Source organism: Aeromonas intestinalis, from assembly GCF_054052485.1.
The window spans coordinates 1-113,998 of sequence record NZ_JBSTYK010000015.1 but is presented as its reverse complement, the minus strand read 5'-3'; the positions used below and the strand labels follow the sequence as shown (position 1 = coordinate 113,998).

Below are 113,998 nucleotides of genomic sequence, written 5' to 3'. Positions count from 1 at the left end.
AGCTGGTAGGGGCGCATTATAGGGAGCTGGCCTGCGATGACAAGGCATTTCTTGAAGAAAGTCACGGAAACTTGAAATTATCCAATTAGAAACAGCTTATTCAGTGTATATATACAATGTTATCCACAAGCCTATGATTTCAGCCCTATTTTAAAGGCACTTTATTGGCAATTCCTTGTCAGATGGATGCCATACTGAAGCGGATAATGCCTCCCGAGTCGTCCATGGTAGCGCCCGGCCATAAAGCTGGTTACCATGGAGGTGAATAGAGTGTTGCACCTTTTTTGCTTTCATTTACAAAAGGTCTTTAAAGATGAATTTATCCAAGTTTCCTGCTTATGTGCAGGCTGCCGTACTCGCCCTGGTATTGGCGCTGGTCGGCTACCTGGTTGCCCAAGCCCTGCAGTTTTCTCTGAAAGCCGAAGTTATTTTTGCCGTCGGTCTGGCCATTGGTGGTTTCGTCGTACCGCTGTTTCTCAACCGGGCTCCCGCCAGTGCGGCCGAGCCAGGTACGAATCAGGAGACCTGCACCTTATATGTAGGCAACCTGCCCTATCGCGCCAACGAGATTGCCGTGCGTGAACTGTTTGCAGAGCAAGGTCAGGTGATTTCAGTCCGTTTGATGAAAGACAAGGCGACCGGCAAGCGTCGGGGCTTCGGCTTCGTGGAGATGCCTGCCGCCGATGCGGCCAAGGCGATCGTCGCGTTGAATGACAAGGAATATCAGCAGCGTACCCTCAAGGTACGTGAAGCGAATGACAAGCGGGACAGGGATGAGCGGGAAGGCGGCGACGTCGACGCCTGAGAACTCAGAACTCAACCTCTTCCAGTGATGACAACCCCCAAGCTTGCAAGGGGGTTGTCAGTTTCTGGGCCTGGGCATCCAGCCGGGTGCAATATGCCCGCCCCTTCCCCTCTTCCAGCATGGATGTCGGCACATCGGCCAACAAGTGGGCCACTCGTCTCGCCACCGCACTGCCTGAATCCACCAGCTGGCAATCCGGCATCAGTTGCCGGATCTCGTCATCAAGCAGTGGAAAATGGGTGCAGCCCAGCACCAGGGTATCCGGCACCACCTCTTCGTCCAGCCAGTCCGCCAGCACCTCGCGCAACAGCGCCATGTTGACCGGTCGCCCTGCCAGCTTGTGCTCGGCTTCGATCACCAGCTCGGTCGCCCCCTTGAGCAACACCCGCTTGCCCGGGGCGAACTGTGCGATCAGGGTATGGGTGTATGCGCGGCTGACGGTGCCGGGGGTTGCCAGCAGGCCGATGCAACCATTGCGGGTCAGGGCAGCGGCGGGCTTGATGGCCGGAACTACCCCCACCACGGGCACTTTCAAGGCCTCCCGCAGGGCGGGGAGCGCTATGGTGCTGGCGGTGTTGCAGGCGATCACCACCAGATCGATGGCATGTGCCGCCACCATGTGACTGACCAGACGGCAACAGGCGGCGATAAGCGCCGGCTCGCTCAGTTCGCCATAGGGGAAGTTGGCGTTGTCGAAGCAGTAGACGTAGTTGTGCGCAGGCAAGGTGCGACGGATCTCGCGATAGACGGTCAAACCGCCCATGCCTGAGTCGAACACTAGAATATTGGCCACCTGAGCTCCCCCTTGAATGCGAGGCGGCGATCATACTCCCGCGGACGGCCAATAGAAAAGGCCCCGCACATGGCGGGGCCTTGCTTTTTCCTCTCTATATAAGCAGAGGAAGGATTACAGACGATAGTCGGCGGTCAGCTTGAACTCGGTACCCGCCGCGGCATAGCCATAGGCAGGCACATAGTTGCGATCGAACAGGTTGTCGATGCGACCGCCCAGAGTCAGCTGAGGCAGCACATCATAGCTGGCCCCCAGGTTGACCAGGGTATAGGAGCCCAGTACCACCCGCTCGGCCGGGAAGCTGTTGAAGTTCTTGTCATCCCGCTTGCCCACATAGAGCAGCTCGGTCGACAGATCCACCGGGCCCAGCTGTGCCTGGGTCAACCAGCTCGCCTTCTGCTTGGCGCGGCGCAGCAGCTGCTGATCCCCGTCGTTCTTGTCCTCGGTCTTGGTGTAATCGAAGCTCAGATCGTGGCGCAGCGGACCGGTCTCCAGCCCAAGGGCCACTTCCACACCCCGGATCTCGGCGTCCGTGTTATCCGGCTTGCAGCTGGACGAGGCGCTCTGGCAGGAGATCAGGTTCTGGATCTCGTTGCGATACAGGTTGATGGACCAGTCCCAGGCGGTGTAGCGACCGGAGAAATCCAGCTCCAGGTTCTTGCTCTCTTCCGGCTGCAGGTTCGGGTTCTCATAGCCCGGGTAATAGAGGTCGAGGAAGGTCGGTGCCTTGAAGGCGGTACCGTAGCTCAACCGTACGTTGTGATTCTCGTTGATATCCAGCCCGGCCGCCGCGGACCAGGTGTTGTGGCGACCATACTGCTCGTTGTCATCGGTACGGCCGGACAACTCCCCCAGCAGGGCATGCCAGCGGTAGCTCGCCACGGCGAACAAACCGATATTGTCCCGATCCGGTGCATTGAACGACTGGCCGTAGCTGCGAGAATCGGACTTCATCTGCTCCTGCTGCCAGTCGGCGCCACCGGTCAGAGACAAGCCTTCCACACCGCTCCAGTTGTTGATCCAGGAGAAACGGGTCAGCCCGGTATGAATGGGCTCGGCGCTGGACTCGCCATTGCTCTCCCACCAGCTCTTCAGCTTGTTCTCGCCGTAGCTGGCCTCCAGCCGGCTGCTCAGGGCACCGCTCTGGTACTTGAGGCCACCGTCGTACTGGAAGGCCTGTACCCGGCTCTGATCGGACGACATATAGGGATCGTCCATCTCGGTCTGGTTGTCATAACCCTGGGCGTTGAAGTCGGCGCTCCAGGCCTCGTTGAAGGCGTGATTCAGACCGAACTGGCCGTTCAGGCTGTCGAAACCATCCCGATCAGGCTGCTGGGCACCGGCGATCACGTCGAAACCATCGGTACGCTCATAACCCACCAGCAGGTTCAGGTCGGTCTTCTCGCCCAGAGCCTGCACGGTACGCACCTGACCCTGGCCGTAGCCATGACTGCCCACTCCACCTTTCAAATGAGTCTCGCTGCCATTCTTGGCGGAGGTCTTGGAGATGAGGTTGATGACCCCCCCGATGGCATTGGCGCCATAGACGGCGGCGCGGGGGCCACGGATGTATTCGATGCGCTCGATGTTGCCAAGGGGGATCTGGCTCAGATCCGGCGTGCCCGCCACCATGGCGGCAATGGGACGACCGTTCATCAGCACCAGCGAATGGTTGGAGTTGGTGCCGCGGATGAACAGGCTGCTGGCATGGCCACGGCCACCCAGGGTGGTGATCTGCACACCCGGCAGGGTTTTCAGCAAGTCCGGCAGGCTCTGTACCTGACGGGATTCGATCTCGGCGCGATCGATCACCATGATGGGAGCAAGCACGGTGCTGGCGGGTTGTTCCACCCGGTTGGCGGTCACCACCAGGGTGTCATTGGCATTGGGGGTCTGGGCGAAGGCTGCTGCCGGCAACAGGGCAACCGCCAATAATGTCTTGGACATGAGAGATCCTTAAGTTCGCGTAAGCATCTTCCGTGGCCGGTTTCTCTCGGCCCGAAATACGAACTTTGGCAGGTCTTCGGGCTCGGGGGCTGATGACCTAGGCGACGGCTTCCCACCCGATGGCAGTGCCTGATGTCGCTTCGTTCCCCCTTACCGCTGCGCGCCAGCTCCGGATTCTCACCGGATTCCCTATTAAGCATGATGCGCCAAAGCGGGGGGGATTATAGGCAGAGTCTCATCGGATGTATAGCCATCTGGATTTCTAAACTAACTTCTGCATTTCACCACGCCATGGCCACCAACGATCCCGCCAGACAGGATCACTCGGTGGCCGGGGTCGGCTGCGTCACTCAGCACCTCGTGACACAAGTCGTTGAACTGTTTCATGTTGGAGGCGAGCTAGCCGAATCACGGCTCCCCGAACCAACCGGAGCCGCCCCTCGGCGACGAGGCAAGATGCGTTGTCCCGTGAAATTTTGAACCAGCCTGCACGGCTTTTTGGTAACATGCGGCAAACGTTTGACATCCAAGGAAGCCGTAATGACGAACCCCCCTTTGATCGGCCTGGTGATGGGCTCTGACTCCGACTGGCCCGTGATGCAGGCGGCCGCCCGCATCCTCAAGGAACATGGCGTCCCTTACGAGGCGAGAGTGGTCTCCGCCCACCGCACCCCGGACCTGCTGTTCGAGTATGCGGCCAGTGCCCGCGAGCGCGGCCTGCGGGCCATCATCGCCGGGGCTGGCGGCGCCGCCCACCTGCCGGGCATGCTGGCCGCCAAGACCACGATACCCGTGCTCGGAGTGCCGATCCCGACTCGTCAGCTCAAGGGGATGGATTCCCTGCTCTCCATCGTCCAGATGCCCAAAGGGGTGCCGGTCGCCACCTTCGCCATCGGTGAAGCGGGCGCCGCCAACGCCGGTCTGTTCGCCGTTTCCCTGCTCTCGGTCGCCCAGGACAGTGACGCTCCCCGCTATCAGCAGCAGCTCGACGGCTTCCGCGCCAAGGAGCGCGACCGGGTGCTGGCCCTGCAACTGGAGGAGCCGGCATGATACTGCCTCCCGCGACTCTGGGGATGCTCGGCGGCGGCCAGCTCGGTCGCTACTTCGTCATGGCGGCCCATCGCCTCGGTTATCAGGTCGTGGTGCTGGATCCGGATCCCGCCAGCATCGCCGGTGCCGCCGCCGATCAGCAGATAGTGGCGGCCTATGACGATGCCGAGGCCCTGGCCGAACTGGCCCGTCGCTGCGTCGCCGTGACCTGCGAGTTCGAGAACGTGCCGGCGGCCTCCCTGGCCCTGCTGGAGCAGCACCTGCCGGTACACCCTGCCGCCAGCGCGGTGAGGGTATGTCAGGATCGCCGGGAAGAGAAAGCCTTCCTGACCCGCGCCGGGGTACCGGTTGCCCCCAACCTGACTCTGCTCCCCAATGAACCGCTGCCCGCACTGCCAAACGACCTCTTCCCCGCCATCCTCAAAACCGCCCGCGAGGGCTATGACGGCAAAGGGCAGTGGACGGTGACCAGCAGCGCCGAGCTGACCGCCGCCCTCGCGACCAGCGGCGTGCCCTGCGTGCTGGAGAAACGGCTGCCACTGGCAGGTGAATTTGCCCTGACCCTGGCCCGCAGCCCGAGCGGCGCCATCAGCGCCCTGCCCCTGGTGCAGAACTGGCACAGCGGCGGCATTCTGGATCAGACCCGCTCCCCCGCCAATGTCCCGGCTCTCGAGGCCGAGGCCAAGCGCATCGCCGAGCACCTGATCGCCGCCCTCGACTACGTGGGCGTGCTGACGGTGGAGTTCTTCCTGGTGGACGGCAAGCTGCTGGTCAACGAGATGGCCCCCCGCCCCCACAACTCGGGCCATCCCAGCATCGACAACGCCGGTTGCTGCCAGTTCGAGCTGCAGGTCCGCGCCCTGTGCGATCTGCCCCTGCCCGCGCAGGCTGAGGTCCAACCCGCCATCCTGCTCAACCTGCTCGGGGATCTGTGGCAGCACGGCACCCCGGACTGGGCCGGTGCCCTGGCCCTGCCGGGGGTGCACCTGCACCTCTACGGCAAGGGCGAGGCGCGCCCCGGTCGCAAGATGGGTCATGTCACCGTCACCGGCCTGAATTGGCCGACGGTGGAGGCGACCGCCAGCCAGCTTCGCACCCTGCTGGGGCTGCCACCGCGCTGAGCGCCACCCCTTCAATGCAAAGACCCGGGCCAAGGCCCGGGTCTTTTTTTACTGCTTGCGAAGGAGCGCGGGGTTGTCAGGCCCGATCTGCTGCCACCACCGGGGACGGCAGACGAATGGTGAGGGAGAGCACCAGCGCCACCACCATCAGCACCAGGATGAGGTTGAAGGTCGCCATGAAGCCGCCGAACAGGGACGCGACGATGGAACCTATGATGCTGCCGAGACCGAAGCCCAGATAGATGACGCCGTAGTTCTTGGTCAGGTTGTTCAGGCCGAAGAAGTCGCTCACCAGAGAGGGGTAGACGGTGATGGTGCCGCCGAAGCTGAAGGCCACGCAGGCCACCGCCACGAAGAAGAGGTTCGCATTGAGGGGCACGAACAACAGCAGCCCCATGCCCACCAGCGTGATGACCTGGGCGATGGTGATGACCCGGATACGGGACATCTTGTCAGACAGGATGCCCAGCACCAGACGACCACCCAGGTTGGCCATGGCGATGATGGCGACGGCGTTGGCGGCCACCGAGCCCGGCAGACCCACCATCTTCTCGCCGATGTCCTTGGCCACGCCGATGACATAGAGGCCGCTCATGCAGGCGGTGAGGAACATCAGCGCCAGCATCCAGTACTGGGGCTTGCGCATCGCCTGTGCCAGGGTGAAGTCGCGGCTCTCGGCTTGTTGCTGGGAGGCCGCCTGCTTGGGCGCATCCTTCATCAGCATGCCGCCCACCAGCACCATGGACATGGCGATCAGGCCCCACAGCTGGAAGGTGGCTTCCAGGCCGTTGTTCGACAGCAGCAGCAGGTTGATGTACTTGAAGCCCAGACTACCGAGGCCATAGGCCCCGATGGAGCAGGCGGAGATCAGCCCCTTGCGCTCCGGGAACCACTTCACGCAGTTGGAGAGGGTCATCAGGTAGCCGGTCCCGTCGGCGAAGCCCACCAGGATGCCGGCGCAGAGGTAGAGCATGGCCAGGTTGCTGGCATGGGCGGTGAGGAAGAAGCCGATGCCGAGCAGCACGCCGGCCCCCAGGGTGACGTTGCGCACCCCGAATCGCTCCTGCAGCTTGCCCGCCATGGAGGAGGCGACCGCCAGGGAGAGGCTGAGTAGACCGAAGGCGAAAGCCACCTGGCTGACCGGCTCGTCCAGCTTGTCGGAGAGCTGGGCGTTGAACAGGCTCCAGGTGTAAACGGAGCCCAGGGCGAACTGGGTGATGATGGTACCAATCAGGGTCAGGTACCGGGTGCGGTTCAGATCGACGGTCATGATGCGCCTCGGGCGGTGGACTCGGGAAGTTGAGCCCACTATAGGAGCGGCGCACGAATTGCAGACCGATTAAGGCATGAAATGCAGATCGGCGGGAATGAATGACAATCAGAGCCGCATCAGCTGACGGAACGCCTTGATGTTGCTGCGACTGACCGGCACCTCGAACGGCAGATCATGGAGCCGGATGAGGTAGGTACTGTTGAACCAGGGCACGATCTCGCGGATCTTGTTGATGTTGACGCAGTAGGAGCGATGGCAGCGAAAGAAGCCCTCCGCCGGCAGCCGGCTGACGAACTCGCTGATGGTCATGGTCATCACGTAGCGATCGGTGCGGGTATAGACATGGGTCAGCTTCTCGTCCGCCTCCACGTAATAGATCTGCTCGCAGGGGGTGACGATGATGCGCTCCCCCTTCACCAGGTTGACGGTACGATTCTGGCTCGGACTCCCCTCCCCGCCGGGTTCGGTCCCCGAACTCGGCTGCTGCCGACCGGCATGTTCGAGTTTTTGCAGCAGGCTGATGAGGCGCGGCTCGTTGTAGGGCTTGAGGATGTAGTCAAACGCCTCCAGTTCGAACGCCTCCACCGCGAACTCCTTGTAGGCGGTGACGAACACGATGTGGGGCGGATGGCTCGACTTGTGCAGGTTCTTGGCCAGCAGCAGGCCGTCGATGGAAGGCACCTGGATATCCAGAAACACCACGTCCACCTCGTGATCCTGCAGGTACTTGAACGCCTCAAGACCATCCTCGAAGCTCGCCACTATCTCGATGGTGCTGTGCTGCGCCACCAGATAGGCCAGCTCTTCCCGGGCCAGGTATTCGTCTTCGACTATGATGGCTCTCAACATGGCATCCCCTCCAAACCCGGCAAACAGGCCAACACGCCCGGACATTCATCTTTCACTACGATAACGTTCAGCACGGCATGGCCTCCGGATCCGGCAGATAGAAACAGACTTCGGTGCCGGGTTCGAGCCGCTTGAGCTGCAGGCCGTCGCCGTACAACAGCTTGACCCTCTGATGCACGTTCATCAGGCCGATACTGCGGCTCTCCACCCGGCCGGCGGCCACACCGTCGATCACCGCCTGGCTGATGCCATAACCGGTGTCGCGCACCGCCACCCGTATGCCCCCCGCCAGCTGTTTCACCTCGATGGTGACCCGGCCCGGCGCGCTGCGGGGCTGGATGCCGTGCAGGATGGCGTTCTCCACCAGGGGCTGCAGCAGCAGGCTCGGCACCTGAATATGCACGTCGTCCACCTCGAACACCACCTCCAGCTTGTCGCCGAAGCGGGCCTGCTCGATGGCCACGTAGTCGCGCACCTGCTGCAGCTCCTCCTGGATGTCGATGAGCTCATCCCCCTTGTTGAGGTTGTAGCGCAGATAGTCCGCCAGGTTGGCGATGAGCTGGCGCGCCTGCTGGGGACGGATGCGGATGAGCGACGAGATGGCGTTGAGGGCATTGAACAAAAAATGCGGGTTGATCTTGCTCTGCAAGGCGGTGAACTCCGCCTTGCGGGTCATCTCTTTCAATTGCTCGATGCGCGACACCTCCATCTGGGTGGAGATGAGCTGGGAGAGACCCACCGCCATCTCCCGCAACGAGCTGGTGATGCTGTGGGTGCGGCGAAAATAGATCTTGAGGGTACCGCTGACCACGCCGTTCTCCCTCAGCGGGATGATGATGACCGAGTGGAAGTCCGACAGATGGTACTGGCGCAGATCGTTGTTGATGATGATCTGATCGAGCAGCACGGCCCGCTGGGTCATGTCACTGATGGCGTGATGCTCGTCCAGCTCGTAGTAACCCTTGCCGACGCCCACGTAGGCCAGCACGTCCCGGGTATCGGTGATGGCCACCGCGTCCGCACTGATCTCCCGTCTTATCACCTCGCACACCTGGCCGAGGGAGTGGCGATCGATCTTCTGGAAGAAGGGCAGCGTCTGGTTCGCGATGTCCAGCGCCAGCTTGGCCTGCTTGGCGGCGATCAGCTCCTTCTCGTCGTCCAGATCCTGCACCAGCTTGATGATGAGGCCGATACACAAGGTTCCCGCCATCATGGGGTAGGCGATATGACTGACAATCTCGACACCAACAGCATGAGGTTCTGTTAGCACCCATATCAGCAGCATGGTCAGCCCCTCGCAGGCCATGCCCGCGAGGATCCCGTACAGCCAGAGCCGCGACTTTCGACAGCGCAGGTGCAGCCAGGTCGCCAGCAGGCCGGCGATGATGCTGGCGATGAGGCAGGGGATGGAGGTGTGACCATCCATGTCGATGAGGTAGCGGTGCAGACCGGAGATGACCCCGGCCGGGATGCCGACCCAGGGGCCGAACAGTATGCCCCCCGAGATGATGGCGATGATCCGCACGTTGATGAGGGCCCCCTCCACCGGGATGCCGGTGTAGGTGCTGAATACGGCGAACAGGCCGAAGATGGCGGCGACCATCACCAGCTCCGCCGGGGTGTGATCCCGCTTCTGGAACAGCCGCTGGAACGGCCGGGTACGGGTCAGCAGGAAGAGCGTCATCAGCATCAGCGCCGCCCGCTCGAACACCGCCAACAACATCATCTGATTTTCGAGCATGGCCCCTCCGGCCGGCGGCCATCTGGGCGCACTATTAAGGATTCAAGAAGGGCTGCCAGGAAGAGAATGCATCGAGGTGGCAGCACGGGAGGCACCCAGTTTACCTCAGAGTGGCCGCCAAGGGAGCCTGAGGATGGGGCTGGCCGGACTGACCAGCCCCCGGGTTCAGGAAGAGAGGGTTGCCAGCCTGGCCGCGAAGCCCATGAAGAAGAGCCCGATCAGCCCATTGCCCAGCCTGGCGAGGCGCACCTTGCGTGCAAAGAAGCGGGCCATCAGGGTGCCGCCGAAGATAAGCAGGGTCAGGTAGACGAAGCTCATGGCCTCCAGCATGCCCGCCAGCACCAGGTAGGAGACCCAGGTGTGGGCATAGTTGAAGTCGACAAACTGCACGAAGAAGGAGACGTAGAACAGGATTGCCTTGGGATTGGTGAGACTCAGGGTCAGGGCCTTGCCGAAGTAGTTCTCCTCGGGCACCGCCTCCTTCTGTGCGGTCGCCTGTCTGGCGACGAAGTTCGCGTGCAATATCTTGATACCCAGATAGAGCAGATAGAGGGCACCGAGGTAGCGCACCAGGGTGAACAGCAGCGGCGTGGTGCGAATGAGGGAGGCGATGCCGAGATAGGCGCAGAAGATGAGGATGGCATCGCCGACGAAGACCCCGAGGGCCGCCTTGTAACCGGCACCGATGCCCCGGGTCGCCCCGGTGCGCAGCACATAGAGGGAGTTGGGGCCCGGCGCTATGATGATGAAAAAGAGGCCGACCAGGTAGGTCCAGACGTTGATGACCCCAAGACTTTCAAACATAACTTCCCCCGATGCGAGGAAGGGTCCCGGTCTTCGGGGTCCCTCCCGGATGATTAAAGCGTGACCGTCCTATACTATGCCTCCGCCAACAAATCACAAGGGCGCAGCAATCAGGCGATGATCGGTCATCGGCGTCTCCTCCGTCAGAGGGCACCTTGCCCACTTTTGTAATATCCACCGGCGCCGGGATCGGGCATGGTAGAGGGATCCCGGATCACAGACACATCACCATGGACAAGCCTCTCAGTACCGACACCCTGCTCGCCACGCCAGCCGTGGCCGAACCCAGGCACGGCACCACCTACCCGGTGATCGCCGCCATCAGCTTCTCGCACCTGCTCAACGACATGATGCAGTCGGTGCTGCTGGCCATCTATCCCTTGCTCAAGCTCGGCCTCAACCTGTCGTTCGCCCAGATAGGCCTCATCACCCTGACCTACCAGTTCACGGGCTCCCTGCTGCAACCGCTGATCGGCCTCTACACCGACCGCAGGCCCATGCCCTACTCCCTGCCGTTCGGCATGGGATTTACGATGCTGGGGCTGCTCTCCCTGTCGCAGGCCGGCAGTTTTGGCGCCGTGCTGTTCTCGGCCATGCTGATCGGCATGGGTTCCTCGGTCTTTCACCCGGAATCTTCCCGGGTCGCCCGCATGGCGGCTGGCAACCAACCCGGCCTGGCCCAATCCCTGTTCCAGATCGGCGGCAACCTGGGATCGGCCATAGGTCCGCTGCTCGCCGCGCTCATCATAGTGCCGCACGGACAGGCCAGCGCGGCCTGGTTCTCGCTGTTCGCCCTGGTGGGGGTCGTCGTGCTCAGCTTCGTCGGACGCTGGTCCAGCCAGCATGCCGCCAGCTTCCACAAACGGATGAGGGCCCATGCCGGCAACGGCCTGAGCCGCCGCCAGATCGGCTGGACCCTGACCATCCTCGGCCTGCTGATGTTCTCCAAGTTCTTCTACATGGCCAGCCTGAGCAGCTATTACACCTTCTACCTGATGGACAAATTCCACCTCTCCCTCGACAGTGCCCAGCTGTATCTGTTCGCCTTCCTGTTCGCCGTCGCGGCAGGCACCGTGCTGGGCGGCCCCGTCGGTGACCGCATCGGGCGCAAGCGGGTGATCTGGATCTCCATCCTCGGCGTCGCCCCCTTCACCCTGCTGCTGCCCCACGTCGACCTGTTCTGGACCTCGGTGTTCTCGGTCATCATTGGCCTGATCCTGGCCTCGGCCTTCTCCGCCATCCTGGTGTACGCCCAGGAGCTGATCCCCGGCAAGGTGGGCACGGTGTCAGGTCTCTTCTTCGGCCTCGCCTTTGGTCTGGGTGGCATAGGGGCGGCCCTGCTGGGCCAGCTGGCGGACGCCACCAGCATAGAGACCGTGTACCAGGTCTGTGCCTATCTGCCGCTGATCGGTCTGCTGACCGTATTGTTGCCGACGCTGAAGAAGGGTTAGCCACCGCTATCCTCGGGTGAGGCAGCGGGAAGCCATCGGCAGGAAAGGAGATTCAAAGAGAGTGCGGAAGTCGCCATCAGGCGGGAGAAACACCATCGGGCCCAGAGAGGGGCCCGATGGTGGCGTCGTTCGACCTGTTCGTCAGCAGTACTGCCCTGCCACCCAGCCCGATGACCAGGCCCACTGGAAGTTGTAGCCACCGAGCCAGCCGGTCACATCCACCACCTCACCGATGAAGTAGAGCCCCGGCACCTTGCGCGCCTCCATGGTCTTGGAGGAGAGCTCGTTGGTATCCACCCCCCCCAGCGTCACCTCGGCGGTGCGATAGCCCTCGGTGCCGTTGGGCAGGATCTGCCAATCCCCCAGCAGGTCGGCGATGGCCGCCAGCTCCCGCTCGTTGTACTGGCGCATCGGCTTGTTGACGAGCTGACCCAGCTCCACCAGCTTGTCGACGAAGCGTTTGGGCAGCTCGCGGCCCAGCACGGTTTTCAGCTCCTGGGCCGGATGGGCCTCGGCCCAGCCCTTGATGGCAGCAGGAATATCCAAATCCGGCAGTAAATTGATGTGTATCTTCTGCCCAGGCAGCCAGAAAGAGGAGATTTGCAGGATGGCCGGGCCGGAGAGGCCGCGGTGGGTAAACAGCATGGCCTCCTTGAAGCAGGTGCCGTCTTCTGCGGTCACCGCCACCGGCAGGCTGACTCCCGCCAGATCGGCGAAGGCCTCCTTCTGTGCCTGATGCAGGGTGAAGGGCACCAGGCCAGCACGGGTCGGCAGCACGTTGAGGCCGAACTGCTCCGCCAGCTTGAAGCCGTAGGGAGTCGCGCCGAGCTTGGGCATGGAGAGACCGCCGGTGGCCACCACCAGGGAGTGACAGCGGATCGCCCCCTTGCTGGTGTCGAGCAGGAAGCCGTCATCCGTTTTGCTGACGGCAAGCACCTCGGTCTGGTACTGCTGGCTCACCCCGGCCCACTCGCACTCGGTGAGCAGCACCTCGACGATCTCTTTCGCGCTCTCGTCACAGAACAGCTGGCCCAGGGTCTTCTCGTGATAGTTCACCCCGTGCCTGTCCACCAGGTCGATGAAGTCCTGCTGGGTGTAGCGCGCCAGCGCCGACTTGCAGAAGTGGGGATTGCCCGAGAGGAAGGCGTGGGGGCCGGCCTGATGGTTCGTGAAGTTGCAGCGTCCGCCGCCGCTTATCAGGATCTTGCGGCCCGGCTTCTTGGCGTTGTCCAGCAGCAGCACGGAGCGCCCGCGATAGCCTGCCTGGGCCGCACACATCAAACCGGCCGCACCGGCCCCGATCACCACCACATCAACCTGCGTCATCATCACTCACTCATCCAAAGAAAAACGGCCCCTGCATAAGAGGGGCCGTCATTGTACTGGCTGAACATTAAGTGTCCACGACTATCAGGCGTTGCTGTCCATGATGCTGGCCGGGGCGCCCTTGGCCAGCTCCGCCAGCTCCTTGTCGATGAAGTAGAGGCCCTTGCCATCCTCGCCCACCAGGGAGAGACGGTCGACGACGCTCTTGAACAGCTTCTCTTCTTCGTGCTGCTCGGCCACGTACCACTGCAGGAAGTTGAAGGTGGAGTAGTCCTGGGTGGTAAAGGCCACGTGGGCCAGGCCATTGATGCACTTGGTGATGTGATACTCGTGCTCCAGGGTGGTGCGGAAGATGTCACCCAGGGAGTTGAACTCGTGGGGCGGCGCCTCGATGGCACCCAGCACCGGCATGGAGCCCGTCTCGCTCACATAGGTGAACAGGCGCTCCATGTGCTGGCGCTCCTCGACCGCGTGCTGGCGCAGGAAGGTGGCAGCCCCTTCGAAGCCCTTGTCCTCACACCAGGCGCTCATCTGCAGGTAGAGATTGGAGGAATAGAATTCCAGATTGATCTGCTCGTTCAACTTCTCGATCATGGCTTTGGCCAACATGATGATTCTCCAGGGTGATGTGTTCCCGATTGTCGCCACTGTTTTACCACGAATCAACTCCGGGTGTGTGATGCGCCCCGAGTTGTGACCCTGCCCCTCTCATCTTTCCCCCCATACGGGCATAGAGAAGCAAAGAATCATGGTGTACCCGGACTCAGCCTCTATGATGGCGCCAGTGGTCAGGAAGAAGATTCGATGAGACTGGTGATGGCTCTGGTGCTGCTCTGGATGACTCAGGTGCAGGCGGCTCCCCCCTTGTTTGACGAGACGGAATTAGCGGCGGCACGCGATCCTGCCGGCTATTTGCAGCGCCTCGACGCCGAGCCACGCCAGGGAATGGAGCTGTTCCACGCCAGATCCCTCGCCAAGGCGGCACTGGGACGCCATCCCGACGCCCTGATAGACAACGCCCGCGCACGCTCCCTCGCCGCCGCCCACAAAGAGACCGGCCGCTTGCTGGACTTCCGGTTGCAGCAGGTCGCCCTCACCCTGGAGACGGAAGCCCCCCGCCAGGCCCTCAGGCTGCTGGCGCAGCTGCAGCCCGCCCTCATGGGCCATCCGGCCAGGCTCGCCCAGTGGCATGCTCTCAACGGTCTCGCCCTCTATCGCACCCGTCAGCTCAAGGAGGCCATCGGCGAACTCAAGACCGCCTATCACCTCAATCAGCAGGCACAGGAGACGACCCTCTCCAGCCTGCAACGGGCCCGCCTGCTGATGACCCTTGGCAACCTCTACGCCGATCTTCGTCTCTATCAGGAGTCGGAAACCTATTACCAGGATGCCCTGCGGCTGATGGTGCGGCTGGACGAGCCCAACAGCCAGGCCATCATCAAGGCCAACATGGCGCGGCTCTACATCGACACGGACCAGCCGGCCAAGGCGTGGCAGTTGCTCGATACCCTGCTCGGGCAGCCCGGCCTGCCACCGGACTACCGCGCCATCGTGCTCGGCTATCAGGCCATGGCCCTCAATGGATTGAAAGAGTGGGAAGCGGCCTGGCAGAGCCTGAACGAGGCGCAGGGCATCTACCTGAGCCTCGGCTACCCCCAGGCGGCGTCACGCCTGACCGAAACCCGGGCCAGGACCCTGCAAGGGCGCGGTGAGAAGCAGCTGGCGCTGCAACTGCTGACGGCCCAGACCGAGGCCACCACCATAGAGGGCAAGGCGCTGCAAGCCAGCCTGCTGGCGGATCTGGGGCGCTACCCCGAGGCCTACCGGGCCATGACCGAATACATGCAGGATTACCAGCAGCACTTCAACCAGACCCTGAGCCAGCACGCCAGTGCCTTTCAGGCCGAGCGGGAACTGGCGCGCAGCGAGGCCAGCAACCGCGCGCTGCAGCAGGAGAATGACCGCAAGCGCCAGCAGCTGCTGTATCAGCAGAGCGCCCGTTACTATCAGCTGCTGCTGGTCTTCCTGCTGGGGGTGGCCCTGATCCTGCTCGGGCTGGCGACCCACAGGTTGCATCGCAACTCGCGCCACCTCTACAAACTCGCCACCTTCGATCAGCTGACCGGGCTGCCAAACCGGCGTGCCCTGATGGAGCGGCTGGCGCACCAGTGGCAGCAGCACCAGCCGCTGACCCTGCTCATCATCGACATCGATCACTTCAAGCAGATCAATGACCGCCACGGTCACCAGACCGGGGATCTCGCCATCCAGCGACTGGCCCATGAACTGAAACGCTGGGCACCGGATCTGCAACAGATTGGGCGCTGGGGAGGAGAGGAGTTTCTGGTGGCCATGCCCCAGGACGGTGCCCGCTGCCGGGAGCAGGCCGAGCAGCTGCGCCAGCGGATCGAACTGCTGCACCACCCCGCCATCACCGTCAGCATCGGGGTGGCAGAACGATCCCCCGCCGATACCAGCCTGAGCCAGCTGATCCACAGAGCCGACATGGCCATGTACCAGGCCAAACGCCAGGGGCGCAACCAGACCATACTGGCGCACTCCCCCGACGCACCCGCCGAGTCGATTCCCAGCGTGGCCTGATGGCTCAGGGTGTCAGCTCGGTCAGGGCCGCGACATTGACCGGCGCGCCGTAATCCACCTCCGGCAGGTCGAAGCCGTTGAGCCACATGAAGTCCCGCTTCAATCCGCCGAAATCCCCGAGACTCTGGAAATTGTCCGGCGTGACCTTGGACCAGAGAGCGGAGACGGCAGCCTGAATGGCCGGCTCCAGCTCATGATCGTCCATGCGGATCAAGCGGTTGCCATCGGCCACCACCCCCTTGGGGCCATACATCTTGTCGGCGAATAGCCGCAGCATCTGTTCGATGCAGCCCTCGTGCACGCCGCGCTCCTTCATCACCCCCATCAGCAGGCCGAGGTAGACGGGCAGCACCGGAATGTAGGCGCTCGCCTTGGTCACCAGCGCCTTGCACACCGACACCCAGGCATGACCACCGAGGGCTGCCAGCTGCAAATTGATGCTCTCGGCACTGGCATGCAGGTGCTCCTTGGCGTAACCGATGGTGCCGTCACGGTAGATGGGATAGGTGGATTCCGGGCCGATATAAGAATAAGCCACCGCCTGCACGCCTTTTGCCAGACAATCCGCCTGCTGCAGCGCCTGTAACCAGAGCTGCCAGTCCTCTCCCCCCATCACGGTGACGGTGTCGCGGATCTCCTCCGGACTGGCCGGCGCCAGGGTCTGCTGCACCAGGGCCTCCTGCTCCAGATCCAGGCCCCAACCGGTAAATGGCTGGCCCGTGGTCTTGAGTACGGAACGCACCTGGGTGCCATCAGGCATCACCCGGATGCCGCTCGCGAGGGAATAGACCACCAGATCCACCTGCCCCAGTTGCTGGCGGATGACATCGATGGCCTGCTGGCGCATGGCATCCGAGAAGGCGTCGCCGATCAGGTTGACGGCGATACGCCCCTCCTGCTCCGCCGCCTGGCGAAACCAGATGTTGTTGTACCAGCCCGCACTGCCGAGCCCTTTTTCCGAGGGGCCTCGCTCGAACGAAACACCAACGGTGTCGGCCCCTGCCCCGAAGGTCAGGGCGACGCGCGACGCCAGGCCGAACCCGGAAGAGGCTCCCAGCACCAACACCCGTTTTGGCCCGTCGAAACGGCCCGCCGCCCTGACGCTGGCGATCTGCTGGGCGACGGCGGCACGGCAGCCGATGGGGTGGCAGTTGCGGGCGACACAGCCCTGGATTTGTGGACGAATAATCATGGGCATCTCTCCAAACGAGGGGATCAGGCGGCGGGCCATCCCTATCCGGCCCCGGGTGGGATCATCATAGACGGCTTCGACGAAGAAACTGGCTACAGCATAACCATGGCGAGGTGACAAACCTTGATGCGAACGGGGATAAACGGAAAAAAGGGGCAGAAAAACAAGAGGGAGCACGAGGCTCCCCAAAGCGGTATTCAGATGCTTTTTGTTGTTTTGTGTTCATTGCGAAGCACGGGCACATCCTATTCCCCTGATCTTGTCACGGCAATAGGCTGGCGTGATCGGCCTCAAATTTCTGGCTAATTTATATGCAACCCGCAAATGGGGGCGGCAAGCTGGCTTCACAGGACGCCCGTGCCAATGCCCCACATTGTGACGACGAGGTCGTTTTAGTTTCAGCAGACATTGGTATAGTGGACTCAGGATCGATGAGGAGAACTCCCATGAATGGAACCTATTACAAACACGTACTGGCCGCGATCGACCTGTCGGAAGACAACCGCAAGGTGATCGAGAAGGCGGTCGACCGGGCCTGCTCCAACGGTGCCAAGCTGTCGGTGATCCATGTGGATGTGGACCTCAAGGATCTCTACACCGAGATGATCGATATCGACATCGACAACGTGCAGGATCAGGTGATCGCCGAAGCGAAAGAGAAGCTGGAAGCCTTCCTGGCATCCGTGGACTACCCCATCGAGAAGAAGCTGGTGATCTGCGGCGATCTCAGCGAGCGGGTCAATCAGGCGGTCAAGGATTACCAGATAGACCTGCTGGTGTGCGGCCATCGCCAGAGCTTCTGGAGCCTGCTCACCTCGAGCGCGCGCCAGCTGATGAACACTGTCCCCTGCGATCTGCTGGTCGTCCCCTTGCAGAAGTGATCAAAGGGGCGTAGCTTGATTGACCATGAACACGATCGCTTTTAATCACAACAACTGGTGGTGCTGCTTTTAACAGGCGGCACTGCTTTTCTATGTGATATTGACGACAGAAAACACCGTGACCGCCGAGAGGCGGTCATTGTTTTTGTGTCCCATGTCGCCTCCCGGCCCACCCCCAACTGGAGAGAGTGACATGCACAACCCCATCATACTGACCGGCGATCGCCCCACCGGCAAACTGCACATAGGCCACTACGTCGGCTCCTTGCGCCAGCGGGTGGAAGCCCAGACCCATTACCGCCAGTTCGTGATGATCGCCGACCTGCAGGCCCTGACCGACAACGGCCACAACCCGGCCAGGGTGACCGACAACGTGCTGGAGGTGATGGCCGATTATCTGGCCGCCGGTCTGGATCCCGCCCGTACCACCTTCTGCCTGCAGAGCGCCCTGCCCGCCCTCGCCGAGCTCACCTGCTACTACCTCAACCTGGTCAGCGTCGCCCGGCTGGAGCGCAACCCCACGGTGAAGGCCGAGATCCAGCAAAAAGGGTTCGAGCGCAGCCTGCCCGCCGGCTTCCTGGTCTACCCGGTCAGTCAGGCCGCCGACATCACGGCGTTTCGCGCCACCCATGTGCCCGTGGGGGAGGATCAGCTGCCCATGCTGGAGCAGACCAACGAGATAGTGCGCCGCTTCAACACGCTGGTCGGCAAAGAGGTGCTGACCGAATGCCAGCCGATCCTGAGCGACACCGGCCGCCTGCCCGGCATCGACGGCAAGGCCAAGATGTCCAAGTCCCTCGGCAACACCATAGAGCTCGGCATGTCGGCGGATGAGGTGAAACAGGCGGTGTTTGCCATGTATACCGACCCCAATCACCTCAAGGTGAGCGATCCCGGCCAGGTGGAGGGCAATACGGTGTTCGCCTATCTGGATGCCTTCCACCCGGACAAGGCCCTGGTGGCGCAGATGAAGGCCCACTACCAAGGCGGCGGCCTTGGCGACATGCGCTGCAAGCAGGTGCTGAACGACTGCCTGCAGAGCCTGCTCACCCCCATGAGAGCGCGCCGCCAGGCCGCCATCGCCGACAAGGGTCAGCTGCTGGCGCTGCTGCACAGGGGCACCCAGCAGGCCCGCACCCTCACCGACGAGGTGCTGGCCGAGGTCAAGGGAGCCATGGGGCTGGATTACTTCGCCGGGTTGCGCTGAGCCGCTGTGCCCAGGGCCGCCTCGCCGTAGCGTTCGAAGGCGAGCAGGTGCAGCAGGCTCTTGAACCAGCGGATCGCCTCGTCGTGGGCGCTCAAGGGGTGGCCCGCCATCAGGTAGACGATGGGGATGGCGGGCTCCAGCTGATGAAGTCGCAGCGGGTAATAACGGCAGAAGTGGCGCCCGATCATCTCCGGCACCACCACCAGGTAGCGGCCGGTCGCCATCAGCTGGGGCACCGCCATGAAGCTCGGCAACCTGGCCCCCAGCTCCCGCGCGACCCCGAAACGGGCCAGCCAGAGTTCCACCATGGCCTGACTGTGACCCCAGCTGGAGGTGTAGATATGGGGGCGGCTCACCAACTCCTCCGGCCCCAGCTCCTCCGGCAGAGCGCTACCGAGCGGTGACAGACAGACCAGGGGATTGGTGAACCACTCTTCGCGCCACAAGCGGGGGGAGAGGTGGTTGGCATCGGCAAAGCCGATCACCAGATCCAGCTCCCCTTTCTCCAGCTCCCGCTCATAGTCGCTGTTCGCCAGCTCGCACACCTCCAGTCGGCAGGCGGGCGCCAGCTGGTGCATGCGCTCCACCAGGGTCGGCACCAGGCCGTGCTCCACCGAGCCCGGGGTGGCGATGCGAAACACCCGCTGGGCACTGGCGGGCTCGAAGCCCTTTGCCTGCCGCAAGCCCTGCTCCAGCATGGCCAGCGCCTGGCGCACCGGCCCCGCCAGCGCCTTGGCGCGATCCGTGGGCATCATCTCCCGCCGACTCATCACGAACAGGGGATCGTCCAGCGCCTGTCGCAACCGGCCGAGAGCGTGGCTGACGGTGGACTGGGAGAGATGCAGCCGTTCGGCGGCACGGGTGACGTTGCGCTCCTGCATCAGCATGTCGAACACGGTGAGCAGGTTGAGGTCGAGGCGGGAAAGGGGCTGTTCCATCGATAAGGGCCATAGTCGGATGACGACAATTCATTTAAGGCATAGTAGCAGATTGCATAGAATGCGCGGGCAAATACCATCGGAGATTAAAATGCGTAGCTATCTGTTGTTGCTGGCGATCGGCCTGTTGTGGGGCTCCCAGTTCATCTTCATGCACCAGGCCGTGGCCGAATTGCCCCCCATCATGGTGGCCGCCATTCGTGCCCTGTGCGGCAGCCTGACCCTGGGCCTGCTCTGCCTGTTCATGCGTCTCAAGAGCGAGCATACCCGCTGGCGCACCTATATGTGGATCGCCCTGCTCGATGCCACCATCCCCTTCATCATGGTCGCCTGGGGTCAGCAATACGTGGACAGCGCCATCGCCGCCGTGGTGATGGGTTGTATCCCCTTTGTCACCATCTTGATGGCACCGCTGTTGGTTTCCGGTGAAAAAATCACCAAGGGAGGCCTGATCTCCGTGGTCATCGGCTTCATCGGCGTGCTGGTACTGTTCTGGCCGAAGCTCTCCAACGGCATGGATGCGGGCCTGCTCGGCGCCGTCGCCATCCTGTTTGGCGCCAGCTGCTTCGCCATCGGCCTGCTGATGATCAAGCGTTTCGCCAAGGACCACCCCGTGGTGGTGGCCCGCAACATCCTGATCTCCTCCGCCGTGCAGTTGCTTGTGGCAGCCCCCTTCGTCACCGATCTGGGCGCCCTCACCCTGCCGAGCAGTCAGGCCATCAGCGCCGTCGTGGTACTGGGTGTCTTCTGTACCGGTCTGGTCTACTTCCTCTACATGGCGCTGATCCAGAAGGCGGGCCCGACCTTCGCCTCCTTCAGCAACTATCTGGTGCCGCTGTTCGGCGTCATGCTGGGTGCCCTCTTCCTCGGCGAGCAGATCCAGTCCACCACCGGTGTGGCACTGGCACTGATCCTGGGTTCGGTCGCCCTCAACCAGTGGGCCCAGCAACGCCGTATCCAGCGGGAGGCGGCCCTATGTCAGGCATCCTGACCACCCTGTGTGGCGGTCTGGTGCTGATCGCCGGCTGGCAGTACAAGCACCGGCTGGCCGGACTGCTCGGCCTGCTGATGCTGACCCTGCCCTGGCTGTTCGACAGCAAGCTGCAGGCCATGCTGAGCTACGCCCTGAGTGCCTGAGTGCTCCGTCTGATTGTGTGACCAGAGTGTATCTCTCTGTTTTTTGGGACCGTTTTAAAAAAAACCTCCGATTTGTCCCTTCAACCGGCGCCCTGCGCCGGTTTTTTTATCCCTGCCTCCCGGCGCATCACACCCTGTAGCGATAGCTCAGTCGCTCGTTTTTGCGCGGGCCGGTGATCTGCCATCCCAGCAGAAAACCGTCGGCGGTCAGGGACAGCTCGGCGCTGTAGTGATCCTGCCCACACAGGTGCGCCTCGGCAGTGAGCCAGCGGCCATCCGGCCCGGGCTGCAGCTCGAACAGCAACACGGGTGCCTCGTGGCGTAGATGGGAGAGGCTGACGCCCCCCTCGACGCGCTGCCACCAGAAGCTGTTGTGCATGGCAAGCGCCTTGCCATGCGGGGTGAGATAGCGCCCCTGTTCGGCAAACAACCAGCCCCCCTGATGATCGGTCACCCGCACCACCCCCTCGCCCCGCCCATTCCAGTCGGTGGCGGATCCCGCCCCGTTACTCGCCTCGAAGGCAAATGATCCGATCTGTGGCAGCAAGCCCCATAAACGCTGGATCGCGACGTCCAACTCGGCCATCATAGCGCCCTCCAAATTGACAACTGACGACATTTCAATCACATGAACTACTTGATAGGGGTTACCCTGCTCTGGTCATTCTCTTTCAGCCTGATCGGGGTCTACCTCGCCGGCCAGGTGGATGCCTATTTCTCCGTGCTGACCCGCATCGCCCTCGCCAGCCTGGTATTCCTGCCCTTCCTGCGCCGCCGCTGGCTGCGCCCCGATCTGGTGGCCAAGCTGATGGCCCTCGGCGCCATCCAGCTCGGCATCATGTATCTGTTCTATTACCACTCCTTCCTGTTGCTGACGGTGCCGGAAGTGCTGGTGTTCACCATCTTCACCCCCATCTACGTGACCCTGATCCATGATCTGCTGGAGTCCAGGTTCAAACCCACCTACCTGTGGGGCGCCCTGCTGGCGGTGCTGGGGGCGGCCGTGATCCGCTTCGATGGCCTGACCGAGAGCTATGTGATGGGGTTCCTGGTGGTGCAGGGGGCCAATATCTGCTTCGCCCTCGGCCAGGTCGGCTACAAGGTGCTGCTGGCACGGGAGCAGGAGCAGCCGCCCCAGCTCGCGGTGTTCGGCTGCTTCTATCTCGGGGCCCTGGTGATTGCCCTGCCCGCCTGGTGGCTGCTGGGGCAACCCCAGTATCCCACCAGCAACCTGCAGTGGGGCATCTTGCTCTGGCTGGGGGTGGGGGCATCCGGGCTCGGCTACTTCCTGTGGAACAAGGGGGCGACCCTGGTCAGCAGCGGTGTGCTGGCCATCATGAACAACGCCCTGATCCCGGCGGGTCTGCTGGTCAACCTGGTGCTTTGGGGCAAGGACACCGATCTGCTCAGGCTCAGCCTGGGGGCCGTGCTGATGCTGGCCTCCCTCTGGATCTGCCAACGCCAGCCGGTTCGTGGCGCACAGTGACCATGAGTCAACCGATGGGCCTGCTGATGCAGGCCCTCTTTTTACCCACCAACCTCAGCCGGTGAGTGAGCACTGACTAAAAATCAGCCGACGACGGCGTTGTGCTCCCGTTTGGCCTGACCATGACAGGAGGCCAGACGCGCCAGCAGGTGATCGATCTGCTCGGCATTCTGGCTCTGTACCAGACCGATGCTGACGGTCACCGGCCGCTCCGGCAGCAGGCTGGCGTCGGCGATTTCGAGGCGCAGCCGCTCGGCGATCTCCAGACCGCTCAGCCGATCGGTCTGGGACAGCATCAGGATGAAGCCATCTTCATCCCAGCGGGCGAAGGGGTCTTCCCGGCGCAGCTCGTGGCGCACGATGCGCGCCAGCTTCGCCATCATGGCGTCACAGGCCACCTCGCCAAACAGCTGCAGGATCTTGCTGCGGTGATCCACGGTGAACTGCAGCAGGCAGAAGCTGCCACTCTCGCTGGCGAGCCGCTCATCCAGCAGCAACTCGAAGTGACTGCGGCTCTCCAGCCCGGTGAGGGGATCCGTATCGTGACGACTCTCCTCCTGAGGCACCGCCGGGTCCAGGTGGCGCACCACCCCCAGCAGCTCCCCCCGGGCATTGCGGCGTACCCGCTCCTCCAGTCGCACATAGTGGCCCTGATGATGCAGGATACGATACTCGAGGCGCAGCCCCTGGTTGTGCCCCGCCTGACAAGCCCGAATGGCGTCGGCCAGCCGGGTGCCATCGTCCGGATGCACCCGCGCCAGCCAGCCGAGGTCATCCAGGGCATTGCCCTCCAACCCCAGCAGTTGCAGGCAGGAGGGATCACGCCTCAACCCCTGCTCCGCCGACCAGGTCCAGATCCCGGCCTCCAGCATCGCCATCGCCTCTGTCATCAGGGACGCATCGAGCCGGGTTACGGCCTCTGTCCAGGGGGTCTCATACCTTTCCATCAATTGCCTCAATACCGGATTTGAATATCTGCTCAATAAGTAACATTGGCCCTTGTGCCGAGCAACCGTCTCGGCCCGCTTTTCCCTGTTAACCCGCCATCGACGCCAGTCGGCCCGGCGTCACGCCATGGGGCCGCAAGGCTATCGGGTTCAGCCTGCCTTTCCCTGATAACCCTCCATCAGCGCCTGCCAGTTTTCCGGCACGAAATGGAAGCTGGTATGGAGCTGGGACTCCTTGTTGAAGGAGCGCAACAGCCGCTCCAGATTGGCCTGCTGCCAGCTGCCCGGCGCGCGGATGGCGCCCTTGTCGAAATCGATCACCCACACCTTGCCCTCCTTGTCGAGCAGCAGGTTGTGGCTGTTGAGATCCGCATGATAGACGCCCGCATCGTGCAACTGCTTGATGGTCTTGCCGACCTTGTGCCACACCTCGCAGGGAATGGTGCCCTGCTTGAGCAGGGCCACCAGATCCTTGGCGCCACGAATGCGCTCGATCAGGATGTCGGCGCGATAGAAGGGGCCCTGCTTGGCCATGCGGGCCGCAAAGGGGCGGGGCACCGGCAGCCCCTGCTCGCTCAGGGTAGCCAGCAGGCTGAACTCGGCCATGGCCCGGCTGGTCTCCACCCCTTCGAACCAGAAACGATCCCGCACCACCTTGCCCACCATGCCGCCCCGGTAATAGTGGCGCAGCACCAGATGACGGGACTCATCCTTCACGAACCAGGTCACCCCGCGGCCGATGGAGGAACCCACCACCTGTCGATGGGTCTGCCACCAAGCCGGATCGAACAGGGCGGGAGAAGGGTCACGAAATACCCCTTCGGCATACCAGCAAGTCTGGTTCTGGACTGTCTGTGTCAACATTATCAAGGTTCCGATCGATAGTGAGCGCGGTGTGATGGGTGCGCACGTCCTGCAGGAGGGCCTGCCGGGCAGGGTTGGCGCAATTTTACAATCCACAAGGGAGTTTGCATAATGCCATCCATCCATTCTGCCACCCTTGCGCCACATCATGCCGTTGTTCCAAACGCCACCATCCTCCCTCTGCATCCTGCGGCTCTCCGCCATCGGAGACTGCTGCCACGCGCTGGCGCTGGTACGCGTCATCCAGCGGGAGTGGCCTGCAACCCGCATCACCTGGATCACCGGGAAAATCGAAGCGACACTTTTTGCCGACCTGCCCGGGGTGGAGGTCATCGCCTTTGACAAAAGCAAAGGCTGGCGTGGCTATCGCGAGCTGTGGCAGCAGCTCAAAGGACGCAGGTTCGATGCCCTGCTCCACCTGCAGGCTGCTCTGCGTGCCAGCATCGCCACCCTGGGCATCAAGGCCGATATCAAGCTCGGCTTTGACAAGGAGCGCGCCAATGATGGTCAGTGGTTGTTCACCAACCATCGCGTGCCCTCTCCCGACTCTCCCCATGTGCTCGACGGCTTCCTCGCCTTCGCCAGGGAGCTCGGCATCCGGGACCTGACCCCGGACTGGCAATTGCCCATCAGCCAGGAGCATCTGGCCTGGGCCAGGGAGAAGATCGCCGGCAAGCCCACCCTGCTCATCTGCGCCGCCGCCAGCAAGGCGTTCAAGAACTGGACCGCTGAGGGCTATGCCGCGCTGGCAGATCACGCGGTCAGCAAGGGTTTTCAGGTCTATCTGTGCGGCGGCCCGGCCAAACTGGAGCGGGATCTGGCCGCGCAGATCCAGCACCTCAGTCACAGCAAACCGGTGGATCTGGTGGGACAGACCAACCTCAAGCAATTGCTGGCACTGATCAAGGAAGCCAGCCTGGTGCTGGCGCCGGATACCGGCCCCACCCACATGGCGACCCTGGTGGGCACACCGGTCATCGGCCTCTACGCCCACCACAACCCGGCCCGTACCGGCCCCTATCTGTGCCGCGACCATGCGGTCAGCGTCTATCAGGAGCTGATCGAGCAGGAGACCGGCAAGCCGCTGGCGGAGCTCGACTGGCGTACCCGCCTCAAGGATCCGGACGCCATGGCCAAGATAAGCAGCGAGCGGGTCATCGCCGCCTTCGATCGGATCTGCGCGGCCTATGGGATGCCGACCGGACAGAAACTCGAAAATCCCGAAGAGTGAGGCAGGGATAACCTGCTGGCCGTCCCCGTCCGGGCGAGGCAGAATCCCGGCTTGTGGGTAACGCTCCCGCAGCAAGCTACGAATACTTTGATCGGCTGGAATATGATTCCGGCCGTTTTTTTATCCGCAGCCATCTGCTAAAATTCGCCGCCTTTACATCCTCCCGGCTCCAACTTTTCCGCGTTTTGCGAGCGACTGTCTCCCTTTCGGGCACAAGACGGCGGCCTCTGCTACAACCAAAACACGGCAACGCTTAAAGGTACAGACATGGCGCAACAAGGCACCCTCTATATCATCTCCTCCCCGAGCGGGGCGGGTAAGTCCAGCCTGCTCAATGCCTTGCTGACCCAGCATAACGACGCAGGCAAGATGCAGCTCTCCGTCTCCCACACCACCCGCGCCACCCGTCCGGGCGAAGAGCACGGTGTGCACTACCACTTCGTGGCGGTGGAGGAGTTCAAGACCCTGATCGAGCGCGGCGATTTTCTGGAGTGGGCCGAGGTGTTCGGCAACTACTACGGCACCTCCCGCGCCGCCATCGAGGCCTGCCTTGCCCGTGGCATCGACGTCTTCCTCGACATCGACTGGCAGGGTGCCCGCCAGATCCGTGAACAGATGCCGACCAAGTCCATCTTCATCCTGCCTCCGAGCCGGGAAGAGCTGGAACGTCGCCTCGTCGGCCGCGGCCAGGACAGCGCCGAGGTGATCCGTGGCCGCATGGAGAAAGCCATTGCCGAAATGGTGCACTACGACGAGTATGACTATGTCATCATCAATGAAGATTTTGAGCAGGCACTGTTCCAGCTCAGAGCCATCATCGAGTGCCAACGGCTGGAATTGCACCACCAGCAGCAGGCCCAACAAAACTTGCTGCAACAGCTACTGGCAGAATAGGCCAAAAACAAGTAAACTTTTGCGTCATTTTTAAACACCGCTTTTTTAAACCGAGAAAGCCCAAACACTGGAGTCCTGCATGGCACGCGTTACTGTAGAAGATGCTGTAAAACAGGTAGGTAACCGTTTTGACCTGGTGCTGGTCGCCGCGCGCCGCGCCCGTCAAATCGCGGTACAAGGTAAAGATCCCCTGGTCGACGAAGAGAACGACAAGCCGACCGTGATCGCCCTGCGCGAAATCGAACTGGGTCTGGTGAACAACCAGGTGATGGACACCCAGGACCGTTACGAGCAGCAAGAGCAGGAAGCCGCCGAGCTGGCTGCCGTTGCTGCCATCGCCGAAGGTCGCGGTTAAGTTATCTTGCTGGTCGGCCCCCGCCCGGGTGCCGACCGCTCTCCCCCATTTACAACCGCTCGAAAACCTCGCAAACTCAGGGGCATACCCTCAATTTCACGGATTGCCGTATCACCGCTGCGGGGACTGTCTTGTATTTATTTGAAAACCTTAAAGAAATAGCCAGTTCCTACCTGCCACCCGAGCAGGTCGAGAAGCTCAGGCAAGCCTATGTGGTGGCCCGTGACGCTCACCAGGGACAGATGCGTTCCAGTGGCGAGCCCTATATCACCCACCCGGTTGCCGTCGCCCGTATCCTGGGGGACATGCGTCTCGATCACGAAACCCTGATGGCCGCGGTGTTGCATGACGTCATCGAAGACACCCCCGTCACCAAGGACGATCTCGCCGAGCTGTTTGGCAATGCCGTGGCCGAGCTGGTCTCCGGCGTCTCCAAGCTCGACAAGCTGAAGTTCCGCGATCGCAAAGAGGCCCAGGCGGAGAACTTCCGCAAGATGATGATGGCCATGACCCAGGACATCCGGGTCATCCTGATCAAGCTCGCCGACCGCACCCACAACATGCGCACTCTGGGCTCGTTGCGCCCGGACAAGCGTCGCCGCATCGCCCGCGAGACCCTGGAGATCTTCGCCCCCATCGCCAACCGCCTCGGCATCCACACCATGAAGAACGAGCTGGAAGAGCTCGGCTTCGAGGCGCTCTATCCCATGCGCTCCCGGGTGCTGCGGGAATCGGTGCGTCGCGCCCGTGGCAATCGCCGGGAGATCATCGACTCCATCCACAGCGAGATAGAGGGACGACTGCGGGAGGCAGGCATCGACTGTCAGGTGAGCGGTCGCGAGAAGAACCTGTTCTCCATCTACAACAAGATGGAGAAGAAAGAACTGCAATTCCATGAAGTGATGGATATCTATGCTTTCAGGGTGCGAGTGAAAGACATAGATACCTGCTACCGGGTGCTTGGACAGATGCACAGCCTCTACAAGCCCCGTCCCGGTCGCTTCAAGGATTACATCGCCATTCCCAAGACCAACGGCTATCAGTCCCTGCACACCTCCCTGGTCGGCCCCCACGGGGTGCCGGTGGAGGTTCAGATCCGCACCGAATTCATGGATCAGATGGCCGACAAGGGGGTTGCCGCCCACTGGGCCTACAAACAGGATGGCGACAGCTCGGGCACCACGGCCCAGATCCGCGCCCAGCGCTGGATGCAGAGCCTGCTGGAGCTGCAACAGAGCGCCGGCAGCTCGTTCGAGTTCATCGAAGGGGTCAAGACGGACCTGTTCCCCGACGAGATCTACGTGTTCACCCCGGAGGGCCGCATCATGGAGCTGCCCGCCGGCGCCACCCCGGTGGATTTCGCCTACACGGTGCACACCGACATCGGCCACGCCTGCGTCGGCTCCCGGGTCGACCGCCACCCCTATCCGCTGAGCAGCCCGCTGCACTCGGGCCAGACGGTGGAGATCATCACGGCCCCCGGTGCCCGCCCGAACGCGGCCTGGCTCAACTTCGTGGTGACCACCAAGGCCCGCTCCAAGATCCGCCAGTTCCTGAAGAACCTGCGCACCGAAGAGTCCGTGGTGCTGGGTCGTCGCCTGCTCAACCACGCCCTGGGAGCCAAGAACATCGAGGACATCCCGGAGCCGCGCATCAAACAGGTGCTGGCCGATACCAAGCACGAAAACCTGCAGGGCCTCTTGGCCGATGTGGGACTTGGCAACGCCATGAGCGTCATGGTGGCGCGCCGCATGCTGGGGGATGAGCTGCCGCCGGAAGAGCAGCCGAAATCCACCAGCAAGAAGATGCCGATCAAGGGTGCCGACGGCATGCTGGTCACCTTCGCCAACTGCTGCCGCCCCATCCCGGGGGATGCCATCATCGCCCACATCAGCCCGGGCAAGGGACTGGTCATCCACCAGGAGTCCTGCCGCAACATCAAGGGCTACAGCCGCGAGCCGGACAAGTACCTGCCGGTGCAGTGGGAAGTGGACAAGGAGCAGGAACAGGAGTTCCGCACCGGCATCAGCATCGAGATCATCAACCACCAGGGTGCGCTGGCGGAGCTGGCCAACGTGATCGCGGCCACCGGTGCCAACATCCACGCCATCAGCACCGAGGAGAAGGATGGCCGTGTCTATCTGGTCACCCTGCTCATCACCACCCAGAGCCGGATCCACCTTGCCAACATCATGCGCAAGATCCGGGTGATGCCCAACGTGCTCAAGGTGAGCCGACAGAAGAACTGAACACAGGCGGCGCAAGCCGCCTGCTGCTTTTAGAGAGACAACCCATGACCCCGAACGCGGCGGACAGGCTGGCCATGTGCCCGTCAGCCTGCATGGGAAGACGTCCATCAGCCCCATTCGATAGAAACTGACATGACACCTGAACGCTTTAAACGGATCTCCGACATGCTGGCCATGCGCCAGCTCGACCTGACCGTCTGCATGGAAGAGGTCCACAAGCCCCACAATCTGGCCGCCATCGTGCGCACCGCCGACGCCATCGGCATCCATCGGGTGCACGCGGTCTGGCCCAAGACCTGGATCCACAAGCGCAAGGGCACGGCCCGCGGCAGCCAGAACTGGGTGGACGTGAAGCTGCACCCGGACATCGGCAGCGCCGTCGGCGAGCTGAAGGCGGCCGGCATGCAGATCCTGGCGACTCACCTGTCGGAGAGCTCGGTGGACTTTCGTGCCATCGACTACACCCGTCCCACCGCCATCCTGGTAGGCCAGGAGAAACACGGCATCGGCGACGAGGCCCTGGCCCTGGCCGATCACCATATCGTCATCCCCATGGTGGGCATGGTGCAGTCCCTCAACGTCTCGGTGGCCGCCGCCGCCATCCTGTACGAGACCCAGCGCCAGCGGGAACTGGCCGGTTGCTACCAGCGCGGCTGTCCCTTGAGCCTGGAGGAGCAGAACAGCATCCTGTTCGAGGGGGGCTACCCCATCTATGCCCAGCTCTGCAAAGAGAAAGAAATGCCCTACCCCCAACTCGGCCCGGCGGGCGAGATCCTGGCGGACGACGCCTGGTGGCAGCAGATGCAACTGACCCGCAAGGGCTGGGCCGCCGCCCAGCAAGAAGATGAATCATGGCAGGAGGAGTAATGGAAAACCCGTTCGGCAGCTGGCTGGAGTCCCAGGTCATCCGGGATCACCTGACCAATCCCAATATCGAGGCGGGTGACTACAGCTACTACTCCGGCTACTACCACGGCAAGCCGTTCGAGGATCACTGCGTACGCTACCTGCTGGGGGACGGCTCGACCCGTGACAGCTGGGAGAGCGGCATCTGGGGTGAGGTGGATCGCCTCATCATCGGCAAGTTCTGCTCCATCGGCTCCGGCGCCACCTTCATGCTGGCGGGCAACCAGGGCCACCGGATGGACTGGGTTTCCACCTTCCCCTTCGATGCGGCCCGTTTCGGTGATGGCGCCCAGAGCGGCTTCCAGCGCAAGGGGGATACCCGGATTGGCAACGATGTCTGGATAGGCTCGGAAGCCATGATCATGCCGGGCATCCAGATCGGCGATGGCGCCGTCATCGCCAGCCGGGCCGTGGTGACAAAAAACGTGGAGCCTTACACCATAGTGGGCGGCAACCCGGCCAAACCTGTCCGTCGCCGCTTCGGCGATGAGCAGATCGCCCTGCTGCAGGCCATGCAGTGGTGGGACTGGTCCCTGCCCCGCCTGCAAGCGGCCATGCCCCTGCTCTGCGCCGGCGATATCGCTGCCCTTCATCAACATTGGCTGCAGGAGTGCACCCCATGAAATTACTGCCCTTGCTGGCCCTGACCCTGTTTTCTGCCGGAGCTTTCGCCGTGAACAACCCCTATCAGCTGACCACCGAGGCCGAGGTGCCTGCCCTCCACCAGCAGACCCTGCCGACCTTCTGGCAGGAGCACGCGGTCCCGGGAGAATTCAAGGGCAAGGACGGAGTCAGCATCCGCTACGTCGCCCTGCGCCAGCCCAAGGTGGACAGAGCCATCCTCATCGTCAACGGCCGGGTCGAGAGCTACCTCAAGTATCAGGAGCTGGCCTGGGATCTGTGGCGCCAGGGCTACAGCCTCTACCTCATCGATCACCGTGGCCAGGGCCTCTCCGGCCGCCTGCTGAAAGACCCCGAGAAGGGTTATGTGGCGGACTTCGACGACTATGTACAGGATCTCAAGCAGTTCCACGACGAGGTCGTGCTGGCGGACAAACCCGCCAAGCTGTTCCTGCTGGCGCACTCCATGGGGGGCGCCATCTCGGCCCGCTATCTTGAGCGCTGGCCGGACGACATCCAGGCCGCCGTGCTCTCCTCCCCCATGATGGGCATCAATCTCGGCGGTATCCCCAAGTGGCTCGCCAAGGGGTTGGCCGTCACCATGGACACGGTGGGCAGCTGGTGGGGAGAGCCTCCCTACGGGCCGGGTCAGGGCGGTTATGTCTCCCACGAGTTTGCCGACAATGGCCTGAGTCACAGCACCGCACGCTACCAGGCCTTCCGTGAGCTCTATGAGCAGTACCCCCAGATCAAGCTGGGCGGCGTCACCGCCCACTGGATCCGGGAAGGCATCAAGGCAGGAGATGAGGCCGTGGCACAGGCGGATCGCATCAAGACCCCGTTGCTGCTGATCCAGGCCGGGGATGACGGCATCGTCGACAATGGGGCTCAGGACAGCTTCTGCGAGCGGGCCCGCTGTGAAGGGGGCAAACCGCTGCGTATCCAGGGGGCCTGGCACGAGCTGTTCATGGAGGCGGATCCCCAGCGCATGCCTGCACTGACCGCGACCCTGGACTTCTTCGATCGCTTCTAAAAGCGGTTATTTTTTGTATCCCTAAATAAATGGGGTGACGCAGGACGCTGGGGTACACTGCCCCGGCGTTCCATTCATGCCGAGGTAAAGATGTTCAAGGTAGTCGTATCCGATCTCGATGGTACCCTGCTCAACAAGCAGCACCAGATCTCCCCCCGCACCCGTGACACCCTGCACCGCCTGGTGGATCAGGGAATCAAGTTCGTGGTTGCCACCGGTCGCCATCACGTGGACGTGCGCAGCATCCGCGATGCGCTGGGGCTGGATATCTACCTCATCACCTCCAATGGCGCCGTGGTGCACGACAAGCAGGACCAGCTGGTCTACAACCAGGCACTGCCGGCCACGGTGGCAGCCGAACTGATCGCCCTCGAGCGCGATCCCTCCATCCATATCAACGTCTACTACGGCGACGAGTGGCTGGTGGAAGAGGAGCTGCCCTGGTTGCTGCAGTTCCATCACGACTCCGGCTTCACCTATCGCCTCGCGGATCTCGCCAGCCACCCCACCGACAAGGTCAACAAGGTGTTCTACATCGGCGAGCACGAGAAGCTGCTGCAGATAGAAGCGCAACTCAATCAGCATTATGGTGATCGGCTCAACGTCACCTTCTCCCTGCCGGACTGCCTCGAAGTCATGCACGCCGGGGTACACAAGGGCAATGCCGTGCGCGCCGTGCTGGAACAGCACGGGCTGGAGATGTCACAGGCCGTGGCCTTTGGCGATGGCATGAACGACTTCGAGATGCTGAGCATGGTGGGCCGCGGCGTGGTGATGGGCAATGCCCACGATCGCCTCAAGCGGGCCCTGCCAGAGCATGATCAGACCCTGAGCTCGGACGACGATGGGGTTGCCGTCTATCTGGAGAAGCTGTTCGCACCGAGCCTCGCCTGATCCGGCGATGCCCCAGACATGCAGAAGGGTGACCCAGGGTCACCCTTCTTGTATTCAGCCCCCCGCCCCTTTTGCCAGGCGTTGTCGGCACGCCATGCCAAAGGCGGGTCAATCTCACCAGGCCAGCTTGGGCAAGCCCAGGTTGTCCAGCAAGCCTCCCTTTTGCTTCCACTCGAAGCTCTGGTTCGCACCGCCATAGCACTCCGCCAGACGCAGCGGGGTGCCGGGCTGATGACGGCGACCAGCCACATCCAGACAGAGGGACAGCTGACGGTTGAACAGGCGATCCGCCTGCCACTGCCACTGATGGCTGTCATCCCGGCAATCCGCCACACCGAGTTCGTCATCCCCCCTGGCGATCAGGCAGCCCCGGGCCAGTTGCAGCGCCCCGGCATCCCAGTCAAACTCCTGCTGGGTACCCTGATCGCAGTCCTGTGTCAGCAGGGTATTCTGCTCGCTCAGCGTCACACAAAAGCCACCGCTGGTGATCAGATTTGCCATAGTGGTTTTCTCTGCCTTGGGGGCTGCCCCCAGCAGGATCGCATCAGGATCGGGTTGCAAGGTGGTGCACCCACCCAAGGTCAGGGTGAGCAAGGCCAGCAGGCCGGCTTGTCGAGTCATGTGCTGCATTGGATAAGTGCCTGAAGCGGGGCCAGGGTGACCGCCGGCGCGTGAATCAGGCACCCAGCATAGCGAATTCGATGCGCGCAGGCGCCAACAGAAGTGTAAAGAGACGTGACAGAATGGGCGGAGGCCGGAAAAGCAAAAACCCCGCCTAAGCGGGGTTTTCAAATGTGGTCGGTGATAAAGGATTCGAACCTTTGACCCTCTGGTCCCAAACCAGATGCGCTACCGGGCTGCGCTAATCACCGATGGGGTATTTCAAAAACACAAAGATGACCTCATGGTCACCTTCGTCATACAGCAAGTATGGTGCGAAGAGAGGGACTCGAACCCTCACACCCGGGGGGCACTAACACCTGAAGCTAGCGCGTCTACCAATTCCGCCACCTTCGCGTACCTGACAAGCTGTAAAATGGGGTGGCTGATGGGGCTCGAACCCACGACAACCGGAATCACAATCCGGGACTCTACCAACTGAGCTACAGCCACCACAGCTGTTTTGTTCCACAACAACGCCCGTTTAACTGGCGCACGTTTGATGGTGCGCCCGACAGGATTCGAACCTGTGACCTCTGCCTCCGGAGGGCAGCGCTCTATCCAGCTGAGCTACGGGCGCTACGCTGTCGAACGGGGCGCATTATTGATGATGGCGCCGGCCTTGTCCACTGTTTTTTCATCCCCTTGAATCAACCGACTGTTTTTCCATCGTTTTGTGCAGTTTTATAGCTTTTCTACACCTCCTCGGCCGGAATCGTCTTCAGTCGACCCACTTTTGTCGACTTATCGTACCGGGAACTTCTCCCCTCCCCTTGACTTGCCCACTTCTCAATCTAGAATGAATGAACGTTCATTCAGCCGTTGCAATCGGAAGAGTCATGGATAAGAAAGAGCGCATTTTCGAGGCAGCGCGCGAAGTCCTCGGCGAGCAAGGCTTCTTCGGCCTTTCCATCGCCGTGGTCGCCAAGAAGGCCAATGTGGCGGCGGGCACCATCTATCGCTATTTCAGCGACAAGGATGACCTGATCCGCCAGCTGTACAAGCACACCATTCTTCAGTGTCATCCTCTGGTCATGGAGGGTGTGCAGATAGAGGAAGTGTCATTTCGGCAGTATCGGCGCCTGTGGTTCAACATAGACGCCATCTTTATCAACACCCCCAACGCACTGAAATGTAAATTGCAGTACGAAAGTTCTCCATTGGGGGCTGAATTAGAACAGGATCCGGTCATAATGGCGGCATGGGCGCCGCTTGAAAACTTTTTTGAACAGGGTCGCCAACAAGGATTGTTTATCGATCTACCCGTCCCGGTGTTGCAGACACTGAGTCTGGATTGTGTGGCCAACCTGGCGCTGTTGCGCCGGGCACACCCATTTGAATTAACGCAAGAACAGCTGGAAACCGTGATAAGAGCCAGTTGGAATGCCATTTTAAACCCTCAAATTTCCACCACAGGAGCCTGTTCATGAAAAAGTGGATGGCCATCATGTTACTGATTGCACTCGTTCTGTTCGGCAGTGTCATCGGTTTCAATATGTTCAAGCAGAAGAAGATTGCGGAATTTCTGGCCAGCCGCCCCGAGCCCGAGTTTCCGGTGACCGCCATGGTGACCAAGGCACAGGATTGGGTGCCGACCATCGAGGCTATCGGTTTCATCGAGCCCAACCAGGGGGTGACCCTCTCCAGCGAACTGGCAGGCACCATCGACAACATCAGCTTCGAGTCTGGCGCTCATGTGAAGCCGGATCAGCTGCTGCTGAGCCTGGACTCCAGCGTGGAAAAGGCCAACCTGAAATCGTCCCAGGCCAGGCTGCCGGCGGCGCGCGCCAAGTTCGAGCGTTACCAGAACCTGTACCAGAAGAATTCCATCTCCCGGGACCAGCTGGATGACGCCGAGGCCAGCTATCGCTCGCTCGAAGCCGATATCGAGAGCCTGAAGGGCACCATCGCCCGTCGCGAAGTGCGCGCCCCCTTCGGCGGCGCCGTGGGTCTGCGCAACGTCTTCCTCGGCCAGTATCTGGAACCGGGTACCGAGATTGTGCGACTGGAAGACACCAGCGTGATGCGTCTGCGCTTCACCGTGCCCCAGACCGACATCTCCAAGATTTCCCTCGGCCAGACCATCAAGATAGGGGTGGATGCCTACCCCAACGACCAGTTTGAGGGGCAGATCACCGCCATCGAACCCGCGGTCAACTACCAGAGCGGTCTGATCCAGGTGCAGGCAGCCATCCCGAACAACAGCGGCCAGCTCCGCTCCGGCATGTTTGCCCGTGCCAGCATCATCTTGCCGACGGTCAAGGAGCAGATCGTGATCCCGCAGTCCGCCATCTCCTTCACCCTGTATGGGGAGAATGTCTACATCATTCATGAGGTGGAGGGTGCCAAGCGTGCCAAACAGGTCGTGGTCAAGGCTGGTGAGCGTCGCGGCAACGATGTCCACGTGCTGTCCGGCATCAAGGCTGGCGATGAAATCGTGTTGTCGGGTCAGGTTCGCCTGAGCAACGATACCAAGGTGCACGTGGTCAAAAACGATGCCCTGGCCGTTCCGGCACAAACCCCGATGCTGTAAGCGCGGAGATCTACGATGCGATTTACCGACATATTCATAAAACGGCCGGTGCTGGCAATCTCGATCAGCTTCCTGATCGCCTTGCTGGGCTTCCAGGCCATTTTCAAGATGCAGGTGCGGGAATACCCCGAGGTCACCAATACGGTGATCACGGTCAGTACCAGCTACTACGGGGCCAGCTCGGATCTGATCCAGGGCTTCATCACCCAGCCGCTGGAGCAGGCGGTCGCGCAAGCCGACAACATCGACTTCATGACCTCCTCAAGCCAGCTGGGCAGCTCCACCATCACTGCCTACATGAAGCTCAACACCGATCCCAACGCCGCGCTGTCTGACATCCTGGCCAAGGTCAACTCGGTGCGCTCCCAGTTGCCCAAAGAGTCGGAGGACCCGTCGGTCACCTCCTCTACCGGTTCCACCACGGCGGTGCTCTACATGGGCTTCACCAGCCCTGAGCTGAACTCCAGCCAGATCACCGACTACCTTGAGCGAGTCATCAAGCCCCAGCTGTTCACCGTGGGCGGGGTCTCCAAGATCGACATCTACGGCGGGGTCGAATTTGCCCTGCGGGTATGGCTGGATCCGGCCAAGATGGCGGCCTTCGATCTCACCGCAAGCGATGTGATGACGGTGCTCAACAGCAACAACTATCAGTCGGCCACGGGTCAGGCGACCGGTTACTTCACCCTGTTCAACGGCAACGCCAAGACCCAGGTCGAGAGCACGGATGAGCTCAAGCGACTGGTGGTGGCCACCCGTGACAGCAAGGTGATCCGTCTCTCCGACATCGCCAAGGTGACGCTGGAGAAGAGCCACGATATCTATCGCGCCAGTGCCAACGGCAAAGAGGCCGTGGTGGTCGCTGTGAACGCGGCCCCGACTGCCAACCCCATCACCATCGCCCACGATGTGCTGGAATTGCTGCCGGATCTCAAGCGCAACATGCCGAGCACCCTGCAGACCAACGTGCTGTATGACTCCACCATCGCCATCAACGAGTCCATCCACGAGGTTATCAAGACCATACTGGAGGCGGCCGCCATCGTACTGGTGGTGATCACCCTGTTCCTGGGATCGTTCCGGGCCGTCATCATCCCCATCATCACCATACCGCTCAGTCTGATCGGCGTGGTCATGATGATGGACATGTTCGGTTTCTCCATCAATCTCATGACCTTGCTGGCCATGGTGCTGGCGATCGGCCTGGTGGTGGATGACGCCATCGTGGTGCTGGAGAACGTCGACCGGCACATCAAGGAAGGGGAAGAACCCTTCAGGGCCGCCATCATCGGCACCCGGGAGATCGCCATCCCGGTTATCGCCATGACGGTCACCCTGGCCGCCGTGTATGCGCCCATCGCTCTGATGGGGGGCATCACAGGCTCCCTGTTCAAGGAGTTCGCGCTGACGCTGGCGGGGGCGGTGTTCGTCTCGGGCATCATAGCCCTGACCCTCTCCCCCATGATGTGCTCCAAGATGCTCAAGGCCAACGCCAAGCCGAACAAGTTCGAGAGCACGGTGCACCATCTGCTGGACCGGATGACGGATCGCTACGACCGCATGCTGCATGCCGTGATGCAAAAGCGCATCGTGGTGGTGGTGTTCGCCGTCATCGTGTTCGCCAGCCTGCCGTTGCTGTTCAAGTTCATCCCCAGTGAACTGGCACCGTCGGAAGACAAGGGGGTCATGGCGGTGCTGGCGACGGCACCATCCAACGCCAACCTGGATTACATCGAAAACACCATGAACGATGTGAACAAGATCCTGGATGAGCAACCGGAAATCGCCTATGCCCAGGTCTTTTCCGGGGTGTTCAACTCCAACCAGGCGTTCGGTATCGCGTCCATGGTGCCCTGGAGCGAGCGTGAGGCGAGCCAGAAAGAGGTGCTGGACAGGGTAGCCGGTCTGGTGACCGACATCCCGGGCATGGCCATCACCACCTTCCAGTTCCCCGAGCTGCCGGGTGCGTCGAGCGGTCTGCCCATCCAGTTCGTCATCACCACCCCGAACAGCTTCGAGAGTCTGTTCCTGATCGCGGGTGAGATGCTGTCGGCCACCCAGGCCAACGGTCAGTTCGTCTATTCGGATCTCGATCTGAACTACGATTCGGCCACCATGAAGATCAACATCGACAAGGACAAGGCCGGTGCCTACGGCATCACCATGCAGGACATCGGCACCACCATGGGCACCATGATGGCGGATGGCTACGTCAACCGTATCGATCTGGATGGCCGCTCCTACGAGGTGATCCCGCAGGTGGAGCGTAAATTCCGTATGAACCCCGAATCCATGAAGGGCTATTACGTGCGCGCCGCCGACGGCAAGTCGATCCCGCTTGGCAGCCTGATCAGCATCGAAATCAAGGGGGAGCCACGTGCCCTGCCCCACTTCAACCAGCTGAACTCCGCCACCATAGGCGCCGTACCGGCACCTGGCGTGGCCATGGGGGATGCGATCAACTGGTTCAAGGCCACTGCCGAAGAGAAGCTGCCCCAGGGCTATCGCTACGACTTCATGGGGGAGGCTCGCCAGTTCGTGACCGAAGGCAATGCCCTCTACGCCACCTTCGCACTGGCACTGGCCATCATCTTCCTGGTGCTGGCCATCCAGTTCGAGTCCATTCGTGACCCCCTGGTCATCATGGTCTCGGTACCACTGGCCATCAGCGGTGCCTTGATCGCGCTGGCCTGGGGATTGGCGACCATGAACATCTACTCCCAGGTGGGCCTCATCACTCTGGTCGGTCTGATTACCAAACACGGTATTCTGATCTGTGAGGTGGCCAAGGAGGAGCAGCTGTTGCACGGTCTGAACCGGATGCAGGCGGTAATGCAGGCGGCCAAGGTGCGACTGCGCCCCATCCTGATGACCACGGCGGCCATGATCGCGGGCCTCATCCCGCTGCTCTACGCCTCCGGCGCCGGTGCGGCACAGCGCTTCAGCATCGGCATCGTCATCGTCGCGGGCCTGGCCATCGGTACCCTGTTCACCCTGTTCGTGCTGCCGGTGATCTACACCTTCCTGGCTTCTGAGCACAAACCGCTGCCGGAATTCGATGAATCCATCCCGGCCAAGGCGAAGGGCAACCACTGATCCAGCATTAATATCAAAAAGGCCCCGAAAGGGGCCTTTCTTATATCCATTTCATGACACACGACATCAGTAGATGAAGCAGTTACACTAAACCGCACTCAATCCAGACCGCAAGGACGCCATGTCAGGAATCTTCTCCAAGGCCGTCGGCCTTAACGGACTCTCTTACCGTCTGCTTTCCTACATTCTGATCTGCAGTACAGTGCTGGCGCTCATCATTACCGTGCTGCAGCTCGCCTGGGACTACAACAAGGATGTGACCGTCATCGAAGCGAGCATCGATCAGATCGAGGCCTCCTTCTTGCAGCCCATTTCCGCCAGTCTGTGGAACCTGGACGAGGAACAGGTCAAGGTACAGATAGAAGGCATCATGAATCTGCCCAACATGCAGTTCGTGATGGTCAAGGAGATGCTGGGCAACTCCGAGGTGCCGCTGCTCACCCAGGGCGTGGAACGAGAACAGTACGACATCTCCCGGGAGTTCAACCTCACCTATCAGGGGGAAGTCGTCGGCAAGCTGTTTGTAGCCGCCTCCCTGGATCAGATTTATCAGCGCCTCATCGAAAAATCCGTGCTCATCCTGGTCAGCCAGACCATCAAGACACTGCTCGTCTCCTTCTGCATCCTGGTCATCATCTACTATCTGGTGATCCGTCATATCAACCGCATCGTCAGCTATGCCCAGCGCCTGAGCCTGGATCGACTGACCCTGGAGCTGACCCTGGAGGGCAGAACCCAGCCTCGTAAACATCCGGATGAGTTCGATCTGCTAGCCGCCACCCTCAACCAGATGCGCACCCGTCTCAACGACGAATTCACGGCCCGCCATCAGGCGGCCGATCAGCTGCAGCAGGAGCGGGACTTCTCCGCTACCCTGATCAACTCGGCCAACATGGTCATCTGCTGCATGGAGCCGGATCTCAACATCGCCAGCATCAACCCCGCCGCCATCATGCTCACCGGCTATCACCATCAGGAGTTGTTGCAGCACAACTGGCTGGATCTGTTCGTCACCCCGGCGCAGAGAACCGAGCTGGCCGAACTGCTGGCCGAGCAGGGTTCCCTCTCGGATCGCGAGATCGTCATGCATGATCAGCAGGGAGAGGAGCTGACCCTGCAATGGACCTTTGCCCCCTTCTACGAGGGCCCCAACCTCAAGTATCTGATTGGATTCGGTTATGACATCACTCGCCTCAAGAAGGTGGAGCGGGAGATCACCCTGTTCAACGAACAGCTGGAAGGCAAGGTGGCCGACCGCACCCGCAGCCTGAGTGATGCCAACGACCAGCTGGGCAAGGCCTACGACGATCTGAAGCAGGCGCAGCAGACCTTGGTGGAATCGGAGAAGATGGCTTCATTGGGATCACTGGTGGCTGGGGTAGCCCACGAGATCAACACCCCCATCGGCATCAGTGTCACCGCTTCCTCCTACCTGCAGGAGCGGGTGATCGACTTCAAGCAGCACATCGATGCCAAGCAGCTTTCCCGTTCCTATCTGAACGAATTCACCCAGAACCTGGACGAGTCGATGCAGTTGCTGCAGGGCAACCTGAGACGCGCCTCCGAGCTTATCGCCAGCTTCAAGCAGGTGGCGGTCGACCAATCCTCCGAGGCCCGCTACAACTTCAACCTGGCGGACAACCTGCATCAGGTGGTGGTGTCACTCGGCCACAAGCTGAAGAAGGCCCAGTGCGAAGTCGACATTCAGTGCGATCCCAAGCTGACCCTCTACTCCTTCCCGGGCAGTTTCACCCAGATCTATTCCAACCTCATCCTCAACTCCATCCACCACGGCTTCGATGGCTGGGACAGACCCAAGAAGATCAGCATCAAGGTGGAGCAGCACGGCAGCGAGCTCGTCATCGACTACAGCGACAACGGTCGCGGCATTCCCCCCGAGATACTGCCACGCATCTTCGATCCCTTCGTCACCTCCAAGCGGGGCCACGGCGGCAGCGGGCTGGGCACCCACATCATCTACAACCTGGTGGTACAGCTGCTGCGCGGTCGCATCAACTGTGCCAGCGAGCCGGGCCAGGGAGCCCAGTTCCATATCCACCTGCCCATCACACAGAAGTGAACGCTGGCTCTTGTGAGCCAGCTTCTTTGTCCCCATCATGCTGTGATAGCTTTTTTAACCAGCGGAGAACCACACCATGGCACAGCATTTTGACTACATCGCCATCGGCGGCGGCAGCGGCGGCATCGCCTCGGCCAACCGGGCGGCCATGTATGGCAAGAAAGTCGCCCTGATCGAAGCCAAGGCGTTGGGCGGTACCTGCGTCAACGTAGGTTGCGTTCCCAAGAAGGCCATGTGGTATGCCGGCCAGATCGCCGATGCCCTGCGTTATGGCGCCGACTATGGTTTTGACACCACCCTCAATCACTTCAGCTGGGCCAAGCTGGTGGAATCCCGCCAGGCCTATATCGGCCGCATCCATCAGTCCTATGAGAATGTACTGGGCAAGAACCAGATCACCGTCGTTCGGGGCTTCGCCCGCTTCGTCGACGCCCACACGGTGGAGGTCGATGGTGAGCAGTACACGGCCAATCACATCCTGATCGCCACCGGCGGCCACCCGGAAGTGCCCCGGATCCCGGGTGCCGAACTGGGCATCGACTCCGATGGCTTCTTCGCCCTTGAAACGCAGCCACGGCGAGTCGCCGTGGTGGGCGCGGGTTACATCGCGGTGGAGATCGCCGGCGTGATGCAGGCCCTCGGCTCCGAGACCCACCTGGTGGTGCGCAAGCAGGGCCCATTGCGCAGCTTCGATCCCATGATCCAGGAGACCCTGGTGGAGATCATGGCCGCAGAAGGCCCCAAGCTGCACACCCATGCCATCCCCAAGGCGGTGATCAAGAATGCCGACGACAGCCTGACTCTGCAGCTGGAAGATGGCCGCCACCTCACCGTCGATTGCCTGATCTGGGCCATCGGCCGGGCCCCGGCCACCGACAAGCTGAACCTGGCCGCAGCCGGTATCGAACTGGATGAGCGGGGCTATATCCCCACCGACAAGTTCCAGAACACCCAGATCAGCAATATCTACGCCGTGGGCGACAACACCGGCCGGATCCAGCTCACCCCGGTGGCGGTCGCTGCCGGTCGCCGCCTGTCCGAGCGGCTGTTCAACAACAAGCCAAACGAGCACCTGAACTACGATCTGGTGCCGACCGTGGTGTTCAGCCATCCTCCCATCGGCACCATAGGCCTGACCGAGCCGGAAGCCATCGCCCAATATGGGGAAGAGCAGGTGAAGGTCTATCGCAGCCAGTTCACCGCCATGTACTCGGCCCTGACCCAGCATCGTCAGCCCACCCGCATGAAGCTGGTCTGCGTCGGCCCCGAGGAGAAGGTGGTCGGCCTGCACGGCATCGGCTTCGCCATGGACGAGATCCTGCAAGGCTTCGGCGTCGCCATGAAGATGGGGGCCACCAAGGCGGACTTCGACAACTGCGTCGCCATCCACCCCACCAGCGCGGAAGAGTTTGTGACCATGCGCTGACCCGGGCGCAAGCGGGCCGGTGTCAGTGATGCCCGTCCAGCCAACCAGCATTCAACCCGGCCCAGGCCGGGTTTTCTTCACCCCAGGGCCCATCGACCCCGTTTTTACGCCGACTTTACGCCACCCATCCCCCGCTTTATGGCGCCTTTACGCCCACCCTACGTACCCTTGTGGTGTCAATTACACCAAGGGAATCGATATGAATTGGCTATATCTGCTGCTGGTCCTCGCCCTGTTGGGCTATCTGCTGCGTGCACTCACACGCAGTCATGAGTGAGGGACCCCATCATGTGGCAAGAGATCATCTACCCAGTCGCCTTCGTGCTGCTGGTTCTGCTGCCTGCACCCCTGCTAGGCAGTTATATGTATCGTGTATTCGAGGGAAAAACCCGCTGGCTGTCGCCCATCGAACGGGCAACCATGGCCTGTACGGGATCCGATGGGCGGGAGCAGGACTGGAAGTCATACGCCATCAGCCTGCTCGCTTTCAACGGGGCGGGATTCGGCCTGCTGTTTCTGATCCTGATGGCGCAGGGCTTGCTGCCCCTCAACCCGCAGAACCTGTCGGGACTGAGCTGGGAGCTCGCCTTCAACACCGCGGTCAGCTTCATGACCAACACCAACTGGCAAGCCTATTCCGGTGAGGCCAGCCTCTCCTATTTCAGCCAGATGGTGGGACTCACCACCCAGAACTTCGTCTCCGCCGGTACCGGGGCTGCCGTGGCCGTCGCCCTGTTCCGCGGCATCACCCGCCAGCAGACGACCCACCTTGGCAACTTCTGGCAGGATCTGGTGCGTTTCTGCCTCTATGTGCTGCTGCCCATGGCCTTCATCATGGCGCTGCTGCTGGTCTGGCAGGGGGTTCCCCAGAGTCTGTCGGCCTACCTGCCGTTCCACAGCCTGGAAGGTCAGGAGCAACTGATGCCGCTCGGCCCGGCCGCCTCCCAGATCGCCATCAAGCAGCTCGGCTCCAACGGTGGCGGCTTCTTCGGCGTCAACTCGGCTCACCCGTTCGAGAACCCCACCGCCCTCACCAACTGGCTGGAGATGGTCACCCTGCTGACCCTGCCCGCCGCCCTGGTCTGCACCCTGGGTCGCTACGTGAAGCACAGCGGTCATGGCCGCGCCATCCTCACCGCCATGACCTTGCTGTTCGTGCTGGGCCTGACACTCTCCCTTTATCAGGAGCTGCAGCCGGATCCGGCTCTCGCCCATCTGACCCAGCAAGCGGGCAACTGGGAAGGCAAGGAGAGCCGCTTCGGCCCCGTGCTGTCCAGCATCTGGGAGGTGGCGACCACCTCCGCCTCCAACGGTTCGGTCAACGCCATGCATGACAGCTTCACCCCCCTCGGCGGCATGATCGGCATGATCAACATGCTGCTGGGTGAGGTGGTGTTCGGCGGCGTGGGGGCCGGTATCTACGGCATGATGCTGTTCGTGCTGCTGACCGTGTTCCTGTGCGGCCTGATGGTAGGGCGCACCCCGACCTACCTGGGCAAGCGCCTCGGCATCACCGAGATGAAGTGGGTGGTGGCCAGCATGCTGGTCATGCCGGTCGGGGTATTGGTGATCGGTGGCATCACCCTGCTGACACCGAGTGCCAGCGCCATCATCGGCCATGAGGGCCCCCACGGCCTGTCTCGCCTGATCTACGCTTACGCCTCCGCCGCCGGCAACAATGGCTCCGCCTTCGGTGGTTTCGCCGCCGCCGACAGCTGGCAGTGCATCGCCATCGGCCTGGCCATGCTGCTCGGTCGCTTCGGCTACATCATCCCCGTACTGGCCATCGCCGGCCAACTCTCCCGCGCACCACGCCAGGAGACGGGTACAGGGGACTTCCCGATCAGCGGCCCGCTGTTTGTGACCCTGCTGATCATCACCGTATTGCTGATAGGTGGCCTCTCCTTCCTGCCCGTGCTGGCGCTGGGACCGGTCGCAGAACACCTCACCCTGATGCAGGGAGCCTTCCAATGAGCAAGTCCATTTCAGTGACCACTGGCACCGACAAGGTCAAGGCCAAGTCACATCGTTCACAGGTCGCCCAGGCCATGATTGAAGCCCTGTATCGCTTCAATCCCAAGGCGCTGTTTGGCAGCCCCATACTCTTCAGCCTCTGGCTGGCCGCCGTGATGGCGACCGTCGAGTCCCTGATGGGCCAACCCCTGTCCGGGGTCGCCCCGAGCCTGGCCTGGCAGTTGACTGCCTGGCTCTGGCTGACCCTCTGGTTCGCCAACTTCGCCGAGACCCTGGCCGAAGGCCGTGGCAAGGCCAGGGCCGACAGCCTGAAGGCAGGTCTGAGTCAGCTCAAGGCCCGCAAGGTCAGCCATCCGCGGGATGACAAGGGGGAATGGGTGCCCGCCACCAGCCTGCTCAAGGGGGATCTGGTGCTGGTGCGCAGCGGCGAGATGATCCCGGCGGACGGCGAGGTCATCGCCGGCATCGCCTCGGTCAACGAGGCCGCCATCACCGGGGAGTCCGCCCCGGTGATCCGCGAGTCAGGCACGGATCGCAGCGGTGTGACCGGCAACACCACCGTCGTCTCCGACGAGATCTGGATCCGGGTCAGCAACAACCCCGGCGAGAGCACGCTGGACCGAATGATTGCCCTGGTGGAAGGGGCCAAGCGCCAGAAGACCCCGAACGAGATGGCGCTCGACGCCCTGCTGGTCGGTCTGACCCTGATCTTCCTGCTGGTGGTGGCCACCCTGCCCTGGTTCCTCGACTACAACGGCACCCAGGTCCCGCGGCTCTACCTGATCGCCCTCTTCATCACCCTGATCCCGACCACCATCGGCGGCCTGCTCTCCGCCATCGGCATCGCCGGCATGGACAGACTGGTGAAGCTCAACGTGATCGCCAAGTCCGGCCGCGCCGTGGAAGCCGCCGGTGACGTGCGCACACTCTTGCTGGACAAGACGGGCACCATCACCTTCGGCAACCGCATGGCGGACGAGCTGATCCCGGCACCGGGAGTGGACCCTTCCCTGCTGGCCCAGGCGGCCATGCTGGCCTCCCTCGGTGACAACACCCCGGAAGGCAAGTCCATCCTGACCCTGGCGGGCAAGAGCATGGTCAAGCCGAGCCAGCTGGAGAGCGACAAGGTGATCCCCTTCAGCGCCGAGACCCGGCTGAGCGGGCTGGATCGCAACGGCCACCAATACCGCAAGGGCGCGGTGGATGCGGTGCTGAACTACCTCTCACTCGACCGCAAGGGGGTGCCCGAGCTCATCCTCAAATCCGTCGATCACATCGCCCGCCAGGGGGGCACACCGCTGCTGGTCTGTACCCACGAGCAGCTGCTCGGGGTGGTGTACCTCAAGGACATCATCAAGCCCGGCATCAAGGCACGCTTCCAGACCCTGCGCCATATGGGCATACGCACCGTGATGATCACCGGGGACAACCCGCTGACCGCGGCCGCCATCGCCGCCGAGGCCGGGGTGGATGACTTCATCGCCGAGGCGACTCCGGAGAAGAAGCTGGCCTACATCCGCCAGGAGCAGGCCGACTGCCGCCTGGTAGCCATGTGCGGTGACGGCGCCAACGACGCCCCAGCCCTGGCCCAGGCCGACGTGGGGCTGGCCATGAACGAGGGGACCCAGGCCGCCAAGGAGGCGGGCAACCTGGTGGATCTAGACTCCAACCCCACCAAGCTGCTGGACGTGGTGCTGGTGGGCAAGCAGTTGCTGGTGACCCGGGGAGCCTTGACCACTTTCTCCATCGCCAACGACGTGGCCAAGTACTTCGCCATACTGCCGGCCCTGTTCATTGCCGCCTACCCGCAGTTGGGCGCCCTGAACCTGATGCAATTGGGCAGCCCGCAGAGTGCCATCCTGTCGGCCATCATCTTCAACGCCCTGATCATAGTAGCGCTGGTACCCCTGGCCCTGCGCGGCGTCAGCCTGCAGGAATCGGCTGCCAGCCTGCTGCGTCGCAACCTGCTCATCTATGGGGTTGGCGGCCTGTTGATCCCCTTTGTCGGCATCAAGCTCATCGATCTCGTCGTCACCGGCCTCGGCCTGGTGTAACCGCGGCGGAGTGCGGGCCTGGCCCGCACTCCATGGATTTTTGTTCAGGTATTAAGGACATATCATGATTGCAATCAGAACCCTGCTGACCCTGACACTGCTGCTGGGGGTTGCCTATCCCCTGGCCGTGACCGGGTTGGCCCAGGTGTTGTTCCCCTGGCAAGCCAACGGCAGCCAGCTGACCAACGACAAACAAGAACTCGTCGGTAGCGCCCTGCTGGCGCAGAAGTTCGAGCGGGCGAATTACTTCCACTCCCGCCCCTCTGCCAGCGACTTCGCCACTGTCGGCAGCGGCGCCACCAATCTCGGCATGAGCTCCCCCCTGCGGGCCGAGTTCGCCAGTGAAGCCGCCAAGGCCCAGCCCGGCAATCCATCACCGGCCATGCTGACCCGTTCAGGTTCCGGACTGGACCCCCACCTGCCGCTGGACGCCGTGTTGTCTCAAGTGGACAGGGTGGCCAGAGAACGAGGGCTGGATCCCGCCATGCTGACGGAGCGGGTCAAGTCCGCCACACAAGCTGGTATCCTAGGTCCACAAGTGGTCAACGTCCTTGAGCTGAACCTGCAGCTCGACAAGGACGCCTGATGAGGACGACCCGGCATCCGTGCCGGGTCTGTTGTTTGGCCAAGATGGATCAACACGATGACACGCCGGGCTGACTCGCTGCTATGCAGACAGTAATACGGATTCTTGAGCCGAACCGGCTGTTGATCGATAGGGACTCTCGATGGGGACTAAGGGATGCGTGATGAGGTGAGGGCCGACGCCTTGTTGGCCAGCCTGGAAGAAGAACACAAGGGCAAGCTGAAAGTCTTCCTCGGCGCCGCTCCCGGCGTCGGCAAGACCTACGCCATGCTGCAGGCCGTGCGGGAGCAGGCCAAGGACGGGATCGACATCCTCATCGGGGTGGTGGAGACCCACGGCCGCCAGGAGACCCTGGCCCTGCTGGACAAGTTGCCCATCCAGCCACGCCAGCCTTTCTACCACCGCCAGCAGCGGCTGGAAGAGATGGATCTGGACGGCCTGCTCGAGCGCAAGCCGGCCATCGCCGTGGTGGATGAACTGGCCCACACCAATGCCCCCGGCAGCCGCCACGAGAAACGCTGGCAGGATGTGGAGGAGTTGCTCGGTGCAGGCATCGACGTCTACACCACCCTCAACGTGCAGCACCTGGAGAGCCTCAACGATCTCGTCTGGCAACTGACCGGCGTCAGGGTCAAGGAGACCCTGCCGGATCAGGTCATGCTGGAGGCCGACAGCCTGGTACTGATCGATCTCCCCCCCAAGGAGCTGCTGGGACGCCTCAAGGAGGGCAAGGTCTATGTGCCCCATCAGGCCAAGGCGGCCCTGCAGTCTTTCTTCTCCCTCAACAACCTGACCGCCTTGCGCGAGCTGGCGATGCAGACCGCGGCCAGCCACGTGGAGGGGGATCTGCAACTGCAGTGGCAGGCGGCAGGCAAGAGCACGCTTCCGCTACGGGGCAAGCTGATGGTCTGCCTCGGGGATCAGCACAGCGCGTCCCTGGTTCGCTATGGCCACCGCTTCGCCCAGCGTCGCCAACTGCCCTGGCTGGTGGTGCATATCGACAGCAAGGGACGGCGTTCGGCCGAACTGGAGCAGGCACTGGCGCTGGCATCGCAGCTCGGTGCCAAGGTGCTGACCCTCTCCAGTCCGGCGGTAGCCGATACCCTGCTCGAAACCGCCGAACAGCAACAGGTCTCCCAGCTGTTGCTCGGCAAGCCCCATCAATCCCCCTGGCGCCGTTCCCTGGTACAACACCTGCTCAAACAGGCTCGCGGGTTCGAGATCACCCTGGTAGACACGGAGAAACGCAAGCAGAGCCTGGGGCTGCATCCCTCAGGTCGCAAGGAGGTGCGCCAGAGCCTGATGGCTATCTTCATCATGAGCCTCACCTCGGCCCTGGCCTGGGGTCTCTCCCACTGGCTGCCACCGGCCTCCTTGCCCCTGCTGTTCGTGCTGGGGGTGCTGGCCACCGCGCTCTCCACCAGCCTGATGCCCGCCATATTGGCGGCCGTGCTCGGTTTCGTGGCTCACAACCTGCTGTTTGTCGCCCCCCACTTCTCCCTCAGCGTGGCCAGCCACAGCGATCTGCTGACTCTGTTCGTGCTGCTCATCGTCGGTGTGACGGCGGGGCGGCTCGCCTCTCGCCAGCGCCAGCAGCTGGTGGGATTGCGCGAAACCCAGCAGCTCGGCAATGCCCTGCTCTCCCTGAGCCAGGGGCTGGCCACTGCCAGCAGCCCGACTGACGTGCTCAGACAAGGCACTCAGGCCATCTCCCTGGCTTTGGGCCAACCCGTGTTCGCCCTCGACAAGGATTACCAATACCGGGCGGGTGACGCCCCGCTCGGCCCCGGCCAGACCGACAAGGCGGCCATCGACTGGTGCCTGGCCCAGAAGCAGTATGCCGGCGCCCACACCGCCACCCTCAACGCGGCCGAAGCCCAGTACCACCCTCTCACCGACGATCTCGTGCTCGGCATCCGGCTGACCAATCCCCTGGCCTCCTCCGCCGAGCATCAATTACAGGCGCTGCTCACCGATATCCGTGCCGCCCTCGCCCGGATCGATCTCAGCGAGCGGCTCGCCGACAGCCAGTTGCAGGCCGAGACGGACAGGCTGCGTGCCGCCCTGCTCTCCTCCGTCTCCCACGATCTCAAGACGCCGCTCGCCACCATCATGGGCGCCGGCAGCACCTTGCTGGAATACGGTGACAGGATAAGCCAGGAGGATCGCAGCGAACTGCTGCATTCGGTACAGGACGAGGCTCGCCGCCTGCACAGCTATGTGCAGAACCTGTTGGATATGACCCGTATCGGTTCGCCGGACTTCCAGCTGAAACGGGACTGGGTCGACCTCGCCGATCTGCTGGAAAGCGCCCGCAAGCGGCTGGACTCCTCCTGGCGCCAACACAAGCTGCTGGTGCACTTCGATCAGCAGATCCCCGCGCTCTACGTGCACGGCGCCCTGATCGAACAGGTGCTGGTCAACATCCTCGACAACGCCTCCCGCTATTCGCCGGCCGGCACCCCCATCGAGTTCAAGGTGATGGTGGCCAGCCCGGATCTCATCATCGACATCATCGACATCGGGGTGGGCATTGCCGAGTCCGACCGGGACAAGATCTTCAACCTGTTCTACACCCAGCCGGTCGGGGATTGCGGCAGCCGGGGCACCGGGCTTGGCCTCGCCATTTCCCGCGCTATGATAGAGGCGCACGGCGGTCGCATCTGGGCGTTCGCCGGCCCCAACGGCAACGGCACCTGCATGCGCCTCTCTCTGCCGCTCTCACTCAACGCACCCGAGGTCATGGGCTGATGACACACAACCAGGTACCCATGATTGGCACCCCACTTTTCAGCGCAGGAGGCTAGATGGCACATATTCTGGTCATAGATGACGAGGCGGCAATCCGCCGCTTCCTGCGCATCAGTCTGGTTGCCGAGGGGCACCAGGTCAGCGAAGCCGTGGGCGTCACCGAGGGGTTGATGCAGTACCGCCACCTCAACCCGGATCTGGTGATCCTGGATCTCGGTCTGCCGGATGGGGACGGTATCCAGGTTTTGCAGAGCATCCGCGAGCACCACCAGCACCCGGTGCTGGTGTTGTCGGCCAGAGATTCGGAGCAGGAGAAGGTACGGCTGCTGGACGCGGGGGCCAACGACTACATGAGCAAACCGTTCGGCATCCAGGAGATGATGGCGCGGATCCGCGTGCTGCTCAGGCAACGGGCCGGTGCCAGCAGCGGCGAACATCGCCACTTTCCCCAGTGTGGCCTCAGCCTTGATACCAGCAGTCACAAGGTGAGCCTGCACGGAGAAGATGTCCCCCTCTCCCGCAAGGAGTTCGCCCTGCTGCAAGCCCTGGTGTGCCACCCCGGCAAGCTGGTGCTGCAGACCCAGTTGCTCAACGACATCTGGGGGCCGAGCCACAAGGAGGACACCCACTATCTGCGCATCGTCATCGCCAGCCTGCGCAAGAAGCTCGGTGACAATCCCCAGCAACCCAGTCTGATCGAGACCGAATCCGGCATCGGCTACCGCTTCATCGGCAGCTGATGCTTCACGTGGAACGGCGACCATGGCACAACCAGGCCAAGCCTCCGCAACCGACGAGCAGGATCCCCAGATCCTGCAGGTTCGCCGCCACCGCCAATCCCAGACTGAGCAGCAGATAGTAAGCCAGCCCGAACAGGGCACCGGCACTGCCCGCCACCTCCCGATACGCCAGCAAGGCCTGGCTCAGCACATTCGGGATCGCCACCCCAAAAGCCACCACAATTCCCATCATGGGCAGCAGGAACCAGAGGCTGCCCTGACCGAGCCATACCCCGACCCCGCAGATAAACGCCAGGATGCAGGCCAGCCGGACGAGGGATGACGGTGCCCAGCCCTTCCTCAGCAGCCCCTTGTTCAGCAGGCTGCCGACCAGTGTCGCCAGCGCCAACCCCAGGCCCGAGTAGCCAAACTCCCCGACGCTCAGCCCCAGACCGGCAAACAGAAAGGGAGCCAGGCTGTAGTAACCAAACAGCATGGTGTTGAACAGGGCAACCAACAGGGCACTGCGCCACAGCGTGACATCACGCAACAACCGGCATGTCAGGGGCCAGAGAGCAACTCCGGACATGTCGGCCGGGCGAGTCTCCGGTAGCCAGCCGAGGGCAAGCAGCCCGATCGCCAGGGCCAGCACCATCAGTCCCCCGAAGACGCCGAGATAACCCCACACCTCGACCAGCCAGCCCCCACTCATCAGCCCCAGTACTGGGCTGAGGGAGAGCGCGACCCCCATCACCGAGAAGACCCGCGCCAGATCGCGTCCCCGGTAACTGTCACGCAGCATGGTCTGGGTGACCACGGAACCGACTGCGGCCCCGAAAGCCGAGACGATGCGCGCCAGCAGCAGAACTTCGAACTGGTTGGCCAGCAATGCCATCAGGGTACCGAGCCCATAAGTCAGCAGACCGGCCAGCATGGCAGGTCGTCGCCCGATGAGATCGCAGAGTCGCCCCCAGCAGACGACCCCCACCGCAAATGCCAGGAAATAGACCGACAGGGTCTGGGATGCCTGCCCGTCGCTCACCCCGAACCGGGTGGCGATCCCGGTCAGCGCCGGGCTGTAGATGGTCTCGACTATCTGGGGAAACATCATCAGTACGACCACAAGCCAGAGTGGTGGCAACTTGTTGTTCATGACAAACCTCCTTCACAAGAGGCTGTCAGTCTAGAGAGGTGTGAGCTGTCTGATTACAATAAGCAGGACTATAAACATCGGAAATAGGACACATGGCCTTCATTCAGCCCGATGCCCCTTTTGATCCCGATCGACTCAGCGGCACCGTGCTCGGCATCGCCTCCGATCTCGGCTGGCACGACTCCGGCCAGCATCGGCATGGACACCATCAGTTGCTGTTTGCCCAGGCGGGCTGCATGAGCATAGAGCTGGACAACCGCCTCTGCCTGCTCCCTCCCGGCAGGGCGGCCTGGATACCGGCTGGAACTTTCCACAGGGTGCAGATGCGTGGCGTGGTCGCCTACCGCTCTCTCTATTTCACCCCGGATCCTGTCCTGCCCGACGCCTTGCAGGTCATCGCCATCAACCCCCTGTTGCAGGCGATCATAGAACGGATGGCATTCTGGCCATGGGACAAACCGGCCGCCGAGCAGTGCCGGACGCTGGCACTCTTCATGGAGGAATTGGCGCAGGCGCCGAGGGAGTCGTGGCAATTGCCCCTGCCGGCAGATCCGCGCCTGGCCAGCTGGTTGCAAAGTCTCAAGGGAAGCAACACCCTGCCCGATCGACTCAACCGGCTGGCCGAGCGGGTGGGTGCCAGTGACAAGACCATAGGCCGCATCTTCATGCGGGATACGGGTATGCATTATCAGGCCTGGCGCCAGCAATGGCGCTTGTTACGCGCCATGGAGCTGCTGGCCGAGGCCGAGCCCGTCAGCCGGGTGGCGAGTGCCCTGGAGTTCTCCAGCGACAGTGCCTTCATCGGCTTCTTCAAGCAGCACACCGGGCTCACGCCCCTGCGCTACCTCAGCTCTCGGGGTGAGTTCCATGGGCCGAACTCACCTCCACCACCAGGGTCTCCAGCACCAGCGGCTTGAGATGATGAATGGCATCCAGGGTGACGGCATGGGAGGCTTCCTGCTGCTGGGCCAGAACCTCCTGCTCCAGCTTGGCACTGTCCAGCTCGGGTCTGGGGTTCTCGTCAGCCATGGCAGTCAGGCTCAGGGTACTCAGCATCAGGGTAGCGATCAGGGTTTTCATCTGGCGTTCTCCGGTATGGTTGAGATGACCAGATAGTTAGTCCAATAGTTGTGCCATATTTATAACCACATGATTTTGTTATTTTTATCTTGTTTTTGGCATCAATTGGAAAGATTTTTAACGATGGTGTGGTCATTTTTAAACCGATAAATGGTGATTCTTGCCATGTTTAATTTTCACGCGCTGTTCCACGTGGAACGTCCGGTTATTTAGATCGACACCCACTTTTAAACTGGGCTATGGTGCTACATCCCCATCATCAATCTGGATCTGCCACCGAATGGAATTTTCCTTGTTCGGCGAGAAGTTCACTCGCCACGCCGGCATTACTCAACTCATGGATGACCTCAATAAGGGGCTGCTCAATCCGGACGCCATCATGCTGGGAGGTGGCAACCCGGCCCCCATTCCCGCCATGCTGGAGCGCTTTCAAACCGAAGCCAAGACCCTGCTCGACAACGGTGAGCTGGTCAAAGCCATGGCCAACTACGATGGCCCCCAAGGCAAAGACAGATTCACCCAGGCGCTGGCCACTCTGCTGCGCAAGGAGCTGGGCTGGGATATTTCGGCCAGGAACATTGCCCTCACCAACGGCAGTCAGACCGCCTTCTTCTATCTGTTCAACCTGCTGGCTGGCGAGTTCGCCGACGGGCGCAAGAAGAAGGTGCTGTTCCCCCTGGCCCCCGAGTACATCGGCTATGCTGACTCGGCCCTGACCGATGATCACTTCGTGGCCTACAAGCCCACCATCGAGAAGCTGGCCGATGGTCAATTCAAGTACCACGTGGACTTCGAGAGCCTGGAGGTGGGTGACGACATCGGGGTGATCTGCGTCTCCCGCCCCACCAATCCCACCGGCAACGTGCTGACCGATGAGGAAATAGAACACCTGGATCAGATTGCCCGCGACAAGGGCATCCCCCTGCTCATCGACAACGCCTACGGCGTGCCCTTCCCGGGCATCATCTTCACCGAGGCCAAACCGTTCTGGAACGCCAATACCATCCTCTGCATGAGCCTCTCCAAGCTGGGGTTGCCAGGTACCCGCTGCGGCATCGTCATCGGCGATGAGAAGATCATCCGGGCCATCACCAATCTGAGCGGCATCATCAATCTCGCGCCGGGCAGCTTGGGGCCAGCCCTCACCATTCCCATGATCGAGAGCGGCGAGATCATCGCCCTGAGCGAACAGGTGGTGAAGCCCTTCTACCGGCAGAAAGCCGAGCTGGCGGTACGGCTGTTGCGAGACGCAATCCCGGATCCCCGCTTCCACATCCACAAGCCGGAGGGCGCCCTCTTCCTCTGGCTCTGGTTCGAAGACCTGCCGATCCACAGTCAGGAGCTCTATGAGCGATTGAAGGCAAAGAACCTGCTGATCGTGCCGGGTCACTACTTCTTCCCCGGCATCGACGATCCACAGTGGCGGCACAGCCAGGAGTGCATTCGCCTCAACTACTCCCAGAGCGAGGCGCTGGTGCGCCGTGGTATCGCCATTCTGGCAGAGGAGATCAACGGCCTCTATGGCAGCTGACTGCTGGTGTCAGATAGCAAAAAGGCCTGCAATCGCAGGCCTTTTTCATTCTCGGGTCGAGGGGATCACTCAGCCGGCAGCGCCAGCGGTTCACCCTGACCGATGGGGATGGCGCATGGCTTGAGTGCCTCGGGCAGCTCGCGAGCCAGATCGATGACCAGCAGACCATGCTCCAGGCGGGCATCCCGCACCTCGACATGCTGGCTCAGCTTGAAGGCGAGTTCGAAGTCACGCTCGGCGATCCCCTGGTGGAGGAACTGACGCTCGGTGGGAGCCGCCCCTTTGCGCCCCTTGATCTTGAGGGTGCCATTTTCGGTTTCCAGTTCCAGCTCTTCGCGCTCGAAGCCAGCCACCGCCAGGGTGATGCGGTAGCCATTTTGCTCCCGCTTTTCGATGTTGTAAGGGGGATAGGCCGAGGTCTTGTGTTCTAACAGGCCTTCCAGCTCACGGGCCATCCGCTCGAAGCCGACGGCATTGGAATAGAGATGAGAAAAATCGAGGTTACGCATAATCCTATCCTTCAAATAAGCAACAGGTTTTAAATAATGTGGGCCCATATTCGGCACCCATCTAACAATGCGGGAAACGGGCTTAGCCGTTGATCTCGATCTTGCGCGGCTTCATCGCCTCGGGCACTTCGCGCACCAGGTCGATGTGCAGCAGACCATTCTTGAGATCGGCCCCTTTCACCCGCACATAATCTGCCAACTGGAAGCGACGCTCGAAGCCTCGTTCGGCGATCCCTTGATACAGATAGTGACGTTCACCGTCAGCCTGTTTGCTGCCCTTCACCGTCAGCAGGTTTTCCTGGAAACTCAGCTCCAGCTCTTCCTGGGTGAAGCCCGCCACCGCCATGCTGATGCGGTAGTCGCTGTCGCCCAGCTGCTCGATGTTGTAGGGGGGATAACCGGCATTGCCGTTGCTGGCCGCAGACTCGATGAGATTGGCCAGACGATCGAAACCGATGGCAGAACGATAGAGCGGAGAAAAGTCGATAGAACGCATAGTATTATCCTCTTGTGAGCGATAACTGATCATTTGCCCTCCGGTTGGACGGGCGCCTGGTCGAAACCTCTGTCGAGCGTTCCGGCCTTGTTACCTATATAGGGTCCGGCATTTCCCTTTCAAGGGGGAAATGAAAAATTTTCAGGGGTCATGGCTGAACAATAAAAATGGCCCGATAGGATCGATAATCAGCCCGCGGGCCACTCATGCTCCTCTCCCCACCACGCCATACTGGCTGTGCATCCCCCACCACCCACAGGAGCACGCCATGAAGATTACCCAGGTTCGCAATGCCACCCTGCTCATTCACTATGCCGGTAGCCGCTTCCTCATCGACCCCATGCTGGCCCCCAAGGACAGCTATCCCGGCTTCGAGGGCATGGCCAACAGCCATCTGCGAAATCCCCTGGTCGAGCTGCCGCTGCCCATGGCGACCCTGCTGGATGTGGACGCCGTGATAGTGACCCATGACCATCTGGATCACTGGGACCCAGCAGCGGCTCAGCTTGTACCCAAGCACCTTCCCCTGTTCGTGCAGCACGAGAAGGATGCCGACACCATGCGGGCGAACGGCTTTGAAGATGTGCGACTGCTGAGTGAATCCGGCGAATTTGCCGGCATTCGCCTGCAACAGACCGCCGGCCAGCATGGCAGTGATCGCATCATGGCCGTGCTCGGAGAACGGCTCGGCGAGGTGTCCGGGGTGGTCTTCTCCCATCCCGCCGAGAAGACCCTCTACCTCGCCGGCGATACGGTCTGGAACGCACAGGTGGCCCAAAGCCTGCGCAAGCACGACCCCGAGGTCGTCGTGCTCAACTGCGGCGATGCCCAGGTTAGCGGGCTGGGCGCCATCATCATGAACAAGGAAGATGTGCGAGCGGTGCATCAGGCAGCCCCCCGGACAACCCTGATCGCTAGCCACCTGGAGGCCGTCAACCACGCGCTGCTGTCGCGCCATGAGCTGCGCGACTATCTGGGGGAACAAGGAATGTTGGAGCACGTACTGGTGCCGGAAGATGGGGAAACCATGGCTTTCTGAGTGGACGAACCGAAGGTTCAGATGGGCCTTAGGCTTTATCATGACAAGGCTTATCATCGTCATTCATGCGCAAAGGAGCCTGCCATCATGCCCATCGTCGCCGTCGTCACCTTCGATCACTTCAGCCCCTTTCACTTCGCCGTCCCCTGCCTCATCTTTGGCGACAAGATGATGCCGGGCCAATCGATGTTCGAGCTCAGACTCTGTGCCGGTGACGACACACAGCAGCCAGCCTCGTCCCAGGGGTTTCGCATCGACACTGGCTATGGCCTGGAAGGGCTGCTGGAGGCAGATATCATCATCATCCCCTTCTGGCGCGATCCGGCCGAGCGACCGGCCCAGTCACTGCTCGATGCGCTGACCGCCGCTCGCCAGCGCGGGGCCCAGGTGGTCGGGCTCTGCCTCGGCACCTACGTGCTGGCCTACGCCAGCCTGCTGGATGGGCATAGGGCCTCTACCCACTGGGAGTACGAACAGGATTTCACCCACCGCTTCCCCCATGTGCGGCTCGATACCAATGCCCTCTATGTGGATGATGAAGGGTTGATCACCTCGGCAGGTACGGCCGCCGGGCTGGACTGCTGCCTCTATCTGGTACGCCAGCACCATGGCAGCCAGCTCGCCAACAAGCTGGCCAGGCGGCTGGTTGTTCCCCCTCATCGGGATGGCGGCCAGGCCCAGTTCATCGAGCAACCAGTCCCCGCCTCCACCCGGGACGCCAGGATCAACCAGTTGTTCGACCATCTACGCACTCATCTGGCGCATCCTCATACCCTGGACAGTCTGGCGGAGCACTGCCTGATGAGCCGACGTACCTTCAGCCGCCGCTTTCAGCTGGCGACGGGGCTCTCCCTCGGCGACTGGCTGCTCGCCGAACGCCTCAGGCGCAGCCAGGAGCTGCTGGAGTCCAGCTCCCATACCATGGAGCGCATCGCCGAACTGGTGGGCCTCAAGTCCGCCACCCTGCTGCGCCAGCACTTTCGCACCCGCTTTGGCGTCTCCCCTCGGGAATGGCGCCGAACCTTTCGCGGTGACAAGGCGTAAGTACAGGCCCCATCGCAGACGAGCCCAGGATGTTTCACGTGGAACGCGAGTCTAAAAACAAAAAGCCGGTCACTGGGACCGGCTTTTTTATCTTCTGCTGATGCGTCTTAGACGTCGAGGTTCGCCACACGCAGGGCGTTGGTCTCGATAAAGTCGCGACGCGGTTCGACCGCATCCCCCATCAGGGTGGAGAACAGCTGATCGGCACCGACCGCATCGTCGATGGAGACACGCAGCATGCGACGCGCTTCCGGATCCATGGTGGTTTCCCACAGCTGATCCGGGTTCATCTCGCCCAGACCTTTATAGCGCTGGATATAGATGCCGCGCTTGCCTTCGCTCATCAGCCATTCGACCGCTTCCACGAAGTTAGCAACCGGCTTCACCTTCTCGCCACGCTTGATGAAACCACCCTCTTCGATCAGGTTGGCGATCTCTTTGCCCAGCGAAACCAGTTGACGGTATTCGGCAGACTGCAGGAAGTCATAGCTCAGAGGGTATTCACGATCGACCCCATGCTGGCGTACCACGGCGTGGGGCACAAACAGGCTGCGCTCCTCGTCACGACGTACCTGCATCTGGTACTGTACGCCCTGGTTGCTCTCGTTGAGCACGGCTTCCATGGACTGGCACCAGGCCTGCAGTGAGCTCTCGCTGGCCAACAGGGCTTCGGTCAGCTCAGGCTGATAGATCAGCTGGGTCAGCACGGCGTCCGGCGCACGGCGGGACATCCGGGTGATCAGGTGAGAGACGGCGCGATGCTGGTTGACCAGACGCTCCAGTGCCTCGCCACCAATGGCCGGGGCAGACTCGTTGACGTGCAGGGTCGCACCGTCCAGTGCCATGGCAGTCTGGTATTGCAGCAGCGCATCTTCGTCTTTCAGATACTGCTCCTGCTTGCCCTTCTTCACCTTGTAGAGCGGCGGCTGGGCGATGAAGACATAGCCACGCTCGATGATTTCCGGCATCTGGCGGTAGAAGAAGGTCAGCAGCAGGGTCCGGATGTGCGCACCATCGACGTCCGCATCCGTCATGATGATGATGTTGTGGTAGCGCAGCTTGTCCGGGTTGTACTCGTCACGACCGATACCACAGCCCAGGGCGGTGATCAGGGTGCCCACCTCTTGCGAGGAGATCATCTTGTCGAAACGCGCCTTCTCCACGTTCAGGATCTTGCCCTTGAGCGGCAGAATGGCCTGGTTCTTTCGGTTGCGACCCTGCTTGGCGGAACCGCCTGCAGAGTCCCCTTCCACTATGTAGAGTTCGGACAGGGCCGGGTCTTTCTCCTGGCAATCCGCCAGCTTGCCGGGCAGACCGGCGATGTCGAGTGCACCCTTGCGACGGGTCAGTTCGCGGGCCTTGCGAGCCGCTTCACGGGCACGGGCCGCGTCGATGATCTTGTTGACCACTATCTTGGCATCGGCCGGGTTTTCCAGCAGGAAGTCTGCCAGCTTCTCGCCCATCGCCTGTTCGACAGCGGTCTTCACCTCGGACGAGACCAGCTTGTCCTTGGTCTGGGAGGAGAACTTGGGATCAGGCACCTTGACGGAGATAACGGCAATCAGACCTTCACGCACGTCGTCGCCACTGGCGGCAGACTTGGCCTTCTTGCTGTAGTCCTCTTTGTCCATGTAGGTGTTGAGGGTGCGGGTCAGCGCGGTACGGAAACCCACTAGGTGGGTACCCCCATCCCGCTGCGGGATGTTGTTGGTGAAGCAGTAGACCCCTTCCTGATAGGCGTCGTTCCACTGCATGGCCACTTCGACACCGATGCCATCCTGCTCGGTGGTGAAGTGGAACACCTTCGGGTGGATCGGGGTCTTGTTCTGGTTCAGGTATTCGACGAAGGCCTTGATGCCACCCTCGTAGCAGAAATGCACCTCACGGCCGTCGCGCTCATCGTGCAGGCGGATGGACACACCGGAGTTGAGGAAGGAGAGCTCGCGCAGACGCTTGGCCAGGATCTCGTAGTGGAACAGGGTGTCGCTGAAGATGGTCGGGCTCGGCCAGAAGCGCACCTCGGTACCGGTGCCGGAGGCACTGTCGCCGATCTGCTTGAGCGGCGCCTGCGGCTCGCCCAGGTGATAGGTCTGCTCATAGACGTGGCCGTTGCGGCGAATGGTCAGCAGCAGCTTGTCAGACAAGGCATTGACGACGGAGACGCCCACGCCGTGCAGACCACCGGACACCTTGTAGGAGTTGTCATCGAACTTGCCGCCCGCGTGCAGCACCGTCATGATGACTTCGGCGGCGGAACGGCCCTCTTCCGGGTGGATGTCCACCGGGATGCCCCGACCGTTGTCACGCACCGAGACGGAACCGTCCGAGTGGATCTTGACCTGGATCTCGGAGCAGTAGCCAGCCAGAGCCTCATCGATGGAGTTATCGACGACCTCGAACACCATGTGGTGCAGACCCGAGCCATCATCCGTATCGCCGATATACATCCCCGGGCGCTTGCGGACCGCATCCAGGCCCTTCAGCACCTTGATATTCGAGGAGTCGTAAGTATTTTCACTCATAGCTTACTCTCTGCCTTCTCTAATGTTTCGGAGATCTTGCCTTGTTCCACGTGGAACAGCTTGCAGTCACTCGCATCCATCATGTCTGCGAGCTGACCGGTGTCGATGGCGGTGATAAACACCTGGGACGCACACTGCTTCAGCCTTGCGGCCAACAGGCGGCGCTTGTCGACATCCAGTTCAGAGGCAAAATCATCAATTAAAAAAATACAGCCACGGCTGCTATGTTGATTCAAATAGAGCCCTTGGGCCAGTCGCATGGCGCAGACCAGCAACTTCAGCTGACCCCTGGACAAAATATCCTGAGCGGGTACCCCGTTCGCCTTGAGCCGTACATCGGCCTTCTGCGGGCCAACCCCTGTATAGCCCAGTGAACGATCCCGCTCGAACCCCGCCTCCAGCAAGTCGCCGAGGGGAGTCTCTCTCTCCCAGCCCCGATAGAAACCGAGACTGATGTCGAATTCCGGCAAGAAATCCGCCGTCATCTCCTTGATCAGGGGCGTAATGGCCTGACAATAACTGGCGCGAAACTCGGCCAACTCGCCCCCCAGCCGCACCAACTCCTGATCCCAGAACGCCAACTGGCGATACTGACTGCTTTGACGCAGCAGGGCGTTACGTTGTTTCAGCAACCGCCGCACCCGTCCCCACAGGGAGAAGAAGCCCGGCTCCTGATGAAAAACGCCCCAATCGAGCCAGGCCCGGCGAGCCTGGGGCCCCCCGGTCAGCAGGTTGAAACCATCGGGATGGATCAACTGCACCGGCAGCAACTCGGCCAGATCGGCCAGCCGCTGGGCCTGGGCACCCGCGATCTTGAGCTGGGTCTCCCCGCCCTTGTCCTTGGCGAGCCCGATGGGCACCTGACGCCCCTCCAGCTCGCACTGGGCAAACAGGGTAAAGGCCCGCTCGCCCTGGCGGATGACCCGCCCGGTCAGGTGAGTACGAAAAGAACGGCCGAGACCCAGGTAATGAATGGCTTCCAGCACGCTGGTCTTGCCGCTGCCATTGCACCCGACCAGGATATTGAGGCCGGGGGACAGCACGAGACTGGCCTGCTGGATATTGCGAAAGTCGCTGAGCTGGAGTTTGACCAGGGACACGACTAGATCCGCATCGGCATCACCACGTATTGGGCATCTTGGCTCTCAAAATCCTCAATAATGGCGCTGCTGATGGAATCGCTCAGGCTGATCCGGATTTGGTCACATTTTAACGTATTCAGCACGTCCAGCACATAGGAGACGTTGAAGCCGATCTCCATCTCGCCAGCCTCGTATTGTACGTCAAGCAGCTCTTCCGCTTCTTCCTGTTCCGGGTTGTTGGCGGTGATGCGCAGCAAATGCTGCTGCAAATTGAGACGCACCCCACGGAATTTTTCGTTGGAGAGAATGGCGGCGCGGGCGAAGGCCTGGCGCAAGTCTTCACGACCGGCGATCAGGGCCTTGTCGCTGCCCCGCGGGATGACACGGCGCCAATCCGGGAAGCGGCCATCCACCAGCTTGGAGGTGAAGATGAAGCCATCGAGGGCGGCGCGCAGGTTGTTGCGGCCGATCTGCAGCCGAACCGGCTTGTCTTCCGCCTCCAGCAGACGAACCAGTTCCAGCACACCCTTGCGCGGCAGGATGACCTGATGATCGGGCAGCGATTCCTGCACCACCTCGCGGCGACAGGTCGCCAGGCGGTGACCATCGGTAGCGACGGTGCGCAGGCCGTGGCCCTCGCTCTCGAACAGCATGCCGTTCAGGTAGTAGCGCACGTCCTGGCTCGCCATAGAGAACTGGGTGGCGTCGATGAGTTTCTTAAGCTCCAGCTGGCTGATGTCGAACTCGAGCACGGACTCCCAATCCTCGATGTTCGGGTATTCGGTCGCCGGCAGGGTCGACAGGTTGAAGCGGGAGCGGCCGGAGCGGATGATCAGCCGCTCACCTTCGGTGTTGAGACGAATGTCCGCCCCTTCCGGCAGGCCACGGCAGATATCCAGCAGCTTGCGGGCCGGCACTGTGGTGCGGCCATCCTGGCTGTCACTGTTGAGATAGACCTGACCGATCATCTCCACCTCGAGGTCGGTCCCGGTCAGCGACAGCAGACCGTTGCTGACATCGAGCAGCACGTTGCCGAGGATGGGCAGGGTCGGCCGGCCACCCAGGGCACCGGACACCAGTTGCAGAGGACGTAACAGGGCCTCACGGCTAATTTCGAGCTGCATCTGTGCTCTCCGTAGTTATTGGGAGGAAAGGGTTCGGATCAGGCTGGCATATTCGCGCTGCATCTGTGCACTCGGTTCCGTCAGGAAGAAAGGGTACGGATCAGGTTGGAATAGTCTTCCTTGATGTCGTGACTCTCCTCCTTCAACTGCTCAATCTTGCGGCAGGCATGAAGGACTGTGGTGTGGTCACGGCCACCGAAGGCATCCCCGATTTCCGGCAAACTGTGGTTGGTCAGCTCCTTGGCCAGGGCCATAGCCAACTGGCGCGGGCGGGCGACAGAGCGGGAGCGGCGCTTGGACAGCAGGTCCGCCAGCTTGATCTTGTAGTACTCCGCCACCGTCTTCTGGATATTGTCGATGGTGACCAGCTTCTCCTGCAACGCCAGCAGGTCGCGCAGCGCTTCGCGCACGAAATCGATGTTGATGGCACGACCGGTGAAGTTGGCGTTCGCGATCACCCGATTGAGGGCCCCTTCCAGCTCACGAACGTTGGATCTCAGTCGCTTGGCAATGAAGAAGGCCACTTCGTCCGGCAGGTGGATCTGGTTCTCGTCCGCCTTGCGCATCAGAATGGCAACCCGGGTCTCCAGCTCTGGCGGTTCGATCGCCACGGTCAGCCCCCAGCCGAAACGGGACTTGAGACGATCCTCCACCCCGTTGATCTCCTTCGGATAGCGATCCGAGGTCAGGATGATCTGCTGGTTGCCCTCAAGCAGGGCGTTGAAGGTGTGGAAGAACTCCTCCTGGGAGCGCTCCTTGTTGGCGAAGAACTGGATGTCATCGATGAGCAGGGCATCGACGCTACGGTAATAACGCTTGAACTCTTCAATGGCGTTATTCTGCAGCGCCTTCACCATGTCCTGAACGAAACGCTCGGAGTGCATGTAGATGACTTTGGCGTCTTTCTTGCGATCCTTGATGGCATTGCCGACGGCGTGCAGCAGGTGGGTCTTGCCCAGACCGGTGCCACCGTAGAGGAACAGCGGGTTGTAGGCGCCACCCGGATTGTCGGCCACCTGACGGGCCGCCGCACGGGCCAACTGGTTGGACTTACCCTCGACGAAATTCTCGAAGGTATAGTTCACGTTGGTGTTGCTCTTGTGGTTCGGCTCGGGCTTGGTTTCGGTCTTGCTTTCCCAGCTCTTGTGAGAGTTATTCACAGGCTCGGCACCGCGCGCCGGCGCTCTGGCGACCGCGACGGGGTGGGGACGATTACCGATGTCGAAACGCAGGGTGGGAGCATCCGCACCGCACAGCTCATTGATGATGCCGTTGACCCGAAGCAGGTACTTGTCGCGTACCCAGTCCAGGACGAAGCGATTCGGTGCATACAGGGTCAGAGTATTGTCACTCAACTCCGCTTGAAGCGGCCGGATCCACATGCTGAATTCTGCCGAGGGCAACTCATCTTGCAGCCGGTTAAGGCACTGCTGCCATAGCGAAGCAGTCACTCTAGACTCCCGTCAATTGATTAAGTAAAGACCGGCTATTCTACGTTTTTAACGGCTGGATCTCCAGTTGCCGCCAGCAGGATCCAGCAAATAAGATCCTTGACTTTCAAGGATCCAGCGACCCAGGATCGGCATTCATCCCCAAAGTTACCCACAGCCCTTGGCCTGCGATGTGGACAGAATGAATCGATGCGGTAGTGGTTATTTTATATAACCAAATATCATTTATTCTTTATATTTTATTCCAATAACATCAGCGCCGACCCGTGATTACAACTAAAAATACAGAACTACAGAGAGAGGAATCCCCATGAAAACCACAATCAAGCTGATTTCCGGCGCCGCCATTCTGCTGGCCACCCTGTCCGGTCAGGCCATCGCCCAGGAAACCATCAAGGTCGGCATGTCCGGCAAATATTTCCCGTTCACCTTCGTCAAACAAGACAAGCTGCAGGGCTTCGAGGTGGACATGTGGAACCAGATCGGTGAGCGCACCGGTTACAAGGTAGAGTTCGTCACCGCCAGCTTCTCCGGCCTGTTCGGCATGCTGGAAACCGGCCGCGTCGACACCATTTCCAACCAGATCACCATCACCGACGAGCGCAAGGCCAAGTACGACTTCTCCCAGCCTTATGTGTATGACGGCGCCCAGATCGTGGTTCGCAAGGGCAACAGCACCATCAACGGCTTCAAGGATCTGGCCGGCAAGAAGGTGGCGGTCAACCTCGGTTCCAACTTCGAAGAACTGCTGCGCAAGAACGATCCCGAGAAAAAGATCGATATCCGCACCTATGACTCCGCCTTCGAGCAAGATGTGGCCCTCGGTCGTATCGATGCCTTCGTGATGGACCGCGTCTCCACCGCCCAGCTGATCAAGGAATCCAAGCTGCCGCTGCAACAGGCTGGCGCACCGTTCGAAACCATCGAAAACGCCCTGCCCTTCCTGAAGACTCCGGAGAAGCAGGCGCTGCTGAAAAAGGTCGACGACGCCCTGACCGCCATGCGCAAAGACGGCTCCCTGACCAAGATCTCCGAAAAATGGTTCGCAGCGGACATCACCAGCAAATAAATGATGGAATTTGACCTCGAGTACACGCTAGGGCTGTTTCCCATCCTGCTCAAATACCTGGGCACCACGATGGAAATGGCCCTGTGGGGATTCGTATTGTCACTCGTACTGTCGCTCATGCTGGCGATAGTACGGGTGTTTCGCGTTCCTGCACTTCACTGGCTGGCGATGCTGTATATCTCCTTCTTCCGAGGGACTCCCCTGCTCGTCCAGCTGTTCCTGCTCTATTACGGCCTGCCGCAACTCTTCCCCATCTTCGTGGGAATGGATGCCTTCACCGCCGCCATCGTCGGTCTGACCCTGCACTTTGCCGCCTACATGGCCGAGTCGATCCGGGCCGCCATCCTGGGTATCCACAAGAGCCAGATGGAAGCTGCCCTCAGCATCGGCATGAGCCGGCTCCAGGCGATGCAGCGGATCATTCTGCCCCAGGCGGCTCGCATCGCGACGCCATCGCTGATGAACTACTTCATCGACATGATCAAGAGCACCTCCCTGGCGTTCACCCTGGGTGTCGCGGAGATCATGGGCAAGGCCCAGATGGAAGCTGCCTCCTCGTTCAAGTTCTTCGAGAGCTTCATGGCGGTGGCGCTGATCTACTGGGTGGTGGTCATCTTCTTCACCCGCTTGCAGCACCTGCTGGAAGTGCGCCTGAACCGTGCCTATTAAAGGAGAGCAGCCATGATAAAACTCACCGGCCTTTCCAAGGCCTTTCACGGCAACCAGGTGCTCAACGGCATCGATCTGGAGGTCAAGCAGGGGGAGATAGTCGTCATTATCGGCCCCTCGGGGACGGGCAAATCCACCCTGCTGCGCTGCCTCAACCTGCTGGAGACACCGGATGCAGGCCAGCTTGCCATCGACGATCTGCAACTGAATCTGGCCAAGGCCAGCGATCAGCAGGCCATCGAGCTGCGCAAGCGCGCCTCCTTCGTGTTCCAGAACTATGCCCTGTTTGCCAACAAGACGGCGCTGGACAACATCGCCGAGGGGCTGATCACCGTCTGGAAACAGCCCAAGGCGGAGGCTCGTGCCACCGCGCTCGGCATCCTCAAGGACATCGGCCTCGCCGACAAGCAGGATGCCTATCCGGCGTCCCTCTCCGGCGGACAGCAGCAGCGGGTCGGCATCGGCCGCGCCATGGCGGCCCACTCCAAGGTGATCCTGTTTGATGAGCCGACCTCGGCACTGGATCCCGAGTGGGTCGACGAGGTGCTGGGTCTGATGAAACAACTCGCGCGCCAGCACCAGACCATGGTGGTGGTGACCCACGAGATCGAATTTGCCCGTGATGTCGCCGATCGGGTGATCTTCATGGAGGGGGGCCGGATCGTGGAACAGGGCCCGCCGAGCCAGATATTGGTCGATCCCAAGGATCCCCGCACCCGGGAGTTCTTGCGGAAAGTGATTAACTAGCTCTCTCTTTGGCGGCTCTGCCGCCTTTTTTATTGGAGGATCCTTGTTTAACCCCGGGTAGCCAGTATAATTCGGGGCCCTTGATCCTTCGGATCCTGTCGGCTTTCACTGTCTCTTTCGGGAGTCAGGGCAAGATGAGGGGATACGGCGGATTGACGAGAAGCTGAACTCTGTTTAGAATTCGGCCTCTTTTGCTAGTCGTCACACGCTATAGCTGGCGCGTCGGCTAAGTGTGACAATCAAAACTGTACAGAAATACGGAATCGAATCATGAAACGTACTTTTCAACCGTCCAACCTGAAGCGCAAGCGCTCTCACGGTTTCCGCGCTCGCATGGCTACTGCCAACGGTCGCAAAGTTCTGGCCGCTCGTCGTGCCAAGGGTCGTGCCCGCCTGGTAGTCTAATGCCTACCCAGCACACCTTCTCTCGGGAGTTACGTCTGTTAACTCCCGAACACTTCAAACGCGTTTTCGCCGAGCCTGTCCGGGCCGCTTCTCCGCAAATTACGCTTCTTGCTTGCCCCAATTCCCTCGAACACCCCCGTCTTGGCCTCGCTGTGCCCAAAAAAGCGCTCAAGCGTGCCGTCTGGCGTAACCGTGTCAAACGAGTGGTGCGGGAAAGTTTTCGTCTCAATCAAACCAACCTGCCCGCTATCGACATCGTCGTGATCGCCAAGGCTGGCGTCAAAGAGATGGATAACGAGGAGCTGTTCAAGTTACTGGAAAAGCTATGGCGCACTCTGTCACGCCGTTGCAATGGGTAGCCATCAAACTGATACGCCTGTATCAGCTAATCATTAGTCCCCTGCTCGGGCCGCGCTGCCGTTTCACTCCGACTTGTTCCCAATTTGCGATAGAAGCAATCCGACTTCACGGTTTCATAAAAGGCGTTTGGTTAGCCAGCAAACGTCTATTAAAATGCCATCCCTTATCCGAGGGTGGTTATGACCCGGTTCCGCAACCAAAGCGAAGAAACTGAAGACTATGGAATCACAACGCAATTTACTTCTGATCGGTTTGCTGTTCGTGAGCTTCTTGCTCTGGCAACAGTGGGAGTCTGACAAGGCTCCGAAGCCGGCCCCGACGACCGTGGCCCAAACCGAACATTTCGTACCTGAAGCCGGTCAGACCGGTGATATTCCTCAGGTTTCCGAGCAAGCCAACGCCACCGCCGCACGCAAGCTGATCACCGTCACTTCCGACGTGCTCAAGCTGACCCTGGATACCCAGGGCGGTGATATCGTCGCTGCCGAGCTGCTGGCCCACAAGCTGGAAGAAGGCAAGGATCAGCCCTTCACCCTGCTGACCAGCCAACCGGCACACATCTATGTCGCCCAGAGCGGCCTGGTGGGTCGCAACGGTCCGGACAGCCAGCCAGAAGGTCGCCCCACCTATGAAGCCGCCGAGACCAGCTACCAGCTGGCCGACGGTCAGGATCAGGTCGTGGTTCCCATGACCTGGACCGACAGCAAGGGTGTGGTCTTCACCAAGCGCTTCGTGCTCAAGCGCGGCGACTATGCCGTCGGCGTCGACTACAAGATCGACAACAAGTCTGCCGAGCCGGTTCAGGTGCAGTTCTATGGTCAGCTGAAGCAGACCATGACCACGCCGAAGGATCAGGAAGGTCATGCCATGGTGGCCAGTGCCTACCGTGGTGGCGCCTTCTCCAGCGAAGACACCCGCTACAAGAAGTACACCTTCAGCGAGATGCAGGACGCCGACCTGAACAAGACCACCAAGGGTGGTTGGGTCGCCATGCTGCAGCACTACTTCGTCTCCGCCTGGGCCCCTAATGCCAACGATAACAACAGCTTCTACAGCCGTGTCATCCAGGGCAAGGATCAGGCCATCATCGGCTACAAGGCACCGCAGGTTGACGTCGCCGCTGGCCAGCAGGCCGAAGTGACCAGCCAGCTGTGGATCGGTCCCAAGCTGCAAGACCAGATGGCCAAGGTGGCAAACCACCTGGACCTGACCGTCGACTACGGCTGGCTCTGGTTCATCGCCCAACCGCTGCACTGGCTGCTGACCGTGTTCCACGGCTTCGTCCAGAACTGGGGTCTGGCCATCATCATGCTGACCCTGCTGGTGCGCGGCATCATGTTCCCGCTGACCAAGGCCCAGTACACCTCCATGGCCAAGATGCGCATGCTGCAGCCCAAGCTGGCGGCGCTCAAGGAACGCTTCGGTGACGATCGCCAGAAGATGTCCCAGGGCATGATGGAGCTGTACAAGAAGGAGAAGGTCAACCCGCTCGGTGGCTGTCTGCCGATCCTGGTACAGATGCCCATCTTCATCGCCCTCTACTGGGCGCTGATGGAGTCGGTTGAACTGCGCCATGCGCCGTTCGCCCTGTGGATCACCGACCTGTCGGTGAAGGACCCCTTCTTCGTGCTGCCGATCCTCATGGGTGCTTCCATGTGGTACCTGCAGAAGATGAGCCCGACCACCATCACGGACCCGATGCAGCAGAAGGTGATGCAGTTCATGCCGATCATCTTCACCTTCATGTTCCTCTGGTTCCCGGCTGGTCTGACCCTGTACTGGCTGGTGAGCAACGTCATCTCCATCATCCAGCAGACCATCATCTACCGTCAGCTGGAGAAGAAAGGCCTGCACTCACGCAACTGATATGCAGCCAATCTTCCCGTGATGACAAAAGAGGCGGCCTTCGGGCCGCCTTTTTTATTACAATGTCCGCACTATTTTTACCAAGACAGTCAATCAGCGAGTCCAGCAAGATGACAACAGATACCATAGTGGCCCAGGCCACCGCCCCCGGCCGGGGTGGCGTCGGCATAGTCCGGGTCTCCGGCCCCGCCGCCGAGCGCGTCGCCGAGATTGTGCTCGGCAGACTGCCGCGGGTACGTTACGCCGAATACCTGCCGTTCAACGACGAACAGGGGCAGCCGCTGGATCAGGGCATCGCCTTGCTGTTCCAGGCTCCCAACAGCTTCACCGGCGAAGACGTGCTGGAGCTGCAGGGTCATGGCGGTCCCGTCATCATGGACATGCTGATCCGCCGCATCCTGCAGATTGAAGGCCTGCGCCCCGCCCGTCCGGGCGAGTTCAGCGAACGCGCCTTCCTCAACGACAAGCTGGATCTGGCCCAGGCCGAGGCCATCGCCGACCTTATCGAAGCCTCCAGCGAACAGGCCGCCCGCAGCGCCATGCACTCCCTGCAGGGCCAGTTCTCCGGCAAGGTGCAACAGCTGGTGGAGAACGTGACCCGGCTGCGCATCTATGTGGAGGCCGCCATCGACTTCCCGGACGAGGAGATAGATTTCCTCTCCGACGGCAAGGTGGCCGGCGATCTCCGAGCCATCATGGCCGAGCTGGACGCCGTGCGCGGCGAAGCCAAGCAGGGAGCCCTGCTGCGGGAGGGGATGAAGGTGGTCATCGCCGGGCGTCCCAACGCCGGCAAGTCGAGCCTGCTCAACGCCCTGGCCGGACGCGAATCCGCCATCGTTACCGAAATCGCCGGCACCACCCGCGACGTCCTGCGCGAGCACATCCACCTGGACGGCATGCCGCTGCACATCATCGACACCGCCGGCTTGCGGGACACCCAGGACAAGGTGGAGCAGATCGGCATCGAGCGTGCCTGGGCCGAGATAGAGCAGGCCGACCGGGTGCTCTTCATGGTGGACGGCACCACGACAGATGCGGTCGACCCCCACGAGATCTGGCCGGAATTCGTCGATCGCTTGCCCAAAAACATCGGCCTCACCGTAGTGCGCAACAAGGCGGACCTCACCGGCGAGGATCTGGCGCCGAGCCAGGAGCTGGGCCACGCCGTCTATCGCATCTCCGCCAAGACAGAGCTGGGGCTGCCCGCCCTGCGCGAACACCTCAAGGCCTGCATGGGCTTCCAGGGCAATACCGAGGGGGGCTTCATGGCCCGTCGCCGCCACCTGGACGCGCTGGAGCGCGCCGCCGAGCGACTGCTGGTGGCCAAAGAGCAGCTGGAAGTCTTCGTGGCTGGCGAGCTGGTGGCCGAGGAGCTGCGCCTGGCGCAGGAGTCCCTGTCCGAGATCACCGGCGAGTTCAGCTCGGACGATCTACTTGGCCGCATCTTCTCCAGTTTTTGTATCGGTAAATAGATAATTTAAAGCACAAACATCTACAAAAAGGATGCTCAACCGTCATCGATGCTACCGGTTCGGCGGCCATCGATGGCAAGCTGGTGATCCCCATCTCCACTCACACTCGGCGTGGCCATGACCGACATTCGCAAGCTGGATCTGAATCTGCTCAAGGCATTCGATGCCCTGCTCGACGAGCGCAGCGTGACCCTGGCGGCCGCCCGCCTCTCCCTGACCCAGCCAGCGGTCAGCGGCATGCTCACCCGGCTGCGGGACAACTTCGACGATCCCCTCTTCGTGCGCACCGCCCGTGGCGTGGTGCCGACCCAGCGCGCCCTGGAGCTGGCACCGACCCTCAAGCGGGTGCTGGGGGACATCCAGCTCATGCTGCAACCCACCGACTTCGATCCCGCCACCGCCACCCTACGCTGGTCGGTGGCGGCCACCGATTACGGGTTGCAGGCCGTTTTGCTCCCCTTCCTGCGGGAACTGCGCCGCCAGGCGCCGGGGATCCAGGTCGTCGCCCACCCCGTCGATGACAGCGCCGTCTATCACCAGCTGGAACGCGGGGAGCTGGATCTGGCCCTGATGACCCCGGAGTCCACTCCGGACAATCTGCACCTGCGTCCCCTCTATCAGGAGGAGTACGTCTGCGTGGTGCGGGAGGGGCACCCGGTCACTGCGGAGGGAGAGCTGTCGCTGGATAGCTTCTGCGCCCTGGATCATGGCCTGGTCTCCTACAGCGGTGGTGGCCTGCAGGGAGTGACGGATCAGGCCTTGGCGGCCTTGGGGCGGGAGCGCAGGGTGGCCCTCTCGGTCCCGAGTTTCCTCATATTGACCCAGGTGCTGCGCAGCAGCGATCTGGTGGCCATGATGCCGCGCCGCCTGATCTCCCGGGAGCAGGGATTGGCGACGCTCAGGATCCCGCTCACCGTGCCCGGCTTCACCAAGTCGATGGCCTGGCACGAACGCACCCACAAGGATCCGGCCCAGTGCTGGCTGCGGGCGCTGATGCTGTCCACCAGTCAAACCGGCTAGCAAAAAGGCGCCGATGGCGCCTTTTTTACGGGATCAGCTCGGGCGATAACGCTCCAGCCAGTGGGCATAGGGCGCGGGCAGCACCCAGGAGGGGCGCTCCACGCCGAGGGTGAGGGCCGCCTGATAGGGCCAGTGAGGATTGGCCAGATGCACCCGCCCAATCATCACCAGATCCAGCAAGCCATCCGCCACCGTCGCCTCGGCGTTGTGGGGATTGTCGATGCCCCAGGAGGAGGCCACCGGCAGGCCCGTCTCCTGGCGAACCCGCCCGGCGATCGGCGCGAGGAAGGCCGGTCCCCAGGGGATCTGGGCATCCGGGGTGGAGAAGCCCATGCTGACGCTCAGCATGTCCAGCCCGCCCTCCCCCATGGCCTTGGCCAGGGCGATGGACTCCTGCATCGTCTCCTCATCCCGGCCGTCATATTCGATCACCCCGAAGCGAGCGGTCAGCGGCAGCCGCTCTGGCCAGACAGCGCGCACCGCCCCCAGGATTTCCAGCAGGAAGCGACCACGGCCGCGCCAGTCGCCGCCGTACTCATCCTCGCGCCGGTTGGCATGAACCGAGAAGAAGCTCTGGGCCAGATAGCCGTGGGCGAAGTGCAGCTCCAGCCATTCGAAACCGGCCTCCCGCGCCCGTATGGCGGCAGCGGCAAAATCGGCCTGCACCCTGACGATATCGTCCTGCGTCATGGCCCTCGGCACACGGGGCAGATGCTGGCCGAAGGGGATGGCGGAGGGCGAGAGGATCTCCCAGCTGCGGGGATCATCGGCGGCGATATGGTCATCCCCCTCCCAGGGCTTGTTGGCGTTGGCCTTGCGACCGGCATGGGCGATCTGGATACCCGGAACGGCCCCCGCCGCCTTGATGGCACTGGCGACCTTGGCCAGCTCGGCGGCCTGCTCATCGTTCCACAGTCCCAGACAGGCCGGGCTGATGCGCCCCTCGGGGGAGACGGCTGTCGCCTCGACGATCACCAGACCCGCCCCACCCCGGGCCAGGCTGGCGTAGTGGGACAGATGCCACTCGTTGGCGAGCCCGTCCTCGGCGCTGTATTGGCACATGGGGGGTACGGCGATGCGGTTGCGAAGGGTCACCTCTTTGAGGCTAAAGGGGCTGAACAGAGCAGACATGGTTTCTCCTGCCGCCGCAAGATGGCGGTCATGATCACAAAGAAGGTCATCTTGCAAAGGGCTGGGGTCATAAAGCAAAACGTGATTGCTGATACCTGCTATCAGTCTGTGCAATATCAGATCGGGTCGCGCATCGCCGCCATGATATTAACCTTGGTGATGACATACATATCGAATGGCGATTGTACTTATATCACTCAAGTTCTCATCCTGAGCACCTCCACCAGGGACCACAGCGGGCCCTGACGCTGAACCCCGATGAGGAAAAACCATGAACGAGATCCTGTGGCCCGAGGGCTATCTGCCCGGACTGACCGACAACTTCGCCTCCAACGAGATGATAGTGACTGGTCTCACCCTGACCGATGTCTGGCCCCTGCTGAACACCCCGCCCCTCTGGCCCGGTTATTATCCCAATGCCGCCAACACCCGCTTCTACGACCACGCGGGGCCGGAACTGGCCGAGGGGGTGCGCTTCTATTTCGAGACCTTCGGCTTCCCGGTGGAGGCCAGGGTCGTCGAGTATCAGGCTCCCGCCGCAGGCCAGCCGGCACGCGTCGCCTGGCACGGCTGGGCGGGTGAGGAAGGGAGCGACGATCGCCTCGATGTTCACCATGCCTGGCTGCTGGAGGAGCTGCCGCACCACCGGCTGCGGATCCTGACCCAGGAGACCCAGCGCGGCAAACCCGCCCAGGCCCTGGCGATCGCCGAACCCAACCCCATGATAAACGGTCACGATCAGTGGCTTAAAGGATTGATATTCGCTGCCAGGACGGCAAAAGGCAGTTGAAAATAGAGCGGGATGGCATTGCCATCCCGCTTTCTGTTGCCAGTTATCTCTATGCCGCACGCCCTTAAAGCCGCCGCAGGCACCACATGAAGTAAGCGCCCCCCAACAGGGTGGAGACCAGGCCGACCGGCACCTCCTGCGGGAACAGGATCTGTTGGCCAACCCAGTCCGCCGACACCATCAACAAGGCCCCGCAACCCGCGGCACCCAGCAGGTTCCAGCGCGCCCGCACCAGTCCCATCAGCCTGGCCATGTGTGGCGCCAGCAGGCCGGCGAAGGAGAGCGGCCCTATGACCATGGTCGCACTGGCGGTCAGCACCGCCACCAGCAGCAGGATAATCAGCTGGGCGCGACTGAGGCGAACCCCCAGCGCCGTCGCCACCGCCGGCCCCATGGGCATCAGATCCAGCCAGCGGCTCACCAGCAGGCAGATGCCCAGCATCACCAGCGCCAGCACGGCCAGCGCCACGGCCACCGGCTGGGTGACGTAATAGGTGGAGCCGGACATCCAGGAGAGCAGTTGCTGCACCCGCAGATTGCCGTTGGCCAGCGCGATGGACTGCAGCGGTTCGAACAGAGCCGCGATGGCGATACCGGTCAGCAGGATCCGCTCCGGCTGGAAGCCGTTCTTGCGGTTGATCACCACCAGCAGCAACAGGCTGCCGAAGGCCCCCAGCACGCCTCCCAGGGGGATCATGGCCAGCGGCAGGGTCGGCAGCAGCAAGGCGGTGGCGATCACCCCCATGAAGGTGCCGCCGCTCACCCCGAGCAGTTCGGGGCTCGCCATGGGGTTGTTGCTGACCCGCTGCAGCAGGGTCCCCGCCAGCGCCAGCAACACACCGGCCGCCCCCGCCGCCAGGGTACGGGGCAGACGCCACTCCAGCTGGGCTTCCCACCGGATCCAGCTCGGCCAGCTCCAGCCATGCATCCCCTGCCCGAACAGCAGGGAGGCCAGCATGGCGAGCAGCAGCCCGATCCCCAGCCAGGCAACGAAACGCCCGGGAGCCGGATGCCGCGCCACCGTCAACCCACTGGCGCCCCTCGGCGTCACCGACTTGAAGGTGAGACGGGGGATCAGCCAGAGCAGCAGCGGTGCCCCCAGCAGGGCCGTCATGGCCCCCGTCGGGATCAACACCGGCCAGAAGCGGGTCAGGGATTGCAGCAGCAGGTCGGTGGCCGTCAGCAAGAGGGCGCCCAGCACAGGCGCCCACAACAGGCGCAAGCCGAGCCGCCTCACCCCCAGCATGCGTACCAGGACGGGAGCCGCCAGCCCCACGAAACCGATGATCCCCACCACGCTCACCACGCAGGCGGTGAGGAAGACGGCGAGTGCCAGACCGCCGAGGCGCAGGTGCTTGAGGGAAACCCCCAGGCTGCGGGCACTGGCATCATCCAGCTCCAGCACCGCCAGGGGGCGAGCCAGCAGCGCCGCCAGCACGGCGGCCACCAGCAGCCGTGGCAGCAGGTAGGTGACACCGCTCCAGCTGGTCTGCGCCAGGGAGCCGCTACCCCACACCAGCAGTCCCTTGAGCTCCTCCTGGAAGAACAGCAGCAGCCCCAGACTCAGGGCCGCCAGATAGAGGTTGATCACCAGGCCCGCGAAGACGATGACCACGGGATTGAGCTGGCGGCGCCAGGCCAGGGCAAACACCAGCCCCATGGCGAGGCTCCCCCCGGCCATGGCGATCCACTCGCGCCCCACCAGCAGCCAGCTCGGGGCAAACAGGGTCACCGCCATCAACGCCAGCTGGGCACCCGAGGAGACCCCCAGGGTCGTCGGTGAGGCGAGCGGATTGCGCAACACTTGCTGCAGCAGGGTACCGGCCAGGCCCAGCGACGCGCCGGCCAGCAGGCAGATGGCGAGGCGCGGCAGCCAGCTGAAATGGACCAGCGCCTGGCGGGCATCGTCCAGCTGCGGCGAGAAGAGGGATTGCCACCAGAGCAAATCCGGCAGCTGGTGCGCCAGATCCCAACCGGCCAGTGCCAGTGTCAGCAGCAGCAGGGCCAGGCCGGGGCGCAGCAAGGAGACGGGAAGGATCTGATTCATTGAAGGGCTCCCTGGGTGGTCAGGCCGGATGCGGACTCCGTCTGCAGGGCCTCGCTCAGCAGATTGGCGAAACGGCGGGCGGCCAGCAGGCCACCGAAGCTCCAGACGGCGGGCAGGTGGACGACCTTGCCCTCCTTCACCAGCGGCAGGTGTTGCCAGAGACCTGGCTCCTGCAAGCGCTCACTCACCCCCACCGGAATGGGGTCGATGACCACCAGCCTGGCGGTCGGCAGGGAGATGAATTGCTCCAGACTCACCACGGAGAAGCCCCAGGCATTGGTCTCCCCCTGCCAGGCGTTGCGCAACCCCAGTCGCTGCAGCACGGCGTCGAACAGGCTATGTTGGCCAAACACTCGCACATGGCGTTCGTCAATAAATTGCACCATCAACAAGGGGGGCATATTGGCGGGAAGCTGTCCCTTCATCCGCTCGAGATCCCGATCCAGGGTGGCGAGCTGACGCTCAGCCTCAGCGGTCTTGCCCACCAGGGCGGCTATGGTCAGGGTCGCCTCGTGCAGCCGCTGCCACAGATCCGTATCCGGTTCATAGAGGGCGATGGATTTCACCGGCGCTATCTGGGACAAGGTGGGTTCCAACGACGCCATCAGCGGGGAAATGAGGATGAGATCCGGCTTGAGCTCCGCCAGCAGTTCGCGGTTGGGCTGCATGCGCAGGCCGATATCCACCACCTCGGCGGGCAACCTGGGCACATCCACCCAGGCACGGTAGGAACCGACATCCCCCATGGCCAGTGGCGTGACCCCTAGGGCCAGCAGGGTCTCCGCGACCGTCCAGTCGACGGTGGCGATGCGGGGCGTCTCCTGCACGATGACGGTATGGTGCCGGGTATCAGCAGATGCCGGCTCCGTTGGGGTTGCCGGCTCGGCCTGCCCCATCAGGGGGGCCAGCAGACAACAGAGCCAGCCCGTATTCTTCAATAGACGCATCGGGCCCCCGCTCAGATGATGGCGATGTTGTGATCGTGGGCCGGGTGACGTATCACGGCCATGGGTATGCCGTAGATGGCCTGCAGGGTCTCGCTGGTCATGATGTTGGCGGGTTCGCCATGGACCAGCAAGCGGCCACCGTGCAGGGCCACCAGTTGATCGCAGAAGCGGGAGGCCATGTTGATGTCGTGGATGACGATGATGACCCCCAGGTTGAGCTGACGGCTCAACTGCCTGACGAGTGTGAGCACCTCCACCTGGTGAGCCACGTCCAACGCGGCCAGCGGCTCGTCCAGCAGGATGAAGCGGCTCTCCTGGGCCAGCAGCATGGCCAGCCAGACCCGGCCCCGTTCACCACCGGAGAGGGTATCCACCAGCCGATCGGCGAACGCCTCGGTGTGGGTCAGGGTGATGGCCTGATCCACCTGGCGGTGATCCTCCTCCCGCATCCGCCCCAGCAAACCACGCCAGGGGTAGCGCCCCATCTCCACCAGTTCGCGGCCGAGCAGGCTCTCGGCACTCGGCAGATGCTGGGGCAGATAGGCGACCTGGCGGGCGAAGTCCCGATTGCTCCAGTCGCTCAGTGGCTTGTCGTCAAACAGGATCTCGCCGCCGCTCAAGGGCTGCTGGCGCGCCAGCAACTTGAGCAGGGTGGATTTTCCCGAGCCGTTGTGACCGATGAGGCCATAGACCTGGCCCTGCTCGAAGCGCAGATCGGTGGGTTGCAGCAACTGACGTTCGTTCACTGTAAAGCTGGCGGATTTCATCTCAAACATAATCTGTTCCTGTGCTGGCCCTGGGCCAGTCCAATCCGTACCCGTCTCAGACCGGCACTTCAGTATCCAGATGGGCAACCGCATCCTGACTGACTCGCGCACGCTGCTCACCGGTCAATTCGGTGAGCTGCCCCTGACGCATCTCCAGCAGACGATCGGCCTGGGAGAAATAGAGGTCGTCATGGCTGATGGCGATCACCGTCTTGCCCATCTCTTTCAGGCGCGGTAGCAGCACCTGGTAGAAGATGCGGCGGAACTGGGGATCCTGATCCGCCGCCCATTCGTCAAACAGCATCACATCGCGCTGCTCCACCAGCGCCAGCAACAGGGCGACCCGCTTGCGTTGCCCCTGGGAGAGCTCGATGTTGGTGATAAAGTCCTGCTCTATCACCAGCTTGCTGCCCATCTGCAGCCGCTCCAGCCACTCATCGATCAGCCCCTGTCTGGGCTCGGGGCCCAACAGGTGCTGGAACAGGTGATAGTCGGTGAAGATGGCGGAGAAGAGCGCCAGATAGGCATTGCGATCCGGGATCGGCTCACCATCTACCAGGATCCGGCCAGACACTGGTTGATAGAGACCGGTCAGCAGCATGGCCAGGGTCGACTTGCCGGATCCATTGCCGCCTATGATGAAGATCTGCTCCCCCTTTTCGATGGTCAGGCTGATTGGCCCCACGGCGAAACCGGCCTCCCCCTGATAGTGAAAGCTCACCTCCTCCAGCTGGATCCGCTGCCAGGCACGGGGGGCTGGTGGCAGAGAGAAGACGGGATCCGGCGAGGCCAGCGTCAGGGTCGCAATCTTGTCGAACGCCACCTGGGCGGCGATCAGGGTCGGCAGGGCACCTATCCCCTGCAGCAAGGGGGTGCGCAGGAACAGCAAGGTGAGGGCGAAGGTGGCGGCCACGTTGGTATTGGCCCAGCCCAGCCCGTTGGCCAGGAAGAAGACCAGGCCAATGGCCCCCAGCATCATGATATTCGACCAGTTCACCGCGCTCAGGTGATAGGTGTCGGCGCGGATGATCTCTGTCCGGTAATCCTCGGCATTGCGCTCATAGAGCCGGTGGTAGACGAAGTGAGCGCGCTCGCGATTGAGGGCCAGCTCCTTGCTGCCGGCGATGATGGACTGGTAGTTCTGATAGAGCTTGTCTTCGGCCTGACGCATGCGGGCGAGATGGCGATAGACGCGGTTCACCAGCAGCCAGCCCACTACCATGGTGAAGGTGACCCAGAGGGCCGTCACGACGAGCAGGGAGGGCGACAACCAGCCGAGATAGAGGGCGGAACCTATGGTGAGCACCAGCCCCTGCACCAGCTCTGGCAGGCGCACGAAGGCGATGGTGATCTGGCCGATGTCGCTGGAGAGAGAGGCCAGCAGTGGCCCCTGCCCTATCTGACGAATGCGGGCGACATCGGTATCCAGCAGCTGTTTGAGCAGCCGGCCGCGCAGGCGATAGACGAAGTGATGGCCCAGGGTAGTGAGGCCCAGCTGGGCGCCCAATGTGATCACCAGCAACAACAGAATGAGGCCGATCAGCTGTCCAAGGATGGGTAACGGATCCCCAGCTGATTCGATAAGTGATTGATTGATAAAGGCGATAACACCTATCCCGCTCACGGCACTGAGCAGGCTAAGCAGGGTAATGGCGATGAAGGGCCAACGATATTGGCGGTAAACCAGTGACAAGAGTTCCATGACAGGCCTGCGTACAAAAAGAAGGAGGGCGGGAGCTTGGTGCCCCCGCCCGGCCTGTATCTTACCAGCGGTAGTTGACGGAGCCGACTATGCTGCGCGGCTCACCGTAGTAGCAGTAGTAGTCACAGCTCGCGACATAGGTGTCATCCAGCAGGTTGTTGACGTTAATCTGCGCTCGCCAGTTCTTGGCAAAGTCATACCCGATCATCGCATCCCACACCGTCTGGGCCGGTACCTTAGCTGTATCGTATTCAAGAGGATTCCAGTAGGCATCCACCATGCCGTTGCCTACACCAACGCTGGAACCGATATAACGTACCCCAGTACCCACCTCCAGACCAGAGACAGGCCCCTGCAGCACCTTGTAATTGCCCCAGAAGGAGGCTTGATGACGGGGAATTAATGTACTGCGGTGCTCATTATCACCAGTGCTATTAGTCTTGGCATCGGTATAGGTGTATGCCGCGGTCAGACGCAACGCGTCTGTAACCTGCACACTGCCCTCCAGTTCCACCCCCTGGGATGTAGATTCACCGGCCTGAGTCTGTTGTTTCTCACCATTGGATACTAGGGTGTTGGTTTGCTCCAGATCGAACAGGGCCAGGTTGATATAACCGTCGAGGAAGCTTGGAGCATACTTGATGCCGGTTTCATACAGCTTACCTTCCATCGGCTTATAAGAGTTGCCTGTATTAGGGTTAATCCCTCCAACAACCTCGAAGGACTCAGCATAGGCAAAATAAGGGGAGATGCCGTTGTCAAACAGGTACATCAGGCTGCCGGAAAGCGAGAGGTTGTCATCGTACTGCTTCTGGTTGGCAGACTTGTTTATATTGTGAGTCTCTACATAGTCGAATCGACCACCGGCGGTCAGCAGCCAGCGATCGTCCCAGCGGATCTGGTGCTGGGCATAAAAGCCGCTCTGCCCCTTGGTGTTCTTCTGGTAGGTCGCAGCGGACTCATCGAAACCAGTGAAGTCATTGTAATCTGGATGAATGGTATTGATTGTGCCAACTCCGACAAAATCAGATTCTACCCCTTCATTCACATGACGCTGCAGATCGATACCCAGCAATAACGTCTGCTCGGTGCGATCCGTGTTCCAGTAACCCACCATCTGGTTGTCCATGGTGATGCTCTTGGTATCACCATCACGGTATACAACACTACGAGGTGCCGTTGTCGTATCATAAACTGGGTAAATATAGGTCTGACGCAACAACAGATCGTTATAGCTGAAGCGGACGTTCTGCTTGAACTCCCAAGTATCGTTGAACTGGTGAGCCAGCTCATAACCGGCGGAGATCTGGGTGTTGCGGTTTCGATCGTAATCCGGCTGGCTCAGGTTGGTGCTGGGATCGATCTGGCCAGGGGTTGTATCTAAAGTACCGTAGACGGGGAAAAAGCCGTTGGTCGGCACCCCTTCATCGTGCAGGAAGCTGGCCAGCAGGGTGAGGCTGGTACGATCCGAGATGTCCAGGGTCACGCTCGGCGCCAGGTAGGCTCGCTCGTTATAGGTGCCATCCAGCACGCCATCACGCTCGTTATAGAGCGCAACCAGACGATAGCGACTGTTGTCGGCCAGATCGTCGGAGACATCCACCCCGACCTGGCGCAGATCCCGGCTACCCAGCTGCAGATTGACCAGACCCTGAGGCGTCTTGGTCGGGCGCTTGGTGACTGAGTTGATCACGCCGCCGGGAGGGGCTTCACCGTAAAGGATGGAGGCCGGCCCCTTGAGCACTTCCACGCTCTCCAGACCGAAGGTCTCTGGGGTCCACACGTAGTAGCCGGTGCTGAACAGGCGGTTGCCATCCAGGTATTGAGCCGCGTCGAAGCCACGCACCTTGAACCAGTTGGTGTTGTTGTCCGAGCCATAGAGGCCGGTGAGCACGCCGGAGCGATAGCGAACGGACTCGTCGAGCTGCTGCACGGCGTGCTGATCCATCTCCTCGCGATTGACCACGGAGACGGCGCGCGGGGTCTCGGCCATGGGCACTTCGACCTTCATGGCGTTGGCGGTCACCACCATGGTCTCGCTCGCCTTGGGCAACTCTTTTTCAGCTTGTTCGGCAGCCAGCACCGGCAGACCAGCCAACAAGCAGGAGAGCGGCAGCAGGTGCTGTACCACTCTCTTTCGCATCACTGCGTGGGGGATATTTTTTTGCGCAATCATATTAAGTGTCTCAAATAAAAAGAGTTATTTTTGGTTTCTTATTATGGGTGCCCAATACTGCCGGTTTGCCCGACTCCTTAGGCGAATAAATCACCGCAATGCTACTACAAGAGCCGTGATCGAATCGATTCATTAATTGCTAATCATTTGCATCCGTATTGTTGCTAAACGTATCGATTAGAGCTTTTTTTGAGCATTGGGATTCATTCATGTATGACTGGCGGTGAGAGGCATCCGGGCAGCGGAAAGCGTCGGTGGCAGGGGCGTTTTTCATCGTCAAAAGCCGAAAGGATCCTTATCCCCAAGCTTTATCCATATTTATCCACATCCTTTGGCGGTAGAATCCCGGCTCCGCACTTTCCGCGTTTTTTCAGGATCCATTCCATGGCCAAACTCAATCTCGTCGTCGGCTCCATGCTGGGCGCCGCCGAATATGTCGCAGATCATGTCGCCAGCCTGCTGGAACAGGCGGGACATCAACCCAGGATCCACAACCCGGCGAGCCTTGCCGAGGTGCTGGCAGAGCCGGATGCGATCCTGCTGGTGATCACCTCCACCCACGGTGCCGGCGATGTCCCCGACAACCTGCAACCTTTCGCCAAGGATCTTGCCGACCAGAAGCCGGATCTCAATAGGCTGAAATATGGCGTCATCGCGCTGGGCGACAGCAGCTATGACACCTTCTGCCAGGGTGGCAAGACCCTGGATACCCTGCTAAGGGAGTGTGGCGCCAGCCGGATCGGGGATCGTCTCGACATCGATGTGACCCAGCACGAGATCCCGGAAGATGCCGCCGAAGCCTGGATCCAGGACTGGATGGCGTTGATCGCGTAAAAACGAGGGGGAGATCCGCTTAGTCGCACCTGATCTCCCCGCTTATCCCCAGATCCCTATCCACCAGGTTATTAACAGCCCAGCCTGAACCGGGCTTTCTGCCTGAACAAGAAATAAAACCGGATCGCCTGTGCATAACCATAGGGTTAAGCGCTGTAAAACCTATAGTTATTCATGTATTAGATCCGATGTGGTTTCTCTTTGTGAATAAAACCCCCGGTTATCCCCCAGTTCAAGGCCCTGGGATCCAAGCTTTTCCACAAGCTGGGATCCGCCTTAACCGGATGATCTTTATGATCAAAAAGTGCTTATCAACAGAAACGGCGGATCCTAATAAAAGATCCAACAAAAGATCGATCTAAAGATCCTTAAGATCTATTTAGTGGATCCTTGATCCATACTGATCCCGAACTAGACGTTCCCCTCAGGATACGAAACGGATAGAATGATCCGCCCTCCAGACCAGGCAAACAAAGATCTTCAGGCGTGCAGATCAAGGTGATCCCAATGCAATACCATGAACAATTTGATGTGATCGTCGTCGGTGGCGGTCACGCAGGAACCGAAGCAGCCACGGCGGCCGCCCGTATGGGCCTTAATACGCTGTTGCTGACTCACAACATCGATACGCTGGGACACATGTCTTGCAACCCGGCCATCGGCGGGATCGGTAAGGGACACCTGGTCAAGGAAGTTGACGCCCTCGGCGGGATCATGGCGCGTGCCATCGATCTCGGCGGGATCCAGTTCCGCACCCTCAACTCTTCCAAGGGCCCGGCCGTGCGCGCCACCCGTGCACAGGCGGATCGTCTGCTTTACAAGGCAGTGGTACGCCAGACGTTGGAGAACTACCCGAACCTGAAGATCTTCCAGCAAGCCTGTGACGATCTCGTCATGGACGGGGATCGCGTTGCCGGTGTGGTGACCCAGAGCGGGATCCGCATCAGCGCCAAGACAGTGGTACTCACAGTCGGCACCTTCCTGAACGGTTTGATCCACATCGGCATGGAGAACTACAAGGGCGGCCGCGCCGGTGATCCTCCCTCGATCGCCCTGGCCCAGCGCCTGCGGGAGATGCCGCTGCGTATCGATCGCCTCAAGACAGGCACGCCGCCGCGCATCGATGCCCGTACCGTCGATTTCACCGTGATGCAGCAGCAGCACGGTGACGATCCTCGTCCCGTCTTCTCCTTCATCGGCGATGCCAGCCAGCATCCACGCCAGGTCCCCTGCTACGTCACTCATACCAATGAGCAGACCCACGAGGTGATCCGCAACAACCTGGATCGCAGCCCCATGTACGCCGGGGTGATCGAGGGGATAGGCCCGCGCTACTGCCCGTCCATCGAAGACAAGATCACCCGTTTTGCCGACAAGACGGCGCACCAGATCTTCGTCGAGCCGGAAGGGCTAACGACCCACGAACTCTATCCGAACGGGATCTCCACCAGCCTGCCGTTCGACGTGCAGGTGCAGATCGTCCGTTCGATCCGCGGCTTCGAGAATGCTCACATCACCCGTCCGGGTTACGCCATCGAATACGATTTCTTCGATCCCCGGGATCTCAAGGCGAACATGGAGAGCAAGTGCATCGAGAACCTCTTCTTCGCCGGCCAGATCAACGGCACCACGGGTTATGAAGAAGCCGCCGCTCAGGGCCTGATGGCCGGTCTCAACGCCGGTCTGCGCGCCCAGGGCAAGGAAGCCTGGCATCCGCGCCGGGATCAGGCCTACATGGGCGTGATGATGGACGACCTCTCCACCCTGGGAACCCGCGAACCCTACCGCATGTTCACCAGCCGCGCCGAATACCGGCTGCTGCTGCGTGAAGACAACGCCGACCTGCGCCTGACCGGCATAGGCCGGGAACTGGGGCTGGTGGACGACGAGCGCTGGAGCAAGTTCAACGCCAAGATGGAACAGGTGGAGCAGGAGCGCCAACGCATGCGCTCGACCTGGATCCACCCGCAACATCCGTCTCTGGACGCGGTCAACGCTCTGGTCAACACCCCCCTCACCCGCGAGCAGAGCCTGGAAGAGCTGCTGCGTCGCCCAGAGGTGACCTACGATGCGCTGATGGCCATCGACGGAGTGGGCCCTGCGCTGGCGGATCCGGCCGCCGCCGATCAGGTGGAGATCCAGATCAAATACGCCGGCTACATCGAGCGTCAGCACGACGAGGTGGAGAAGCAGCTTCGCAACGAGAACACCCTGTTGCCGCTGGACATGAACTACCGTGACGTGAACGGCCTCTCCAACGAGGTGATCGCCAAGCTCAACGATGCCAAGCCAGAGACCATAGGTCAGGCTTCCCGCATCTCCGGCATCACCCCGGCCGCCATCTCCATTCTGCTGGTTCACCTGAAAAAGCACGGTTTGCTGCGCAAAACCGCCTGAGGAATTCCCCGTTGGAAAACATGCTGGAAAGACTGAACGGCCTGCTCATGCAGGCCGGTATTGTTATCACTGATACCCAAAAGAGTCAGTTGGTTCGCCTGGTCGAGTTGCTGCACAAGTGGAACAAGGCTTACAATCTCACCTCGGTGCGCGAGCCGGACGCCATGCTGGTCAAGCACATTCTCGACAGCCTGGTGGTGAGTCCCCACCTCAAGGGTGAACGTTTCATCGATGTGGGCACGGGTCCCGGTCTGCCGGGACTGCCGCTCGCCATCATCAACCCAGACAAGCAGTTCGTGCTGCTCGACAGCCTGGGCAAGCGGATCAACTTCATCCGTCAGGTAATCCTGGAGCTGGGGCTGACCAATGTGACGCCGGTCAAATCCCGGGTCGAGGAGTATCAGCCCGAGATCGGATTTGATGGGGTACTGAGCCGGGCCTTTGCCTCGCTGGAGGACATGCTGGGCTGGTGTCATCATCTGCCCTCGGCAGACGGCAGCTTCCTGGCGCTCAAGGGGCAATTCCCCGAGCAGGAGCTGGCCCAGTTGCCCGCCAGCATTCAACTGGTCGCCACCCATAAGCTGGTGGTGCCGGAGCTGGACGGCGAGCGCCATCTGCTGGAGTTTAAAGCCATTCAGCCCGAATAGGGCCGCCGCATTCATTTAGGGGATAGTGTGGGAAAAGTCATTGCCATAGCCAACCAGAAGGGTGGAGTGGGGAAAACCACCACCTGTGTGAATCTGGCCGCCTCCATGGCCGCTACCCGGCGCAAGGTGCTGGTGATCGATCTGGATCCGCAGGGCAATGCCACCATGGGCAGCGGGGTCGACAAGTACGAAGTCGAACGCACCGCCTATGAACTGCTGATCGACGATGCTCCCATCGGCGAGGTGATCATTCCCGAGACCTCGGGGGGCTATCACCTGATCGCCGCCAATGCCGACGTCACGGCGGCCGAAATCCGCCTGATGGAATTCTTTGCCCGCGAGATCCGCCTGCGCAACGCGCTGGCCTCGGTGCGGGACAAATACGACTACGTCTTCATCGATTGCCCCCCTTCCCTCAACATGCTGACTGTCAACGCCATGGCCGCCGCCGACTCCGTGTTGGTGCCCATGCAGTGCGAGTACTACGCGCTGGAAGGGCTCACTGCCCTGGTGGATACCATCAGCAAACTGGCCGCCGTGGTGAATCCCGAGCTGAAGATCGAAGGGGTGCTGCGCACCATGTTCGATCACCGCAACCGCCTGGCCAATGATGTGTCCGATCAGCTGAAACAGCATTTTGGTGACCGGGTCTATCGCACCATCATTCCTCGAAACGTGCGACTGGCGGAGGCGCCGAGCTTCGGTGCGCCGGCCATGCACTATGACAAATCATCGGTGGGGGCCAAGGCCTATCTGGCGCTGGCAGGCGAGATCCTGCGCCGTCAGGAGCAGGAGTGCCAGCCGATCACCGCAGACCGAGAGAGCCTATGACTCCGAAGAAACGTGGACTGGGCAAGGGACTGGATGCCCTGCTCAGCACCAGCACGGCCGCTCGCCAGAAACAGGTGATGAGCGATCAGCGTACCGAGCAGGCCATGGCCCCCACCAACCAGGGTGAGCTGCGCAAGCTGCCGGTGGAGTGGTTGCAGTCCGGCAAGTACCAGCCGCGAAAGGATATGTCGCAGGATGCGCTGGAAGATCTGGCCAACTCCATCCGGGCACAGGGGGTGATCCAACCCATCGTCGTCCGTTCCATCGGGGAGAACCGCTTCGAGATCATCGCCGGTGAACGGCGCTGGCGTGCTTCCCAGCTCGCCCGGCTCGAGGTCGTCCCCTGCCTGGTCAAGGACGTTCCTGACGAAGCGGCGGTGGCCATCGCGCTGATTGAGAATATCCAGCGCGAAGACCTCAACGCCATCGAAGAGGCGGTTGCCCTGCAGCGGCTGCTGACCGAGTTTGAATTGACCCATCAGCAGGTCGCCGAGGCGGTGGGCAAGTCCCGCACCACGGTAACCAACCTGCTGCGGCTCAATCAGCTCAACGAAGACGTTAAGCGTTTCGTCGAGCACGGGGATCTCGACATGGGCCATGCCCGCGCCCTGTTGGCGCTGAGCGGCTCGGCCCAGTCCGAGCTGGCCAAACTGGTGGCCCAGAAGGGGCTGACCGTGCGAGATACCGAGAAACTGGTGCAAAAGACCCTGGAACCGGCAAAAACCAAGGTTGAGCCCGTCCGTGATCCTCAATTTGGTTACATCGAGCGCCAGATTTCAGAAAAAATTGGTAATCAGGTGCAACTTCAGCAGGGCAAGCAGGATAGCGGCAAGTTAGTAATAAGTTACGATAACTTAGCGGATTTGGACCGTATACTGTGCTATTTCGGCCTGTCAGAATCGTGATTTTTACGCTTTTTGTAGTAATAAAACATCCATTCCTTTCGTTATGAACATAACCTTAATTCTGCACGGAAAGCCGCAAAAATTAAGGATTTTTGCCGTGTTGCAATAGCTGTCTTCACGGGTATAATTTGACCGGCTTTTCGAGCTGTGAACGCGGGGTCTTCGGATCCCGATTTTTTACAGTTCTGTAATGTTCAGGGGTAGGTTGGTGAAACAGAAAAGAGCCTTGGAAGGTTTGACGCTAGCCATGGCTATGCTCGTTTGTCAGCTCATCCTGATCCTGGCGATCAGTACCGTCTGGTTTTATCTGGAGGGTCCGTTCGCCGGACAATCCTCTCTCTACGGAGGGGGGATGTACTGGGTTCCTCAGGCTCTGTTCACGCTCTGGGTTCTGCGCCGCAAGGTGACGAAGGAGAGCGTGGGCTTGGTGTTGGGGGACTTTTATGGTGGGGCAGGGATTAAGCTCGTTACTACAGCAGGACTTTTCGCCCTGGTGTTTGGCTCCGGGATCGAGGTCAACACAGTCTCGTTCTTCGCCACTTATATCCTCGCCCTCGTTGTACAGTGGATAGTTTCATTCACGCTTAACAACCACTATTAGGAAAACTCATGTCTGCAACCGGAGAAGTCCTGACTCCTCAGGGATATATCTCCCACCACCTGACCCATCTGCAAGTAGGGTCCGGGTTCTGGACGGTGAATATCGACTCAATGATATTTTCCGTCGTGCTAGGCGCCCTGTTTATCTGGTTGTTCCGCAGCGTGGCCGTCAAGGCTACCAGCGGTGTGCCCGGTAAGCTGCAGTGCTTTGTGGAGATGCTGGTCGAGTTTGTGAATGGTAACGTCAAAGACATTTTTCATGGTCGCAACAAGGTCATCGCACCTCTGGCCCTGACGGTGTTTGTGTGGATCTTCCTGATGAACCTGATGGATCTGATCCCCGTTGACTTTATCCCTCACGCTGCACAGTTGATGGGTGTTCCCTATCTGCGTGTGGTTCCCTCTGCTGACGTTAACATCACCATGTCCATGGCTTTGGGCGTGTTCTTCTTGATCCTGTATTACAGCATCAAGGTCAAGGGTATCAGCGGGTTCGTGAAGGAGCTGACGCTTCAGCCTTTCAATCACCCGGCTGCCATCCCGGTTAACTTCATCCTTGAAACCGTCACGTTGATTTCCAAGCCTGTTTCATTGGGTCTGCGACTGTTCGGCAACATGTATGCTGGCGAACTGATCTTTATCCTGATTGCGGGTTTGTTACCCTGGTGGTCACAGTGGATCCTGTCCGTGCCTTGGGCAATTTTCCACATCCTGATCATCACTTTGCAGGCGTTTATCTTCATGGTTCTGACCATCGTCTATCTGTCGATGGCACAAGAAGACCATTGATGATGCAACTCAAATAATCCTTTTTATACAATCAATTACATCTAAATAAATGGAGATCCTCATGGAAAACTTGAACATGGACCTGCTGTACATCGCTGCTGCAATGATGATGGGTCTGGCGGCTATCGGCGCCTCCATCGGTATCGGTATCCTGGGTGGCAAGTTCCTGGAAGGTGCAGCTCGTCAGCCTGACCTGATCCCTGTTCTGCGTACCCAGTTCTTCATCGTGATGGGTCTGGTGGATGCGATCCCGATGATTGCCGTTGGTCTGGGTCTGTATGTGATGTTTGCGGTTGCCTAAGTCGTCGTAACGACTCACGCAGAACCCATTAACTAACTTAAGAGGACATCGGCTGTGAATATCAACGCCACCCTCCTCGGCCAAGCAGTTGCTTTTTTCATCTTCGTAGTATTTTGCATGAAGTACGTATGGCCGCCGCTGATCGCTGCCATCGAAGCCCGTCAGAAAGAAATCGCTGACGGCCTCTCTTCTGCAGAACGTGCCAAGAAAGATCTGGATTTGGCCAAGGCCAACGCCACCGATCAGCTGAAAGAAGCCAAGCTTCAGGCTGCCGAAATCATCGATCAGGCCAACAAACGCAAGGCCCAGATCATCGATGAGGCCGCTGTTGGAGCCCAAGCTGAGCGGGAAAAAATCCTGGCTCAGGGCCGTGCAGAGATCGAAGCTGAACGTCATCGTGCCAAAGAAGAACTGCGCAAGCAGGTTGCTGCTCTTGCCATCGCGGGTGCAGAGAAGATCCTGGCACGCCAAATCGACCAGGCTGCCAACAGCGACATCGTCGACAAACTGGTAGCAGAACTGTAACGGGAACGGGGCTATGTCTGAACTGACTACAATCGCTCGCCCCTACGCCAAGGCTGCTTTCGAGTTTGCCGTTGAGCACAAGGCGGTTGACCAGTGGCTGGGGATGCTCGGCTTCGCTGCGGAAGTAGTGAAGAACGAGACCATCCACAACCTGGTAAACGGCTCTGTGGCTGCCGAAGAGCTTGCAAAACTGTTTGTGAGCGTCTGCGGTGAGCAGCTCGACGAGCATGGTCAGAACCTGATCCGGGTGATGGCCGAGAATGGTCGCTTGGGTGTGCTGCCGGCGGTCGTTGCTGAATTTGTAGCGCTCAAGGCTGAACTGGAGAAAGAAGTTCAGGCTGACGTGATTTCGGCGATCGAACTGACCGACCAGCAGAAAGCCAATATTCAGGCTTCTCTGGAACAACGTCTCGCGCGCAAAGTGAAGCTGAATTGCAGCACCGATGCGTCCTTGATGGCCGGGGTGCTCATCAAGGCCGGTGATCTGGTTATCGACGGTACTGTCCGCGGTAAGCTGGATCGCATGGCCGATGCGCTGCAATCTTGATTGGGGTATTAGAGCATGCAACTGAATTCCACTGAAATCGCCGAGCTGATCAAGCAGCGCATTGCGCAGTTTGATGTCAAGAGCGAAGCGCGTAACGAAGGTACCATCGTCTCCGTAAGTGACGGTATCATTCGTATCCACGGCCTGGCCGATGCCATGCAAGGTGAGATGATCGAGCTGCCGGGCAACCGCTACGCTCTGGCATTGAACCTGGAGCGTGACTCCGTTGGTGCCGTAGTAATGGGTCCCTATGCCAACCTGGCGGAAGGGATGAAAGTCAAAGGGACTGGCCGCATTCTGGAAGTGCCGGTCGGTCGTGGTCTGTTGGGCCGGGTGGTCAACACCCTGGGTCAGCCGATCGACGGTAAAGGCCCGGTCGACAACGACGGCTTCTCGCCGATCGAAGTTATCGCACCTGGCGTTATCGAGCGTAAGTCTGTTGACCAGCCAGTCCAGACCGGCCTGAAAGCCATCGATGCCATGATCCCTATCGGTCGTGGCCAGCGTGAGCTGATCATCGGTGACCGTCAGGTTGGTAAGACCGCCATCGCGATCGATACCATCATCAACCAGAAAGACTCCGGCATTAAGTGTGTCTACGTTGCGATTGGCCAGAAGGCCTCCACCATCGCCAACGTGGTGCGCAAGCTGGAAGAGCACGGCGCCCTGGCCAACACCGTCGTGGTGGTTGCCTCTGCGTCTGAAGCGGCTGCCCTGCAGTACCTGGCTCCTTACGCCGGCTGCTCCATGGGTGAGTACTTCCGTGACCGCGGTGAAGATGCACTGATCATCTATGACGACCTGTCCAAGCAGGCCGTTGCCTATCGCCAGATCTCCCTGCTGCTGCGCCGTCCGCCTGGACGTGAAGCTTACCCGGGCGACGTCTTCTATCTGCACTCCCGTCTGCTGGAGCGTGCTGCTCGTGTCAACGCCGAGTACGTAGAGAAGTTCACCAATGGCGAAGTGAAAGGCCAGACCGGCTCCCTGACCGCCCTGCCGATCATCGAAACCCAGGCCGGTGACGTGTCAGCGTTCGTTCCGACCAACGTGATTTCCATCACCGATGGCCAGATCTTCCTGACCTCCCAGCTGTTCAACTCCGGTATTCGTCCGGCGGTTGACCCGGGTATCTCCGTATCCCGTGTGGGCGGTGCCGCTCAGACCAAGATCGTGAAGAAACTGTCCGGTGGTATTCGTACCGCTCTGGCTCAGTATCGTGAGCTGGCGGCTTTCGCCCAGTTCTCTTCCGACCTGGACGACGCGACTCGCAAGCAGTTGGATCACGGTCAGAAAGTAACCGAGCTGATGAAGCAGAAGCAGTACTCCCCGATGAGCGTGGCTCAGCAGGCTCTGGTGCTGTTCGCTGCCGAGAAGGGTTATCTCGCCGATGTCGAACTGAACAAGATCGTCGACTTCGAAGCCGCTCTGCTCTCTTACGCCAATACCCAGCATGGTTCGCTGATGGCTGACATCAATGCCAAGGCCGACTACAACGACGAGATCGTTGGCAAGCTGACTGCGTTGCTGGATGACTTCAAGGCAACCCAGACCTGGTAAGCGTGTGTGGCAGCGCAAGCTGCCACCTGATGGAGAGAAGAGATGGCCGGCGCAAAAGAGATACGTAACAAGATCGGGAGTGTGAAGAACACTCAGAAGATCACCAGCGCTATGGAAATGGTGGCAGCAAGCAAGATGCGCCGTGCGCAGGAACGCATGTCTGCCAGCCGTCCGTACGCTGAAACCATGCGCAAGGTGATCGGCCATATCGCTCAGGGGAACTTGGAATACAAGCACCCCTACCTCATCGAACGTGAGGTCAAGCGAGTGGGTTACATCGTCGTCTCCACCGACCGTGGCCTGTGTGGCGGTTTGAACATCAACCTGTTCAAGGCTGCCCTCAACGATATGAAGCAATGGAGCGCGAAAGGTGCCCAGGTTGACCTGGCACTGATCGGTAACAAGGCCTCCAGCTTCTTTGAGCGGCACGGCGCCAAGGTGAAAGCCCATGTCTCCGGACTGGGTGACAGCCCGAGCGTCAATGACCTGATTGGTTCAGTCAAGGTCATGCTGAAGGCTTACGACAACGGTGAGATTGACAGGCTGTACCTGGTGTACAACAAGTTCGTCAACACCATGGTTCAGCAACCAAAAGTCGATCAACTGCTGCCTTTGCCCGTAACTGAAGACAGCAAACTGAACAAGAAGAACCACTGGGATTACCTCTATGAGCCGGATCCCAAGCAACTGCTGGATGCCCTGCTGATTCGCTACGTCGAGTCCCAGGTCTACCAGGGTGTGGTAGAAAACTTGGCCAGTGAACAGGCAGCCCGAATGGTTGCCATGCAAGCCGCGACTGACAACGCCGGTAACCTGATTAACGATCTGCAACTGGTGTACAACAAGGCCCGTCAGGCCAGTATTACCCAGGAATTGACAGAGATCGTATCCGGTGCTGCTGCGGTGTAAGGCAAGGGTTATCAAAGGTTTAGAGGATTTGACATGAGTAACGGTTTCATCGTCCAAATCATCGGCGCTGTAGTGGACATCGAGTTCCCGCAAGACGCCGTGCCCCAGGTGTACGATGCACTGAAAGTCATCAGCGAAGGCCAAGGCCAGGGTCTGGTACTGGAAGTTCAGCAACAGATCGGCGGCGGCGTCGTTCGTTGCATCACCATGGGTTCCTCCGACGGTCTGCGTCGTGGGTTGGAAGTAGTTAACAGCGGCAAGGCCATCCAGGTACCGGTCGGTACCTCGACCCTGGGTCGTATCATGAACGTACTGGGCGACCCCATCGACGAGAAGGGTCCGATCGGCGAAGAAGAGCGTTGGTCCATCCACCGCGAAGCCCCCAGCTACGAAGATCAGTCCAACAGCACCGAGCTGCTGGAGACCGGCATCAAGGTTATCGACCTGGTATGTCCGTTCGCCAAGGGTGGTAAGGTCGGTCTGTTCGGTGGTGCCGGTGTAGGCAAGACCGTCAACATGATGGAGCTGATCCGTAACATCGCCATCGAGCACAGCGGTTATTCCGTGTTCGCCGGTGTGGGTGAGCGTACCCGTGAGGGTAACGACTTCTACCACGAGATGATGGAGTCCAACGTACTGGACAAAGTATCTCTGGTTTACGGTCAGATGAACGAGCCGCCCGGAAACCGTCTGCGCGTGGCGCTGACCGGTCTGACCATGGCCGAGAAGTTCCGTGACGAAGGTCGTGACGTACTGTTCTTCGTGGACAACATCTACCGTTACACCCTGGCCGGTACTGAAGTATCCGCACTGCTGGGCCGTATGCCCTCCGCAGTAGGTTACCAGCCGACCCTGGCCGAGGAGATGGGTGTTCTGCAGGAACGTATCACCTCCACCCGGACCGGTTCCATCACCTCCGTACAGGCCGTTTACGTCCCTGCGGATGACTTGACCGACCCGTCTCCGGCGACCACCTTCGCCCACCTGGATGCGACCGTCGTACTGTCCCGTCAGATCGCGGCACTGGGTATCTACCCGGCCGTTGACCCGCTGGATTCCACCTCCCGTCAGCTGGATCCGCTGGTGGTAGGCAAGGAGCACTACGAGACCGCTCGTGGTGTCCAGACCGTACTGCAGCGCTACAAGGAGCTGAAGGACATCATCGCCATCCTGGGTATGGATGAACTGTCAGAAGAAGACAAACTGACCGTAGCCCGTGCCCGTAAGATCGAGCGTTTCCTGTCCCAGCCGTTCTTCGTGGCTGAAGTATTTACCGGTTCTTCTGGCAAATACGTGCCGCTGAAAGAGACCATCCGTGGTTTCCAGGGCATCCTGAAAGGCGAGTACGACGATCTGCCCGAGCAGGCGTTTTACATGGTTGGCAGCATCGACGAAGTCGTCGAGAAATCCAAGAAACTGTAAGCCTCGATAGGAGGGCCCATGGCTGAGATGATCTCCTTTCACCTGGATGTGGTGAGCGCCGAAGGGAAACTGTTTTCCGGTAGGGTGCAATCTGCTCAGGTATCAGGCTCCGAAGGTGAGCTGGGTCTCCGCCACGGTCATGCTCCGCTGCTGACTGCCATCAAGCCGGGCCTGGTCCGCTTGATCAAGCAAAATGGCAGCGAAGAGGTGCTGTACATCTCCGGCGGTATGCTGGAAGTACAACCCGAAGCCGTGACCGTGCTGGCCGATACCGCCATTCGTGCCAACGACTTGGATGAGGCGAAAGCCCAGGAAGCCAAGCGTCGTGCCGAAGAGCGGATCAACAGCTCCCATGGTGATATCGACTACGCTCAGGCATCTGCCGAGCTGGCGAAAGCGATGGCCCAGTTGCGGGTTATCGATATCGTCAAAAAGAATTACCGCTAAGGGCGGTGATGCAAAAAGCGGCCTTCGGGTCGCTTTTTTTTTGCCCGTTGGATAGACTCCGCCGAGCATTTCCTCATGTTTCAAAGGCTGGCTATGTCTCTCAACGTCGTGATCCTGGCTGCGGGTAAAGGTACTCGTATGCATTCTGTCCTCCCCAAGGTGCTGCACCCCGTCGCCAACAAGCCCATGGTCTCCCATGTCATCGAGACCGCGCGCCAGATTGGTGCCGAGCAACTGCACCTGGTCTACGGCCACGGTGCCGAGTTGCTCAAGGAGCTGATCGCCGCGCCGGATCTGAACTGGGTGCTGCAGGCGCAGCAGCTGGGGACCGGCCACGCCGTCGCCCAGGCCATCCCGTTCTGGCAGGATGAAGACGACGTGCTGGTGCTCTATGGCGACACCCCGCTGATCCAGCCAGAGACACTGCAGCGTCTGCTGGCCGCCAAGGCTGACGATGGCATGGCCCTGCTGACCGTGGTGCTGGACAACCCCACCGGCTATGGCCGCATCGTGCGGGAAAACGGCCAGGTCGTCGGCATCGTCGAGCAGAAGGATGCCAACCCCGAACAGCTCGCCATCCGCGAGGTGAATACCGGTGTGCTGGTGGCCAAGGGCGCGCAACTGCGCAGCTGGCTCTCCCGGCTGGACAACAAGAATGCCCAGGGGGAGTTCTACCTCACCGACGTCATTGCCATGGCCCACGGCGATGGCTGCCCCATTGCCGCCGTCCACCCGGACAACGCCATGGAAGTGGAAGGGGCCAACAACCGGGTGCAACTGGCCCAGCTCGAGCGCAGCTACCAGCAGATGCAGGCCGAGCGCCTGATGATTGCCGGCGTCACCCTGATCGATCCGGCCCGTTTCGATCTGCGCGGTACTCTCGAGATCGGGGAAGAAGTGGTGATCGACGTGAACGTCATCATCGAAGGCAAGGTGAAGCTCGGCAACCACGTGCACATCGGTGCCGGCAGCGTGCTCAAGGATTGCGAGATTGGCGATCACAGCGAGGTGAAGCCTTACTCCGTCATCGAAGGGGCTCTGGTGGCGGATCAGTGCTCCGTCGGTCCCTTCGCCCGTCTGCGCCCCGGTGCCGTGCTGGAGCAGGATGCCCATGTCGGCAACTTCGTCGAGATGAAGAAGGCCCGGCTCGGGGTGGGCTCCAAGTGTGGTCATCTGACGTATCTGGGGGATGCCGAGGTTGGCGCCAAGGTGAACATCGGTGCCGGCACCATCACCTGCAATTACGATGGGGTGAACAAGTTCCAGACCATCATCGAGGATGACGTCTTCGTCGGCTCCGATACCCAGCTGGTGGCACCGGTGCGCATCGGCAAGGGGGCGACCCTGGGGGCGGGTTCCACCATCACCAAGGATGTGGCCGAGAATGAACTGGTCATCACCCGGGTGCCCCAGCGTCACATCAAGAACTGGGCTCGCCCGGTGAAGAAGAAGTGATGCCCGATCAATGAAATAACAGCGGCGCCCTTGGGCGCCGCTGTTATTTGTCAGGGCTGCGGAGGGCGTTCCGTCAGCTGGTACCAGTCGAGCTTGCGGGTCAGCACCATGATCAGCGCCAGTACGGCAAACAGCAGCAGGGCACCGAGTAGCAGGGCTATCTCTTCTGCCTGCAATAATCCGAACAATATGCTGTAAACCAGCCCCAATAGCACTGCGAATCCCAGCCCCTGTCGGGCTCCCCCCAGCACATGACTGAGATAAAAGCCGTTGAGGGCGACGCTGGCCAGGGCGGCGGCCAGATAGGCCCAGCCAAAGCCGATATGTTCGGTCAGCGCCAGCAGCACCAGGTAGAAGACGACCAGTCCCATGCCCACCAGGGCGTACTGGATCGGATGCACTCTGAGCCCCTTGAGCAGCTCGAACATGAAGAAGCTGAGGAAGGTGAGGCCGATGAACAGCAGCGCATACTTGGCGGCCCGCTCATTCAGTTGATAGTGATCCACCGGCTGCACCAGGCTGACGCTGAAACTCGGCAGCTTGCCTCCCGATCCCTCCATCAGACGGCTGAAGCGGCTCTCCATGTCGGTGGCGAACCAGCTGGTCTGCCAGCTGGCCTCGAATCCCTGCTGATCGAGGGATCGCTTGCCCGGCAAGAAGTCACCGATGAAATTCGGATGCGGCCAGTTGCCGCTCAGGTTGAATTGGCTGTCCTGACCCAGGGGCACGACGTCCAGCGCATTCATTCCCTGCAGATCCAGCTCGATATGGAAGCGACCGTTCCCGGTGGGTAGCGCCGCGAGCGGGGCATGGATGCCTGCCATGGTGCCTCCCAGCTGGGCGCCGGGGGCGAAGGGGATGCGCGCCTCTCCCAGTTGCAGTTCGGGGACGCTGTTGATGCCGCGGGCATCGGACAGCACCAGGCTGAGGTAGGGCTTGCCCGGGATCAGGCTGGGGTCGGATCCGTCGCGCGCGTCCTGGGTGCTGCTGACCAGCGGCTTGTCGTCGAGAGCCGTGGGCAGATTGCCGGAGAGGGAGAGCCGGGTCTGATACACCTGCGCCTGATAGATGCCGAGCTTGCGCGGGGTGACCTCCATGCTGGCCCGCACCTCCAGCTGCTCCGGCAGCAGATAACGATAGACCTGCTCGGTACGCACGAAGCGCTTGCCATCCTGCTCGACGGTGACGGATCGGGTATAGGGTTGCACCAGCACAGGCCCTATCAGTCGCTGCGGCCCGCTGCTGCTGGCCATGATGCTGTGGATGGCCTGGCTGCGATAGGCCTGCCGCTCCCGGTTCAGCTCCATGATGGAGTGTACCGGGATCATCAGCAGCAGGCTGAGCAACAGCAGCATGACGACCTTGTGGGTGAGTATTTGTTTGACCATGACGCCTCTCCTTGTTGATGAGGGGCATGGTGACCGGTCTGGGTGAAGGGGGAATGAGGTTCTGTGAAGTCAGGGTGAAGGGGGATAAAAAAACCGGCGCCTGGCGCCGGTTCATGCATTTCATTACATCTGTTTCAGCCGTGCAGGGAGGGCGGCAAAGACCTCGTCCCTGGCCCTGAGGGAGGCGAACTGCTTGCCCGGCTTCTGGATGACGGTATGGACGAAGATGAGCTTCTTGTCCTGCTTGCTGGCCCAGCCGACGAACCAGCCGATCTGCCGCTCCCGGTTGAGAGTCCCATCCAGCAACTTGGGGTAGCCCATGCCGGTCTTGCCGTGGATCTGCCAGCCATCGATATCCGGCTGACGCATGAGGGTGCCGGTGTGTGCCAGGGTCTGGGCGGAGACCGGCAGCTTGCCATTCACCATCCTGCCGAGGAAGCGGGCCTGCTCTTCCGGGCTGATGGCGAGGCTGGCGCTGAGCCAGGCCTGGGTCAGACCATCGTGTTTGCCCGGGTTGCCGGAAAGATCCCGGTTGCCGTAGTCGAAGGCATCCACATAGTGCTGCAGGCGTGCCATCCCCAGCCACTCGGTGAGGCGCTGGGAGTACCAGATGACGGAGTATTGCATCCAGCGGCTCGGGGTGGTGGTCTCCCGCCACTCTGGCAGAAAGTCGGCATCCCCCGGTTTGAACGGCAGGGCGGGCAGTTGTTCATCCACCAGGAAGCCGCTGTCATACCCCATCAGTGCCAGCGGGATCTTGAAGGTGGAGGCGGGGGGCAGCTGGCTGGCGCAGTCCCCCTCTTTGCTGGTGGGCTTGCCGTTGCCGTCGGCAAACAGCATGCAGCCCGAGGCGGCGCTGGCGGGCAGGGCGAAGAAGAGGCCGGCGGCAAACAGGCCGGATAACAGCAGACGGGACATGGCAATCTCCTTGAGGCACAAGAGCACCCCCATGGTGGCTCCTGTAATGAAGGGGCAGCTTAACCCCGCTCTGTGTGCTCAATATGAAGTCTGGTCCTGAGTGAATCGACGACTCAGGCTGCCGGCAGCCACAATTCTGCCAGCACTCCGCCTCCTGGTTGGTTGCACAGGGTCAGCCTGCCCCCGTGCTGGCGCGCCACTTCGCGGGCGAAGCTGAGACCGAGGCCGCTGCTCTTGCCCTTGTCAGGCCTTGGCAGCGAGTAGAATCGCTCAAAGATCCGTGGCAGGGCGTAGTCCGGAATGCCGGGCCCCTCATCTTTGACCTGGAAGCGATAACCGTCCCCCTCGACACTTCCCGTCAGCTGGACTGTGCCGGCGACGGGGGAGAAATCCAGCGCATTGTCCAGCAGGTTGCCGAGGGCTTGCTCCACCAGCAGGGAGTCCCACTTCTGTTTCTGGCCCTCGGCGAGGGCCGCCGACAACGTGACCCGACGACCCCTCGCCACGATCTGGCGGGCATCCAGCACCCGCTTGCCCAGGCTGGCGGGGGTGCAGGGAAGCCTGTCCAGTCCTTGTCCCGATTCCAGCCTGGCCAGTTGCAGCATGCGCTCGATCAGTTGCTGCATGCGGGCCGTCTCCAGATTGATGTTGCCGATAAAGCGCTTCGCCACCTCGGGGGGCGGCGTCTCGGCCAATATCTCTCCGGCTCCGCGGATGGCGGCCAGCGGACTCTTGAGCTCATGGGTCAGGCTGTGAACATAGGCCTCGATATAGGACTTGCCATCCAGCTGACGGCGCATGGTTTCAAGGGAGCGGCCGAGCCGGTCCAGTTCCGGGCTATGGAGTGCCGGCAGGCTGGTGGGTTTTCCCTGGCTGACCGCATCGGCGTAGTGCACCAGCTTGCCGATGGCACGGTTGAGCCACCACACCAGCAGGCCCCCGATCAGCAGGGAGATGAGCAGCAGCACGGCGGCCCCCTGCAACAGCTGGTGCTCGCTGCGCTCTATCATGGGCAGCAGGGTGCGATTGGGTTTGGCGACGGTGAGGGAACCCAGGATGGCTTGACCGTCGCGCAGGGGGGCGGCCACGTGCATCACCGAGCTGGCGGGATCGTCCGGATCGCTGCGGGTACTGCGGGCGCCGTACTCCCCGCGCAGGGTGCGGTAGACATCGTTCCAGCGGGAGTAGTCCTTGCCGAGATCCTGGCCGCTGGAGTCATAGACCACCAGCCCCCTGGCATTCACCACATAGATGCGGTACTCGGCCTGCTGCTTGAGGTGGCCGTCGATGAGAGCGTTGAGAGGGGTCTGGTTGAGGCGGGCGAAGGCGCTGGCGAGCCGGCCATCCGCCATCTTCCCTTCCTGCAGATCGTCGAGCGCCAGCGGTGCCAGCAACTGGGCCATGTCCACCAGGGTGTCTTCGGTGGCGCTGCGCACCCCGGGTTTGATCTCCTCGACGAAGATCTCCAGCACGAACCAGGCGGCCAGGGCGAAGATCAGCACCAGGCCGCACAGCAACTGCAGGCCTATACGCATGTCTGACTCCGGCTATCGCCCCGTTTTGGGTTGTCTCGCCGCGCCGCCCTTCTCATGCCAGCTCCAGGCTGTAGCCCAGCCCGCGATGGGTCAGGATCAGGCTGGTGGCCGGGTCCCGCTCCCGCAGTTTGGCGCGCAGAGTCTTGATGTGGGTATCCACGGTGCGATCCAGGCTCTCCTCCGCTCCGCACCACACCAGATCCATCAACTGCTGGCGGGAGTAGACCCGCCCCGGCGCCTGCATCAGGGTCTTGAGCAGCAGGTATTCGTAACGGGTGAGGGCCAGGGCCTGGCCGTGGAAGCAGATGCGGGCCCGCTCCTCGTCCAGTACCAGCAAGGGGCTGGATTGGGGGGCGGCAGGCTGGCTGCGGCGCAGAATCACCCGCACCCGGGCGCACACTTCCCGCGGGGAGAACGGCTTGGCCACGTAGTCGTCGGCACCGATTTCCAGTCCAATCAGGCGATCTATCTCCTCGCTGCGGGCGGTCAGAAACATCAAGGGCCGATCACAACGGGTGCGTACCTGCTTGCACAGCTCGAAGCCGCTGATGTCCGGCAGGCCCACATCCAGGATCAGGAAGTCGGGCTGCGTCTGTTCCAGTCGCGCCAGCATGGGTTGACCCAGGGGGAACCACTCCACCTCGAAACCGTCAGTTTGCAGCGCATAGATCAGGGTGTCGGCAATGCTGGCCTCATCTTCCACCAGCCAGATGACTCGTTTTTGCATGGCGTCCTCTCGCAAATCAGCCCTCATTCTGGCACCGATGCACATCGGATCCTATTTGCCGTTTGATTTTTCCAAAAAAGTCGCTAACATTTCGATATTCTTTCGAATCGAAACTTTTAAATGAACAAACGCAACACCCAACAGCGCCGCCACACCATAGTCACCCTGGTTCAAGAACAGGGTGAGGTGAGCGTGGATGCCCTCGCCAAACACTTCGCCACCTCCGAAGTCACCATCCGCAAGGATCTGGCCGTGCTGGAAACCGGCGGCTTGCTGTTGCGCCGTTACGGCGGTGCCGTTCCCCTGCCGAGCGAGATGGTGGCGAATGAGAATCCAGAACAAGTTTCGAAACGAAAGATGGCCATCGCCCGTGCCGCCGCCGAGCGGATCCGCGATCACAATCGCGTCATCATCGACAGCGGCAGCACCACCAGCGCCATGATCCCCCTGCTCGGCAACAAGCGCGGCCTCATCGTGATGACCAACTCCCTCAACGTGGCCGGAGCCCTGCGGGAGCTGGAGAACGAACCCACCCTGCTGATGACCGGCGGTACCTGGGATCCCCACTCCGAGTCCTTCCAGGGCCAGGTGGCGGAGCAGGTGCTGCGCTCCTACGACTTCGACCAGTTGTTCATCGGTGCCGACGGCATCGATCTGGCGCGAGGCACCACCACCTTCAACGAGCTGGTGGGACTGTCCCGGGTGATGGCCGAGGTCTCCCGCGAGGTCATCGTCATGGTTGAATCCGAGAAGATCGGCCGTCGCATTCCCAATCTGGAGCTGCCATGGGGCAGCGTCCACACCCTGGTGACCGACGAGGGGCTGGCCCCCGAGGCCAGGGAACAGCTTCAAGCGCAGGGGATCCAGCTGGTCTGTGCCCCTGTTGTCAGTTGATATGACTGCCTGAATCGAACATCCAACTATCCAAAGCATCAAGTCTTAACGTCTCAAGGAGAATCCTATGTGTGGCATCGTCGGGGCCGTGGCCCAACGTGATGTGGCTGAAATTCTGGTAGAGGGCCTGCGCCGTCTGGAATATCGCGGTTATGACTCCGCCGGTGTGGCCGTGTTCAGCGCCAGCCAGCCGCTGCAGCGGGTACGCCGCCTCGGCAAGGTAGCCGAGCTGGCCAAGGCGCTGGAAGAGCAGTCCGTCCACGGCGGCACCGGCATCGCCCACACCCGTTGGGCCACCCACGGCGAGCCGTCCGAGCGCAACGCCCACCCCCACGTCTCCGAACACATCGTCGTGGTGCACAACGGCATCATCGAGAACCATGAAGAGCTGCGCAGCCAGTTGCAGGGCATGGGTTATGAGTTCAGTTCGGACACCGATACCGAGGTGATCGCCCATCTGGTGCACCACGAGCTGAAATCTGCCCCCAGCCTGCTGGTTGCCATGCAGGTGGCGGTGAAGCAACTGCGCGGCGCCTACGGCACCGTCGTGATGGACAGCCGTGACGACAGCCGTCTGGTGGTGGCCCGTTCCGGCTCCCCCCTGGTGATCGGCCGTGGCATCGGCGAGAACTTCATCGCCTCCGATCAGATGGCCCTGCTGCCGGTGACCCGCCGCTTCATCTTCCTGGAAGAGGGTGACGTGGCCGAGGTGACTCGCCGCGACGTCCATGTGTTCGATACCGACGGCAACGCCGTGGTGCGCGAGGAGCTGGAATCCGAGCTGTCCCACGACGCCGGTGACAAGGGTGAATACCGCCACTACATGCTCAAAGAGATCTACGAGCAGCCCAAGGCCATCACCAACACCCTGGAAGGGCGCCTCGGCAGCGATCACGTGATCGTCGAGTCGTTCGGCAACGGTGCCCGCGCCATCTTCGACAAGGTGGATCATGTCCAGATCGTGGCCTGCGGCACCTCCTACAACTCCGGCATGGTGGCCCGCTACTGGTTCGAAGAGATCGCCAGCGTCTCCTGCGACGTGGAGATCGCCTCCGAGTTCCGCTACCGCAAGTCGGTGGTGCGCCCCAACAGCCTGCTGGTGACCCTGTCCCAGAGCGGTGAGACCGCCGACACCCTGGCCGCCCTGCGCCTGGCCAAGGAGTCCGGTTACATGAGCTCCCTGGCCATCTGCAACGTGCCGGGTTCCTCCCTGGTGCGTGAATCGGATCTCGCCTTCATGACCCGTGCCGGTGCCGAGATCGGAGTGGCCTCCACCAAGGCGTTCACCACCCAGCTGGCCGGCCTGCTGATGCTGGTGGCCTCCGTCGGTCATTGCCGCGGCCACCTGAGCGCCGCCGCCGAGGCCGAACTGGTCAAGGCGCTGCAGGCCCTGCCCCTGCGCATCAAGGAGAGCCTGGCCCTGGCCAAGCAGATCGAGACCCTGGCGGAAGAGTTTGCCGACAAGCACCACAGCCTGTTCCTCGGCCGTGGCAGCCAGTACCCCATCGCCATGGAAGGGGCGCTCAAACTCAAGGAGATCTCCTATATCCACGCCGAGGCCTATGCCGCCGGTGAGCTCAAGCACGGCCCGCTGGCGCTGATCGATGCGGAGATGCCCATCATAGTGGTGGCGCCGAACAACGATCTGCTGGAGAAGCTCAAATCCAACGTGGAAGAGGTGCGCGCCCGTGGCGGTATCCTCTACGTGTTCGCCGATGCAGACGCCGGCTTCAAGAGCGACGAGACCATGCGGGTGATGAGCCTGAACCACGTGGAAGAGATGATTGCTCCCATCGTCTACACGGTACCGCTGCAACTGCTCTCCTATCACGTGGCCCTCATCAAGGGCACGGACGTGGATCAGCCGCGCAACCTGGCCAAATCGGTTACCGTGGAGTAATAAACTGTATATCGTGGTTGGGTAAGCATTTTACTCCACCACGATCCGCAAGTACCTGATGAAAAACCGGCGCATCACAGCTCGTGATGCGCCGGTTTTTTATTTAAGTGGCTGAAAGCTGGCTGATTACTTCGACGCTAAGCTTGCTCTAGACCGGTGGCACAGATGTGTGACCACTCAATACAGGGCTGGAGATCGCATCCCATGAATCACCCCCAAGAGACCCATTCCTCCACCACAGTGCTGGTGGTGGACGATACCCCGGACAACCTGATGTTGATGGCCGAACTGCTCAGGGACAAGTACAGGGTCAAGCTCGCCAACAATGGCGAGAAAGCCTTGCGCATCCTGGCCGGGGACCCCTTGCCGGATCTGATCCTGCTGGACATCATGATGCCCGGCCTGTCCGGATTGCAGGTGGCGGAGCGGTTGCAGCAGGATGGCCGCACCCGCCACATCCCCATCATCTTCCTCACCTCCATGGCGGCCGTGGAGAGCGAACTTCAGGGGTTGGCGCTCGGCGCCGTCGACTACATCACCAAGCCCATCAGCCCGCCGCGGGTGCTGGCGCGGGTTGAGAACCAGCTGAAGGTCAAGGCGGCCGCCGATTTCCTGCGGGATCAGAACGACTTCCTCGAGCAGGAGGTGCAACGGCGCACCCGCGAGGTGATGGCGATCCAGGAGGTGACCATCCAGGCCATGGCCTCCCTGGCGGAGACCCGGGACAACGAGACCGGCAACCATATCCGCCGTACCCAGCACTACGTCAAACTGCTCGCCGAGCTGTTGCGGGACCATCCCCGTTTTCGCCACTTCCTCAACGACGACACCATCCACCTGCTGTTCAAGTCGGCTCCCCTGCACGACATCGGCAAGGTCGGCATCCCGGATCACATCCTGCTCAAACCCGGTCGCCTCACCAAGGAAGAGTTCGAGATCATGATGACGCACACCACGCTGGGGCGTGACGCCATCCAGCGGGCCGAAGATCAGCTCGGATTCCCGGTGGATTTTCTGCGCCTGGCCAAGGAGATTGCCTACAGCCATCAGGAGAAGTGGGACGGCAGCGGTTATCCGGAAGGGCTGTCCGGGGATGCCATCCCCATCAGTGCCCGGTTGATGGCGGTGGCCGATGTCTACGATGCGCTGATCTGCCGCCGGGTCTACAAGGCAGGCATGTCCCACGAGGAGGCAGTGGACATCATTCGTCAGGGGAGGGGTTGGCACTTCGATCCGGATGTCTGCGCGGCCTTTCTGTCCGCCACCGAGCAGTTCAAGGCCATCGCCGATCGCTTCAGTGACAGCGAGCAGGACATGGCTGCTCTGCAGGCCGCCCGGCATGCCCCGACCCCCTGAGCCAGAGACAAGGAGCCCCCATGAGAGTGCTGGTTCTGCTTGAGCGGCTCGCACTGCGGCACAAGCTGATATTGGGGTTTGCCGTGCTGCTGGCGCTGGCGCTGGCCCTTGGCATCCAGAGTCTGCGTACCCAGAGCAAGTTGACCCGGGATCTGGATCACCTCTATAGCAAGGACCTGGTGGGCGCCATCCACCTGCAGGAGGCGAGGGTGCAATTGCCCCATATCCAGCAGGCCCTGCGCAAAGCCGTTGGTTCCAGCGATCGGAGTGTGCGGACCGAGGCCTTCAAGCAGTTGCAGGATGCCCAGAAAACGCTGTACGAGGAGCTGGCCCTGGCCAAGCCGACCCTGTGGCGCACCGAGAGCCTGGTCAATTCATCGGATCTCGAGATGCAGCTGGAGCGTCACCAGCAGCTCAGCGACAAGGTGTTGCAACTGGTCGCCCAGGGCAATCAGGAACAGGCGCAGGTGCTGCTCAATAGCGATGAGTTTGAGCGGCTGGACGCCCGCGCCGATGCCATGCTGGAGCACATCGCCGAGGTCAAGCAGTCCGCGTTGCGGGATCTGGTCATCCAGATCACGGATTTTGCCAAGCAGAGCAGCCTGCTCACCTATTCGCTGTTGCTGGGGGGGCTGGGGCTGTCACTGATCCTGGTCTGGCTGGTCAGCAAGTCGATCCGCAATCCCCTCGAGCGGGTGCGCAAGGCGGTAGATCTGCTGGCCGCCGGTCAGCTGGATCATCCCATTCCCCATGCCGACATGCACAACGAGACCGGCGATCTGGCGCGGGCCATCGCCACCCTGCAGCTGGAGGCGCGTCAGCTGGAGCTGCAACGCAAGGTCAAGGCCCAGGTCTCCCTGCTGCAGGTGGATCTGCAACTGGCCGAGACGCCGCCAGAGCTGGCCCTGGCCTTTTTCGGCCGTATGGCACCCCAGCTGGAAGTCTGCCAGGGGGCGCTCTACAGCCTGCATCAGGGCTCTGACAGCCTGCATCTGGTGGGAGGCTATGCGAACGATCCCGCCTCCCCGCTGGCAGAGGTGGTGGCACTGGGTGAGGGGCTGCTTGGTCAGTGCGCTCGCGATCATCTGCCACGCCAGTTGAACGGGGTGCCGGAGTCCTTCTGGCATGTGCGCACCCAGCTGGGGGCCGGCGCGCCCAGCCATCTGCTGGTGCACCCAGTGCTGAGGGGGGAGAGGTTGCTCGGGGTGCTGGAGCTGGCGTGCTTTCATCCGCTGGGGGAAACCGAGGGGCTACTGCTGCAAGAGGTGCTGCCCAGGCTGGCTGGCGCCCTAGCCATCATGGAGCGCAGCGAGGTAGCCTTGTCCCTGTTGCAGGAGACCCGCCGCCAGGCCGACGAGATGGGCGCCCAGACCCTGCAACTGGAGCATCAGGCCAGAGCGCTCGAGGCCCAGCAGGGTGCCTTGCGCGCCACCGAGGCCTGGTATCGCGGCATCATAGAGGCGGCGCCGGACGGCATGCTGGTCATCGGTGCCGATGGCCTCATCCTGCTGACCAATCCCCAGCTGGACAGGCTGTTCGGCTACGCCGCCGGCGAGTTGAACGGCCAGTCCATCGAATGCCTGGTGCCAAAGAGCGGTCGCGATCAGCATGCGGCGCTGCGTAACCACTTCATCGCCCACGGCGGCACGCGCCAGATGGGGGCCGCCATCGAGGATCTGCAGGGGGTACGCAAGGATGGCAGCCAGTTCTCCGTGGAGATAGGGCTCTCCCGGTTGCCGACCCTGGTGGATCGCGGCATCTGCGTCTGTGCCTCGGTGCGGGACGTGAGTGAGCGCAGGGCCATGGGGGCCAGGCTGCGCACCGCCAGCGAGCGTCTGACCCTGGTACAGGAGGCGGGGGGCATAGGATTGTTCGACATCGATCTGGTGACCGGCCGCAACTACTGGACCCCGCAGCTGGAGAAGATGTTCGGATTGGAGCCTGGTGGCTTCGGTGGCACGCTGGATCACTGGAAGGCCTTGTTGCATCCAGATGATGCGGACTTTGCCAGCCACAGCTTCGAGCAAGCCATTGAGGGGGGAGAGGACAGGATAGAGCTCGATTTTCGTATCGTGCGCCGGGATGATGGTGCGGTGCGCGCCTTCAAATCCCTCTGCCGCTTCACTCGCACCCCGGAAGGGGTGCCGCTGCGGGCCACCGGGGTCAATATCGATGTGACGGTGCTGACCGAGGCGCGGGCGGTGGCGGAGGAGGCGACCCAGGCCAAGAGCGCCTTCCTCGCCAACATGAGCCACGAGATCCGCACCCCCATGAACGCCATCATCGGCATGAGCCACCTGGCCCTGCACACCCAGCTGGATCGTCGCCAGCGCAACTACATCGAGAAGGTGCACCGCTCGGCGGAGAATTTGCTCGGCATCATCAACGACATTCTCGACTTCTCGAAGATTGAGGCGGGCAAGATGGAGCTGGAGATCATCCCCTTCCACCTGGAGGATGTGCTGGACAACTTCGCCAGCATGATAGGGCTGCGGGCCGAGGAGAAGGGGTTGGAGCTGCTGTTCGATACCCCCTTCGACCTGCCCACCGCCCTGGTGGGGGACCCACTGCGATTGGGGCAGATCCTCATCAACCTCGGCAACAATGCAACCAAGTTCACCGAGCGAGGGGAGATAGTGGTGGGGGCCGAGGTGCTCAGGGAAGAGGGGGTACAGCTGGAACTGCATTTCTGGGTGCGGGATACCGGTATCGGCATGAGCCAGGAGCAGTGCGAGCGGATCTTCCAGTCGTTCAGCCAGGCCGACAGCTCGACCACCCGCAAGTACGGTGGCACAGGGTTGGGGCTCTCTATTTCCAGGCGGCTGGTCGAACTGATGGGGGGGCGCATCTGGGTGGAGAGTGTGGAGGGCGAGGGCTCCTGCTTCCACTTCCATGCCCTGCTGGGGCGCCAGAGTGGGGCACAGCCGAGGCGCATGTTCACCCGGAACGAGTTGATCGGGGTGCGGGCCCTGGTGGTGGACGACAATGCCAGCGCCCGCGAGATCCTCTACGGCATGGCCAGCAGCTTTGGCATAGAGGTGGACGTGGCCGACAGCGGTCGTACCGCGTTGGCAATGCTGGTGGAGGCCGAGACCAAGTCACTGCCCTATGATCTGGTGCTGATGGATTGGCGCATGCCGGGCATGGACGGGGTGGAGACGGTGCGCCAGATGCATGCGGCCAACCTGGCGCAGACGCCATCGGTGATCATGGTGACCGCCTTCGGTCGCGAGGAGGTGCATGAGCAGGCCGCAACCCGGGGGGTGCCCCTGCCCGTGGTGCTGACCAAGCCGGTGACCCCTTCCACCCTGCTGGAGGCGCTCGGCAGTGTGCTCGGCAAGGTACCTCTTATGGATAGCCGGGCGACCGAGCGCAGCGAACAGACCGCCAGTGCCAGCGCCAGCTTGCGCGGTGCCCGCCTGCTGTTGGTAGAAGACAATGAACTGAACCGGGAGCTGGCCTGTGAGTTGCTGCAGGAGGCGGGCATAGTCCTCGGTCTGGCGGCCAATGGTCAGGAGGCGCTGGATCTGCTGGCACAGGATGCCGACTTCGACGGCATCTTGATGGATTGCCAGATGCCGGTGATGGACGGCTACACCGCCACCCGCCGGATCCGCCAGCAATCACGCTTTGCCAGTCTGCCGGTGATCGCCATGACGGCCAACACCATGACCGGTGATCGGGAGCGGGCGCTGGCCTCGGGGATGAACGATCAGATAGCCAAGCCCCTCGATGTTGCCAGCATGTTTTCGACCCTGGCCAGATGGATCAAGCCGGGAAACCGTCAGCACGCCATGGTTGGCTCTAGGGTGACGACCATGGTGCCTGACCTGCCCATCGAGATAGAGGGCATAGATCTGGCTGCCGGGCTGGCGACCTGTCAGGGGCGTACCGATCTCTATCGGCGCTTGCTGCGCAAGTTCCTCTCGGCCCATCAGGATTTTGCCGGGCAATTTGCCGTCGCCCTCGCCGACCCGGATCCTGAGGCGGCGACCCGGCTCGCGCACAGCCTGAAGGGGACGGCTGGCAACATAGGTGCCTTCGAGGTTGCGAAGGCGGCGGCCGAGCTGGAACAAGGCTGTCGGGCCCGCCTCGGCAACGATGCGCTGCAGGCGGCACTGGCCGGGGTGGAACAATCCTTGATGCCATTGCTCACATCCCTCGGCGATGACGTGGGAAGGGAACCGGTGGCGCAGCCCACTGACTTGGTGTCGGATAGTGCATTGCAGCCACGGTTGCAGAGGCTGGCTCATCTGCTGGCCGAGAGTGACAGCGAAGCGGTTGAGGCGCTGGCGGCACTGAGAGCTCTTGCTCTGGAATCGGTTCTGGCCGGGCTCCTTCAGCAGGTGGCGCTCAAGGTTGAACGCTATGACTTCGATGCGGCTCTGGCGCTGCTGGAAGGCAGAGAGGAAGGGGAGAAGGAGGGAGAGGGATAGTCATCGAGGCCCCGAAAATGAAAGAGCCGCATCACGCGGCTCTTTTCATCTTGTCATGGCTCAGGACAGTCGCAGGTTGGTGATGGTCACATCGCTCAGGGAGGGCACTATGATGCCGCTGGAGATGCTCTTGGCGATCGCCTGGTTGCGGTTCTTGGAGTCCGTCTTGTTGGTGACCTGATTGAGGTGGAAGTTAACGGTACGCTCGCTGATGCCGAGTATGGTCGCTATCTCCCAGGAGGTCTTGCCCTCGCTGGCCCAGAACAGACACTCCTTCTCCCTGTCCGACAGTTCGGTGAGATACTTCATCAGATCCGGCCTGTTCTTGATGAGCTCCAGTGCGGAATTGAAGATGTAGCTGGCACAGAACGACAGCAAGGGAACGTTTTCAAACATCAGATCCGAACTGGATTTTTCCTTGCTGATGAAGGAGAGGATGCCGTGTTCCCCCTGCGGAGTGTGCAGCGGGAAGGAGACCCCGTTTCTGACCCCGAAATCGGCGGCCAGATTCATCACTTCCCGGCTGGCGCTGGGCAGCCAGGGAGAATCACAGTCGAGTTTGTTCCAGAAGATGGGCTGGGTCTGTTTCAGTCCGAGGAAGACCACAGGATCCTGAGTCAGGTAGCGCCGCTCCGAATAGGCGTCAAACCAGCTGGTGGGGCAATTGTTAAATAGGGCGACATGGGATTTCTGCATGCTGATGGGGAAAATAATCAGCAAACGGAAATAATCAAAGCCCATCTGGTGGCTGAAGCGTTCGAGTTGCTGCTGGATCTCGCTCGTTTTCTTGGCCTTGGTGAATCGATCTATGTGTTCCCAGATCGCATCGTTGAACATGTCAGTCTCCTTTTTCGATCATTTATCATCCTGATCGAAAAGACATTTTTTAGTTATTTAATGTGGTGTTGTGACGACCAACGCCAGTAACTCCCGTGCTTGTCTAAAAAGTATCCTGTTTTTTTGGCCGCAGGCCAAGAAAATCATCTGATTGCCAGTGGGGCGACTCTTTGAGACAATGAGAATAGTTATCATTGTTAAGATTATGTACCATGAAAAAGCTCTGGGGTCTGGCCTTGTTGCCACTGGCCGCTCACTTCGTCGCCAATGCAGACGATCTGGTTGCGCCCGCACTGAAAAACAGCATTGCTGATGGGAAATCATCCCAACAACGAGTCGAAAAAGCGGCCGATGCGGCCGTGTCTGCCAGGGCAGAGTTGCAGAGCGCACAGCTGCAACTGCGGGATCTGGAAGCCTACAACCGCTACATGCAGTCTCTGGTGGCCGATCAGCAAAATGAGCTGGGCAAGCTGACCACTCAGCTGGAAGCGGTAGAGCAGACCCGTCAGGGGCTGATCCCGCTGATGCTGCAGATGCAGGCCGATCTGGAGCAACTGGTACAGGACGATATTCCCCTGCGCAAAGACGATCGTCTGGCGCGCATCGAGCAACTCAAGGTGACCCTGGCCCGGGCCGATGTGAGCGAGGCCGAGAAATTCCGTCAATTGCTGCAGGCCTATCAGATTGAAGCCGAATACGGCAGCCGGATGGACGCTTATCCTGCCCAGTTGATGCTGGATGGCGCCGAGCGCCGGGTCGATGTGCTGGCCCTTGGCCGGGTTTCCCTGCTGGCCATGACGGCTGATCGCAGCCAGGCCTGGCGCTGGTCCGCCGAAGCCAAACAATGGTTGGCCCTCGATAGCCAGTGGCTCACCCCCATCGCCGATGCGCTGGACATGGCAGCCGACAAGAAAGTCCCGCAACTGTTGCACGTGCCCCTGTCTGTTGCCCGTAGCCAGGAGGCCCAATCATGAGAGCAGCCATGAAGTGGTTCCCCCTTCTCATCACCCTTTCCCTCGGCTCCCAACTGGCCCATGCCGAAGACTGGAAGGCTCAGGAACAGGCCCGTGAGCAGACGGCCAATCAAGATCTGGCGTCCGTCTCTACCGAGTTGAACAGCGCCCGTGCCAAGCTGGCCGCCGCCCAGAGCCTGGGCAAGCGGCTGGCCAGCCAGTTTGCGGAGAACGAAAAGAAGCTGGTGGAGCTCAATGCTCAGTGGGAGCAAGCCTCCGGCGACATGAATGAAATCTTCGCGGTCACCCGCCAGGGGGCGAGCGATGCCGTCAAGCTGCTGGCTGAGTCCTCGGTGCAGGGTCAGTACCCGGATCGTCTGGCTGCTCTGCGCGCCATGGCGCAAGACAAGCAGGTGCCGGATCGCGCCGCGCTTGCGCTGCTGCCCGCCAGTCTGCTGCAAGAGATCCGCGAGTCTGGCCGGGTGGTTCAGTTCAACGGCAAGGTGCTCGATGCACAGGGGGCGGCCAGTGAGCAGTCTCTGACCCGGGTTGGCAGCTTTGCGTTATTTGGCGCTGGTGGCAGTGCCGGCTATCTGCAGGTAAGCGCAGAAGGGATTACCCCCGTACTGGGGCTGCCCGGTGCCGTGCACTCCGAATTGGCCGCCTATCAGGGTCAGGAAGGGGAAGCATTGCCGCTGGATCCCTCTCACGGCGTGCTGCTCGACATGTTGGCTCAGGCTCCCAGCTTCTGGCAGCAGGTGCAACAGGGTGGGCAGGTCGGCGCCATCATAGTGTTGCTGGCCGTCATCGGCCTCGGCATCGCCGGCGTGCGGCTCTGGACCTTGTCCCGGGAGCTCGGCCGGGTGCGCCGTCAGCTCAAGAGTGGTGAGTATCACACCGACAACGCCCTCGGCCGGGTGCTGACGGTGGCGGATCAACACCCCGAGTTGAGCATGGAGACCCTTGAACTGAGGCTCGACGAAGCCATCTTGCAGGAAACCCCGCGACTCGAGCGCGGTATCGGCATGGTCAAGGTCATCGCGGCCATCGCCCCCATGCTGGGTCTGCTCGGGACCGTGACCGGGATGATCGGCACCTTCCAGGCCATCACCCAGTTCGGTACCGGCGATCCCAAGATCATGGCGGGCGGCATCTCCATGGCGCTGATCACCACGGTACAAGGCCTGGTGGCCGCCATCCCGCTGATCCTGGCCCACAGCCTGCTGCTGTCCCGCTTCACCGAGCTCTCCAACGTCCTGGAGCAACAGGTCACCGGCATCCTGGCCGAGCGGGCCGAGAGCAACGGGGACGGGATGGAGCGGGTGGCATGATCGTCGACATCTGGCAACAGTTGCAGAGCTTCATGGGCCGTGGTGGCCCCGTGCTCTGGGTCATCCTGGCCCTGCTGGTGCTGATGTGGATCCTGATGATCGAGCGGGTGCTCTACCTCAAGCTGGGATTTGGTGCCTTGCAGCGGCAACTGTTCAGCCGCTGGCAGAACCGAGGTGAGCACCACAGCTGGCATGCCAGGGCCATCCGTGGCCGCTGGTTGGCCGAGGCGGAGCTCGAGCTAAACCGCCATCTGATCTTCATCCGCACCCTGGTGGTGCTCTGCCCCATGCTGGGTCTGCTTGGCACAGTGACCGGCATGATTGGCGTATTCGATGCGTTGGCCGCCGCCAACCGCTTTAACCCGGAGAGCATGGCGGGCGGGATCTCCCGAGCCACCATCCCCACCATGGCAGGCATGGTGGTGGCGCTGTCCGGCGTGTTGTTACTCAGCCGGCTCGAGAGCCTGGCCAAGCGTGCGCTGGCCAGGACCCGTGACGGTTTGCGAGAAGAGAAGGTAATGCAATGAGACGGCAATCCAAACGCCAGCGCGATGAAGTGCAGATCGACATGACTCCCATGCTGGATATCGTGTTCATCATGCTGATCTTCTTCATCGTGACCACCTCTTTCGTGCGCGAGGCCGGGCTCGAGGTACACAGACCTCAGGCAAGCCAGGCCAAGGCCCAGAAATCCTCCAGCATCATGTTGGCCATCGGTGCCCAGGGGCAGATTTTCCTCGACCGCAAACAGGTGGATGTAGAACGGGTACAGGCCAGCCTGTCCCGCATGCTGACCGAACAACCCGATGCCAGCCTGGTGATCCAGGCGGACGAACGGGTGCCCCATGGTCGTGTGGTGCGGGTCATGGATGAAGCCAAGGCAGCCGGGATCGCCAACATCGCCGTGGCGGTGGCGCCGAAATGAAATTCAAGCTGATGAGCCTGGGACTGGGGCTTCTCCTCAGTCTGGGGATCCTGCTGTTCATGGCCACCCTGGTCGAGCCGCCCCAGAAGGAGAAATCCTCGGCCGAGCAGAGAGCCATCGTCATCAATATGCAGACCGAGGTGAATGAGGTGCAGGTGCGTGAGCGCCCTGTCCCTGAACAGCCGGAGCCCCTACCGGAGCCTCCGGCTGCCCTCGCGTCCGCCCCGATGCCCATGCCGGCGGCAGCACCTCTGCCGTCGGTCCAGCCCAGTCTGGACCTGGTTTCCAGCCTGAGCGCGGTGCAGGTTCACGCTCCCGGGGTGGCGACCAGCCCGGCCCCCGTGCTCAGCGGCAACTTCCATGGCCAGGCCCAGGGCGCTGGCGTCGGGGTTGGCGATATGCTGACGCCGCTGCAGCGGGTGGAACCGGCATACCCCTATCGTGCCCAGCAAGCGGGAATCGAAGGATTCGTGACGGTACGTTTTGCCGTCGACAGCGATGGCCGAGTACAGAATGTGGAAGTGATCGAAGCCAAGCCCAAGCGCCAGTTCGAACGCGCCGCCATTCAGGCGGTCAGCAAGTGGCGCTATCAGCCAAGGCCTGGCGCCAGTGACAAGCTGATGCAGGTCATCACGCTCAAATTCAAGTTGGAGTCATAACTATGCTGCGGATCTGGATCTGTCTGCTGGCCCTGGTCAGCCAAGCCTGTCTGGCCCTGGAAGTCAGCCCGGCCTTTTCCCGCCAGCTGGAACCCGTGATGAAGCTTTATCAGTCTGGCCAATGGCAACAGGCCCAGAACAAGGCATCTGAGCTCAAGCCCCAGTCTGATGGTGAGCGTGCCTGGCTGGCTCAGCTGCAGGCATCGCTGGCGTCCAACCTGCAACAGACGACTCAGGCGAGCCGTTATGTGGAGCAGGCATTGGCCTATAAAGAGTGGCCGCAGGAGCAGCAACTCCAACTGCTGCGTCTGCGTGGGGATATTCAGGCCCAGCAGTCGAACTGGTCTGGTGCCATCGCCAGCTACAAAGCTGCCCTGGCACTCAAGGCCGATGACAGCCTTCGGTTGCGTTTGGCTGGTCTCTATTACCACAACAAACAATATGGCGAAGCTGCCAGCCAGAGCGAACAACTGCTCAAGAAGGGCTGGAACAAGCAGGCCGCCATCATTCGTCTCTCGGCCCTTACCGCCCAGCAGCGCTATGCGCAGGCTGCCGATCAGGCACAGGACCTTGTCCGTCGCGAGCCCAAAGAGAGCAAGTGGTGGCAGCAGGCGGTTTCGCTGAATCTTTCCGCCAAGCGCGGGGATCAGGCGCTGGCCTTGCTGCAGACCGCCATCGATCGCCAGCTGATGGATGATGTGGCCGCGCGCGGTCAGTTGATCCGCCTCTATGCCTGGCAGGGTCTGCCCTATCGTGGCGCTCGCCTGCTGGAGAACGCCATGGCGAAAGGACAGATGAAGCAGAGTGCCGAAAACCAGCAACTGCTGGCTCAACTGTGGGAAGGGGCGCGAGAGTGGCCCAAGGCCGTCGATAGCTGGCAGTTGCTCGCCAAGCAATATGGTCACCCCAAGGCGGGTATGCGCGCCGCCGAGTTGATGTTGCAACAAGGCAAGATGGATGCAGCCATGACTCAGCTGGCAGCCATCAAATCCATGAAGGGCGAGCAGGGCAATCGTGCCAAGGCACTGCTGGTACAGGCTCACCTCAGCAAGCAACAGTATGCCCAGGCGTTGGAACTGGCGCTGGAGCTGCAAAAGGAAGGCAACTGGGCGCAGCGTGCGACCAGCTGGGTCAACTATATCGAGACCCAGCGGGAAGGATTGAACAAAAAGGCGGCGTAAAACGGATGTAAATATTGGCTTTTGTGCCTCTTTGCCTGCTTTTTCAGCAAACGAGATCCTTTTCACAAAAAGCCCTTGTCATCCCGGCGCGGCTCCCTATAATGCGCCCCTACCAGCA

Annotated in this window: 100 protein-coding genes, 4 tRNA genes and 1 riboswitch; of the genes, 67 read left to right on the top strand and 37 right to left on the bottom strand. The window is 61.2% G+C overall.

What is annotated here, in order from left to right; genetic code table 11:
* The first annotated feature begins 313 nt into the window (after window positions 1–313).
* Entirely contained in the window at window positions 314–805 is a 492-nt protein-coding gene (locus ACW5W7_RS17775; protein WP_434664872.1) for an RNA recognition motif domain-containing protein, read from the top strand.
* A 4-nt stretch (window positions 806–809) separates the two neighbouring features.
* Here ACW5W7_RS17775 and murI read toward each other — a convergent pair whose 3' ends face one another.
* Entirely contained in the window at window positions 810–1,598 is a 789-nt protein-coding gene (murI, locus tag ACW5W7_RS17770) for a glutamate racemase (RefSeq protein ID WP_456502544.1), read from the bottom strand.
* Between the two features lie 114 nt (window positions 1,599–1,712).
* Window positions 1,713–3,545 carry a TonB-dependent receptor domain-containing protein gene (locus tag ACW5W7_RS17765; protein WP_456502543.1) on the bottom strand — a complete coding sequence of 611 codons (1,833 nt, stop codon included), beginning with the start codon at window positions 3,543–3,545 and terminating at the stop codon, window positions 1,713–1,715.
* 50 nt (window positions 3,546–3,595) lie between these two features.
* Window positions 3,596–3,771: riboswitch (cobalamin riboswitch) on the bottom strand.
* Between the two features lie 314 nt (window positions 3,772–4,085).
* On the opposite strand from ACW5W7_RS17765, the gene purE reads away from it, so the two are divergent.
* Both purE and ACW5W7_RS17755 read left to right on the top strand, forming a co-directional pair.
* Window positions 4,086–4,595, top strand: a complete 510-nt coding sequence (gene purE / locus ACW5W7_RS17760) for a 5-(carboxyamino)imidazole ribonucleotide mutase (RefSeq protein ID WP_349920492.1) — start codon at window positions 4,086–4,088, stop codon at window positions 4,593–4,595.
* Window positions 4,592–5,716 (top strand): 5-(carboxyamino)imidazole ribonucleotide synthase, encoded by a 1,125-nt coding sequence (locus ACW5W7_RS17755; RefSeq protein ID WP_456502542.1) that lies wholly within the window; start codon window positions 4,592–4,594, stop codon window positions 5,714–5,716. Before purE ends, ACW5W7_RS17755 begins: the two co-directional genes overlap by 4 nt.
* Before the next feature lie 76 nt (window positions 5,717–5,792).
* Here ACW5W7_RS17755 and ACW5W7_RS17750 read toward each other — a convergent pair whose 3' ends face one another.
* The 4 genes from ACW5W7_RS17750 to leuE all read right to left on the bottom strand — a co-directional run bounded on the left by ACW5W7_RS17750 (window position 5,793) and on the right by leuE (window position 10,383).
* Complete coding sequence (locus tag ACW5W7_RS17750; protein ID WP_349920490.1) at window positions 5,793–6,986, bottom strand: L-lactate MFS transporter; 1,194 nt, start codon at window positions 6,984–6,986, stop codon at window positions 5,793–5,795.
* A 108-nt stretch (window positions 6,987–7,094) separates the two neighbouring features.
* Complete coding sequence (locus ACW5W7_RS17745) at window positions 7,095–7,838, bottom strand: LytR/AlgR family response regulator transcription factor (RefSeq protein ID WP_349920489.1); 744 nt, start codon at window positions 7,836–7,838, stop codon at window positions 7,095–7,097.
* A 67-nt stretch (window positions 7,839–7,905) separates the two neighbouring features.
* Window positions 7,906–9,579: a sensor histidine kinase gene (locus ACW5W7_RS17740; protein WP_349920488.1), complete on the bottom strand. Its 1,674-nt coding sequence runs from the start codon at window positions 9,577–9,579 to the stop codon at window positions 7,906–7,908.
* 165 nt (window positions 9,580–9,744) lie between these two features.
* Window positions 9,745–10,383 carry a leucine efflux protein LeuE gene (gene leuE, locus ACW5W7_RS17735; RefSeq protein ID WP_456502541.1) on the bottom strand — a complete coding sequence of 213 codons (639 nt, stop codon included), beginning with the start codon at window positions 10,381–10,383 and terminating at the stop codon, window positions 9,745–9,747.
* Window positions 10,384–10,613: 230 nt separating this feature from the next.
* On the opposite strand from leuE, the gene ACW5W7_RS17730 reads away from it, so the two are divergent.
* Window positions 10,614–11,834 (top strand): MFS transporter, encoded by a 1,221-nt coding sequence (locus ACW5W7_RS17730; RefSeq protein WP_456502540.1) that lies wholly within the window; start codon window positions 10,614–10,616, stop codon window positions 11,832–11,834.
* Window positions 11,835–11,975: 141 nt separating this feature from the next.
* Here the strand turns inward: ACW5W7_RS17730 and ACW5W7_RS17725 are convergent, their stop codons facing one another.
* Window positions 11,976–13,160, bottom strand: a complete 1,185-nt coding sequence (locus ACW5W7_RS17725) for an NAD(P)/FAD-dependent oxidoreductase (protein WP_456502547.1) — start codon at window positions 13,158–13,160, stop codon at window positions 11,976–11,978.
* An 84-nt stretch (window positions 13,161–13,244) separates the two neighbouring features.
* Window positions 13,245–13,769 carry a non-heme ferritin gene (gene ftnA / locus ACW5W7_RS17720; RefSeq protein ID WP_456502539.1) on the bottom strand — a complete coding sequence of 175 codons (525 nt, stop codon included), beginning with the start codon at window positions 13,767–13,769 and terminating at the stop codon, window positions 13,245–13,247.
* A 207-nt stretch (window positions 13,770–13,976) separates the two neighbouring features.
* Here ftnA and ACW5W7_RS17715 point away from each other — a divergent pair, with 207 nt between their 5' ends.
* Window positions 13,977–15,761, top strand: coding sequence for a diguanylate cyclase domain-containing protein (locus tag ACW5W7_RS17715; protein ID WP_456502546.1), 1,785 nt, complete (start codon window positions 13,977–13,979; stop codon window positions 15,759–15,761).
* 4 nt (window positions 15,762–15,765) lie between these two features.
* Here ACW5W7_RS17715 and fabV read toward each other — a convergent pair whose 3' ends face one another.
* Window positions 15,766–16,953 carry an enoyl-ACP reductase FabV gene (gene fabV / locus ACW5W7_RS17710; RefSeq protein WP_456502538.1) on the bottom strand — a complete coding sequence of 396 codons (1,188 nt, stop codon included), beginning with the start codon at window positions 16,951–16,953 and terminating at the stop codon, window positions 15,766–15,768.
* Window positions 16,954–17,399: 446 nt separating this feature from the next.
* On the opposite strand from fabV, the gene ACW5W7_RS17705 reads away from it, so the two are divergent.
* A complete protein-coding gene (locus tag ACW5W7_RS17705; RefSeq protein ID WP_456502537.1) occupies window positions 17,400–17,834 on the top strand; it encodes a universal stress protein in 435 nt (144 codons plus the stop codon).
* A gap of 193 nt (window positions 17,835–18,027) precedes the next feature.
* Window positions 18,028–19,041, top strand: coding sequence for a tryptophan--tRNA ligase (trpS, locus tag ACW5W7_RS17700; protein WP_456502536.1), 1,014 nt, complete (start codon window positions 18,028–18,030; stop codon window positions 19,039–19,041).
* Here trpS and ACW5W7_RS17695 read toward each other — a convergent pair.
* Entirely contained in the window at window positions 19,020–19,979 is a 960-nt protein-coding gene (locus tag ACW5W7_RS17695; protein WP_456502535.1) for a LysR substrate-binding domain-containing protein, read from the bottom strand. The genes trpS and ACW5W7_RS17695 overlap by 22 nt on opposite strands.
* 91 nt (window positions 19,980–20,070) lie before the next feature.
* Between ACW5W7_RS17695 and ACW5W7_RS17690 the strand changes: the two genes are divergently transcribed.
* Together ACW5W7_RS17690 and ACW5W7_RS17685 are read left to right on the top strand one after the other, a co-directional pair.
* Window positions 20,071–20,970, top strand: coding sequence for a DMT family transporter (locus ACW5W7_RS17690; protein ID WP_456502534.1), 900 nt, complete (start codon window positions 20,071–20,073; stop codon window positions 20,968–20,970).
* Window positions 20,955–21,116, top strand: a complete 162-nt coding sequence (locus tag ACW5W7_RS17685; RefSeq protein WP_349920480.1) for a hypothetical protein — start codon at window positions 20,955–20,957, stop codon at window positions 21,114–21,116. Before ACW5W7_RS17690 ends, ACW5W7_RS17685 begins: the two co-directional genes overlap by 16 nt.
* 127 nt (window positions 21,117–21,243) lie before the next feature.
* On the opposite strand, the gene ACW5W7_RS17680 is transcribed toward ACW5W7_RS17685, so the two are convergent.
* Complete coding sequence (locus tag ACW5W7_RS17680; protein WP_349922602.1) at window positions 21,244–21,702, bottom strand: DUF6314 family protein; 459 nt, start codon at window positions 21,700–21,702, stop codon at window positions 21,244–21,246.
* Window positions 21,703–21,744: 42 nt separating this feature from the next.
* Between ACW5W7_RS17680 and ACW5W7_RS17675 the strand changes: the two genes are divergently transcribed.
* A complete protein-coding gene (locus ACW5W7_RS17675) occupies window positions 21,745–22,602 on the top strand; it encodes a carboxylate/amino acid/amine transporter (RefSeq protein WP_349920479.1) in 858 nt (285 codons plus the stop codon).
* 83 nt (window positions 22,603–22,685) lie between these two features.
* Here the strand turns inward: ACW5W7_RS17675 and ACW5W7_RS17670 are convergent, their stop codons facing one another.
* Both ACW5W7_RS17670 and ACW5W7_RS17665 read right to left on the bottom strand, forming a co-directional pair.
* The gene (locus ACW5W7_RS17670) at window positions 22,686–23,549 is read right to left on the bottom strand and encodes a diguanylate cyclase domain-containing protein (protein WP_434664853.1); all 864 of its coding nucleotides are present in this window, start codon (window positions 23,547–23,549) and stop codon (window positions 22,686–22,688) included.
* Window positions 23,550–23,699: 150 nt separating this feature from the next.
* Window positions 23,700–24,413 carry a 3-deoxy-D-manno-octulosonic acid kinase gene (locus ACW5W7_RS17665; RefSeq protein ID WP_349920477.1) on the bottom strand — a complete coding sequence of 238 codons (714 nt, stop codon included), beginning with the start codon at window positions 24,411–24,413 and terminating at the stop codon, window positions 23,700–23,702.
* 148 nt (window positions 24,414–24,561) lie between these two features.
* Here ACW5W7_RS17665 and ACW5W7_RS17660 point away from each other — a divergent pair, with 148 nt between their 5' ends.
* The 8 genes from ACW5W7_RS17660 to ACW5W7_RS17625 all read left to right on the top strand — a co-directional run bounded on the left by ACW5W7_RS17660 (window position 24,562) and on the right by ACW5W7_RS17625 (window position 32,596).
* Window positions 24,562–25,644: a glycosyltransferase family 9 protein gene (locus ACW5W7_RS17660; RefSeq protein ID WP_456502533.1), complete on the top strand. Its 1,083-nt coding sequence runs from the start codon at window positions 24,562–24,564 to the stop codon at window positions 25,642–25,644.
* A 267-nt stretch (window positions 25,645–25,911) separates the two neighbouring features.
* A complete protein-coding gene (gene gmk / locus ACW5W7_RS17655; protein ID WP_456502532.1) occupies window positions 25,912–26,538 on the top strand; it encodes a guanylate kinase in 627 nt (208 codons plus the stop codon).
* Window positions 26,539–26,617: 79 nt separating this feature from the next.
* A complete protein-coding gene (gene rpoZ, locus ACW5W7_RS17650; RefSeq protein WP_005307060.1) occupies window positions 26,618–26,893 on the top strand; it encodes a DNA-directed RNA polymerase subunit omega in 276 nt (91 codons plus the stop codon).
* Between the two features lie 131 nt (window positions 26,894–27,024).
* Window positions 27,025–29,142, top strand: a complete 2,118-nt coding sequence (gene spoT / locus ACW5W7_RS17645; protein ID WP_456502531.1) for a bifunctional GTP diphosphokinase/guanosine-3',5'-bis pyrophosphate 3'-pyrophosphohydrolase — start codon at window positions 27,025–27,027, stop codon at window positions 29,140–29,142.
* Between the two features lie 132 nt (window positions 29,143–29,274).
* Complete coding sequence (trmH, locus tag ACW5W7_RS17640; RefSeq protein ID WP_456502530.1) at window positions 29,275–30,009, top strand: tRNA (guanosine(18)-2'-O)-methyltransferase TrmH; 735 nt, start codon at window positions 29,275–29,277, stop codon at window positions 30,007–30,009.
* Window positions 30,009–30,671 (top strand): CatB-related O-acetyltransferase, encoded by a 663-nt coding sequence (locus tag ACW5W7_RS17635; RefSeq protein ID WP_456502529.1) that lies wholly within the window; start codon window positions 30,009–30,011, stop codon window positions 30,669–30,671. Before trmH ends, ACW5W7_RS17635 begins: the two co-directional genes overlap by 1 nt.
* Window positions 30,668–31,702 carry an alpha/beta fold hydrolase gene (locus tag ACW5W7_RS17630; RefSeq protein ID WP_456502528.1) on the top strand — a complete coding sequence of 345 codons (1,035 nt, stop codon included), beginning with the start codon at window positions 30,668–30,670 and terminating at the stop codon, window positions 31,700–31,702. Before ACW5W7_RS17635 ends, ACW5W7_RS17630 begins: the two co-directional genes overlap by 4 nt.
* 90 nt (window positions 31,703–31,792) lie before the next feature.
* Window positions 31,793–32,596: a Cof-type HAD-IIB family hydrolase gene (locus ACW5W7_RS17625; protein ID WP_456502527.1), complete on the top strand. Its 804-nt coding sequence runs from the start codon at window positions 31,793–31,795 to the stop codon at window positions 32,594–32,596.
* 114 nt (window positions 32,597–32,710) lie between these two features.
* On the opposite strand, the gene ACW5W7_RS17620 is transcribed toward ACW5W7_RS17625, so the two are convergent.
* The 5 genes from ACW5W7_RS17620 to ACW5W7_RS17600 form a co-directional block, all read right to left on the bottom strand.
* Complete coding sequence (locus ACW5W7_RS17620; RefSeq protein ID WP_456502526.1) at window positions 32,711–33,226, bottom strand: ricin-type beta-trefoil lectin domain protein; 516 nt, start codon at window positions 33,224–33,226, stop codon at window positions 32,711–32,713.
* Window positions 33,227–33,391: 165 nt separating this feature from the next.
* Window positions 33,392–33,468 (bottom strand) — tRNA-Pro (locus ACW5W7_RS17615).
* A 59-nt stretch (window positions 33,469–33,527) separates the two neighbouring features.
* Window positions 33,528–33,613, bottom strand: a tRNA-Leu gene (locus ACW5W7_RS17610).
* Between the two features lie 20 nt (window positions 33,614–33,633).
* Window positions 33,634–33,709: transfer RNA gene (locus tag ACW5W7_RS17605), tRNA-His, on the bottom strand.
* A gap of 50 nt (window positions 33,710–33,759) precedes the next feature.
* A tRNA-Arg gene (locus tag ACW5W7_RS17600) sits at window positions 33,760–33,836 on the bottom strand.
* Window positions 33,837–34,095: 259 nt separating this feature from the next.
* Here ACW5W7_RS17600 and ACW5W7_RS17595 point away from each other — a divergent pair.
* From ACW5W7_RS17595 to ACW5W7_RS17550, 10 genes are all read left to right on the top strand, one after another.
* Window positions 34,096–34,686 carry a TetR/AcrR family transcriptional regulator gene (locus tag ACW5W7_RS17595; protein ID WP_456502525.1) on the top strand — a complete coding sequence of 197 codons (591 nt, stop codon included), beginning with the start codon at window positions 34,096–34,098 and terminating at the stop codon, window positions 34,684–34,686.
* On the top strand, window positions 34,683–35,789 hold the full coding sequence (locus ACW5W7_RS17590; RefSeq protein ID WP_349920467.1) for an efflux RND transporter periplasmic adaptor subunit: 1,107 nt from the start codon (window positions 34,683–34,685) through the stop codon (window positions 35,787–35,789). The genes ACW5W7_RS17595 and ACW5W7_RS17590 overlap by 4 nt, the downstream gene beginning before the upstream one ends.
* A gap of 15 nt (window positions 35,790–35,804) precedes the next feature.
* A complete protein-coding gene (locus ACW5W7_RS17585) occupies window positions 35,805–38,885 on the top strand; it encodes a multidrug efflux RND transporter permease subunit (RefSeq protein WP_456502524.1) in 3,081 nt (1,026 codons plus the stop codon).
* Between the two features lie 121 nt (window positions 38,886–39,006).
* A complete protein-coding gene (locus ACW5W7_RS17580; protein ID WP_349920465.1) occupies window positions 39,007–40,965 on the top strand; it encodes an ATP-binding protein in 1,959 nt (652 codons plus the stop codon).
* Window positions 40,966–41,041: 76 nt separating this feature from the next.
* Complete coding sequence (gene gorA / locus ACW5W7_RS17575; protein WP_456502523.1) at window positions 41,042–42,391, top strand: glutathione-disulfide reductase; 1,350 nt, start codon at window positions 41,042–41,044, stop codon at window positions 42,389–42,391.
* A 288-nt stretch (window positions 42,392–42,679) separates the two neighbouring features.
* A complete protein-coding gene (gene kdpA, locus ACW5W7_RS17570) occupies window positions 42,680–44,365 on the top strand; it encodes a potassium-transporting ATPase subunit KdpA (protein ID WP_456502522.1) in 1,686 nt (561 codons plus the stop codon).
* Entirely contained in the window at window positions 44,362–46,419 is a 2,058-nt protein-coding gene (gene kdpB, locus ACW5W7_RS17565) for a potassium-transporting ATPase subunit KdpB (RefSeq protein WP_456502521.1), read from the top strand. The genes kdpA and kdpB overlap by 4 nt, the downstream gene beginning before the upstream one ends.
* Window positions 46,420–46,483: 64 nt before the next feature.
* On the top strand, window positions 46,484–47,005 hold the full coding sequence (locus tag ACW5W7_RS17560; protein WP_456502520.1) for a potassium-transporting ATPase subunit C: 522 nt from the start codon (window positions 46,484–46,486) through the stop codon (window positions 47,003–47,005).
* Between the two features lie 156 nt (window positions 47,006–47,161).
* A complete protein-coding gene (locus tag ACW5W7_RS17555) occupies window positions 47,162–49,756 on the top strand; it encodes a DUF4118 domain-containing protein (RefSeq protein ID WP_456502519.1) in 2,595 nt (864 codons plus the stop codon).
* 56 nt (window positions 49,757–49,812) lie between these two features.
* Window positions 49,813–50,496 carry a response regulator gene (locus ACW5W7_RS17550; protein ID WP_456502518.1) on the top strand — a complete coding sequence of 228 codons (684 nt, stop codon included), beginning with the start codon at window positions 49,813–49,815 and terminating at the stop codon, window positions 50,494–50,496.
* A gap of 4 nt (window positions 50,497–50,500) precedes the next feature.
* Here ACW5W7_RS17550 and ACW5W7_RS17545 read toward each other — a convergent pair whose 3' ends face one another.
* Window positions 50,501–51,628, bottom strand: coding sequence for a multidrug effflux MFS transporter (locus tag ACW5W7_RS17545; protein WP_456502517.1), 1,128 nt, complete (start codon window positions 51,626–51,628; stop codon window positions 50,501–50,503).
* A gap of 92 nt (window positions 51,629–51,720) precedes the next feature.
* On the opposite strand from ACW5W7_RS17545, the gene ACW5W7_RS17540 reads away from it, so the two are divergent.
* Complete coding sequence (locus ACW5W7_RS17540; protein WP_456502516.1) at window positions 51,721–52,545, top strand: AraC family transcriptional regulator; 825 nt, start codon at window positions 51,721–51,723, stop codon at window positions 52,543–52,545.
* Here the strand turns inward: ACW5W7_RS17540 and ACW5W7_RS17535 are convergent.
* A complete protein-coding gene (locus tag ACW5W7_RS17535; protein WP_349920456.1) occupies window positions 52,475–52,708 on the bottom strand; it encodes a hypothetical protein in 234 nt (77 codons plus the stop codon). The two genes, ACW5W7_RS17540 and ACW5W7_RS17535, sit on opposite strands and share 71 nt — an antisense overlap.
* Before the next feature lie 280 nt (window positions 52,709–52,988).
* Between ACW5W7_RS17535 and ACW5W7_RS17530 the strand changes: the two genes are divergently transcribed.
* Entirely contained in the window at window positions 52,989–54,239 is a 1,251-nt protein-coding gene (locus tag ACW5W7_RS17530; RefSeq protein ID WP_456502515.1) for a valine--pyruvate transaminase, read from the top strand.
* A 65-nt stretch (window positions 54,240–54,304) separates the two neighbouring features.
* Here ACW5W7_RS17530 and ACW5W7_RS17525 read toward each other — a convergent pair whose 3' ends face one another.
* A complete protein-coding gene (locus ACW5W7_RS17525; RefSeq protein ID WP_456502514.1) occupies window positions 54,305–54,748 on the bottom strand; it encodes an Hsp20 family protein in 444 nt (147 codons plus the stop codon).
* An 82-nt stretch (window positions 54,749–54,830) separates the two neighbouring features.
* Window positions 54,831–55,244 (bottom strand): Hsp20 family protein, encoded by a 414-nt coding sequence (locus ACW5W7_RS17520; protein WP_349920453.1) that lies wholly within the window; start codon window positions 55,242–55,244, stop codon window positions 54,831–54,833.
* Between the two features lie 268 nt (window positions 55,245–55,512).
* Between ACW5W7_RS17520 and ACW5W7_RS17515 the strand changes: the two genes are divergently transcribed.
* Window positions 55,513–56,283 carry an MBL fold metallo-hydrolase gene (locus ACW5W7_RS17515; protein WP_456502513.1) on the top strand — a complete coding sequence of 257 codons (771 nt, stop codon included), beginning with the start codon at window positions 55,513–55,515 and terminating at the stop codon, window positions 56,281–56,283.
* An 87-nt stretch (window positions 56,284–56,370) separates the two neighbouring features.
* On the top strand, window positions 56,371–57,327 hold the full coding sequence (locus tag ACW5W7_RS17510; protein WP_456502512.1) for a GlxA family transcriptional regulator: 957 nt from the start codon (window positions 56,371–56,373) through the stop codon (window positions 57,325–57,327).
* Between the two features lie 107 nt (window positions 57,328–57,434).
* On the opposite strand, the gene gyrB is transcribed toward ACW5W7_RS17510, so the two are convergent.
* The 4 genes from gyrB to dnaA all read right to left on the bottom strand — a co-directional run bounded on the left by gyrB (window position 57,435) and on the right by dnaA (window position 63,506).
* Window positions 57,435–59,849 carry a DNA topoisomerase (ATP-hydrolyzing) subunit B gene (gene gyrB / locus ACW5W7_RS17505; RefSeq protein ID WP_456502511.1) on the bottom strand — a complete coding sequence of 805 codons (2,415 nt, stop codon included), beginning with the start codon at window positions 59,847–59,849 and terminating at the stop codon, window positions 57,435–57,437.
* The gene (gene recF, locus ACW5W7_RS17500; protein WP_349920449.1) at window positions 59,846–60,949 is read right to left on the bottom strand and encodes a DNA replication/repair protein RecF; all 1,104 of its coding nucleotides are present in this window, start codon (window positions 60,947–60,949) and stop codon (window positions 59,846–59,848) included. The genes gyrB and recF overlap by 4 nt, the downstream gene beginning before the upstream one ends.
* A 2-nt stretch (window positions 60,950–60,951) precedes the next feature.
* The gene (dnaN, locus tag ACW5W7_RS17495) at window positions 60,952–62,055 is read right to left on the bottom strand and encodes a DNA polymerase III subunit beta (RefSeq protein ID WP_456502510.1); all 1,104 of its coding nucleotides are present in this window, start codon (window positions 62,053–62,055) and stop codon (window positions 60,952–60,954) included.
* A gap of 80 nt (window positions 62,056–62,135) precedes the next feature.
* On the bottom strand, window positions 62,136–63,506 hold the full coding sequence (dnaA, locus tag ACW5W7_RS17490) for a chromosomal replication initiator protein DnaA (protein ID WP_100859448.1): 1,371 nt from the start codon (window positions 63,504–63,506) through the stop codon (window positions 62,136–62,138).
* A 310-nt stretch (window positions 63,507–63,816) separates the two neighbouring features.
* Here dnaA and ACW5W7_RS17485 point away from each other — a divergent pair, with 310 nt between their 5' ends.
* From ACW5W7_RS17485 to ACW5W7_RS17445, 9 genes are all read left to right on the top strand, one after another.
* The gene (locus tag ACW5W7_RS17485) at window positions 63,817–64,575 is read left to right on the top strand and encodes an amino acid ABC transporter substrate-binding protein (RefSeq protein ID WP_349920447.1); all 759 of its coding nucleotides are present in this window, start codon (window positions 63,817–63,819) and stop codon (window positions 64,573–64,575) included.
* Complete coding sequence (locus ACW5W7_RS17480; RefSeq protein ID WP_349920446.1) at window positions 64,576–65,244, top strand: amino acid ABC transporter permease; 669 nt, start codon at window positions 64,576–64,578, stop codon at window positions 65,242–65,244. It abuts the gene before it with no gap.
* A gap of 12 nt (window positions 65,245–65,256) precedes the next feature.
* Window positions 65,257–65,991, top strand: coding sequence for an amino acid ABC transporter ATP-binding protein (locus tag ACW5W7_RS17475; RefSeq protein ID WP_349920445.1), 735 nt, complete (start codon window positions 65,257–65,259; stop codon window positions 65,989–65,991).
* Between the two features lie 270 nt (window positions 65,992–66,261).
* Window positions 66,262–66,396, top strand: a complete 135-nt coding sequence (gene rpmH / locus ACW5W7_RS17470) for a 50S ribosomal protein L34 (RefSeq protein WP_005307156.1) — start codon at window positions 66,262–66,264, stop codon at window positions 66,394–66,396.
* Window positions 66,396–66,755, top strand: a complete 360-nt coding sequence (gene rnpA / locus ACW5W7_RS17465; RefSeq protein ID WP_349920444.1) for a ribonuclease P protein component — start codon at window positions 66,396–66,398, stop codon at window positions 66,753–66,755. The genes rpmH and rnpA overlap by 1 nt, the downstream gene beginning before the upstream one ends.
* On the top strand, window positions 66,722–66,970 hold the full coding sequence (gene yidD / locus ACW5W7_RS17460) for a membrane protein insertion efficiency factor YidD (RefSeq protein WP_010672280.1): 249 nt from the start codon (window positions 66,722–66,724) through the stop codon (window positions 66,968–66,970). Before rnpA ends, yidD begins: the two co-directional genes overlap by 34 nt.
* 5 nt (window positions 66,971–66,975) lie before the next feature.
* Window positions 66,976–68,622, top strand: coding sequence for a membrane protein insertase YidC (gene yidC, locus ACW5W7_RS17455; RefSeq protein ID WP_349920443.1), 1,647 nt, complete (start codon window positions 66,976–66,978; stop codon window positions 68,620–68,622).
* A 110-nt stretch (window positions 68,623–68,732) separates the two neighbouring features.
* Complete coding sequence (mnmE, locus tag ACW5W7_RS17450; protein WP_456502509.1) at window positions 68,733–70,094, top strand: tRNA uridine-5-carboxymethylaminomethyl(34) synthesis GTPase MnmE; 1,362 nt, start codon at window positions 68,733–68,735, stop codon at window positions 70,092–70,094.
* A gap of 117 nt (window positions 70,095–70,211) precedes the next feature.
* Window positions 70,212–71,114, top strand: coding sequence for a LysR family transcriptional regulator (locus ACW5W7_RS17445; RefSeq protein ID WP_456502508.1), 903 nt, complete (start codon window positions 70,212–70,214; stop codon window positions 71,112–71,114).
* Between the two features lie 33 nt (window positions 71,115–71,147).
* Here ACW5W7_RS17445 and ACW5W7_RS17440 read toward each other — a convergent pair whose 3' ends face one another.
* A complete protein-coding gene (locus ACW5W7_RS17440) occupies window positions 71,148–72,245 on the bottom strand; it encodes an NADH:flavin oxidoreductase/NADH oxidase (protein ID WP_456502507.1) in 1,098 nt (365 codons plus the stop codon).
* A 271-nt stretch (window positions 72,246–72,516) separates the two neighbouring features.
* On the opposite strand from ACW5W7_RS17440, the gene ACW5W7_RS17435 reads away from it, so the two are divergent.
* The gene (locus ACW5W7_RS17435) at window positions 72,517–73,035 is read left to right on the top strand and encodes a hypothetical protein (RefSeq protein ID WP_456502506.1); all 519 of its coding nucleotides are present in this window, start codon (window positions 72,517–72,519) and stop codon (window positions 73,033–73,035) included.
* 64 nt (window positions 73,036–73,099) lie between these two features.
* On the opposite strand, the gene fhuB is transcribed toward ACW5W7_RS17435, so the two are convergent.
* The 5 genes from fhuB to ACW5W7_RS17410 form a co-directional block, all read right to left on the bottom strand.
* Window positions 73,100–75,082, bottom strand: coding sequence for a Fe(3+)-hydroxamate ABC transporter permease FhuB (gene fhuB, locus ACW5W7_RS17430; RefSeq protein ID WP_456502505.1), 1,983 nt, complete (start codon window positions 75,080–75,082; stop codon window positions 73,100–73,102).
* Window positions 75,079–76,029 (bottom strand): ABC transporter substrate-binding protein, encoded by a 951-nt coding sequence (locus tag ACW5W7_RS17425; protein ID WP_456502504.1) that lies wholly within the window; start codon window positions 76,027–76,029, stop codon window positions 75,079–75,081. Before ACW5W7_RS17425 ends, fhuB begins: the two co-directional genes overlap by 4 nt.
* Before the next feature lie 11 nt (window positions 76,030–76,040).
* Window positions 76,041–76,805 carry an ATP-binding cassette domain-containing protein gene (locus tag ACW5W7_RS17420; RefSeq protein ID WP_456502503.1) on the bottom strand — a complete coding sequence of 255 codons (765 nt, stop codon included), beginning with the start codon at window positions 76,803–76,805 and terminating at the stop codon, window positions 76,041–76,043.
* Between the two features lie 46 nt (window positions 76,806–76,851).
* A complete protein-coding gene (locus ACW5W7_RS17415; protein WP_456502502.1) occupies window positions 76,852–78,498 on the bottom strand; it encodes a multidrug ABC transporter permease/ATP-binding protein in 1,647 nt (548 codons plus the stop codon).
* Window positions 78,499–78,559: 61 nt separating this feature from the next.
* The gene (locus ACW5W7_RS17410) at window positions 78,560–80,674 is read right to left on the bottom strand and encodes a TonB-dependent siderophore receptor (protein ID WP_456502501.1); all 2,115 of its coding nucleotides are present in this window, start codon (window positions 80,672–80,674) and stop codon (window positions 78,560–78,562) included.
* Between the two features lie 384 nt (window positions 80,675–81,058).
* Between ACW5W7_RS17410 and mioC the strand changes: the two genes are divergently transcribed.
* From mioC to glmU, 15 genes are all read left to right on the top strand, one after another.
* Complete coding sequence (gene mioC, locus ACW5W7_RS17405) at window positions 81,059–81,508, top strand: FMN-binding protein MioC (protein WP_456502500.1); 450 nt, start codon at window positions 81,059–81,061, stop codon at window positions 81,506–81,508.
* A 507-nt stretch (window positions 81,509–82,015) separates the two neighbouring features.
* Entirely contained in the window at window positions 82,016–83,905 is a 1,890-nt protein-coding gene (mnmG, locus tag ACW5W7_RS17400; RefSeq protein WP_456502499.1) for a tRNA uridine-5-carboxymethylaminomethyl(34) synthesis enzyme MnmG, read from the top strand.
* Window positions 83,906–83,925: 20 nt separating this feature from the next.
* On the top strand, window positions 83,926–84,552 hold the full coding sequence (rsmG, locus tag ACW5W7_RS17395) for a 16S rRNA (guanine(527)-N(7))-methyltransferase RsmG (RefSeq protein ID WP_456502498.1): 627 nt from the start codon (window positions 83,926–83,928) through the stop codon (window positions 84,550–84,552).
* A 27-nt stretch (window positions 84,553–84,579) separates the two neighbouring features.
* Window positions 84,580–85,383: a ParA family protein gene (locus ACW5W7_RS17390; protein WP_349920430.1), complete on the top strand. Its 804-nt coding sequence runs from the start codon at window positions 84,580–84,582 to the stop codon at window positions 85,381–85,383.
* Entirely contained in the window at window positions 85,380–86,288 is a 909-nt protein-coding gene (locus ACW5W7_RS17385; RefSeq protein WP_434664807.1) for a ParB/RepB/Spo0J family partition protein, read from the top strand. The genes ACW5W7_RS17390 and ACW5W7_RS17385 overlap by 4 nt, the downstream gene beginning before the upstream one ends.
* A 190-nt stretch (window positions 86,289–86,478) precedes the next feature.
* Entirely contained in the window at window positions 86,479–86,889 is a 411-nt protein-coding gene (locus ACW5W7_RS17380) for an ATP synthase subunit I (RefSeq protein ID WP_349920428.1), read from the top strand.
* 8 nt (window positions 86,890–86,897) lie between these two features.
* Window positions 86,898–87,677 carry a F0F1 ATP synthase subunit A gene (gene atpB / locus ACW5W7_RS17375; protein ID WP_349920427.1) on the top strand — a complete coding sequence of 260 codons (780 nt, stop codon included), beginning with the start codon at window positions 86,898–86,900 and terminating at the stop codon, window positions 87,675–87,677.
* A gap of 61 nt (window positions 87,678–87,738) precedes the next feature.
* The gene (gene atpE / locus ACW5W7_RS17370) at window positions 87,739–87,978 is read left to right on the top strand and encodes a F0F1 ATP synthase subunit C (RefSeq protein ID WP_010672265.1); all 240 of its coding nucleotides are present in this window, start codon (window positions 87,739–87,741) and stop codon (window positions 87,976–87,978) included.
* Between the two features lie 54 nt (window positions 87,979–88,032).
* Window positions 88,033–88,503: a F0F1 ATP synthase subunit B gene (gene atpF, locus ACW5W7_RS17365; RefSeq protein ID WP_139437153.1), complete on the top strand. Its 471-nt coding sequence runs from the start codon at window positions 88,033–88,035 to the stop codon at window positions 88,501–88,503.
* Between the two features lie 13 nt (window positions 88,504–88,516).
* Entirely contained in the window at window positions 88,517–89,050 is a 534-nt protein-coding gene (gene atpH, locus ACW5W7_RS17360) for a F0F1 ATP synthase subunit delta (protein ID WP_456502497.1), read from the top strand.
* Window positions 89,051–89,065: 15 nt separating this feature from the next.
* Window positions 89,066–90,607 (top strand): F0F1 ATP synthase subunit alpha, encoded by a 1,542-nt coding sequence (atpA, locus tag ACW5W7_RS17355; RefSeq protein ID WP_349920425.1) that lies wholly within the window; start codon window positions 89,066–89,068, stop codon window positions 90,605–90,607.
* Window positions 90,608–90,649: 42 nt separating this feature from the next.
* Complete coding sequence (gene atpG / locus ACW5W7_RS17350; RefSeq protein WP_349920424.1) at window positions 90,650–91,516, top strand: F0F1 ATP synthase subunit gamma; 867 nt, start codon at window positions 90,650–90,652, stop codon at window positions 91,514–91,516.
* Between the two features lie 33 nt (window positions 91,517–91,549).
* Complete coding sequence (atpD, locus tag ACW5W7_RS17345; RefSeq protein ID WP_349920423.1) at window positions 91,550–92,938, top strand: F0F1 ATP synthase subunit beta; 1,389 nt, start codon at window positions 91,550–91,552, stop codon at window positions 92,936–92,938.
* 18 nt (window positions 92,939–92,956) lie between these two features.
* Window positions 92,957–93,385 carry a F0F1 ATP synthase subunit epsilon gene (locus tag ACW5W7_RS17340; RefSeq protein ID WP_349920422.1) on the top strand — a complete coding sequence of 143 codons (429 nt, stop codon included), beginning with the start codon at window positions 92,957–92,959 and terminating at the stop codon, window positions 93,383–93,385.
* Between the two features lie 93 nt (window positions 93,386–93,478).
* A complete protein-coding gene (gene glmU, locus ACW5W7_RS17335) occupies window positions 93,479–94,840 on the top strand; it encodes a bifunctional UDP-N-acetylglucosamine diphosphorylase/glucosamine-1-phosphate N-acetyltransferase GlmU (RefSeq protein ID WP_456502496.1) in 1,362 nt (453 codons plus the stop codon).
* Between the two features lie 50 nt (window positions 94,841–94,890).
* Here glmU and creD read toward each other — a convergent pair whose 3' ends face one another.
* The 4 genes from creD to blrA all read right to left on the bottom strand — a co-directional run bounded on the left by creD (window position 94,891) and on the right by blrA (window position 99,408).
* The gene (gene creD / locus ACW5W7_RS17330) at window positions 94,891–96,228 is read right to left on the bottom strand and encodes a cell envelope integrity protein CreD (protein ID WP_456502495.1); all 1,338 of its coding nucleotides are present in this window, start codon (window positions 96,226–96,228) and stop codon (window positions 94,891–94,893) included.
* Between the two features lie 123 nt (window positions 96,229–96,351).
* Window positions 96,352–97,146: a class D beta-lactamase gene (gene blaOXA / locus ACW5W7_RS17325; RefSeq protein ID WP_456502545.1), complete on the bottom strand. Its 795-nt coding sequence runs from the start codon at window positions 97,144–97,146 to the stop codon at window positions 96,352–96,354.
* A 113-nt stretch (window positions 97,147–97,259) separates the two neighbouring features.
* A complete protein-coding gene (gene blrB / locus ACW5W7_RS17320) occupies window positions 97,260–98,681 on the bottom strand; it encodes a beta-lactam sensor histidine kinase BlrB (RefSeq protein WP_349920418.1) in 1,422 nt (473 codons plus the stop codon).
* A gap of 52 nt (window positions 98,682–98,733) precedes the next feature.
* Window positions 98,734–99,408, bottom strand: a complete 675-nt coding sequence (gene blrA / locus ACW5W7_RS17315; RefSeq protein ID WP_349920417.1) for a beta-lactam response regulator transcription factor BlrA — start codon at window positions 99,406–99,408, stop codon at window positions 98,734–98,736.
* A gap of 120 nt (window positions 99,409–99,528) precedes the next feature.
* On the opposite strand from blrA, the gene ACW5W7_RS17310 reads away from it, so the two are divergent.
* The 4 genes from ACW5W7_RS17310 to ACW5W7_RS17295 all read left to right on the top strand — a co-directional run bounded on the left by ACW5W7_RS17310 (window position 99,529) and on the right by ACW5W7_RS17295 (window position 107,994).
* Window positions 99,529–100,302 carry a DeoR/GlpR family DNA-binding transcription regulator gene (locus tag ACW5W7_RS17310; RefSeq protein ID WP_349920416.1) on the top strand — a complete coding sequence of 258 codons (774 nt, stop codon included), beginning with the start codon at window positions 99,529–99,531 and terminating at the stop codon, window positions 100,300–100,302.
* A 67-nt stretch (window positions 100,303–100,369) separates the two neighbouring features.
* Window positions 100,370–102,202, top strand: a complete 1,833-nt coding sequence (gene glmS, locus ACW5W7_RS17305; RefSeq protein ID WP_456502494.1) for a glutamine--fructose-6-phosphate transaminase (isomerizing) — start codon at window positions 100,370–100,372, stop codon at window positions 102,200–102,202.
* 204 nt (window positions 102,203–102,406) lie between these two features.
* Window positions 102,407–103,558, top strand: a complete 1,152-nt coding sequence (locus ACW5W7_RS17300; RefSeq protein WP_456502493.1) for a response regulator — start codon at window positions 102,407–102,409, stop codon at window positions 103,556–103,558.
* A 20-nt stretch (window positions 103,559–103,578) separates the two neighbouring features.
* Entirely contained in the window at window positions 103,579–107,994 is a 4,416-nt protein-coding gene (locus ACW5W7_RS17295; protein WP_456502492.1) for a response regulator, read from the top strand.
* Window positions 107,995–108,054: 60 nt separating this feature from the next.
* Here ACW5W7_RS17295 and ACW5W7_RS17290 read toward each other — a convergent pair whose 3' ends face one another.
* Complete coding sequence (locus tag ACW5W7_RS17290) at window positions 108,055–108,831, bottom strand: helix-turn-helix transcriptional regulator (protein ID WP_349920412.1); 777 nt, start codon at window positions 108,829–108,831, stop codon at window positions 108,055–108,057.
* A 212-nt stretch (window positions 108,832–109,043) separates the two neighbouring features.
* On the opposite strand from ACW5W7_RS17290, the gene ACW5W7_RS17285 reads away from it, so the two are divergent.
* Genes ACW5W7_RS17285 through ACW5W7_RS17260 form a run of 6 tightly spaced genes read left to right on the top strand, consistent with a single transcriptional unit; the run spans window position 109,044 to window position 113,880 of the window.
* Window positions 109,044–109,805 (top strand): DUF3450 domain-containing protein, encoded by a 762-nt coding sequence (locus ACW5W7_RS17285; RefSeq protein ID WP_349920411.1) that lies wholly within the window; start codon window positions 109,044–109,046, stop codon window positions 109,803–109,805.
* The gene (locus tag ACW5W7_RS17280; RefSeq protein WP_456502491.1) at window positions 109,802–111,115 is read left to right on the top strand and encodes a MotA/TolQ/ExbB proton channel family protein; all 1,314 of its coding nucleotides are present in this window, start codon (window positions 109,802–109,804) and stop codon (window positions 111,113–111,115) included. The genes ACW5W7_RS17285 and ACW5W7_RS17280 overlap by 4 nt, the downstream gene beginning before the upstream one ends.
* Entirely contained in the window at window positions 111,112–111,642 is a 531-nt protein-coding gene (locus ACW5W7_RS17275; RefSeq protein WP_456502490.1) for a MotA/TolQ/ExbB proton channel family protein, read from the top strand. The genes ACW5W7_RS17280 and ACW5W7_RS17275 overlap by 4 nt, the downstream gene beginning before the upstream one ends.
* Window positions 111,639–112,040, top strand: a complete 402-nt coding sequence (locus tag ACW5W7_RS17270; protein WP_349920408.1) for an ExbD/TolR family protein — start codon at window positions 111,639–111,641, stop codon at window positions 112,038–112,040. The genes ACW5W7_RS17275 and ACW5W7_RS17270 overlap by 4 nt, the downstream gene beginning before the upstream one ends.
* Entirely contained in the window at window positions 112,037–112,699 is a 663-nt protein-coding gene (locus ACW5W7_RS17265) for an energy transducer TonB (protein ID WP_456502489.1), read from the top strand. Before ACW5W7_RS17270 ends, ACW5W7_RS17265 begins: the two co-directional genes overlap by 4 nt.
* 2 nt (window positions 112,700–112,701) lie before the next feature.
* Window positions 112,702–113,880, top strand: a complete 1,179-nt coding sequence (locus ACW5W7_RS17260) for a tetratricopeptide repeat protein (protein ID WP_456502488.1) — start codon at window positions 112,702–112,704, stop codon at window positions 113,878–113,880.
* Window positions 113,881–113,998 lie beyond the last annotated feature (118 nt).

Excerpts from the sequence above, each read along its gene's own strand:
- atpB (WP_349920427.1), top strand. The coding sequence starts at position 86,898 with ATGTCTGCAACCGGAGAAGTCCTGACTCCTCAGGGATATATCTCCCAC.
- ACW5W7_RS17285 (WP_349920411.1), top strand. The coding sequence starts at position 109,044 with ATGAAAAAGCTCTGGGGTCTGGCCTTGTTGCCACTGGCCGCTCACTTC.
- fhuB (WP_456502505.1), bottom strand. The coding sequence starts at position 75,082 with ATGAATCAGATCCTTCCCGTCTCCTTGCTGCGCCCCGGCCTGGCCCTG.
- gorA (WP_456502523.1), top strand. The coding sequence starts at position 41,042 with ATGGCACAGCATTTTGACTACATCGCCATCGGCGGCGGCAGCGGCGGC.
- ACW5W7_RS17540 (WP_456502516.1), top strand. The coding sequence starts at position 51,721 with ATGGCCTTCATTCAGCCCGATGCCCCTTTTGATCCCGATCGACTCAGC.
- creD (WP_456502495.1), bottom strand. The coding sequence starts at position 96,228 with ATGGTCAAACAAATACTCACCCACAAGGTCGTCATGCTGCTGTTGCTC.
- dnaN (WP_456502510.1), bottom strand. The coding sequence starts at position 62,055 with ATGCAGCTCGAAATTAGCCGTGAGGCCCTGTTACGTCCTCTGCAACTG.
- ACW5W7_RS17425 (WP_456502504.1), bottom strand. The coding sequence starts at position 76,029 with ATGCGTCTATTGAAGAATACGGGCTGGCTCTGTTGTCTGCTGGCCCCC.
- atpD (WP_349920423.1), top strand. The coding sequence starts at position 91,550 with ATGAGTAACGGTTTCATCGTCCAAATCATCGGCGCTGTAGTGGACATC.
- ACW5W7_RS17620 (WP_456502526.1), bottom strand. The coding sequence starts at position 33,226 with ATGCAGCACATGACTCGACAAGCCGGCCTGCTGGCCTTGCTCACCCTG.
- ACW5W7_RS17380 (WP_349920428.1), top strand. The coding sequence starts at position 86,479 with ATGTTCAGGGGTAGGTTGGTGAAACAGAAAAGAGCCTTGGAAGGTTTG.
- ACW5W7_RS17730 (WP_456502540.1), top strand. The coding sequence starts at position 10,614 with ATGGACAAGCCTCTCAGTACCGACACCCTGCTCGCCACGCCAGCCGTG.
- ACW5W7_RS17590 (WP_349920467.1), top strand. The coding sequence starts at position 34,683 with ATGAAAAAGTGGATGGCCATCATGTTACTGATTGCACTCGTTCTGTTC.
- ACW5W7_RS17715 (WP_456502546.1), top strand. The coding sequence starts at position 13,977 with ATGGCTCTGGTGCTGCTCTGGATGACTCAGGTGCAGGCGGCTCCCCCC.
- ACW5W7_RS17635 (WP_456502529.1), top strand. The coding sequence starts at position 30,009 with ATGGAAAACCCGTTCGGCAGCTGGCTGGAGTCCCAGGTCATCCGGGAT.
- mnmG (WP_456502499.1), top strand. The coding sequence starts at position 82,016 with ATGCAATACCATGAACAATTTGATGTGATCGTCGTCGGTGGCGGTCAC.
- ACW5W7_RS17290 (WP_349920412.1), bottom strand. The coding sequence starts at position 108,831 with ATGTTCAACGATGCGATCTGGGAACACATAGATCGATTCACCAAGGCC.
- mnmE (WP_456502509.1), top strand. The coding sequence starts at position 68,733 with ATGACAACAGATACCATAGTGGCCCAGGCCACCGCCCCCGGCCGGGGT.
- ACW5W7_RS17555 (WP_456502519.1), top strand. The coding sequence starts at position 47,162 with ATGCGTGATGAGGTGAGGGCCGACGCCTTGTTGGCCAGCCTGGAAGAA.
- ACW5W7_RS17670 (WP_434664853.1), bottom strand. The coding sequence starts at position 23,549 with ATGGAAAGGTATGAGACCCCCTGGACAGAGGCCGTAACCCGGCTCGAT.
- ACW5W7_RS17625 (WP_456502527.1), top strand. The coding sequence starts at position 31,793 with ATGTTCAAGGTAGTCGTATCCGATCTCGATGGTACCCTGCTCAACAAG.
- ACW5W7_RS17675 (WP_349920479.1), top strand. The coding sequence starts at position 21,745 with ATGAACTACTTGATAGGGGTTACCCTGCTCTGGTCATTCTCTTTCAGC.
- ACW5W7_RS17560 (WP_456502520.1), top strand. The coding sequence starts at position 46,484 with ATGATTGCAATCAGAACCCTGCTGACCCTGACACTGCTGCTGGGGGTT.
- ACW5W7_RS17765 (WP_456502543.1), bottom strand. The coding sequence starts at position 3,545 with ATGTCCAAGACATTATTGGCGGTTGCCCTGTTGCCGGCAGCAGCCTTC.
- kdpA (WP_456502522.1), top strand. The coding sequence starts at position 42,680 with ATGTGGCAAGAGATCATCTACCCAGTCGCCTTCGTGCTGCTGGTTCTG.
- ACW5W7_RS17410 (WP_456502501.1), bottom strand. The coding sequence starts at position 80,674 with ATGATTGCGCAAAAAAATATCCCCCACGCAGTGATGCGAAAGAGAGTG.
- atpA (WP_349920425.1), top strand. The coding sequence starts at position 89,066 with ATGCAACTGAATTCCACTGAAATCGCCGAGCTGATCAAGCAGCGCATT.
- mioC (WP_456502500.1), top strand. The coding sequence starts at position 81,059 with ATGGCCAAACTCAATCTCGTCGTCGGCTCCATGCTGGGCGCCGCCGAA.
- blrA (WP_349920417.1), bottom strand. The coding sequence starts at position 99,408 with ATGCAAAAACGAGTCATCTGGCTGGTGGAAGATGAGGCCAGCATTGCC.
- ACW5W7_RS17740 (WP_349920488.1), bottom strand. The coding sequence starts at position 9,579 with ATGCTCGAAAATCAGATGATGTTGTTGGCGGTGTTCGAGCGGGCGGCG.
- ACW5W7_RS17510 (WP_456502512.1), top strand. The coding sequence starts at position 56,371 with ATGCCCATCGTCGCCGTCGTCACCTTCGATCACTTCAGCCCCTTTCAC.
- ACW5W7_RS17585 (WP_456502524.1), top strand. The coding sequence starts at position 35,805 with ATGCGATTTACCGACATATTCATAAAACGGCCGGTGCTGGCAATCTCG.
- trpS (WP_456502536.1), top strand. The coding sequence starts at position 18,028 with ATGCACAACCCCATCATACTGACCGGCGATCGCCCCACCGGCAAACTG.
- glmS (WP_456502494.1), top strand. The coding sequence starts at position 100,370 with ATGTGTGGCATCGTCGGGGCCGTGGCCCAACGTGATGTGGCTGAAATT.
- rnpA (WP_349920444.1), top strand. The coding sequence starts at position 66,396 with ATGCCTACCCAGCACACCTTCTCTCGGGAGTTACGTCTGTTAACTCCC.
- ACW5W7_RS17260 (WP_456502488.1), top strand. The coding sequence starts at position 112,702 with ATGCTGCGGATCTGGATCTGTCTGCTGGCCCTGGTCAGCCAAGCCTGT.
- fabV (WP_456502538.1), bottom strand. The coding sequence starts at position 16,953 with ATGATTATTCGTCCACAAATCCAGGGCTGTGTCGCCCGCAACTGCCAC.
- ACW5W7_RS17660 (WP_456502533.1), top strand. The coding sequence starts at position 24,562 with ATGCCGTTGTTCCAAACGCCACCATCCTCCCTCTGCATCCTGCGGCTC.
- ACW5W7_RS17595 (WP_456502525.1), top strand. The coding sequence starts at position 34,096 with ATGGATAAGAAAGAGCGCATTTTCGAGGCAGCGCGCGAAGTCCTCGGC.
- glmU (WP_456502496.1), top strand. The coding sequence starts at position 93,479 with ATGTCTCTCAACGTCGTGATCCTGGCTGCGGGTAAAGGTACTCGTATG.
- ACW5W7_RS17525 (WP_456502514.1), bottom strand. The coding sequence starts at position 54,748 with ATGCGTAACCTCGATTTTTCTCATCTCTATTCCAATGCCGTCGGCTTC.
- ACW5W7_RS17665 (WP_349920477.1), bottom strand. The coding sequence starts at position 24,413 with ATGTTGACACAGACAGTCCAGAACCAGACTTGCTGGTATGCCGAAGGG.
- ACW5W7_RS17295 (WP_456502492.1), top strand. The coding sequence starts at position 103,579 with ATGAGAGTGCTGGTTCTGCTTGAGCGGCTCGCACTGCGGCACAAGCTG.
- ACW5W7_RS17690 (WP_456502534.1), top strand. The coding sequence starts at position 20,071 with ATGCGTAGCTATCTGTTGTTGCTGGCGATCGGCCTGTTGTGGGGCTCC.
- rpmH (WP_005307156.1), top strand. The coding sequence starts at position 66,262 with ATGAAACGTACTTTTCAACCGTCCAACCTGAAGCGCAAGCGCTCTCAC.
- rsmG (WP_456502498.1), top strand. The coding sequence starts at position 83,926 with ATGCTGGAAAGACTGAACGGCCTGCTCATGCAGGCCGGTATTGTTATC.
- ACW5W7_RS17775 (WP_434664872.1), top strand. The coding sequence starts at position 314 with ATGAATTTATCCAAGTTTCCTGCTTATGTGCAGGCTGCCGTACTCGCC.
- rpoZ (WP_005307060.1), top strand. The coding sequence starts at position 26,618 with ATGGCACGCGTTACTGTAGAAGATGCTGTAAAACAGGTAGGTAACCGT.
- ACW5W7_RS17745 (WP_349920489.1), bottom strand. The coding sequence starts at position 7,838 with ATGTTGAGAGCCATCATAGTCGAAGACGAATACCTGGCCCGGGAAGAG.
- purE (WP_349920492.1), top strand. The coding sequence starts at position 4,086 with ATGACGAACCCCCCTTTGATCGGCCTGGTGATGGGCTCTGACTCCGAC.
- ACW5W7_RS17725 (WP_456502547.1), bottom strand. The coding sequence starts at position 13,160 with ATGACGCAGGTTGATGTGGTGGTGATCGGGGCCGGTGCGGCCGGTTTG.
- ACW5W7_RS17270 (WP_349920408.1), top strand. The coding sequence starts at position 111,639 with ATGAGACGGCAATCCAAACGCCAGCGCGATGAAGTGCAGATCGACATG.
- ACW5W7_RS17435 (WP_456502506.1), top strand. The coding sequence starts at position 72,517 with ATGAACGAGATCCTGTGGCCCGAGGGCTATCTGCCCGGACTGACCGAC.
- ACW5W7_RS17630 (WP_456502528.1), top strand. The coding sequence starts at position 30,668 with ATGAAATTACTGCCCTTGCTGGCCCTGACCCTGTTTTCTGCCGGAGCT.
- ACW5W7_RS17385 (WP_434664807.1), top strand. The coding sequence starts at position 85,380 with ATGACTCCGAAGAAACGTGGACTGGGCAAGGGACTGGATGCCCTGCTC.
- ACW5W7_RS17300 (WP_456502493.1), top strand. The coding sequence starts at position 102,407 with ATGAATCACCCCCAAGAGACCCATTCCTCCACCACAGTGCTGGTGGTG.
- blrB (WP_349920418.1), bottom strand. The coding sequence starts at position 98,681 with ATGCGTATAGGCCTGCAGTTGCTGTGCGGCCTGGTGCTGATCTTCGCC.
- gyrB (WP_456502511.1), bottom strand. The coding sequence starts at position 59,849 with ATGAGTGAAAATACTTACGACTCCTCGAATATCAAGGTGCTGAAGGGC.
- atpE (WP_010672265.1), top strand. The coding sequence starts at position 87,739 with ATGGAAAACTTGAACATGGACCTGCTGTACATCGCTGCTGCAATGATG.
- ACW5W7_RS17485 (WP_349920447.1), top strand. The coding sequence starts at position 63,817 with ATGAAAACCACAATCAAGCTGATTTCCGGCGCCGCCATTCTGCTGGCC.
- ACW5W7_RS17515 (WP_456502513.1), top strand. The coding sequence starts at position 55,513 with ATGAAGATTACCCAGGTTCGCAATGCCACCCTGCTCATTCACTATGCC.
- ACW5W7_RS17520 (WP_349920453.1), bottom strand. The coding sequence starts at position 55,244 with ATGCGTTCTATCGACTTTTCTCCGCTCTATCGTTCTGCCATCGGTTTC.
- ACW5W7_RS17445 (WP_456502508.1), top strand. The coding sequence starts at position 70,212 with ATGACCGACATTCGCAAGCTGGATCTGAATCTGCTCAAGGCATTCGAT.
- ACW5W7_RS17420 (WP_456502503.1), bottom strand. The coding sequence starts at position 76,805 with ATGTTTGAGATGAAATCCGCCAGCTTTACAGTGAACGAACGTCAGTTG.
- ACW5W7_RS17530 (WP_456502515.1), top strand. The coding sequence starts at position 52,989 with ATGGAATTTTCCTTGTTCGGCGAGAAGTTCACTCGCCACGCCGGCATT.
- ACW5W7_RS17685 (WP_349920480.1), top strand. The coding sequence starts at position 20,955 with ATGTCAGGCATCCTGACCACCCTGTGTGGCGGTCTGGTGCTGATCGCC.
- ACW5W7_RS17545 (WP_456502517.1), bottom strand. The coding sequence starts at position 51,628 with ATGAACAACAAGTTGCCACCACTCTGGCTTGTGGTCGTACTGATGATG.
- ACW5W7_RS17705 (WP_456502537.1), top strand. The coding sequence starts at position 17,400 with ATGAATGGAACCTATTACAAACACGTACTGGCCGCGATCGACCTGTCG.
- trmH (WP_456502530.1), top strand. The coding sequence starts at position 29,275 with ATGACACCTGAACGCTTTAAACGGATCTCCGACATGCTGGCCATGCGC.
- atpG (WP_349920424.1), top strand. The coding sequence starts at position 90,650 with ATGGCCGGCGCAAAAGAGATACGTAACAAGATCGGGAGTGTGAAGAAC.
- atpH (WP_456502497.1), top strand. The coding sequence starts at position 88,517 with ATGTCTGAACTGACTACAATCGCTCGCCCCTACGCCAAGGCTGCTTTC.
- ACW5W7_RS17280 (WP_456502491.1), top strand. The coding sequence starts at position 109,802 with ATGAGAGCAGCCATGAAGTGGTTCCCCCTTCTCATCACCCTTTCCCTC.
- ACW5W7_RS17480 (WP_349920446.1), top strand. The coding sequence starts at position 64,576 with ATGATGGAATTTGACCTCGAGTACACGCTAGGGCTGTTTCCCATCCTG.
- ACW5W7_RS17550 (WP_456502518.1), top strand. The coding sequence starts at position 49,813 with ATGGCACATATTCTGGTCATAGATGACGAGGCGGCAATCCGCCGCTTC.
- ACW5W7_RS17415 (WP_456502502.1), bottom strand. The coding sequence starts at position 78,498 with ATGGAACTCTTGTCACTGGTTTACCGCCAATATCGTTGGCCCTTCATC.
- ACW5W7_RS17580 (WP_349920465.1), top strand. The coding sequence starts at position 39,007 with ATGTCAGGAATCTTCTCCAAGGCCGTCGGCCTTAACGGACTCTCTTAC.
- ACW5W7_RS17475 (WP_349920445.1), top strand. The coding sequence starts at position 65,257 with ATGATAAAACTCACCGGCCTTTCCAAGGCCTTTCACGGCAACCAGGTG.
- yidD (WP_010672280.1), top strand. The coding sequence starts at position 66,722 with ATGGCGCACTCTGTCACGCCGTTGCAATGGGTAGCCATCAAACTGATA.
- ACW5W7_RS17440 (WP_456502507.1), bottom strand. The coding sequence starts at position 72,245 with ATGTCTGCTCTGTTCAGCCCCTTTAGCCTCAAAGAGGTGACCCTTCGC.
- ACW5W7_RS17265 (WP_456502489.1), top strand. The coding sequence starts at position 112,037 with ATGAAATTCAAGCTGATGAGCCTGGGACTGGGGCTTCTCCTCAGTCTG.
- ACW5W7_RS17340 (WP_349920422.1), top strand. The coding sequence starts at position 92,957 with ATGGCTGAGATGATCTCCTTTCACCTGGATGTGGTGAGCGCCGAAGGG.
- blaOXA (WP_456502545.1), bottom strand. The coding sequence starts at position 97,146 with ATGTCCCGTCTGCTGTTATCCGGCCTGTTTGCCGCCGGCCTCTTCTTC.
- ACW5W7_RS17535 (WP_349920456.1), bottom strand. The coding sequence starts at position 52,708 with ATGAAAACCCTGATCGCTACCCTGATGCTGAGTACCCTGAGCCTGACT.
- ACW5W7_RS17275 (WP_456502490.1), top strand. The coding sequence starts at position 111,112 with ATGATCGTCGACATCTGGCAACAGTTGCAGAGCTTCATGGGCCGTGGT.
- leuE (WP_456502541.1), bottom strand. The coding sequence starts at position 10,383 with ATGTTTGAAAGTCTTGGGGTCATCAACGTCTGGACCTACCTGGTCGGC.
- kdpB (WP_456502521.1), top strand. The coding sequence starts at position 44,362 with ATGAGCAAGTCCATTTCAGTGACCACTGGCACCGACAAGGTCAAGGCC.
- ftnA (WP_456502539.1), bottom strand. The coding sequence starts at position 13,769 with ATGTTGGCCAAAGCCATGATCGAGAAGTTGAACGAGCAGATCAATCTG.
- ACW5W7_RS17680 (WP_349922602.1), bottom strand. The coding sequence starts at position 21,702 with ATGGCCGAGTTGGACGTCGCGATCCAGCGTTTATGGGGCTTGCTGCCA.
- yidC (WP_349920443.1), top strand. The coding sequence starts at position 66,976 with ATGGAATCACAACGCAATTTACTTCTGATCGGTTTGCTGTTCGTGAGC.
- ACW5W7_RS17695 (WP_456502535.1), bottom strand. The coding sequence starts at position 19,979 with ATGGAACAGCCCCTTTCCCGCCTCGACCTCAACCTGCTCACCGTGTTC.
- gmk (WP_456502532.1), top strand. The coding sequence starts at position 25,912 with ATGGCGCAACAAGGCACCCTCTATATCATCTCCTCCCCGAGCGGGGCG.
- ACW5W7_RS17755 (WP_456502542.1), top strand. The coding sequence starts at position 4,592 with ATGATACTGCCTCCCGCGACTCTGGGGATGCTCGGCGGCGGCCAGCTC.
- ACW5W7_RS17750 (WP_349920490.1), bottom strand. The coding sequence starts at position 6,986 with ATGACCGTCGATCTGAACCGCACCCGGTACCTGACCCTGATTGGTACC.
- ACW5W7_RS17310 (WP_349920416.1), top strand. The coding sequence starts at position 99,529 with ATGAACAAACGCAACACCCAACAGCGCCGCCACACCATAGTCACCCTG.